98 protein-coding genes, 1 rRNA gene and 1 riboswitch (1 of these 100 running past the window's edge) are annotated in these 115,343 nt (G+C 64.0%); of the genes, 74 read left to right on the top strand and 25 right to left on the bottom strand.

Annotated elements, in window-relative coordinates; translation table 11 throughout:
- Positions 1-4 precede the first annotated feature (4 nt).
- The 4 genes from rrf to LE416_RS07385 all read left to right on the top strand — a co-directional run bounded on the left by rrf (position 5) and on the right by LE416_RS07385 (position 1,955).
- A 5S ribosomal RNA gene (gene rrf / locus LE416_RS07370) occupies positions 5-121 on the top strand.
- Positions 122-421: 300 nt separating this feature from the next.
- Positions 422-745 carry a thioredoxin family protein gene (locus tag LE416_RS07375; protein WP_225047857.1) on the top strand — a complete coding sequence of 108 codons (324 nt, stop codon included), beginning with the start codon at positions 422-424 and terminating at the stop codon, positions 743-745.
- Complete coding sequence (locus LE416_RS07380; protein ID WP_225047858.1) at positions 735-1,478, top strand: threonine/serine exporter family protein; 744 nt, start codon at positions 735-737, stop codon at positions 1,476-1,478. Before LE416_RS07375 ends, LE416_RS07380 begins: the two co-directional genes overlap by 11 nt.
- Before the next feature lie 15 nt (positions 1,479-1,493).
- Positions 1,494-1,955 (top strand): threonine/serine exporter family protein, encoded by a 462-nt coding sequence (locus LE416_RS07385; protein WP_225047859.1) that lies wholly within the window; start codon positions 1,494-1,496, stop codon positions 1,953-1,955.
- A 605-nt stretch (positions 1,956-2,560) separates the two neighbouring features.
- Here the strand turns inward: LE416_RS07385 and LE416_RS07390 are convergent.
- Positions 2,561-2,842 carry a hypothetical protein gene (locus tag LE416_RS07390; RefSeq protein ID WP_225047860.1) on the bottom strand — a complete coding sequence of 94 codons (282 nt, stop codon included), beginning with the start codon at positions 2,840-2,842 and terminating at the stop codon, positions 2,561-2,563.
- Positions 2,843-2,986: 144 nt separating this feature from the next.
- Between LE416_RS07390 and LE416_RS07395 the strand changes: the two genes are divergently transcribed.
- The 6 genes from LE416_RS07395 (at position 2,987) to pglX (LE416_RS07420) (ending at position 13,837) form a co-directional block, all read left to right on the top strand.
- Complete coding sequence (locus LE416_RS07395) at positions 2,987-3,712, top strand: ABC transporter ATP-binding protein (protein ID WP_225047861.1); 726 nt, start codon at positions 2,987-2,989, stop codon at positions 3,710-3,712.
- On the top strand, positions 3,709-5,025 hold the full coding sequence (locus LE416_RS07400) for an ABC transporter permease (protein WP_225047862.1): 1,317 nt from the start codon (positions 3,709-3,711) through the stop codon (positions 5,023-5,025). Before LE416_RS07395 ends, LE416_RS07400 begins: the two co-directional genes overlap by 4 nt.
- Before the next feature lie 326 nt (positions 5,026-5,351).
- Positions 5,352-5,954 carry a DUF1819 family protein gene (locus tag LE416_RS07405; RefSeq protein ID WP_225047863.1) on the top strand — a complete coding sequence of 201 codons (603 nt, stop codon included), beginning with the start codon at positions 5,352-5,354 and terminating at the stop codon, positions 5,952-5,954.
- Positions 5,947-6,555 carry a DUF1788 domain-containing protein gene (locus tag LE416_RS07410; RefSeq protein ID WP_225047864.1) on the top strand — a complete coding sequence of 203 codons (609 nt, stop codon included), beginning with the start codon at positions 5,947-5,949 and terminating at the stop codon, positions 6,553-6,555. The genes LE416_RS07405 and LE416_RS07410 overlap by 8 nt, the downstream gene beginning before the upstream one ends.
- Positions 6,539-10,204 (top strand): BREX system P-loop protein BrxC, encoded by a 3,666-nt coding sequence (gene brxC, locus LE416_RS07415; protein ID WP_225047865.1) that lies wholly within the window; start codon positions 6,539-6,541, stop codon positions 10,202-10,204. The genes LE416_RS07410 and brxC overlap by 17 nt, the downstream gene beginning before the upstream one ends.
- 21 nt (positions 10,205-10,225) lie before the next feature.
- The gene (pglX, locus tag LE416_RS07420) at positions 10,226-13,837 is read left to right on the top strand and encodes a BREX-1 system adenine-specific DNA-methyltransferase PglX (RefSeq protein ID WP_225047866.1); all 3,612 of its coding nucleotides are present in this window, start codon (positions 10,226-10,228) and stop codon (positions 13,835-13,837) included.
- A 64-nt stretch (positions 13,838-13,901) separates the two neighbouring features.
- On the opposite strand, the gene LE416_RS07425 is transcribed toward pglX (LE416_RS07420), so the two are convergent.
- On the bottom strand, positions 13,902-14,981 hold the full coding sequence (locus LE416_RS07425) for a site-specific integrase (protein ID WP_225047867.1): 1,080 nt from the start codon (positions 14,979-14,981) through the stop codon (positions 13,902-13,904).
- Entirely contained in the window at positions 14,965-17,115 is a 2,151-nt protein-coding gene (gene pglX, locus LE416_RS07430; RefSeq protein ID WP_225047868.1) for a BREX-1 system adenine-specific DNA-methyltransferase PglX, read from the bottom strand. The genes LE416_RS07425 and pglX (LE416_RS07430) overlap by 17 nt, the downstream gene beginning before the upstream one ends.
- Before the next feature lie 122 nt (positions 17,116-17,237).
- On the opposite strand from pglX (LE416_RS07430), the gene pglZ reads away from it, so the two are divergent.
- The 11 genes from pglZ to LE416_RS07485 all read left to right on the top strand — a co-directional run bounded on the left by pglZ (position 17,238) and on the right by LE416_RS07485 (position 33,434).
- Complete coding sequence (gene pglZ, locus LE416_RS07435) at positions 17,238-19,766, top strand: BREX-1 system phosphatase PglZ type A (RefSeq protein ID WP_225047869.1); 2,529 nt, start codon at positions 17,238-17,240, stop codon at positions 19,764-19,766.
- Positions 19,756-21,801 (top strand): protease Lon-related BREX system protein BrxL, encoded by a 2,046-nt coding sequence (brxL, locus tag LE416_RS07440; RefSeq protein WP_225047870.1) that lies wholly within the window; start codon positions 19,756-19,758, stop codon positions 21,799-21,801. The genes pglZ and brxL overlap by 11 nt, the downstream gene beginning before the upstream one ends.
- Positions 21,802-22,047: 246 nt before the next feature.
- Positions 22,048-22,455 carry a (deoxy)nucleoside triphosphate pyrophosphohydrolase gene (locus LE416_RS07445; RefSeq protein WP_225047871.1) on the top strand — a complete coding sequence of 136 codons (408 nt, stop codon included), beginning with the start codon at positions 22,048-22,050 and terminating at the stop codon, positions 22,453-22,455.
- Positions 22,445-25,327, top strand: coding sequence for a DEAD/DEAH box helicase (locus LE416_RS07450; RefSeq protein WP_225047872.1), 2,883 nt, complete (start codon positions 22,445-22,447; stop codon positions 25,325-25,327). The genes LE416_RS07445 and LE416_RS07450 overlap by 11 nt, the downstream gene beginning before the upstream one ends.
- 284 nt (positions 25,328-25,611) lie before the next feature.
- On the top strand, positions 25,612-27,294 hold the full coding sequence (locus tag LE416_RS07455) for a hypothetical protein (RefSeq protein ID WP_225047873.1): 1,683 nt from the start codon (positions 25,612-25,614) through the stop codon (positions 27,292-27,294).
- Positions 27,295-27,326: 32 nt separating this feature from the next.
- The gene (locus LE416_RS07460; protein ID WP_225047874.1) at positions 27,327-27,677 is read left to right on the top strand and encodes an MmcQ/YjbR family DNA-binding protein; all 351 of its coding nucleotides are present in this window, start codon (positions 27,327-27,329) and stop codon (positions 27,675-27,677) included.
- Positions 27,678-28,040: 363 nt separating this feature from the next.
- Positions 28,041-28,730 carry a hypothetical protein gene (locus tag LE416_RS07465; RefSeq protein WP_225047875.1) on the top strand — a complete coding sequence of 230 codons (690 nt, stop codon included), beginning with the start codon at positions 28,041-28,043 and terminating at the stop codon, positions 28,728-28,730.
- Positions 28,731-28,927: 197 nt separating this feature from the next.
- Positions 28,928-29,596, top strand: a complete 669-nt coding sequence (deoC, locus tag LE416_RS07470; RefSeq protein WP_225047876.1) for a deoxyribose-phosphate aldolase — start codon at positions 28,928-28,930, stop codon at positions 29,594-29,596.
- Positions 29,589-30,782 carry a phosphopentomutase gene (locus LE416_RS07475; RefSeq protein WP_225047877.1) on the top strand — a complete coding sequence of 398 codons (1,194 nt, stop codon included), beginning with the start codon at positions 29,589-29,591 and terminating at the stop codon, positions 30,780-30,782. The genes deoC and LE416_RS07475 overlap by 8 nt, the downstream gene beginning before the upstream one ends.
- 202 nt (positions 30,783-30,984) lie before the next feature.
- Entirely contained in the window at positions 30,985-31,692 is a 708-nt protein-coding gene (deoD, locus tag LE416_RS07480; RefSeq protein ID WP_225047878.1) for a purine-nucleoside phosphorylase, read from the top strand.
- 203 nt (positions 31,693-31,895) lie between these two features.
- On the top strand, positions 31,896-33,434 hold the full coding sequence (locus tag LE416_RS07485) for a C40 family peptidase (RefSeq protein WP_225047879.1): 1,539 nt from the start codon (positions 31,896-31,898) through the stop codon (positions 33,432-33,434).
- A 66-nt stretch (positions 33,435-33,500) separates the two neighbouring features.
- Here LE416_RS07485 and LE416_RS07490 read toward each other — a convergent pair whose 3' ends face one another.
- The 5 genes from LE416_RS07490 to LE416_RS07510 form a co-directional block, all read right to left on the bottom strand.
- Entirely contained in the window at positions 33,501-33,734 is a 234-nt protein-coding gene (locus tag LE416_RS07490; RefSeq protein ID WP_225047880.1) for a hypothetical protein, read from the bottom strand.
- Between the two features lie 54 nt (positions 33,735-33,788).
- Complete coding sequence (locus tag LE416_RS07495) at positions 33,789-34,217, bottom strand: hypothetical protein (RefSeq protein WP_225047881.1); 429 nt, start codon at positions 34,215-34,217, stop codon at positions 33,789-33,791.
- 22 nt (positions 34,218-34,239) lie between these two features.
- Positions 34,240-35,070 (bottom strand): sce7725 family protein, encoded by an 831-nt coding sequence (locus LE416_RS07500; protein ID WP_225047882.1) that lies wholly within the window; start codon positions 35,068-35,070, stop codon positions 34,240-34,242.
- Positions 35,067-35,753: a hypothetical protein gene (locus LE416_RS07505; protein ID WP_225047883.1), complete on the bottom strand. Its 687-nt coding sequence runs from the start codon at positions 35,751-35,753 to the stop codon at positions 35,067-35,069. The genes LE416_RS07500 and LE416_RS07505 overlap by 4 nt, the downstream gene beginning before the upstream one ends.
- A 237-nt stretch (positions 35,754-35,990) precedes the next feature.
- Complete coding sequence (locus tag LE416_RS07510) at positions 35,991-38,351, bottom strand: ATP-dependent DNA helicase (RefSeq protein ID WP_225047884.1); 2,361 nt, start codon at positions 38,349-38,351, stop codon at positions 35,991-35,993.
- Between the two features lie 810 nt (positions 38,352-39,161).
- Here LE416_RS07510 and LE416_RS07515 point away from each other — a divergent pair.
- The 8 genes from LE416_RS07515 to LE416_RS07550 all read left to right on the top strand — a co-directional run bounded on the left by LE416_RS07515 (position 39,162) and on the right by LE416_RS07550 (position 48,203).
- A complete protein-coding gene (locus tag LE416_RS07515) occupies positions 39,162-39,836 on the top strand; it encodes a hypothetical protein (protein ID WP_225047885.1) in 675 nt (224 codons plus the stop codon).
- A gap of 476 nt (positions 39,837-40,312) precedes the next feature.
- Positions 40,313-41,404: a hypothetical protein gene (locus tag LE416_RS07520; protein WP_225047886.1), complete on the top strand. Its 1,092-nt coding sequence runs from the start codon at positions 40,313-40,315 to the stop codon at positions 41,402-41,404.
- A gap of 105 nt (positions 41,405-41,509) precedes the next feature.
- On the top strand, positions 41,510-43,576 hold the full coding sequence (locus LE416_RS07525) for a helix-turn-helix domain-containing protein (RefSeq protein ID WP_225047887.1): 2,067 nt from the start codon (positions 41,510-41,512) through the stop codon (positions 43,574-43,576).
- A gap of 129 nt (positions 43,577-43,705) precedes the next feature.
- A complete protein-coding gene (locus LE416_RS07530; protein ID WP_225047888.1) occupies positions 43,706-44,050 on the top strand; it encodes an iron chaperone in 345 nt (114 codons plus the stop codon).
- Between the two features lie 76 nt (positions 44,051-44,126).
- Positions 44,127-45,059, top strand: a complete 933-nt coding sequence (locus LE416_RS07535; RefSeq protein WP_225047889.1) for an L-lactate dehydrogenase — start codon at positions 44,127-44,129, stop codon at positions 45,057-45,059.
- Positions 45,056-45,661, top strand: a complete 606-nt coding sequence (locus LE416_RS07540; RefSeq protein ID WP_225047890.1) for a uracil-DNA glycosylase family protein — start codon at positions 45,056-45,058, stop codon at positions 45,659-45,661. The genes LE416_RS07535 and LE416_RS07540 overlap by 4 nt, the downstream gene beginning before the upstream one ends.
- A 468-nt stretch (positions 45,662-46,129) precedes the next feature.
- Positions 46,130-46,714 carry a TetR/AcrR family transcriptional regulator C-terminal domain-containing protein gene (locus LE416_RS07545; protein ID WP_225047891.1) on the top strand — a complete coding sequence of 195 codons (585 nt, stop codon included), beginning with the start codon at positions 46,130-46,132 and terminating at the stop codon, positions 46,712-46,714.
- Positions 46,715-47,561: 847 nt separating this feature from the next.
- Positions 47,562-48,203: an NAD(P)H-binding protein gene (locus tag LE416_RS07550; protein WP_225047892.1), complete on the top strand. Its 642-nt coding sequence runs from the start codon at positions 47,562-47,564 to the stop codon at positions 48,201-48,203.
- Between the two features lie 581 nt (positions 48,204-48,784).
- On the opposite strand, the gene LE416_RS07555 is transcribed toward LE416_RS07550, so the two are convergent.
- Positions 48,785-49,939, bottom strand: coding sequence for a cobalamin-independent methionine synthase II family protein (locus tag LE416_RS07555; protein ID WP_225047893.1), 1,155 nt, complete (start codon positions 49,937-49,939; stop codon positions 48,785-48,787).
- A gap of 179 nt (positions 49,940-50,118) precedes the next feature.
- On the opposite strand from LE416_RS07555, the gene LE416_RS07560 reads away from it, so the two are divergent.
- Complete coding sequence (locus LE416_RS07560) at positions 50,119-51,042, top strand: LysR family transcriptional regulator (protein ID WP_225047894.1); 924 nt, start codon at positions 50,119-50,121, stop codon at positions 51,040-51,042.
- Positions 51,043-51,144: 102 nt separating this feature from the next.
- A complete protein-coding gene (locus tag LE416_RS07565; protein ID WP_225047895.1) occupies positions 51,145-51,999 on the top strand; it encodes a glycerophosphodiester phosphodiesterase family protein in 855 nt (284 codons plus the stop codon).
- A 214-nt stretch (positions 52,000-52,213) separates the two neighbouring features.
- On the opposite strand, the gene LE416_RS07570 is transcribed toward LE416_RS07565, so the two are convergent.
- The gene (locus LE416_RS07570; RefSeq protein WP_225047896.1) at positions 52,214-53,464 is read right to left on the bottom strand and encodes an MFS transporter; all 1,251 of its coding nucleotides are present in this window, start codon (positions 53,462-53,464) and stop codon (positions 52,214-52,216) included.
- A gap of 257 nt (positions 53,465-53,721) precedes the next feature.
- On the opposite strand from LE416_RS07570, the gene LE416_RS07575 reads away from it, so the two are divergent.
- Complete coding sequence (locus LE416_RS07575) at positions 53,722-53,937, top strand: P8 family protein (protein ID WP_241865017.1); 216 nt, start codon at positions 53,722-53,724, stop codon at positions 53,935-53,937.
- A gap of 478 nt (positions 53,938-54,415) precedes the next feature.
- Here LE416_RS07575 and LE416_RS07580 read toward each other — a convergent pair whose 3' ends face one another.
- Positions 54,416-56,002: an ATP-binding cassette domain-containing protein gene (locus LE416_RS07580; protein WP_225047897.1), complete on the bottom strand. Its 1,587-nt coding sequence runs from the start codon at positions 56,000-56,002 to the stop codon at positions 54,416-54,418.
- A gap of 133 nt (positions 56,003-56,135) precedes the next feature.
- Here LE416_RS07580 and LE416_RS07585 point away from each other — a divergent pair, with 133 nt between their 5' ends.
- Positions 56,136-56,546: a peptide deformylase gene (locus tag LE416_RS07585; protein WP_225047898.1), complete on the top strand. Its 411-nt coding sequence runs from the start codon at positions 56,136-56,138 to the stop codon at positions 56,544-56,546.
- Positions 56,543-57,181 (top strand): pentapeptide repeat-containing protein, encoded by a 639-nt coding sequence (locus tag LE416_RS07590; protein ID WP_225047899.1) that lies wholly within the window; start codon positions 56,543-56,545, stop codon positions 57,179-57,181. The genes LE416_RS07585 and LE416_RS07590 overlap by 4 nt, the downstream gene beginning before the upstream one ends.
- Before the next feature lie 87 nt (positions 57,182-57,268).
- On the opposite strand, the gene LE416_RS07595 is transcribed toward LE416_RS07590, so the two are convergent.
- Positions 57,269-57,949, bottom strand: a complete 681-nt coding sequence (locus LE416_RS07595) for a DUF554 domain-containing protein (RefSeq protein ID WP_225047900.1) — start codon at positions 57,947-57,949, stop codon at positions 57,269-57,271.
- A 128-nt stretch (positions 57,950-58,077) separates the two neighbouring features.
- Between LE416_RS07595 and LE416_RS07600 the strand changes: the two genes are divergently transcribed.
- Entirely contained in the window at positions 58,078-58,587 is a 510-nt protein-coding gene (locus LE416_RS07600) for a sigma-70 family RNA polymerase sigma factor (RefSeq protein WP_225047901.1), read from the top strand.
- 2 nt (positions 58,588-58,589) lie between these two features.
- On the top strand, positions 58,590-59,465 hold the full coding sequence (locus LE416_RS07605) for a hypothetical protein (RefSeq protein WP_225047902.1): 876 nt from the start codon (positions 58,590-58,592) through the stop codon (positions 59,463-59,465).
- Between the two features lie 1,380 nt (positions 59,466-60,845).
- Here the strand turns inward: LE416_RS07605 and LE416_RS07610 are convergent.
- Entirely contained in the window at positions 60,846-61,220 is a 375-nt protein-coding gene (locus LE416_RS07610) for a DUF1093 domain-containing protein (RefSeq protein ID WP_225047903.1), read from the bottom strand.
- 132 nt (positions 61,221-61,352) lie between these two features.
- On the opposite strand from LE416_RS07610, the gene LE416_RS07615 reads away from it, so the two are divergent.
- The 3 genes from LE416_RS07615 (at position 61,353) to LE416_RS07625 (ending at position 65,617) form a co-directional block, all read left to right on the top strand.
- A complete protein-coding gene (locus LE416_RS07615; protein ID WP_225047904.1) occupies positions 61,353-62,819 on the top strand; it encodes a peptide MFS transporter in 1,467 nt (488 codons plus the stop codon).
- Positions 62,820-63,237: 418 nt separating this feature from the next.
- Entirely contained in the window at positions 63,238-65,103 is a 1,866-nt protein-coding gene (locus LE416_RS07620; protein ID WP_225047905.1) for an ATP-binding cassette domain-containing protein, read from the top strand.
- A gap of 13 nt (positions 65,104-65,116) precedes the next feature.
- A complete protein-coding gene (locus LE416_RS07625; RefSeq protein ID WP_225047906.1) occupies positions 65,117-65,617 on the top strand; it encodes a GNAT family N-acetyltransferase in 501 nt (166 codons plus the stop codon).
- A gap of 199 nt (positions 65,618-65,816) precedes the next feature.
- Here LE416_RS07625 and LE416_RS07630 read toward each other — a convergent pair whose 3' ends face one another.
- Positions 65,817-66,356, bottom strand: coding sequence for a TetR/AcrR family transcriptional regulator (locus tag LE416_RS07630; protein WP_225047907.1), 540 nt, complete (start codon positions 66,354-66,356; stop codon positions 65,817-65,819).
- 117 nt (positions 66,357-66,473) lie between these two features.
- On the opposite strand from LE416_RS07630, the gene LE416_RS07635 reads away from it, so the two are divergent.
- From LE416_RS07635 to LE416_RS07720, 18 genes are all read left to right on the top strand, one after another.
- Entirely contained in the window at positions 66,474-67,274 is an 801-nt protein-coding gene (locus LE416_RS07635; RefSeq protein ID WP_225047908.1) for an SDR family oxidoreductase, read from the top strand.
- Between the two features lie 210 nt (positions 67,275-67,484).
- Entirely contained in the window at positions 67,485-67,901 is a 417-nt protein-coding gene (gene arsC / locus LE416_RS07640; RefSeq protein ID WP_225047909.1) for an arsenate reductase (thioredoxin), read from the top strand.
- A complete protein-coding gene (locus LE416_RS07645) occupies positions 67,898-68,431 on the top strand; it encodes an AAA family ATPase (RefSeq protein WP_225047910.1) in 534 nt (177 codons plus the stop codon). Before arsC ends, LE416_RS07645 begins: the two co-directional genes overlap by 4 nt.
- 682 nt (positions 68,432-69,113) lie before the next feature.
- On the top strand, positions 69,114-69,581 hold the full coding sequence (locus LE416_RS07650; protein WP_225047911.1) for a PTS sugar transporter subunit IIB: 468 nt from the start codon (positions 69,114-69,116) through the stop codon (positions 69,579-69,581).
- Positions 69,578-70,336 (top strand): PTS mannose/fructose/sorbose/N-acetylgalactosamine transporter subunit IIC, encoded by a 759-nt coding sequence (locus LE416_RS07655; protein ID WP_225047912.1) that lies wholly within the window; start codon positions 69,578-69,580, stop codon positions 70,334-70,336. Before LE416_RS07650 ends, LE416_RS07655 begins: the two co-directional genes overlap by 4 nt.
- Complete coding sequence (locus LE416_RS07660; protein ID WP_225047913.1) at positions 70,329-71,141, top strand: PTS system mannose/fructose/sorbose family transporter subunit IID; 813 nt, start codon at positions 70,329-70,331, stop codon at positions 71,139-71,141. The genes LE416_RS07655 and LE416_RS07660 overlap by 8 nt, the downstream gene beginning before the upstream one ends.
- 481 nt (positions 71,142-71,622) lie before the next feature.
- Entirely contained in the window at positions 71,623-72,534 is a 912-nt protein-coding gene (locus LE416_RS07665; RefSeq protein WP_225047914.1) for a metal ABC transporter solute-binding protein, Zn/Mn family, read from the top strand.
- Positions 72,535-72,804, top strand: a complete 270-nt coding sequence (gene rpsN / locus LE416_RS07670) for a 30S ribosomal protein S14 (RefSeq protein WP_225047915.1) — start codon at positions 72,535-72,537, stop codon at positions 72,802-72,804.
- Between the two features lies 1 nt (position 72,805).
- Positions 72,806-72,916 (top strand): putative metal homeostasis protein, encoded by a 111-nt coding sequence (locus LE416_RS07675; RefSeq protein WP_225047916.1) that lies wholly within the window; start codon positions 72,806-72,808, stop codon positions 72,914-72,916.
- A 697-nt stretch (positions 72,917-73,613) separates the two neighbouring features.
- Positions 73,614-74,183 (top strand): hypothetical protein, encoded by a 570-nt coding sequence (locus LE416_RS07680; protein WP_225047917.1) that lies wholly within the window; start codon positions 73,614-73,616, stop codon positions 74,181-74,183.
- Between the two features lie 78 nt (positions 74,184-74,261).
- On the top strand, positions 74,262-75,722 hold the full coding sequence (gene cls, locus LE416_RS07685) for a cardiolipin synthase (RefSeq protein ID WP_225047918.1): 1,461 nt from the start codon (positions 74,262-74,264) through the stop codon (positions 75,720-75,722).
- Positions 75,723-76,530: 808 nt separating this feature from the next.
- Positions 76,531-77,181 carry an MIP/aquaporin family protein gene (locus LE416_RS07690; RefSeq protein WP_225047919.1) on the top strand — a complete coding sequence of 217 codons (651 nt, stop codon included), beginning with the start codon at positions 76,531-76,533 and terminating at the stop codon, positions 77,179-77,181.
- Positions 77,182-77,647: 466 nt separating this feature from the next.
- Positions 77,648-78,382: a WxL domain-containing protein gene (locus LE416_RS07695; protein WP_225047920.1), complete on the top strand. Its 735-nt coding sequence runs from the start codon at positions 77,648-77,650 to the stop codon at positions 78,380-78,382.
- Positions 78,383-78,653: 271 nt separating this feature from the next.
- Positions 78,654-79,685: a WxLIP family cell surface protein gene (locus LE416_RS07700; protein ID WP_225047921.1), complete on the top strand. Its 1,032-nt coding sequence runs from the start codon at positions 78,654-78,656 to the stop codon at positions 79,683-79,685.
- Between the two features lie 16 nt (positions 79,686-79,701).
- Entirely contained in the window at positions 79,702-80,217 is a 516-nt protein-coding gene (locus tag LE416_RS07705; RefSeq protein WP_225047922.1) for an LPXTG cell wall anchor domain-containing protein, read from the top strand.
- On the top strand, positions 80,201-82,165 hold the full coding sequence (locus LE416_RS07710) for a lectin-like domain-containing protein (RefSeq protein WP_225047923.1): 1,965 nt from the start codon (positions 80,201-80,203) through the stop codon (positions 82,163-82,165). The genes LE416_RS07705 and LE416_RS07710 overlap by 17 nt, the downstream gene beginning before the upstream one ends.
- Before the next feature lie 291 nt (positions 82,166-82,456).
- Complete coding sequence (locus tag LE416_RS07715; protein ID WP_225047924.1) at positions 82,457-82,771, top strand: cupin domain-containing protein; 315 nt, start codon at positions 82,457-82,459, stop codon at positions 82,769-82,771.
- Between the two features lie 9 nt (positions 82,772-82,780).
- Positions 82,781-83,119, top strand: coding sequence for a cupin domain-containing protein (locus LE416_RS07720; protein WP_225047925.1), 339 nt, complete (start codon positions 82,781-82,783; stop codon positions 83,117-83,119).
- A gap of 313 nt (positions 83,120-83,432) precedes the next feature.
- Here LE416_RS07720 and LE416_RS07725 read toward each other — a convergent pair whose 3' ends face one another.
- Entirely contained in the window at positions 83,433-84,206 is a 774-nt protein-coding gene (locus LE416_RS07725; RefSeq protein WP_225047926.1) for an AraC family transcriptional regulator, read from the bottom strand.
- A 103-nt stretch (positions 84,207-84,309) separates the two neighbouring features.
- Between LE416_RS07725 and LE416_RS07730 the strand changes: the two genes are divergently transcribed.
- Entirely contained in the window at positions 84,310-86,250 is a 1,941-nt protein-coding gene (locus tag LE416_RS07730) for a right-handed parallel beta-helix repeat-containing protein (RefSeq protein ID WP_225047927.1), read from the top strand.
- A gap of 367 nt (positions 86,251-86,617) precedes the next feature.
- Here LE416_RS07730 and LE416_RS07735 read toward each other — a convergent pair whose 3' ends face one another.
- Both LE416_RS07735 and LE416_RS07740 read right to left on the bottom strand, forming a co-directional pair.
- On the bottom strand, positions 86,618-87,739 hold the full coding sequence (locus tag LE416_RS07735; protein WP_225047928.1) for an NAD(P)-dependent alcohol dehydrogenase: 1,122 nt from the start codon (positions 87,737-87,739) through the stop codon (positions 86,618-86,620).
- A 208-nt stretch (positions 87,740-87,947) separates the two neighbouring features.
- Positions 87,948-88,937, bottom strand: a complete 990-nt coding sequence (locus tag LE416_RS07740; protein ID WP_225047929.1) for an AraC family transcriptional regulator — start codon at positions 88,935-88,937, stop codon at positions 87,948-87,950.
- 338 nt (positions 88,938-89,275) lie between these two features.
- Between LE416_RS07740 and LE416_RS07745 the strand changes: the two genes are divergently transcribed.
- The 4 genes from LE416_RS07745 (at position 89,276) to LE416_RS07760 (ending at position 93,385) form a co-directional block, all read left to right on the top strand.
- A complete protein-coding gene (locus tag LE416_RS07745) occupies positions 89,276-90,808 on the top strand; it encodes a hypothetical protein (RefSeq protein ID WP_225047930.1) in 1,533 nt (510 codons plus the stop codon).
- A 234-nt stretch (positions 90,809-91,042) separates the two neighbouring features.
- A complete protein-coding gene (locus tag LE416_RS07750) occupies positions 91,043-91,753 on the top strand; it encodes a WxL domain-containing protein (protein WP_225047931.1) in 711 nt (236 codons plus the stop codon).
- A 71-nt stretch (positions 91,754-91,824) separates the two neighbouring features.
- Complete coding sequence (locus tag LE416_RS07755; protein ID WP_225047932.1) at positions 91,825-92,883, top strand: WxLIP family cell surface protein; 1,059 nt, start codon at positions 91,825-91,827, stop codon at positions 92,881-92,883.
- A complete protein-coding gene (locus LE416_RS07760; protein ID WP_225047933.1) occupies positions 92,870-93,385 on the top strand; it encodes an LPXTG cell wall anchor domain-containing protein in 516 nt (171 codons plus the stop codon). Before LE416_RS07755 ends, LE416_RS07760 begins: the two co-directional genes overlap by 14 nt.
- Positions 93,386-93,407: 22 nt before the next feature.
- Here LE416_RS07760 and LE416_RS07765 read toward each other — a convergent pair whose 3' ends face one another.
- The 4 genes from LE416_RS07765 to LE416_RS07780 form a co-directional block, all read right to left on the bottom strand.
- On the bottom strand, positions 93,408-95,018 hold the full coding sequence (locus LE416_RS07765) for a PH domain-containing protein (RefSeq protein ID WP_225047934.1): 1,611 nt from the start codon (positions 95,016-95,018) through the stop codon (positions 93,408-93,410).
- Positions 95,008-95,472, bottom strand: coding sequence for a PH domain-containing protein (locus LE416_RS07770; protein ID WP_225047935.1), 465 nt, complete (start codon positions 95,470-95,472; stop codon positions 95,008-95,010). Before LE416_RS07770 ends, LE416_RS07765 begins: the two co-directional genes overlap by 11 nt.
- A 103-nt stretch (positions 95,473-95,575) precedes the next feature.
- Positions 95,576-96,004, bottom strand: coding sequence for a DUF2178 domain-containing protein (locus LE416_RS07775; protein WP_225047936.1), 429 nt, complete (start codon positions 96,002-96,004; stop codon positions 95,576-95,578).
- Positions 95,991-96,203 (bottom strand): helix-turn-helix transcriptional regulator, encoded by a 213-nt coding sequence (locus LE416_RS07780; protein ID WP_225047937.1) that lies wholly within the window; start codon positions 96,201-96,203, stop codon positions 95,991-95,993. Before LE416_RS07780 ends, LE416_RS07775 begins: the two co-directional genes overlap by 14 nt.
- A 73-nt stretch (positions 96,204-96,276) precedes the next feature.
- Between LE416_RS07780 and LE416_RS07785 the strand changes: the two genes are divergently transcribed.
- Both LE416_RS07785 and LE416_RS07790 read left to right on the top strand, forming a co-directional pair.
- Positions 96,277-96,585, top strand: coding sequence for a DUF2628 domain-containing protein (locus LE416_RS07785; RefSeq protein ID WP_225047938.1), 309 nt, complete (start codon positions 96,277-96,279; stop codon positions 96,583-96,585).
- Positions 96,586-96,594: 9 nt separating this feature from the next.
- Positions 96,595-96,975, top strand: coding sequence for a hypothetical protein (locus LE416_RS07790; protein ID WP_225047939.1), 381 nt, complete (start codon positions 96,595-96,597; stop codon positions 96,973-96,975).
- 65 nt (positions 96,976-97,040) lie between these two features.
- On the opposite strand, the gene LE416_RS07795 is transcribed toward LE416_RS07790, so the two are convergent.
- Complete coding sequence (locus LE416_RS07795; protein ID WP_225047940.1) at positions 97,041-97,364, bottom strand: hypothetical protein; 324 nt, start codon at positions 97,362-97,364, stop codon at positions 97,041-97,043.
- A gap of 170 nt (positions 97,365-97,534) precedes the next feature.
- On the opposite strand from LE416_RS07795, the gene LE416_RS07800 reads away from it, so the two are divergent.
- The gene (locus tag LE416_RS07800; protein ID WP_225047941.1) at positions 97,535-97,963 is read left to right on the top strand and encodes a hypothetical protein; all 429 of its coding nucleotides are present in this window, start codon (positions 97,535-97,537) and stop codon (positions 97,961-97,963) included.
- Between the two features lie 140 nt (positions 97,964-98,103).
- On the opposite strand, the gene LE416_RS07805 is transcribed toward LE416_RS07800, so the two are convergent.
- The gene (locus LE416_RS07805) at positions 98,104-101,001 is read right to left on the bottom strand and encodes a cation-translocating P-type ATPase (RefSeq protein ID WP_225047942.1); all 2,898 of its coding nucleotides are present in this window, start codon (positions 100,999-101,001) and stop codon (positions 98,104-98,106) included.
- A 596-nt stretch (positions 101,002-101,597) separates the two neighbouring features.
- Here LE416_RS07805 and pyk point away from each other — a divergent pair.
- The 4 genes from pyk (at position 101,598) to LE416_RS07825 (ending at position 106,228) form a co-directional block, all read left to right on the top strand.
- Positions 101,598-103,028, top strand: coding sequence for a pyruvate kinase (gene pyk, locus LE416_RS07810; RefSeq protein ID WP_225047943.1), 1,431 nt, complete (start codon positions 101,598-101,600; stop codon positions 103,026-103,028).
- 479 nt (positions 103,029-103,507) lie between these two features.
- Positions 103,508-104,818, top strand: a complete 1,311-nt coding sequence (locus LE416_RS07815) for an NCS2 family permease (RefSeq protein ID WP_225047944.1) — start codon at positions 103,508-103,510, stop codon at positions 104,816-104,818.
- Between the two features lie 446 nt (positions 104,819-105,264).
- Positions 105,265-105,894 carry a hypothetical protein gene (locus LE416_RS07820; RefSeq protein WP_225047945.1) on the top strand — a complete coding sequence of 210 codons (630 nt, stop codon included), beginning with the start codon at positions 105,265-105,267 and terminating at the stop codon, positions 105,892-105,894.
- 10 nt (positions 105,895-105,904) lie between these two features.
- A complete protein-coding gene (locus tag LE416_RS07825) occupies positions 105,905-106,228 on the top strand; it encodes a bacteriocin immunity protein (protein WP_225047946.1) in 324 nt (107 codons plus the stop codon).
- Positions 106,229-106,643: 415 nt separating this feature from the next.
- Here LE416_RS07825 and LE416_RS07830 read toward each other — a convergent pair whose 3' ends face one another.
- Together LE416_RS07830 and LE416_RS07835 are read right to left on the bottom strand one after the other, a co-directional pair.
- Positions 106,644-107,387 carry an amino acid ABC transporter ATP-binding protein gene (locus LE416_RS07830; protein WP_241865018.1) on the bottom strand — a complete coding sequence of 248 codons (744 nt, stop codon included), beginning with the start codon at positions 107,385-107,387 and terminating at the stop codon, positions 106,644-106,646.
- Positions 107,388-107,531: 144 nt separating this feature from the next.
- Positions 107,532-109,112, bottom strand: a complete 1,581-nt coding sequence (locus LE416_RS07835) for an ABC transporter permease subunit (RefSeq protein WP_225047947.1) — start codon at positions 109,110-109,112, stop codon at positions 107,532-107,534.
- Between the two features lie 107 nt (positions 109,113-109,219).
- Positions 109,220-109,391: riboswitch (Lysine riboswitch) on the bottom strand.
- A 308-nt stretch (positions 109,392-109,699) separates the two neighbouring features.
- Between LE416_RS07835 and LE416_RS07840 the strand changes: the two genes are divergently transcribed.
- The 5 genes from LE416_RS07840 to LE416_RS07860 all read left to right on the top strand — a co-directional run.
- On the top strand, positions 109,700-111,022 hold the full coding sequence (locus LE416_RS07840) for a PTS sugar transporter subunit IIC (RefSeq protein ID WP_225047948.1): 1,323 nt from the start codon (positions 109,700-109,702) through the stop codon (positions 111,020-111,022).
- Between the two features lie 27 nt (positions 111,023-111,049).
- On the top strand, positions 111,050-112,351 hold the full coding sequence (locus LE416_RS07845; protein WP_225047949.1) for a glycoside hydrolase family 1 protein: 1,302 nt from the start codon (positions 111,050-111,052) through the stop codon (positions 112,349-112,351).
- Positions 112,352-113,090: 739 nt separating this feature from the next.
- Entirely contained in the window at positions 113,091-114,062 is a 972-nt protein-coding gene (locus LE416_RS07850) for a mannose/fructose/sorbose PTS transporter subunit IIA (protein WP_225047950.1), read from the top strand.
- A gap of 36 nt (positions 114,063-114,098) precedes the next feature.
- Positions 114,099-114,914 (top strand): PTS mannose/fructose/sorbose transporter subunit IIC, encoded by an 816-nt coding sequence (locus tag LE416_RS07855; protein ID WP_225047951.1) that lies wholly within the window; start codon positions 114,099-114,101, stop codon positions 114,912-114,914.
- A gap of 17 nt (positions 114,915-114,931) precedes the next feature.
- Positions 114,932-115,343 carry the start of a PTS system mannose/fructose/sorbose family transporter subunit IID gene (locus LE416_RS07860; protein ID WP_225047952.1) on the top strand. 500 nt of this gene lie beyond the right edge of the window, so 412 of the gene's 912 nt are visible here — the first part of the coding sequence; the start codon lies at positions 114,932-114,934; its stop codon lies beyond the right edge, outside the window.

The following is a 115,343-nucleotide window of genomic DNA, read 5'->3' on the forward strand; positions in this document are numbered from 1 at the left end:
GAAGTGCGGTGGCGATAGCGAGAAGGATACACCTGTTCCCATGCCGAACACAGAAGTTAAGCTTCTCAACGCCGAGAGTAGTTGGTGGGTGACTGCCTGCGAGGGTAGGAAGCTGCCGCGCTTATTGAAAGAGTCGATGTCATCGGCTCTTTTTTTGTGCCCAGGCGCACTTGGCCGGCCGGACCTTGGCAAGGGTGCTGGGCTTAACTAGCCGCGCCAGCGTCGCCCTGCTACACCCGCCGATGCCCGTGTGCGGCGACTGACGGACCGCGCGATCGCTGCGCGACGCAGACCGGCGCGAGCGGCTGCCGGCCGCGGCGAGGCGCGTCTTCGCTTCGCTGCGTTCGCGCCGGCAACCGGGCGTTTAAGTGGCGGGCAAAGCGTGTTAGAATGAGGAACACGAGTGAATGGGGGCGCGCAGATGGCGACGAAGGTAACAAGCGAGACGATGACGGCACACCTGGGGGCCGGGCTGACGGTGGTGGATCTGTGGGCACCCTGGTGCGGCCCGTGCCGCATTCTCAGCCCGCTTTTGAAGGAGCTGGAGCAGGAGCTCGGCTTCACGCTGCTGACGCTGGACGTCGACGGCGACACCGCGGTGGCCACGCAGTACGGCGTGCAGAGCGTGCCGACCATGCTGATTTTCAAGGACGGCAAGGCAATTCAAAAAGTCACCGGCGCGTACCCCAAGGCGAAGCTCGCCGCGTACCTCGGCGGGCTGATGGAGGCGGATCATGCAGGATGAGCTGCTTGCGGCCTGCCTGCTGGCGGGGCGCATCATGATCGAGGGCGGCAGCGAGATGTACCGCGTGGACGACACGATGACCCGCATCGCGCAAAACGGCGGGGCCAAGCGCGTCCTGGTGTTCACCACGCCGACCGGCCTGTTCATCGCCGTCGACGGCCGGCCCGCCGTCGAGCTGGAGCCGGTGCAAAAACGCGGCATCGACATGGAAAAGGTGGCCGGGGTGAACGAGCTGTCGCGCGAGTTCCAGGCCGGTAAGCTGTCCCTCACCGAGCTTGTGCAGCGGCTTGAGCAGCTGGACACAAACACGCCGTACTTCCCGGTCTGGCTGCAGATTCTTGCGGCCGCCGTCTGCAGCACCACGCTGATGGTGATTTTTGCCCAGCAGTACGACTGGTTCGACATGCCGCTGTCCGCCGTGGTCGGGGCGCTGGGCTTCGCCGCCTACCTGCGGCTGAGCAGCCTGACGCGCGTGCGCTTCATCTCCGAGCTGATCGGCGCGGTGGTGGTCGGCGTGACCGCCTGGGCCGGCGTGCGGCTCGGCGTCGGGCACAACCTCGACAACGTGATCATCGGTGCCGTGATGCCGCTGGTGCCCGGCGTGGCGATCACCAACTCGATCCGCGACATGCTGGCGGGGCACCTGCTGTCGGGCATGGCCCGCGGCATGGAGGCGATTCTTTCGGCCTGCGCCATCGGGGTCGGCATCGCCATGATTTTCAGATTCTTCTAGGCAGGAGGCACAAAGATGCCGTACTGGATTCAGCTGGTCGTGCAGATCAGCTTCAGCTACCTCTCCACGGTGGCGTTCGCCATCATCATCAACGTCCCGCACCGGGCGCTCAACCTCGCCGGCTGGGCCGGGGCGGTCGGCTGGCTGGTCTACTGGCTCCTGATGGCCGCCCACAGCGGCCGCATGCTGGCCAACCTGCTCGGGGCCCTGGCCATCGGCGTCTGCGGGATGCTGTTCGCCCGGCGCAAAAAAATGCCGGTGATCATCTTCAACATTCCGGGCCTGGTCCCGCTGGTGCCGGGCGCCACGGCCTACCAAGCGGTGCGCGCGCTGGTGCTCGGCCAGATCGACCAGGCGATTTCCTTGACCATCCGCGTCGCGATGGTCGCCGGCGCCATCGCAGTCGGGTTCATGCTCGCCCAGCTTCTGGCCGAGGTGACGTACCGCAAAAGTGCCGCGCGCCTGATCGATAAGTGACCAGCGGCGGCCGCCGAAAGTTCGGCACGGTTGCTTGGTAAGTGATATACTAGACACATGCGATGAGTCGAGTAACCAGCAATGGTGAAAGCGCAGCTGACCGTTTCCCCGCCGGATTTGCGGGGGTCAGTGATCCAAGGTTGTGGAGCCAGCGGATCTTACCTGCTTGCAGGTACTGTGAGGCGGCGGACCCTATGGGCCCGCCGCTTTTTTTGTCCAAGGGCGGAGAAGCGTGGATTTAGCGAATCGGCCAGCGAAGGGCCGGGGCTTGGGCCGCACCGCGGCCCGAGTGCCGGTCCGAGCTAGACGAGTCGCTGCTGCCGCGCAGAGCCCGACGATGACCAGGGCGGCGCATGGCGGACTTAGGCGACCGAGTAGCGCAGGGCACAGTGTTGGGCCGCACTTTCGCCCGGCACTGTGCCCTAGCTAGACGAGTCGCCGCTGCCGCGCAGAGCCCGACGATGATAGGGTGGCGCATGGCGTCCTTAGGCGAGCGGGTAGCCCGGACTCCTGGGGCAAAGCGGGCCAGCGCCTCTCGTCCTCGACCGACACGAAAACGCGCCGCGGCTGCCTGTTTTGGCGGTCCGCGGCGCGGTGTTTCGTGGTCACCATCTCAGCTGGCTGAGGCCGAGCCCGACTCTGCGTCCGCCGAGCTGGTAGGCGGCGACGCTGGCCAGCAGGGCCGCGACCGGGCGGCTCAGTCGCTGCTGCACCGCCGGCAGGTCCAGACCGGCGCGCAGCACGGTCAGGACGCGGTCGTCGTTGTGGCCGGCGGCGAGTTCGCGGCTGACCTGTTCCAGCACCGGCCGCTCGGTGGCGTTGAGCGTCGTGGTGGCCAGCAGGGCCGCGACCTCCTGGCTGAAGGCTGTGCGATCGAATTTCGTCATGTTATCCCCTCCAATGCGACGATTATACCACTCGGGCGCGGCGCGGATTCGGCGGTTTTTGGCAAAAGTGAGTTGACACTCACCGTACTCGGGAGTACAGTTGTCCCATTGAGTGAGTGCATACTCACTAATGGAGGCGAGCACATGACGGCAACACAGATGAACCTGAACCACGTGGTCAAGCGCTTCGGCAAGCAGACCGTGCTGCAGGGCGTGGACCTGACCGTCCAGGCCGGCGAGATTGTCGGCCTGATCGGGCCGTCCGGGGCCGGCAAGTCGACGGTGATCAAGACGGCGCTGGGCATGGAGGTCGCAGACGGCGGCTCGGCCACGGTGCTGGACACGCAGATGCCCAACCGCGCGCTGCTCGGCCGCATCGGCTACATGGCGCAGGACGACGCGCTGTATTCGACGCTGAGCGGCCGCGAGAACCTAACCTTTTTCGGCCGGATGAAGGACGTGGGGAAAAACGCACTGGCACCGGCCATCGCCCACGTCGCGGCGGTCGTCGACCTGACACCGGACCTCGACAAGCGCGTGGCCGGCTACTCCGGCGGCATGAAGCGGCGGCTGTCCTTGGCCATTGCGCTGCTCGGCGACCCGGAGCTGTTGATCCTCGACGAGCCGACCGTCGGCATCGACCCGGCGCTGCGGCGCAAGATCTGGCGCGAGCTGGACGCGGTGCGCGACGCCGGCCGCGGCGTTTTGATCACGACCCACGTGATGGACGAGGCCGAGCTGGTCGACCGCGTCGCGCTGTTGCTCGACGGCCGCGTGATGGCCTTCGACAGGCCCGCGGCGCTTGAGCAGCAGTACGGCGTTGCAACCATCGAGGACGTGTTCCTCAAGGCGGAAGGGGTGGCACTATGAGACACGCATGGTTCATCGCGCGCCGCGTGATCGCGGAGCTGTTGCGCGACAAGCGGACGCTGGCGCTGATGTTCGTCGCGCCGGTGTTGATCATGTTCCTGATGAAGCTGGTGTTCACCGCCAACTCGACGACCGGCGTGACCGTCGCGACGGTCGGGCTGCCGACCAACGTCCGCACCGCGCTGAACGACGTCAAGCACGTGACGGTTGTGAAGCGCGGCACTGAGCAAGCCGCCAAGCGCGCGCTGGCGGATCAGAAGGTCGACGCCTACATCGAAAAAACCGCCGCCAACCGCTACCGCGTGACCTACGCGAACACGGACGCGACCAAGACCGCCCTGGTTAAGGCGGGCTTCGGCGCCGCGCTGACGGCCGCCGGCGTCAAAACGCTGCAGCAGACGGTGACCAAGATGGGCAAAACCATCACGGTGATGTCCGCCACCATCAAGAAGCTGAGCGCGGCGCAGGCCGTGGCGGCCGCGAAGGCAGCCGGGGCGGCAGGTGGCAGTGCGGCGGCCGGAACCGGGGCAACCAGCGGGGCCGCGGGCACGGCCGGCAGCAGCGCGACCACCGAGGCGGCGAGCGACAGCACGGCGGCCGGCGACTCCGCAGGCGCGGCCACCAGCGACACCACGGCGACCACCAAGGCCAGCACTGGCAAGGCCGCTAAGGTCAAGGTCACCAACCGCTACCGCTACGGGAACAAGGACACCGGCTTCTTCGACAAGATCGTGCCGATCCTCATGGGCTTTTTCGTCTTCTTCTTCGTCTTCCTGATCTCGGGCATGGCGCTTCTCAAGGAGCGGACCACCGGGACCCTGGACCGGCTGCTGGCGACGCCGGTGCGGCGCGGCGAGATCGTCGCCGGGTACATGCTGAGCTACGGCGTTTTGGCCATCATCCAGACGGTGATCATCGTCTTGACCACGGTCGGGTTCATGAACGTCGAGATCACCGGCTCGCTTTTTGCCGTGATGGTGATCAACTTCCTGCTCGCGCTGGTCGCGCTGGCGTTCGGCATCCTGATGTCGACCTTCGCCCAGTCGGAGTTCCAGATGATGCAGTTCATCCCGATCATCGTGATCCCGCAGGTGTTTTTCTCCGGCATCGTGCCCCTGGACTCGCTGGCGGACTGGGTGAAAAACATCTCGTACGTGCTGCCGCTGACGTACGCCGGCAACGCGATGACCCAGGTGATCATGCACGGCAAGGGGCTTTTGAGCCTCGGGTTGGACATCGCGGTGCTGCTGCTGTTCCTGGCGGTGCTGTCCGCGCTCAACGTGCGGGGGATGCGGCGGTACCGGAAGGTGTGAGTGGTGCGTACAATATAAGATGGTCTGCGTGCATGGATTGTGGGCGGACGATATGGGGCGGTCTGGCCTGCGCGGTGGCGCGGGGCCGGGCCGCCTTTTTGTGCTGTCGGTGCCGCGAGTGTTGCATCTGATTCTGAATCTGGCCCCACATTGCGGGGAATTCCGGTATAATTGAGACAGCATTGTCGATAGGATCGTGAAAGCGTCGTACCTGAAGTGTTCCGTGTGAAGACGATGGCAATTCGGTGCGATGGCGTACGGCTTATCGATCATCTTATGGGAAGCAACCTAATTTTATTTTCTGAAGTGGGGCATGGAGGTGTGTTATGCCAAAATTATCTGCGGGAACAGTATCAAATGGGTTCTGGTTTCCGGAGTTCACCCAGCTCATGGCGTGGGTGAACGAAGGCGACGACGATGCCACCATCAAGCGGCGCGTGGTCGAGGAGAACACGTTCAAGCAGCGTACGAGGGATCGGGCGGCGAGAATGACGGCGTGCCTGCTGCGGCGGATTCACTCGCTGCCGGCGGCGCTGCAGGAAGACTTCGCTGGTCTTGATCTCGACAACCAGCGCGTCCTGGTGCTGGTCGGCATCATGAACACGGACCAGCTGGTGCAGCAGTTCATGCTGGATTGCTTCAGAAGCGCGGTCGTGATGGGGGACCAGATCCTGCAGAGCTACGAGCTTGACGCCTTTTTCCTGCGACTTCAGGGAGAGCGCGAGGAGGTGGCCGGCTGGCAGGACGAGACGATCACGCGGCTCAAGGGCACGCTGCGCAACTACCTGCGCGGCGCCGGCCTTGTGACGGACGCCGATGGCCAGCTGGTGCTGCGTCGCCCGCTGCTGAGTTCGCGCGTGGTGGCGGCGCTGCAAGATGCCGGCCACGCGGATTTCGTCATCGCACTGACGGGGAGGGCCAATGGCTGACTTAGAGAAGGATCTGAAGCGGCTGCGGGAGAAAATCGCCGAGCCGGATTTTCAGCATAATCGCGGCCTGTCCAACGAGGTGGGCTACTACATATTCGATTACCGACCGGAAGATGAGCTGCGGGTGCGCGAGGCGGTGGCAGACATCGCCGGCAGCGCCACCGTGGCGACGATCGGCGCCAATGTGAGGGTGTTCAACCTGTACGACATGATGCTGGCCGTGCTGGACAAGTACGGCTACCGCGAAAAATTCGCGCAGTTCGAGCAGGAGCAGGGCACCGCAACCCTGATCCGCGAGATCAACAATGTGCTGGCAATGAACGAGGAGCACAACCTGATCGTGCAGCAGATCGCCGCCCGGGTTCAGGCCGAGACGGCGCCGACGATCATTTTCCTCACCGGGGTCGGGCAGGTCTATCCACTGCTGCGCGCCCACAAGGTGCTCAACACGATGAATCAGGTGATCGACCAGATGCCGGTGGTGATGTTCTACCCCGGCAAGTACGACGGACTTCACCTGTCCATGTTTGGAAGCATTCAGGATGATAATTACTATCGGGCGTTCAGCCTGAGGAGGGTATGGAATGACGACGAAGATTAGGGATGTTTTTTCAAAATCGATTGATCGCAACATTCAGGGCGTGATCAAGGTAGGCCAGGAAGATAACGCGCGGGTGGAGCTGGACGAGTACGTGGTGACCAACGAGCTGCAGCGGCAGTTCGCCACGTTCTTTTCGGCCTACACCAAGTCGCTGGACTACCCGACCGATGACATGGGCGTCTGGATCTCGGGCTTCTTCGGCTCAGGTAAGTCGCACTTCCTGAAGATCCTGTCGTACATTCTCGATAACCGGCAGGCGGGCGACCGCTCTGCGGTTGAGTATTTCAAGGACAAGATCAAGGACCCGCTGGTGTACGCGCAGATGCAAAAGGCCGCGGATGCCGACACCGACGTCATCCTGTTCAACATCGATTCCAAGGCGATGAGCGGCGAGAAGCACGAGGCCGACGTCATCCTGCGTGTGTTCCTGCAGGTGTTCAACGAGAAGCAGGGCTACTCGGACAAGAACCTGTGGCTCGCCGATCTAGAGCGTCAGTTGGACGCCGACGACCGGTACGAGGCATTCAAGACGGCTTTCCAGAGCCTTGAAACCAGCCACCAGACTTGGGTTGACAGCCGCGATCAGTACTCGATGAAGCGCGAGACGATCCGCGACGCGCTGGTTCAGATCGGCTTCATGAGCGCGGGGGATGCCCAAGGCTTCGTGAACAGCCTTTTCAAGCCGTACCAGATCAACATCGAGGGCTTCGCGCAGCTGGTCAACACCTACATTCAGAAAACCGGGCGCCGGGTCGCATTCCTGGTCGATGAAGTTGGGCAGTTCATTGGCGATTCTGTGCAGCGCATGCTGAACCTGCAGACGGTGGTCGAGGAGCTCGGTCTGGCCACACATGGCAAGGCATGGGTGATCGTCACCTCTCAGCAGGCGATCGGGGATGTCACAACGAACGTCAACGGCCAGGATTTCTCCAAGATTCAGGGCCGCTTCAAGACCCGCATCGCGCTGAGCTCCGCCAACGTCGACGAGGTGATCAAGCGTCGTGTGCTGGAGAAGACGCCAGTCGCGACGGCGATGCTCGAGGACCTGTACCAGAGCAACTCGGCGGCCCTGAACAACGCGATTGACTTCGATGAGGGGGTTACCCGCGAGAAATTCGGCAGCGCCGCGACGTTCGCCGCCAACTACCCGTTCGTGCCCTACCAGTTCAACCTGCTCCAGGCCGTGCTGACGGCGGTGCGCACCCATGGGTCGGACGGCAAGCACCTGTCCGAAGGGGAGCGCTCGATGCTGTCCATTTTCCAGGAGTCTGCGATTCGCGTCGAGGATGCGGAAGCGGGTAAGCTCGTGCCGTTCTCGCTGTTCTTCGAGGGCCTGGCGCAGTTCCTGGATCACACGCACAACATCGTGATTCAGCACGCGCTGGGCAAGCCGACGCTGAACCCGAACAAGGAAGGCAATCCGTTCGCCGTTCAGGTGCTCAAGACGCTGTTCATGGTCAAGTACGTCGACAGCTTCAAGGCAACGCTCAACAACGTCGTGACGCTGCTGATCGACGACGTGAATGTCGATCGCCTTGCGCTCACCGATCGGACCAAGGCCGCGCTGAAGGCCTTGATCAAGGAAAACTTGGTTGAGGAGCACTTCGGCGAGTACGTGTTCCTGACGGATGACGAGCAGGACATCAACAACGGCATTCAGCGCGAGGTCGTCCAGGACAGCGCGATTCTAGGCGAACTTCAGACCTATCTCTTCTCGGCTACTAAAGCGATTAGTGACGTTTACAGTTATCCGCGGCTGAACAACCGCTACATTTTCCACTTCAACCGCATGCTTGATGAGCTGACGGTCGGCCGTGCGAATCAGGCGCTCACGCTGCGCGTCATTACACCGCAAAGCGATGACTTCGGGGATGAAGGCACATACGCACGGCTGACCAGTGCGCCAGAGGTGCTGGTGATCGCGCTGCCGGATGACCGGTCGTACCTCGATCTGATCTCGCGCAAGCTGAAGATTAACCAGTATATGCAGAGCACCTCGAACAATCAGGAGCCGCGGTTCCGCCTGCTGCTCGACGATCGAATGCATGAGCGCGAGCGTCTTGATGCAACCGCCAAGGAGCACGCGCTGAACGCACTGGAGTCGGCGCAGATCTACCTTGGCGGGGCACCGCAGACCAGCAAGCGTGACTTCGCTGCCCGGCTGGAAGAGGCGGAAAAGGCGCTGATCGACAACAACTACCGCGATCTGAGCTACATTGAAGCAGCCAAGAACGACCACGACATTACGCAACTATTCAGCGGCGATGATGGCCTGCTCGGGCAGACGGAAAATGATCAGGCTGTCCAAGAGGTTCAGACTTGGCTCCAGATGAAGCTGCGCAGCACGCAGCATGTCGCGCTCAAGGACGTGATCGATCGCTTCAAGGGCATTCCGTACGGCTACACCGAGCAGGACACGGAATGGCTGGTGGCCGCCCTACTTCGGCGCGGCATCGTTAAGATCAGCTACAACGGTGAGGCGATCAGCCCGATGCAGGTGTCGCCCAAGGAGATCACGGACTACCTGACGAAGAAAACTTATGCGGATCGGATCGCCATTCAGGTGCGCAAGGAAGTCCGGCCACATGACCTTAAGCAGATGCGCAAGGTGGCGGCTGAGGTCTTCAACAAGAAGACCTTCAGCGTTGCCGACGCCGATGCCGAGATTGTCGCCAGTGAATTGCGGGATAAAGTTCAAAGTGACTTGAAGACGCTTAACCTGTTCAGCCAGATGAATCCACGCTTCCCGGGACGGGACTTAATTGAGACCGGGGTACAGCTGATGAAGTCGTTGCTGGAAACTAAGGATTCTGATGCGTTCATCGCGGCGGTCTTAGCACACTTTGACGATCTGTTGGACTGGCACACTGACTTAGAAGATACCGAGACTAAGGACTTCTACCTCAATGAGTCGAGGCAAGGTGTTTGGAAGTCCGCACTGCGAGACCGAGAGATCTACGAGAAGTCACAAGACTACCTGGCCGATCCAAGGCTGCAGGAAATTGCCGCGTCGATCAGTGCGGTGCTGAAAACTAACCGTGTGAAGGGCAACATTCAAAAGCTTAAGGATCTGGATGCCCAGTTCGATGACCTTTTCAACACGGTCTTCGATGCCGAGCAGAAGGCGAAGTTAGCCGAGATCGACGAGATCAAGCAGTCTGGGCTCGATTACTTGGAGCGGTCCTCGGTGGCCGATACGGTTAAGCGGGAACAGTCTACTCAGTACACGGCAGAGCTGGCGCGGATTCGTCACGAAGCCGACGAGGCTGTCGACCTGGCGCTGCTGAATGGGACAACGGGGAAGGCCACTGCGCGGTACAACCGGTTGACCAACTACATTGAGCAGTTGCAGAAGACGCAGCCGGTGGTTACGTCACCGGTATCACCTAAGCCAAGTGTTGATGACACGGAACAAGGTGGATCGGGTTCAACGGCTCCGGACCCGACAGATCCACCGGTGGGAACACCAACCGATGATCAGCTGAAGGTTCCATCGTACCGCATCAAGGCGGTGCGTGTTCGCGAGGTGTCCGACGGTAACCGGTGGCAGATTAAGAGCGAAAGCGACATTGACAAGTACATGCAACAGATGCGGGCAGCGCTTGTGGCCAAGCTTCAAGATGCCGACGAGATTGACTTGAACTTCTAACACCGTAAGTGGGGAAAATGAATGGATAAGCACGCAATCAACAAGTTCGCCGTCCAGGCACGGCGCGACCTGATCGCCGCGGTCACCAGCAGGCTGGACCTGCTGGGCATCGACGAAACGGGTGCGGCACCGGCGGACGCGCGCTCGACGCGTGAGGCGGAATTCTACCGCGACGGCGGCGAGCCGCTGGTCGGCAAGAACATCGGGCGGCGCCAGGAGCTGGTGAAGCGGCTCAAGGAGATGGCGGCCAAGAGCGACTGGGCCACGGCCTTTCACGATCTGATCGAGGAGGTCGCCTACACCTGGTTCAACCGGATCATCGCGATTCGCTTCATGGAGGTCAACGACTACCTGCCGACCAACACCAGGGTGCTGTCTTCGAGTGAAAACTACAGCGAGCCGGACATCATGCGCGACGCGCTTGATCTGGATGAGGAGCTAGGCGGCTACGATCCCGAGGAGCGGGCGCTGATCGTCAAGGCCCAGGACCGGAAGCAGCCGGTCGACATGGACGCCATGTACCGGATGCTTTTCCTCAAGCAGGTCAATAAGCTGAATGAAAGTCTTCCGAAGTTGTTCGAGAAGACCGACGACTTCATGACGCTTTTGTTCACTCCCAGCTATAACCGCGGCGTGATCGCCGACCTCGTCGAGCAGATTCCCGAGGCCGACTTCGACATCGCGTCTGATGACAGCCAGGGGCAGGTTGAGATCATTGGGTGGCTGTACCAGTACTACAACTCAGAGCTCAAGGATGCGGCGATTGGTGCGCCGACCTCTCACAAGTTCCGTGGGAAGGAGATCGCATCTGCCACCCAGATTTTCACCCCTGATTGGATCGTCAAGTACATGGTGCAGAACTCTGTCGGCAAGACTTGGATCAGGCACCTCCTTCAATTAGATTCGACCACAACTGAATCCGAGTTGGCTCAGCAATTCGGCTGGCAATATTATATGACAGACGCTGAGCAAGGGGCGACTGCTCAAAGAACGGTAGGCAATGCCGACGCAGCACTTGCAGATATGACGCCCGAGAAGCTGACTGTACTTGATCCTGCGATGGGCTCAGGTCACATTCTCGTCTATGCGTTCGACCTGCTGGTTGATATTTATCAGGCGGAAGGTTTTTCCAGTCGAGAAGCTGCCGCGTCAATTGTTCAATCTAACCTTTTTGGCCTAGACATCGATCGACGCGCGTATCAGCTTGCCTACTTCTCCGTGATGATGAAGTTCCGTCGGTATAATCGGAGAGCGCTCAGTAGCGGATTGTCACCGAATCTCTCAACGGTTATCAGTTCGAAGGACATAAAACGTGATGATGTGGCAATCGCATTCCCGGGACTGTCCAAGAATGAATTAGACCAGCTAACGCAGCTGAGCGCGTCGTTCGAAAACGCGGATCTGACTGGTTCATTGACGGATGTTTCAGGACTCAACCTTGATACGATAACTTCGTTAATGCAACGGCTATCGAAGTCTGACAACTTGCTCGCAGGCCGGTTGGTAGAGACCTTGAATGGTTTTCTCAGTGCTGCCAGACAACTAAAACGTCAATATCAGATCGTTGTGACCAATCCGCCTTACATGGGTTCCTCAAGAATGAATCCTGTGTTAGCAAAATTTGCGAAGCAAAAGTACGCAAACTCAAAGTCCGATCTGTTTGCAATGTTCTTAGATCACTATAACCACGAGGCGCCAGCTGGTGGCTATGTCGCCATGGTAACCATGCAATCATGGATGTTCTTATCGAGCTTCGAGCAACTACGTATTCGGCTGCTTAACACTCGTGCTATCACCAATCTGATGCATATGGAGAACAATGTGATGGGGATTGCTTTTGGAACCGCAGTGACCATTACAAGGAATATCCCGGTGCCAGATTTCGTCGGTACCTATCATCAAATCAAAACTCGTGACGTCTCAGGTGACAAAATTCCGGATACTGTACCGATTAACGGCAACCGGTTCAATCGAGCTAACCAAGCGAACTTTGGGAAGATCCCAGGGAGCCCGATTGCGTACTGGGCGAGTGCGAACCTGCTTCATGACTTCGAAGTCGGGACGCCGATGGCGGAGCTTGTGGATCCGCGCCAAGGACTGGCAACGGCTGATAATAATCGATTCCTACGTCAGTGGTTCGAGGTTGCATACAAAAACATCAAGTTTGATGCACGATCAATCAAAGAGTCTGTTGAATCTAAGCGAAAATGGTTCCCATATAACAAGGGCGGGGCCTACCGAAAGTGGTACGGAAATTATGATTATGTGATCAACTGGGAGGATGATGGATACGAGGTTCGTAACTTCAATTGGCCAAATGGTAAGCAACGTTCAGTAGTGCGAAACCCTGATTATTACTTCCGTGAAGCGATAACTTGGTCCGATATTACAAGTGGCCAGTTTGCTGTTCGTTTACGAACGGCCGGTAGTATTCATGACGTAACCGGAATGTCAGCATTTGGAACGCAAGATCAGCTTATCGAAATTTCTGGAATTTTGAACACTAAGGTGGCTGATTTCATCTTCAAAATGCTCAACCCTACGATACATTTACAAATAGGGAATCTTACGTCATTTCCTGTTCTTCATGACTTGAAAAATCTCAGAACTTGCGACCTAGTGAACTCAAGTGTCAAGCTGACTCAAGCTGACTGGAATGAAACTGAATCATCTTGGGATTTCTTGAAGAATAATTTATTACAGAGTATCGCTGAGCATCAACAAAACTGGACGGTAGAGGCCGCTTTCGACCAGTGGTCCAAAGAGGCTGACGACCGCTTCAACCAGCTGAAGGCCAACGAGGAGGAGCTCAACCGGATCTTCATCGATCTGTACGGCCTCCAAGACGAGCTGACGCCAGAGGTGGCGGACAAGGACGTCTCGGTGCGCCGCGCCGATCGGCCGCGCGACATCAAGGCCTTCCTGTCCTACTTCGTCGGCGTTGTGTTCGGCCGTTACTCTCTGGATGTTCCCAGTCTGGCCTTCGCCGGCGGGGACTGGGACGCGTCGAAGTACAAGACCTTCCAGCCCAACAAGGACAACATGATCGTGCTGACGGATAGCGACTACTTCGGCGACAGCCGGGACATCATCAACCGGTTGCGGGAGTTCCTCACCGTCACGTTCGGGGCCGAGCACCTGGCCGAGAACCTGCGCTTCATCGCCGACTCACTCGGCAAGAAGGGTGACTCTCCGGAGGATCAGATCCGCAAGTACTTCCTCGATGACTTTTACAAGAAGGACCACCTCTCCACCTATCAGAAGCGGCCGATCTACTGGCAGTTCGACTCGGGCAAGCAGGGCGGCTTCCGCGCGCTGATGTACCTGCACCGCTACGACGAAGACACCTTGGCGATGGCCCGCACGTCCTACCTGCACCCGCTGCAGGAGGCCTACACCAACCGCCTGTTACAGCTGGAGAAAATGGTGGAGATGGAGTCGAGCACGCGTCAGCGCAACCTGATGACCAAGCAGATCGCGCAGCTCAAGAAGCAGCTCGACGAGATCGCCAAGTACGACACCAAGCTGCAGCACGTCGCCAACATGCACATCGCCATTGATCTGGACGATGGGGTGCTGGTGAACCATGAGTTGGTGCAGGGCGGCCAGAAACTCCTGAGCCCGCTCAAGTAAAACGGTACCCGTCGGTCGAATGACCGGCGGGTATTTGCGTTGAAGTGCCAACGTACGTGCCAATTTACGGAAGCGAGATGATATGAAGGATTCTATCCGTATCCTGCTCCTCCAGCTCCTTGATGACGTGTAGGTAAGTGGATTGCGTCGTCGTGATGTTGGCGTGGCCGAGCCGCTTCGACACGGACAGAACACTGATGCCCTGGTACAGCAGGATCGAGGCGTGCGTGTGACGGAGGCCGTGGAAGGTGATGCGCGGCAGCCCGAGGCTGGCGAGCAGATCCGTCAGCGTCTTGTTGATCTCGGCGCTGACGGGCACTCGGTCGTTCACGAGAAAAATGGGCTGGCCGTCCGACTGTGGATGGCCGTCGATGTAGGTCTGGATAGCGATCAGGGTACGGCGGTCGACGGGAATCTTACGTACTGAGCTCGGGGTCTTCGTCTTCCTGAAGCCGGTGTGGTACTTGTAGTCCCAGGTCTTGTTCACGATCAGCAGATTGTTCTCGACGTCAAGGTCGGTAGCGGTGAGCCCGACCACCTCCGCGTAGCGCATGCCGGTGACAGCCGCGAGGTAGATGATCAATTCCTCGCGAACGGTGAGATCAAGCTGGGTGATGAGTTGCCGCCACTCGCCGAAGTCCAGCGCCTTCTTGGGGTGGGGGACCTGATGGCCGCTGATCACGATTTTGCGCGTCGGGTCGATCGGGATGATTTTCTCGTCGAGGGCGTCGAGCATTGCCGCACGAATCTGCTTGTGAAAGGTGGCAACGGTGCGGGGTGCGTGATCGACGGCGAACTCGTTGATTTTCTTCTGGTAAAGGGAGCGCGTGATGTCCTTCAGCAGCGTGCGACCGAAGAGGCGGCGAATGTGCTGCAGGGTGTTGCGGTACTTGATCAGCGTGATACTGGTGACCGACGTGGCCTTGTAGAGGTTGACCCACCGGCTGAAGTAGTCGGCCAGCGGAATGTCGCCGGCCTTGTAGTGACGAACGCTGATGTAATTGGATTTAATCTGGCTGGCCGCGAGCTCCGCGTCCCCCTTGAGCTGAAAGCCGGACTTCCTGAGTTTCTTGTACTTTCCATCGCGGTCCTTGTACGAGATCTCGTACTGCCACACCTTGCCGCGCTTACGATAACTGACCATAATCGTTCACTCCTTCATCTTTTATGGTGATAGGTTGGCACAAAATTGGCACAAAAGGGCGCCCGCGGGCGAATTTTGTGCGGATGGCCAGTGGATGCTCAGCGATATGGGAAAGAAAACCAAAACTTGCAAAATCCCAAGCACATTCAGAGGCATTCCAGTCAGATTTCACTAGATTGATATTATCTTCAACATATTCTAGAACATGCGATGATACTGGATCGTCGATAATAACAGGTGAAATACTGAGATTACCTATGACTAAATGCAAAGTTGGATTTATTATACTGAGAATATAATTAAACATCTTCGTATTGCAAAGACCCATCAGAACTTTTATATCTACCTCTGAGGATTTTGGAAAAGCCTCTAGGCCCACAGTGCCGAATAAGCTTCCGGGCTCTACGTATCGCATACTAAAAGCGCCGCTTGTAATATCGGACCAAGTTATCGCTTCACGGAAGTAATAATTAGTGTTTTGAGGTCTCGAACGCACCTTACCCTTACTGTCGGTAAAGCTGCGAATTTCTCGACCATCATCCTCCCAATTAACAACATAGTCGTAGTTTCCGTACCACTTTCGGTAGGCCCCGCCCTTGTTATATGGGAACCATTTTCGCTTAGATTCAACAGACTCTTTGATTGATCGTGCATCAAACTTGATGTTTTTGTATGCAACCTCGAACCACTGACGTAGGAATCGATTATTATCAGCCGTTGCCAGTCCTTGGCGCGGATCCACAAGCTCCGCCATCGGCGTCCCGACTTCGAAGTCATGAAGCAGGTTCGCACTCGCCCAGTACGCAATCGGGCTCCCCGGGATCTTCCCAAAGTTCGCTTGGTTAGCTCGATAGAGGTACTTCACAGACGGGTCCGCAATCGCCTCAAGCACCTTTTCCCCCTGAACCTGCATGCCGCCCTTGAAGTCCGACAGCTTAAGATATGTCCCCGTCAGCTCACGAGAATTCTTCAGAACAAAGGTATCAATTGGAACGGTAGCTTCCTCGAAGGCCGAGTATTCCATCTGAACTAGGCTTGAAATCGTCATGGTATCCAATACGTCGGTGCGAAGTGCTTCGTAGGTTTTGATGAACATCCATACGAATGGCGTCATGTATCCCGCATAGCCATCCTTGCGCGTCATATTGATGTTCAGCCATATGAATACGGAGAACAGATCACCGGAGTACGCCTTATAATACTTTTTCACGTAATCCTTGAGTGTTTTATCCATTCGGTTCAAGTACGGCGGATTGGTCACCACCGCATCGTACTTGCCTTGCAGGACGCCGACGATCTCAACCGTCTCACGCAGTTGGGCTAAATCGCCCTCACTAGCAAAAATGTTGGCCGGAGCGGCCCCAGCGTGAGCGTCGAGCTGCGCGAGCAGATTTGACACATCGTACTGCCGTGGGAATTGCATGATCGAACCCAGCGTCTTGGCGTCACGGAACACACTGCAAATCTCGTTCAGTTGAACCTTCGCTTCGGCTGCCAGCGGCAGCTGATCAATCAGTTCAGGCTGGAGATTCTTGCTATCCATGAAGACGTGCAGGTTGAGCTTCAGTTCCCGCGTCAGCGCCCGTCGATCGTACTGCCGCACCTTCATCATGACGGCAAAGTACGCAAGCTGGTAGGCCCGCTTGTCGATCTCAAGGCCGTACAGGTTGTGCATTGCGATCTGGATCGCGGATTCGCGCCGACTGAAGCCCTGCTCCTCGTAGATGTGCATGAGAACATCAAAGGCGTAGACCAGAATGTGGCCCGAGCCCATGGCGTTATCAAGCACGCGCAGCTGTGAGAGATCTAGCGCCTCATTAACCGAGTGCAATTCCCCCGGTACTAGGTAGTCCAGGTGATCCGCGAGCTTAGAATTCGGCGTGTGTTCCAAGTAGTAACGCCCAAGCGAGTTATCAACCATGTAGCGCACAACCCAGTCGGTGGTGAACAGCTGGGTTGCCGCCGGGATGTCGCGTTCCTTGACGGGGCCGCCGTTGATGTTCACCACATCGTTGTGCGGTTCTTGGTTGTAGTACTGATACAGCCACCCAATGATCTCAACCTGCCCCTGGCTGTCATCGGACGCAATGTCGAAGTCGGCCTCGGGAATCTGCTCAACGAGATCCGCGATCACGCCGCGGTTATAGCTGGGAGTGAGCGATATCTGGCCGGAGCGCTAGTTATCGCGAAGAGCGTTGGGTATAATTGGAAGTTAGAAAGATAGGAAGACATTCGATGAAGCGGGGGAAGCATAGCATGGCAGAATTGGATCTGGCACAGGTTGTTCAGGGCATCACGTCGCTGTTCACCGAGGATAACCACTTTGTGTTCTGGTACGACGAGGACGCGGACTTCGAGGACAACATTCCAGCGATCGCGTCGCAGCTGAGCCAGCCGGTGGTGACGGTGATGCCGAACAACCAGTTCGAGGTCAAAATCCGGCTGACGGAGATGCAGCGCAACGGCGAATCGGCGCTTGTCTACTCGCCGAAGCCTGAGCCTGATCTGAGCCTGAACCTGATGGCGGACATGCTGCGCTACTCCAAGCGGTACGCGGCCGACGCGCTGACGATGCTCAAGGAGGAGCTCGGGCTGACGCAGCCGGACGCGCGCGACTTCCTGAAGCAGTACGCCGCTTTTTTCGCCAACAAGGAGCGCAAGCAGCGCTTCGCCAAGCTGAATTACAACGACCAGCCGCTGGAGCTGGTGCTGCTGGCGGCGCTGGCCAAGGCGCAGTCCCCGGCGCTGGGGGCCATTCTGCAGGAGGTCATTCAGAGCAGTCTGGACGACGACAACGAGGTGCTGGCGCAGTTCGACAAGTACGGTGCGCTGGACGTGTTCTGGGACTTTGCCCGCAAGGCGTACGGCTTCGACGGCGACCATGAGACGCTGAAGTACCTGTTCACGGCGATGTTCCTGAACCTCGCGTACGATCAGGCCGATCGCGGGCTGCCGGCCAAGCTCGAGGCCTACAAGCTGGGCCGGGCCAACAACGCGATCACGTTCATCCAGAACACGCGCAACGTCATCACCTGCCGCGAGCCACTGCAGCGCGTCGCCACGACGGTGTGGGAGTTCATCAACGGCGCCCGGCTGTTCGAGGGCATGGACATGGCCGAGCTGGCGCTGATCGATGCCTTCCCGCAGATCGACCGTGTGATCCTGAAGTGGGTGACCGCACGGCTTTTGGCGGGGGATTACGGGGCCCATGCCGGTCGGCAGACGATCGGCGAGCTGATCGTCAACCGCCTGGGTCGGCCGTACGGTGAGAATTATGCCAGTGCCTACCAGATCCAGCAGAACGCGCTGGCGCTGCTGACGGTGCGCCCGAGTGACAAACCCGCCGATCTGTCGGCGGCCATCGCGGGCTACATCGGTCAGGACTACCAGCTGGACACGAGCTACCGCCACTTCACGGCCGCCTGTGCCGCGGTCGCCCCGGAGCTTGAGACGCTGACGGAGGGCATTCGAGCGAAGGTTGAGAATGCCTACCTCAACGACTTCCTGGCGGATTCGGTGCGCAATTGGACCGCGGTGTACACGGCCGCCAACGTGCCGAGCGACCGCTACCAGCGTAATTTTTACCGTCAGTACGTCTCCGTCAGCGAGGAGCGGACGGTGGTGATCGTCTCCGACGCCTTCCGCTACGAGGCCGCCCGCGAGCTGCAGGCGCAGCTGGACGCCCGCGACGTGATGAAGACGCAGATGCAGTACCTAGTGACGGGGCTGCCGTCGGTGACCTACTTTGGCATGCCGGCGCTGCTGCCCAACCGCGCGCTGAGCTACGACGGCAACAAGACGGTGCTCGCGGACGGCCAGCTGGTGAACTCGACCGGTCTGCGTAGCGACGCGCTGAAGGCGGCCAACCCGGCCAGTGTCGCGTGCCAACTGCGCGACTTCACGGGCATGAACTCTCAGCAGCGCAAGGAGTTCCTGGCCGGGCAGAAGGTGGTGTACCTGTACGACAATCAGGTCGACACCACCGGGGAAAAGGCGGTGTCCGAGCAGTCGGTCTTCACCGCCACCCAGACGGCGATCACCCAGCTGGCGCGCGCCGTCGAGCAGCTGCGCAACGTGTCGGTGGTGCACATCATCGTCACCGCCGACCACGGCTTCATCTACCGTTACTCCGCGCTGGATAGCGCCAACAAGATCGTGATCGACGATGCGGCCTGGGAAGCGGCCGGCGGGATCAAGAAGGAACAGCGCTACGCGATCACGGCGCGGCCGCTGGAGATCACCGGCGTCTCCCATCAAAGGCTGGGCGAGCTGATGGGCAACGACGACGCGCGCTTCGTGAACTATCCGAAGAGCTACAACATTTTCCAGGCGCCGGGGCCAAGCCAGAACTACGTGCACGGCGGCAGCTCGGCCCAGGAGATGATCGTGCCGGTGCTCGACATTCGCACCAGAACCGGGCGCTCCGCGGCGGAGCCGGCCAAGCTGCACGACGTTACGTCGGCACCGCGGATCACGTCGCGGGACGTCTACGTCCAGCTGATGCAGGATTCTGCGCTCAGCGAGACGGTGACGGCGGCGAACTACCTGATCTACTTCGAGGACGCGGACGGCAACCAGATCTCGGGTGTGCGTGAGTTCCGAGCCGACAGCCGCGCCGAGGCCAAGGAACGGATCCAGCGCGTGCGCCTGACGCTCAAGGACGCGAAGTATCTCAACGGGCGCAAGTACATGCTGGTGATCCGCAACGCGGACACCGACGAGATGCAACGGACGCCGTACACAATGGACATGGTAATCGGGGGAGGATTCGGCTTTGACATCTGAGGAACAACAAGAACGGCGCGCAAGCATTCTGACCAAGCTTGAGCAGCACTTCAACGGTCGGTTCGTGCGCAAGGACCTGACCCAGCGCATCAAGGAAGGCGCGAACGTGCCGACCTATGTGCTCGAGTTCCTGCTCGGCCAGTTCGCCAACGGCTCCGACCCAGAGCAGATCGAGCGCGGGGTGGAAAACGTGAAGCACACGCTGGCCAACAACTACGTGCGCCCGGACGAGGCGGAGAAGATCAAGTCCAAGATCCGCGAGAACGGCGCCTACACGGTCATCGACAAGCTGACGGTGGCGCTGAACGACAAGGCGGACCGCTATGAGGCCCGCTTCAGCAACCTCGGCCTCAACGGAGTGCCGGTGGACGAGAGCTACCCGAAAGAGAACGAACGCCTGCTGATCGGCGGCATCTGGTCGATCGTGCGGCTGAGCTACAGCCACGAGGATGAGGACCATTTTCGCATCGAGGAGCTGACCCCGGTGCAGGTGCCGTTCATCGACATGGAGGAGGTCTACGCGGGGCGGCGCGCCTTCACCACCGACGAGTGGATCGACCTGCTGCTGCGCTCGATGGGGATGGAGCCCGATGAATTCGACGAGCGCGTGAAGTGGCTGCTGATCTCGCGGCTGATCCCGATGGTCGAGAACAACTACAACCTGGTCGAGCTGGGACCCCGCAGTACCGGCAAGTCCCACGTCTACAAGGAGCTGTCGCCGAACACGATTCTCGTGTCCGGGGGCCAGACCACCGTGGCCAACCTGTTCTACAACATGACCCGACGCGAGGTCGGTCTGGTCGGCATGTGGGACGTGGTGGCCTTCGACGAGGTCGCCGGCATCAACTTCAAGGATCAAGACGGCGTCCAGATCATGAAGGACTACATGGCCTCCGGTTCCTTCGCCCGCGGGCGGGAGGAGATCCAGGCTCGAGCCGGCATGGTGTTCGTCGGCAACATCAACCAGAGCGTCGATGTGCTGCTGCGCACGGCGAACCTGTTCGAGCCGTTCCCGGAGGCGATGGGCACCGATACCGCCTTCCTCGACCGCATTCACAACTACCTGCCGGGCTGGGAGATCCCCAAGTACCGGACGAACTTTTTCACCCAAGATTTCGGCTTCATCAGCGACTACCTGGCCGAGGTGCTGCGCGAGCTGCGCAAGATCTCGTACGGCGACGCGTTCGACGACGACTTCGCCCTCGGGGCCCAGCTGAACCAGCGCGACGCGATCGCGGTGCGCAAAACGGTCTCGGGCATGATCAAGCTGTTGTACCCCAACGGCGAGTTCGAGAAGGCGGACGTCGAGAAGATCCTCGCCTTCGCCCTTGAGATGCGGCGGCGCGTGAAGGAGCAGCTCAAGCGCATCGGCGGGATGGAGTTCTACGATGTGAACTTCTCCTACATTGACCGCGACACACAGGCCGAGCATTACGTGACCGTGCCGGAGCAGAGCTCGGCGACGCTGATTCCGGTCGGGACGGAGAAGCCCGGGTTCGTGTACGCGGTTGAGCGCGACGGCGACGAGCGCCTGAGCCTGTTCAAGCTCGAATCCCAGGTGCTGAGCGGTAATGGCCACATCGAGTCCACCGGGGTCGGCAACAACCGTGCGGCGCGCGAGGCCGCGAAGGCGGGGATGCGCCTTTTGACCACCAGCTATCGCTCGATCGATCAGCGCATTGCGCCGGACCGGCACGATTATGTGCTGCACGTCAGCAACCTCAACGGGACCGGCATGACCGGCAGCCTGACCCTGGCCAGCCTGATCGCGCTGACCTCGATTGCGGTCAGCCGCTCGACGATCGACAGCCTCGCCGTGCTCGGCGATGTCACGATCGGTGGCCAGGCAGGCAAGATCGACGTGCTGGCGGACACGCTGCAGGTGGCGCACGAGGCGGGCGCGAAAAATGTCCTGCTGCCGGTGTCCGCCGCCAGCGACCTGGTCAACGTGCCGGGCGAGCTGGTTGCGGCCTTCAACCTGATCTTCTACTCGTCGGCCGAGGACGCTGTGATGAAGGCGCTGGGGGCGAACTGATCTCAGCCGACGATCCTAGTTGATGAATAAGACACTGCATACGGGTAACTCGCGCCAAGGCGTGGGGTGCCCGTTTTTTGTGCGGACTGATGATCTTGAGGGGTTAGACAGCGCAACGCGATCGGCTCGGCTGCGGCGGCTAACGGGCGAGCCCGATAATCGCCCGTTAGCCGCCCGATTTCGCCGCGCCGCCGTTCTTGTGATCTGGTACACTGAACGTAGCAAAGACGTTAAGGGGGAACCATCGTGAGTAAGATTCAGGTTGTTGGTGCCATCATCGTGAAGGATGGCAAACTGCTGGCCGCACAGCGCGCGGCCAACCGGGTGCTCGGCAGCATGTGGGAATTTCCCGGTGGCAAGATCGAGCCGGGCGAGGCGCCGGAAGCCGCGATGGCGCGCGAGCTGCGCGAGGAGTTCGGGGCTCAGGCCACGGTGTTCGAGAAATTCGCGATCGACGGCGTGGCCGAGCACACCTTTGGCGAGGTGGTGCTGCACTGCTATTACGTGCGGCTGGACAGCGAGATCACCAAGACCATCGCCCACGATGAGCTGCGCTGGGTGACGCCGGCGGAGGCCTTAGCCCTGACCTGGGCGCCAAGCGACGTCGCGGTGATCAAGGCGCTGGCCAAGACCGATTTTGCCTATGGATACTAGCCACGAGATCAACCGGGGGCTGCACTTCGGGTTCATCGACAACGCCACGCAGGCGCTGGCGCAGTACCAGCCGGCGCTGGTCACCAACCACAACAGCACGGTGCTGGACACGCTCGAGGAGGAGCTGCGCGGCGCCCGGCGGTTCACGATCGCCGTCGCCTTCGTGACCCTCGGCGGCCTGCTGGACATCAAGAGCACGCTGGCCGACATCGCGCTGCACGGCGTCAGCGGGCGGCTGATCACGTCCACCTACCTGTGCTTCAACCAGCCCGCCGTGTTCGAGGACCTGCTGCACATTCCCAACCTGGAGGTGCGTGTGCTCAACCAGGACGGGTTTCACACCAAGGCCTACTTTTTCGACCACGGCGACTACGAGAGCGTCCTGATCGGCAGCGCTAACCTGACGCAAAACGCGCTGAAGAAAAACTTCGAATGGAACCTGCGCGTCACGTCGACGCAGCGCGGGGATGTGGTGTGCGACGTCAAGGCGGGCCTCGACGACCTGTGGACGCAGGCCCAGCCGCTCACCGAAGACTGGATCGCGGCCTACCGCACGCGGTACCGGCCGGCTTTGCGGCCCGCCGCGGCGTTGCCGGTGGCTGCGCCGGGCAAAATCACGCCCAACGAGATGCAGCAACCGGCGCTTGCGGCCCTGCGCCAGCTGCGCGAGCAGGAGCACGCGCGGCGCGGGCTGGTGGTCGCGGCCACAGGCACGGGCAAAACCTACCTGGCGGCCTTTGACGTGCAGCAGGCGCGGCCAAAGCGCGTCTTGTTTGTGGTGCACCGCGAGCAGATCCTGCGCAAGGCGCTGACCAGCTTCCGCGAGGTGCTCGGCGGGCCCGAGGCCGACTACGGCATCCTGAGCGGCAGCCAGAAGCAGCTGGGCGCGCGGTACCTGTTCGCCACGGTGAACATGGCCGCCAAGCCCGAGATTCAGGCGCAGCTGGGGGCGGAAGCCTTTGACTACATCATCATCGACGAGGCACACCGGGTCAGCCAGCGCCAGGCGGGGGAGAAAGCCTCGATGTACCAGCGGCTGATGGCGTTTTTCCAGCCGAAGTTCATGCTGGGAATGACGGCGACGCCGGAGCGGACCGACGGCACGAACGTGTACGCCTACTTTGACTACCACCTGGCCTACGAGATCTCGCTTCTGGACGCGCTCGACCACGACCTGTTGGCACCTTTTCACTACATCGGCGTGACCGATTACGAAAAGGACGGGCAGGTGATCGACGACGCGACCGACCTGCGCTACCTGGTGTCCGACGAGCGGGTCAACTACCTGATCGCCAAGACCTACTACTACGGGCCGCGCGAAGGCGGCGTGCACGGGCTGATTTTTGTCAGCCGCGTCGAGGAGGGCCGCGAGCTGGCCAAGAAGCTGAACGCCCGGGGCATTCACGCCACGTTCGTCTCGGCGGTCGACACCGTTGAGACGCGCGAGGACGCGGTGCGGCGGCTGACGGCCGGTGAGCTGCAGTACATCCTGACCGTCGACATTTTCAACGAAGGCGTCGACATTCCGATCCTCAACCAGATTGTGATGATGCGGCCCACGAAGTCGAGCATCATCTTCCTGCAGCAGCTCGGGCGCGGCCTGCGCAAGCTGCCGGACAAGGAATCCGTGACCGTGCTGGACTTCATCGGCAACTACGACGAGAACTACATGATTCCGATGGCCTTCGACCGCTCGCACAGCAGCAACAAGGAGAAAATCCGCAAGCAGATCATCAGCCCAAGCCTCGCCGGGGTGTCGACGATTCACTTCGAGGAGATCGCGCGCAAGCGGGTCCTGGCGGCGGTATCGCGGGCCAAGCTCAACGACATGAAGCGGTTCGAGGCGGCCTACCGGAGCGTGAAGGACAAGATCGGTGACCGCGCCCCGATACTTTTGGACTTTGCCAAGCTTAGCAGCGTGGCGGTGCCGGACGTCGTCGCGAAGTTCAAGACGCTTTACGACATCCAGCGCAAGTACGAGAAGGTCGCGCCGGCGCCCCTCAGTGAGGCGGCGTACCAGCGGCTGCTTTTCCTCTCCAAGGAGGTGGCCGTGGCCAAGCGGCCGCTGGAGGCCTGGATCCTGCGCGCGCTGATCGAACACCGCGCGCTGAGCGACGCGACGATCGCGACCGCGATGACGGCGCAGGGGGTCTTCTGTGACGCGGAGACCCTGGCGAACGTCGCCAGTGTCCTGGATCTCAGCTACTTCATGGTGGCCAACCGCAAGAAGTACGGCGACGCCGCCCTGGTGGAACGCCGCGGTGACACGTGGCGGCTGGCCGCCGGATTCCAGGCGCAGCTTGAGGAGCCGGCGTTTCGCGCCTACGTCCTCGATGCGCTGGCGGTCAACCTCTGGGAGCTGCGCCACGACGGCCTGAGTCACCGCGAGCGCTTCACGATCGGCGAGAAGTACTACCGCGCCGATGTGATCAAGCTGCTGGACTGGCAGAAGGAGCAGAACGGGCAGAACGTCGGCGGCTACATTTTGCGCCCGGACGGCCGGTTCCTGCCGACCTTCATCGCGCTGGAGAAAACGGACCAGTTCCAAAACAAGATGGCCTACGAGGACGCGTTCTTGGACCGCTCCACGATGCGCTGGTTCTCCAAGAGCGGCCGCTCGACGACCAGCAACACCGAGGCCCAGGTCATCGCGCACCAGGGTTTTGGCATGATCCAGCTGTTCGTCAAGAAGTCGGACGACGATAAGAAGGAAGGCAACGACTTCTACTACCTCGGCTCAGCGGAGGTGCTGAGCGCAACGGACACGGTGCGGCACAACGTGGATCAGCAGGAGACCAAGCTGATCGAGTTCACGCTGCGGCTGGAGCACGAGGTCGACCTCAGTCTGTACCGGGCGCTGACAGAAGGGTAAACGTTAGAACTTGAAGCGGTGCGGTTATCGTGAGGCCGCGCAGCGCTATCGACATACTGAACGGCAATCACGGCGCAGCGCATCCATCTGATGCGCTGTTTTTTGCTTGCCTGGCATAACCTTGCAAATGGGCGACGATCGCAGACGTTGTATTCTGAATTTATGGAACCGCTATATATCTTTCGTGTAACCCCGATTCAAAGGATTATTTTTCCGCAACCGTTCATTTTCATCTTCCTTTTCTGCTATACTCAACCCATCGAAGCAAACTGGGGGATTCGATTATGGGGAAGAAGCCGAACTACACGCTAAAGGCGCGCAGTCAGTGGTGGGAGAGTGTGACGTCCGAGGTGACGACGGAGCGCGCGAAGCCGAAACCGAAGCCGACGCCGGCGCGAAAGCCCAAGGCGGTGGTCACCAAGCATCAGGCGAAGACCAAGCCGACCGCGCCGGCACGGCCGACGCACGTCATTGTGCGCCCGGCGTCAAGCGGGCTGAAGGTCTACGCGCTGGGCGATGATGAGCGGTCGGACATCATGCTGACCATGAACAAGGCGCAGCTGAAGGTGCTCGAGAAGTACACGATGCTGAAGATCCGCTCAACCTTTCACACCAACCGCTACCTCGAGAACACGGACTGGGCCTTCTACGGACTGCGCATCGACTACGGGTATCAGCGCTCCGACTGGACGGGGCATCACCGCCGGGAGGAGCTGCACTGCGACTGCGGCCGGCGCATCAAGTTTCAGTATGAGATTCGCTCGGTGAAAACGGGTAAGAAGCACTACCTCGGCATCAAGCACTTCTGTGACCACCTCGGGATTCCCCAGTCGGTCGCCAACGAGATCAAAAACGGCGTCAACAAAATCAACATCTATCAGGACGAAATCCTGGTGTTGTGGCGCAGGGGCGTTCGGTTCCCCGATGCGCTGTACCAGCGGGCGCTGCGGCTTGGCGTTTTGGACGATGGCAAGAGTGCCAAGCTTGCCCAGCGCTGTGCCGACTACGGCGAGGTCGACCTGCCGCTGTTTCACAACGACCAGGCGGCGCTGGAGCGGCTGGTCAGCCAGCGGGAATCTGAGCTATTTGCCGAGCAAAACCAGCTCCAGCGCGCGGTGCGGCAGGTCCACGACCAGATGTACGGGACGCCCCACCAGGCGTCCGTCACAAGCGGCGGGGCGCAGGCGGCGGAGAAGGACCTGCGGCGGCCGGCCGGGGAGTCAACGCCGGGGGCGAAACGGGCGTACCGCGATGCCGGGCCGGCGTTCAGGCCGGAATCAGCGGCCGAGCACGGCGGCGCAACGTCCCATCGTGAAGCGGCGCCGGTGTGGCGCGGCACACCGCTGATGGCGGGGCAGGTGAACCTGGTCTCGGCGGTATCGCTGACCGCGACGCCGACGGATGTTTACGAGCGGCTGGTGGTGACGCAAAACGCGATCAATCGCGATCTGCTCGGGCTGATGGGGCGCACGGAGTTCGGCAAGTGGCTGCCCGACCTGGTGGAAAGCGTGATCGAGCCGACCAACGCGCTGCGCAGCCAGCGGCTGTGGCCGGGTTTCCCCGCGAAGGTGCAGAAGCGGCTTGATGCGGTGCTGGCAAAAATTGCTCGGCTGACCGCCTTGTCCGCGGCTGACCTGGCGGAGGTGGCCGCGACCAAGAAGGAGCAGTCGGTACGCAACGTCACGCCGCCGCGCACCGTGCTAAAGCAGCCAGCGGCAGGAAAGAAAGTGCGTGCCGCCGCACCTGAGCGGGTGACGCCGGCGGTTGTCGCACAGCGGCTGGCGCGGCTTCGCCGTCTGAAGTCATTTTTGGAGGCGAAGGCCCGATCCGGCCAGCCGGCGGGGACCAAGGCGGTGCGGCACCGAATTCGCAAGAAACTCGCCCTGGCCGAGCAGTACGCTGGCTCGGCGTCGCCGGGCTTCGAGAACCTAATGACACAGCTGGGTCAGGAAATCCGTGACCTGTGACCAAGGCGTATAATGACCTCGGAGGTGTTACCATGACCCGAGACGACTTCATTCAGTACTGCAAGGACCACTACCCGGCCGTCGTCGACCGGCCGTTCATGAAGTTTCCCGATTACGTCGCGCTGCGGCACCCGGACGGCAAGTGGTTCGCCGTGGTGATGAACGTGCCGGCGGCCAAAATGGGCCTGCTGGGCGACGGCGAGCTCGACATCGTGGACCTGAAGTGCGACCCGGAGCTCAACTCAATCCTGCAGGCGCAGCCGAACTTTCGGCCCGGCTACCACATGAACAAGGCCCACTGGCTGACGGCGCTGCTGCCGGCATTCAAGTCCGCGGAGGAGCTCGGGGAGCTGATCGACGGGAGCTACGAGGCGACGCGGTAGGGCTGCAGGATGTGGCGGCGACTCAGCGACAAACAGGTGAGACGAGACTGTTCGCATTACGGGAACTGTCTCGTCTTTTTGCTGTAGTCGGCGGATTTATTTTGAACACGAGAGGTAAGGCAGTGCATCTAGTTTATTGCCAGACTAAGTGCTTTTATTACACGCTGGTATGGCGATGGCAGAATGCATTTCGTGCACAACTCGCGAGGACGAGCTGTGGCAGTGCCGGCGCCTAAGCCCTACGACCTGAAATGTGGTCTGCGGTATCGAAAAGTTTTGTGGAAAGTAGTAAATTTTAATCGGTGTCAACGATGAAGGTCGATTAGCAATTAGAGCACATGTTGCAAGAATGGAGAAATCGGATTGAAGAAGAATCGAAGCAGAACTCAAGGATTGGACGAGTTAGAACGTTCGAACCAACGCCGGATACATTCACTTAGCAAGCGGAATTCAGCAGATACCGCAATAACGGCTCCAAGAGTGGCTTTTACTGATAGACAGCGGACGGCCATTTTATTTGAAATGTCGAAATCTCAGCGCGATACATACGAAGAGCATCTACAGCTAAGTGTCTCAGACCGTGTGATGAATCTAGTTTTTTCCGAGGCACCTGAATGGCGATTTATTGGTGTCCGTGTCGACTTAGGCTGGCAATTTAGAAAGTCAGACCCTGAGCTTTTGGAAAATTTACGCTGTGTGTGCGGTCGGCAGTTGCGCTACCAGTATAATCTTGTGGGAGCGACGGATTCTGGACGACATATGAACCTAGGATCGAGTCATTTTATGCAACATCTGGAAATTCCTGAAGCTGTTGCACGTGAAGTGTTTGAAGAATTCAATCAGGTTCAACATGATATGGATGACATGGTGCTCCAATATAGTCTTGGGGAGAAATTTCCAACCAATTACGGAATGAAGGACTTCGCATTATCATCAGAATTCGCACAGGAGCAATCGATAGCGGCCAGACGTATACATGATTTTGCAGCAGTGGATCTTCCACTGACTAGGGGAGATGTATTGAGACTGAAAGGATTCATGCGTAATAGATAGGAACCACGGGCTTGTGCCGTGTAAAGATTCCGTGACGTGATGGATGTAAATGACCAGTCGAAAAGCGGTGGAACCTAGATGAATCTTACGCTGTGTGATGAGTTTGCAACCCCGCCTAAGCGTTTTCAGCACACCGCCGCCCGATGATGGTAGAATAGGTTTAGTGCCCCGCACGCGGGGATGAGGGAGGAATCGGCATGGATAAGCCATTAGCGAAGTACATCGACCACACGCTGCTCAAGCCCGAGGCGACGCAGGAGCAGGTCGCGCAGATTCTCGACGAGGCCAAGGCGTACGGGTTCGCCAGCGTCTGCATCAACCCGTACTGGGTGCCGCTGGCGGCCGCGACGCTGGCGGGGTCGGGCGTCAACGTCTGCACGGTCATCGGCTTCCCGCTGGGGGCCAACGCGACGGCCATCAAGGCGGCCGAGGCGATGCAGGCGATCGAGGCCGGCGCGACGGAGGTCGACATGGTGATCAACATCGGCGAGCTGCGCGCCGGCCACGATGACGCGGTTCAGCAGGACATCGCGGCGGTCGCCGCCGCGGCGCACGCCGGCCACGCCCTGCTCAAGGTGATCATCGAGTGCGTGCTGCTGACGGACGCGCAAAAAGTGCGGGCCTGCGAACTCAGCGAGCAGGCCGGGGCGGACTATGTCAAAACGTCCACGGGCTTTGCGGGCGGCGGCGCGACGGTGCCCGACGTGGCGCTGATGCGCAAGACGGTCGGCGACCGGCTGGGCGTCAAGGCGGCCGGCGGGATTCACACGCTGGCGGACGCAACGGCGTTGATTGAAGCCGGGGCCAGCCGCCTGGGCGCAAGCGCCGGGGTGGCCATCATGAAGGAGGCGCAAGCGGATGCCTGAGTTCAAGCGCGTCATCGCAATCGTCACGGATTCGATCGGCATCGGCGCGGCGCCGGACGCCGCGAAGTACCAGGACGCCGGGGCCGACACCTTGGGGCACATCGGGGACCATTTTGACGGCCAGCTGCGCCTGCCGAACTGGCAGCGGCTGGGGCTGGGCAACATCGCTCGGCCGCGGCCGATTCCCGGCGTCGGGCCGGTGGCCAAGCCGATCGGCTACTTCGGCAAAATGTACGAGGTGTCGGCCGGCAAGGACAGCATGGACGGCCACTGGGAGATGATGGGGCTGCCGGTGCTGGAGCCGCTCGGCTTCTTCCCGCATGGTTTTCCCCGTGATTTAATCGAAAAGATCGAGGCCTTCTCTAATCGCAAGGTGATCGTCAACCTGCCGTACTCGGGCACGGAGGTCATCGCCAAGTACGGTGAGCAGCAGCTGGCGACCGGCGACCTGATCGTCTACACCAGCGGCGACTCGGTGCTGCAGATCGCGGCCAACACGGCGGTGATTCCGCTTGAGGAGCTGTATCGCATCTGCGAATACGCCCGCAGCATCACCACGGACCAGCCGTACCGCATCGGCCGGGTGATCGCGCGGCCTTACGTCGGCGAGACGGCGGCGACCTTCACGCGCACCAGCGACCGCCACGACTACGCGCTGATGCCCAACGCGCCGACCGACCTCGACCGGCTGCAGGCCGCGGGCGTTGCGACGTACGGCGTCGGCAAGATCAACGACATTTTCTCCGGCCAGGGGCTGGACGACGGCGTCCACACGGTCTCCAACGCGGACGGCATGGTCAAAACGATCGAGGCGGTGCAAAGCGAGCGCACCGGCTTCATCTTCACCAACCTGGTCGACTTCGACGCGATGTACGGCCATCGGCGCAACGCGCAGGGCGACGGCGAGGCGCTTCAGGCGTTCGACGCGCAGCTGGGCGAGCTGATAACCGCGATGGCCCCGGACGACCTGCTTTTGATCACGTCCGACCACGGCAACGACCCAGGCTACACGGGCACGGACCACACGCGCGAGTACGTGCCGCTGATCGCGTACAGCAAGGCGCTGCCGGGCGGCGGTGACCTCGGCGTCCGCTCGCCGTTCGCCGACCTTGGCGCGACGGTCCTGGCCAACTTCGGCGTCGCCGGCAACGGCGTCGGCGCGTCGTTCCTCGGGCTGCTGAAGTAGGGGCCGGACCGGGCGGCGGCCTCCGGCTCCGGGATTCGGCGGCGGCCGTTTTGTGCCTCCGCCTGAAACCGTGGAGAGGCGAGGCTGCCGTCACCACGACCGCCCCAGCCCACGCCCTGTGTTTCACATGAAACAACCGCCACCCGTTTTCATTTCCATTCAATAGGTAAACTTTCGTCGATCCAGCTAAGGAGGCGTTACTATGAGTACCCACATTGAGGCCCAGCCCGGCGCCATCGCCGATGTCGTGCTGCTGCCCGGCGACCCGCTGCGCGCGCAGTACATCGCGGAGCACTACTTCGACCAGCCCGAGCGCTACAACACCGTGCGCAACGCGTTCGGCTACACCGGCACCTACCAGGGGCGGCGCGTGTCCGTCCAGGCGACGGGGATGGGCATTCCGTCCATCGGCATCTACGCCACGGAGCTGATCCAGGACTACGGCGTGCAGACGCTGATCCGCGTCGGCACCACCGGCGGCCTGGCGCCGGACGTCCACGTCCGCGACCTGGTGCTGGCGCAGGGCGCAAGCACCGACTCCAGCATCATCCTCAACACGTTCGGTGCCGGCATCTACTACAGCCCGCTGGCGGACTTCGGCCTGCTGCGGCTGGCGGATCAGCTGGCGGAAGACGCGGGCCAAAAGGTTCACGTTGGGAACGTTTTGGGCGAGGACCGCTTCTACAACGACGAGATCGACCGCACGAAGCTTTGCGACTACGGTGTTCTGGCCTCCGAGATGGAGACGCCGGCGCTGTACCTGCTGGCGGCCAAGTACCACCGCCGCGCGCTGTCGATCCTGACGGTGTCCAACCACCTGGTGACGGGCGAGGAGACGACGGCGGAGGAGCGCCAGACCAGCTTCGACGACATGATTCGCCTGGCGCTGGCGGTAGCCAAAAAGGTGTAACATAAATGTCAAAAAGCGGCCGTGAACGGGTCAAAAGCCCGCCACGTCCGCTTTCTTCGGCGTTTTTCACTGTCACGACGCCGGTGCGAACACCCTTTCTGGTGCAAAGGGTTACTCAACGTGGTAATCTTTAAGTAACTCTTACGAAATACTAAAGAACTGACGAAATAATTAAGCACCAACAATGGGAGGACTCACAGCGTATGGGAAAGACAACTAAAGCACTCGCGTTAACAGCAGGGATCGCCGGTGCTGCCGGGCTTGCCGCGCTTGCCACCACTCCGGACCAGGTGAGCGCGTCGACTGGCACGGTCACGTACCAAGACGGCGCCACCACTGTTTGGCAGACGCCGGCCTTCAGCCAGGCCAAGCGTTACGTGCTTTACAACCAGCAGATTGAGATCAAGGGCCAAAAGACCGTCAACGGCACGACCTGGTACCAGATCGGCGCCAACGAGTGGATCCCAGAGGTTTACTTGAGTGTCTCCGGTGCGACCAACACCACCGCTGCGCCTGCCGCAACGGCGACCACGGCCGTCAAGACCGGCACCAGCCAGCCGGGCAGCTTCAACCTGACCGTCACCTACACGGCCGGCGCGACCACCGTCTGGGGCGGCCCAAGCTACACCGCTCCGACCGGCCGCTACCTGACTGCGGGCCAGACCGTCAAGGCCGTGGCCAAAACCACCAGCGGCGGCGAGGTATGGTACCGCCTGAGCAACGGCGGCTACGTGCCGGCCCGCTTCGCGAGTGCCAACGGCGCGGCAGCCGCAACGACGACCACGCCGGCCAAGGCCGCAACGCCTGCAAAGACGACGACGCCGGCCAAGACCACCACGACCCCGGCCGCAACGACAACGACGCCAGCGAAGACGACCACGACGGCCAAGACCGAAACCCCGGCGGCAACGACCACGACGCCGGCTAAGACCGAAACCCCGGCGGCAACGGCCACGACGCCGGCCAAGACCGAAACGCCGGCCGCAACGACCACGACGCCGGCCCAGCCGTCCACGCCCGCCAAGGACACGACGACCCCGGCTAAGACCGAAACCCCGACCACGCCGGTCACCGCGGGCAGCTACACGCTGACCGTGGCCAACTCCGGCAGCGTTGTCACCGTCTGGACCACCGCCGCCTACACCAAGGCCAACGGCACGTACCTCGCCGACGGTCAGACCGTTAAGGCCAACGGCAAGACCACGGTCGGCGGCGAGGTTTGGTACCGCCTGACCAGCGGCGGCTTCATCCCGGCCCGCTTCACCAAGACCGGCACGACCGCCACGACGCCGGCCCAGCCGTCCACACCCGCCAAGGACACGACGACCCCGACGACACCAACCACCCCGGCTAAGCCGACCACGCCGACCGTTTCCCGCTCGGCCAAGATCGAGGCGATTATCAAGCTCGCCCGTCAGCAGATCGGCAAGCCTTACGCCTGGGGCTCCAAGGGGCCTTCCAGCTTCGATTGCTCCGGCCTGATGTACTACGTCTTCAAGAACGCGGCCGGCATCACGCTGGGCGGCTACACCGGCTCCCAGCAGTACAACGGCACCCGTGTCTCCGTGGCCAACGCGCAGCGCGGCGACCTGATTTTCTGGGCAACCGCCGGCACGCCTTACCACGTGGCGCTGTACCTCGGCAACGGCCAGTACATCCACTCCCCGCAGCCGGGCGAAACCGTCACGACGGCGGCAATCTCCACGTACTTCGCCCCGTCCTTCGCGGTTCGCGTCTTCTAATCATTCAGATAAAAAGCAACCCGCGCACTCGATAAAAAAATCGAGTGCGCGGGTTTTTGCGTCGCGTCAGCCGCGCCAGCACCGGACCGCGCCTCGGAAGCAGGCGCCGGCACCGGCCAATGTGATCACAACCACGGCGGCCGCCGCGGCGACCAGCTGCCACTCGGCGCTGGCGTAAAGACTGAGCCAGAGCAGCGCCACGGCGGCCATGACGGCCATCATCAGTAGTAAGACGGCCAGCGCAACCAGAACTAGGCAGGCGTACAGTTGACCGGTGGTGTGCGAGTTTTTTCCTTGCATAGTGGTATTCCTCCTAGCTAAAGGATCCGTCCCGAATTGCGTTTTGCCTCGGAGTTATTCCCCATGGTGCTGTCTCCAGCCGCCGCGGTTGATCCTGTCTTTCTCATGATCCGAGTAGTACGCCGCTGCGGCGTCGTACAGCGAAACGATGACGTCCGGCGGCCGATGATAAATGACCTCTTCAATGTACAACGTCAAAGCCGCGTTGCGTATCCTGCCTGCGGTGAAAGGGGACTCGGGGGTTAACTGATTGTTGTGTAGCTTGAACTGTAAGTAACACCAAAGATGAAACTTCTGGGACTGGTTGCCATGATTGAAAATGTCGGCCATGATGAGCCAGTCGCGTCTGCGGCCAACACCGGGATTGGTGCGGATGCGCTGGTCTTGGCGGCCCTCCTCGTAGTTGGCAAATAGCTTCTTGGAGGCGTCGGTGTCATCTGGGGCAGTTTTAAGAATATCGAGCACTTCATGAATCGTCGGCATTGCGCTGTCTCCTTTTAGGTTTTTAGGCCTCCAGCCACCGCCCCATCACGGTCATGAAGTGCGACAGCTGCAGCCGCCGCACCGTGCCGAGGCCGGGGAAGTGCCGGGTGGCGTAGAGTTCGAGCAGCTCGGCCGTCGCCGGCGTGGCCGCCTGCGGGTGCGCGGCCAGCCACGGGCCGAGCGGCGCCAGGGCCTCGAGGAATTTTGCCCCCGGGTTCTGGTAGTCGGCGTTGTTGACCGAGGTGAAGTGGCGCAGGTACAGCATGCCGTTCTCGGCGTACAGCAGGTGCAACGCGACGGCGCGCTGCGGGTATCCCGTTTCCGAATACCAGTGCGTGCTCAGCGGGTAGTCGGCGAAGCCCGCGCCCGAAAGCGTCGCCTTGGGGTACTGGTAAAAATCGCGCTGGAGCCGGTAGTAGTCCTCGGTCGCCGCGCGGGTCGGGTAGTGGTCGCTCAAATAAATGGCCTGCGGGTGGCCGGCCGCGCGAAACCGGGCGGCGTCGGGCACCACCACCCGCTGGGCCTTGTCAAGCGCCGCCAGCTGCGCGGTGGTCGCCGCAATCACCAGGGACGCGGGCTGCGCGTCGAAGTACCGGGCCGCCTGCACCCAGGGCCCGTCGAAGGCGACGCGGTGGCGCGGCGCCTCCAGCAGCCCGTACGTGCCGACCTGGGGATTTTGGATGACGTAGAGCGGATGGCGGGCCTGGGCGAAGGCCTTGGCCACCCGCGGCAGCGCGGGCAGGTCCTTGACCGGCTCGATGATCGGCACGATGTCAGGCGACAGCGTTTTGGCCAGGCCGGCCAGCGCGAGCAGGTCGAACTGGCGGCCGCGAATCAGCGGGTAGTAGATCATGCGCCCGCCGCCTTCAGCTTGGCTTCGGCCAGCTCCGCGGCCAGCGCGTCGACCTCCTCTTGAAGCGTGGCGACGGTGGTGTCCGTCAGCTCGCCGAGGAAGCGGTCGTAGAGGTTAGCCGCCGGGTCGTACACCGCGTAGTCGGCGCCGCGGCGGCGCAGCTCGCGCATCAGCTCCTCGTCGGAAAAGGCGCGGGGGCCGCGGGCGGCGCGCTTGGCCTTTTGGACCTCGCGGTTGAGGCTGGCGATGAAGCGGTCGGTCAGCGCGTCTTCCGGCACCTGCAGCTCCTGGCGGGTCGGCTTGCGCGCCACCGTCAGGACCCCGGGCGCGGCCGGCGGCAGCAGCGACGCGGCGATCAGCTTGGGCGCGTAGGCCGTGTAGGTCATCACGCCGATGCCGGCCGGAATTTCGTCTGCGAGCTGCTGGTACAGTTTTGCCGGCAGCACGAAGTAGTTGTAGTGGCCGACGAAGCTCAAGGCGGCGCTGGAGTGAAAATCGGCCTTGGTGACCTTGAGCTCGAAGCAGCGCCAAGTGGTGCCGGTCGCGTCCTGCTGGCGGACCAGGGTGTCGACGATGCCCTGGTTGTCGGGCATGGTGACCTCCTCGACGGCGGTGGCGCCGAGCTCCTCCCAGTAGGCGTAAAGCGTGCGCTCGAGGTCGAGCGTCAGAGCAGTCTTGGACATTCAGGGGCCTCCTTTCGGTGAGGGTGGAACGGGACGGGCTCCGGCGCGTCCGGGCCTCCGTCCTACATCGTGGGTGACTCACAGCGAGTGGTGGATGAGAGTCGGGCCGCAACTTTGGGGCTGGATGGATTGACTAGGTAGCGGGCTGTGTGTGCCGGTTGATTGATGGGTGCCCGGTCCGCCGCCCCGGCCTACGCCTTCAGCGCCACCACGGCCTAGCGGGAACCCGGCCAACACCTACTCGTGCCCCGCCCAGAACGCGGTCAGCTGGCCGGCCAGGTCGTCGATGCCGTAAGACACGGTCGCGTGCGCCCAGTGCGGCGGGAAGAGCGGGGCGTACCTGGGGCCGGCGAAGCGGCTGTCGAGCAGCAGAATCACGCCGATGTCGTGCGCGCCGCGGATCACGCGGCCCCCGGCCTGCAGCACGTTGTTGAAGCCGGGCAGCTGGTAGGCGTAGGCGAAGCCGTCCTTGCCCTGGGCGTTGAAGTAGTCGCGCAGCCGGTCGGTTTCCGGGTTCAGCCCCGGCAGGCCGACGGTGACCACCGCCGCGCCGACCAGCGCGGTCCCGCCTAGGTCGATGCCCTCGGCAAAAATGCCCCCGAGCACCGCGAAGCCGACCACGGGGCTGGCGTCGTCCGTGAAGCGGGCGATGAAGGCCGCGCGGGCGGCCGCGTCCATGCCGGGTTTTTGGGCGATGACGGCCAGCGCCGGCGCCGCGGCCTTGAAGGCGGCCAAAACGGTCGCCTGGTAGCTGTGCGACGGCAGAAACACCAGGTAGTGGCCGGGCTTGGCGGTGACCATCAAAAGCAGGCTGGCAATCAGGTCCGGCAGAGACGACTCGCGGTTGCGGTAGGTCGGCGTGATGTTTTGGGTGACGACGACTTTCAGGTTGGCCTTGGGAAATGGCGAGGTCAGGCGGTAGGCGAGGCTGTCTTCCTGGCCGCCCAGCAGGTCCTGGTAGTAGTCCAGGGGCGACAGGGTGGCGGAGAACAGCACGGCACCGCGGCCTTTTTCCAGGCAGTTGGCGACGAACTCGCTGGGATCCAGGCACAGCTGCTTGACCGTGATGGTGCCGCCGTCGATGGCGATCTCGGTTTCGTAGGCCGCGTTGTAGAGGTCGGCGATGCGCAGGTAGCTGGTGACGTTGAAAAACACCGGCAGCACCAGCTCCACCAGCGCCTCGTCGCGGGTGTCGGGCGGCTGGCTCAGCCAGTCGTGCACCGAGCTCGCCAGGCGGTCCAAGGCGCCGGCGAGGTCGTCCAGTGGGTCCTTCTGGAAGGTCAGCGGGGTCTGGCCGACGCTGACGGCGACGGCGTCGAAGGCGGTGATGGCGCGCGTCAGGTCGCCCTTGACGCCGGTCAGCCCCAGGCCGCGCTTAGGTTTCAGGGCGGCGCTCAGGGTGACCAGCTCGTGGTCGGTAAGTGATGCACTATACATGCTGCGGGCGCGGTCGACCAGGTTGTGCGCCTCGTCGACCAGGAAGAAGTTGTCCGGGTCCGGGCCGGCGAAGAAGCGCTGCAGGAACACCGCGGGGTCGAACAGGTAGTTGTAGTCGCAGATGATGACGTCGCAAAACAGGCTGGCGTCCAGCGAGAACTCGAAGGGGTCGACCGTGTGCTTGCGGGCGTAGCGCTCGATCACCTCGCGGGTCAGCGCCGCCTCGTGGCCCAGCATGTCCTTGAGCGCCGGTTTGAGCCGGTCGTAGTAGCCGATCATGTACGGGTTTTGCGTCGCGTCGTCCGGCTCGTCTTCGAAGCGGATCACGTCCTTGGCCGTCAGGGTGATCGACTTGGCGTCAAGCCCCTGCGCCGTCATCAGCGCCATCGCCTGCTCGGCCACGCGCCGCGTGCTCTGCTTGGCCGTCAGGTAGAACGCGCGCTGAATCAGCCCGGCGCCCATCGCCTGAATCGTGGGGAAAAGCGTCGAGATCGTTTTGCCCGTGCCGGTCGGGGCCTCGACGAACAGCCGCGTCTTGGCCGCGATGGTCTTGTACACCGCCACGGCGAGCTCGCGCTGCCCCTTGCGGTAGGCGCCGAAGGGGAAGGGCAGGCCCTTGATCGACGCGTCGCGCGCGGTCACGATGTCCGAGCGCATCCGCAGCCAGTCGGCCCACTCGGCGATCAGGTCGTCGAAAAACAGCGCGAGGTCCGCGGCGGACTGCTCCTCGCTGAACCGCGACACCTCGTCGGTCGCGGTCTGGTAGTAGATCAGGTCCAGCTGCACCTTGTCCCAGTCGCGGTCCTGGCAGAGAAAATGGCCGTAGATGCGCGCCTGCGCCCAGTAGCGGTCCTTGGTGTTCTGGGTGACGTCGGCCCAGTCGCGTGCGGAGGTCTTGATCTCCTCGATCACGGGCGTCGCGTTTGCGGTGTCGACGCCGTCTGCGCGCCCGTCGATGGTGTAGGACTCGCCGTTGACCTCAACGTCTCGGGTCAGGTACACCTCTTTTTCGTAATCTTCCTTGTGCGCGGCCTGGAGGCGCCGGTGAATCTGGCTGCCGAGCTGCGCGGTGTTGTTCGAGTTCGTCGTCGCGGGGTCGAGGTCCCCGGTGCGCACGGTGAGTTCGACGAGCTCACGGATGCCGATGCGATGGTCAGTCATGTGACGCCTCCTTTCTGTGAGAGGGTGGAACGAGGCGGCCCGCGTTGCCTCGTGGAACCCGTTTGGAGAGGGTGGAAAAGCGCGGGCTTAGCTGGGCGAACCGGCGTTGCGCTTTGTAACCCGTTTGGTGGAACGAGGCCGCGGCCTGCGGCGTAGGCTCCGGGACCGGGCGGTGCGGCGGTGCGGCCGGTTTCCGCCCGTTGGGCTCCAACCTAGATTTGGAGCCGGAGCCGCGTTGCGGCTACCCCGTCTCCAAATCTGCCGGGATCAGCCACGCGAATGCCCCGACAAACCCGCGGGTCATCCGGGTGACTAATCCTTTCACTGCCGCACCGCCCGGCCCCTCCGCCCACGCCGCAGGCCGCTACACAGTGGATAGCGGCAGCGAAAGCGTGCGCTTGTCCACAGGCTTGTGGATAGGGGTAGCCTTTTTGAAAGCCCACATGTGGATAAGAGGGATCGATTTGAACAGATCTTATCAGCTGAGGATAAGACCGCGTTCCGGAGCCGGCGGCCGCCCCGCTTCGCTCTTCCCATTGTCGAGCTGCGAAGCGCAACGCGAAAGCGGCCTGCTACGCTCCAGCGCCGAGGCCAAGTGCGGGCCTCAACGCCGGCGCTAGGCATGCCGTTTCGCTAAGTCTGCGCTTCTTCGCTCTTCCCATTATAGAACACCAGTTTCCTGCGGGGAAGGCGCGGCGGTTGAAACCGGGCGCGAAAGTACGGTAGAATGGGCCGTGATGTGTCGGCGCTCGGCGATGAGTGCCGGTGAGCAACGGCTCGAGGACGGGCCGAATAACGGAGACGATAAAAATGGAAATCAACGTAACAGCGTTCCAAGAGGCCATCGAAAACGGCAACTACCAGACCACGCAGTTCACGGCGACGCCGGAGCAGGTTGCGCAGGACGGGGTGGAGAAGGACCTGCAGCCCGCGTTCGCCGCGCTGGATGCGGCGCTTGACCAAGGCATTTTGGCCCAAGTCGACCTGGTGATCGAAAGCGCGGAGCCGACCACGGTGCGGCTGGAAACCGGCGTGATCAATCTGCCGTTCGCCGACTCGCGCAAGGTCAACAACTTCCTTGACGAGGACGCGACGGTTCCGCTGCGGGTCAACCTGATCGTGATCTCGCCCTACGTCAACCAGTCCGGGCTGCGCATCGACATCGTGGCGGAGGCCGACGCCTACGTCCAAAACCGCGCGGCCAATCAGGCGGCGGTGATCGCCGAGGTCCAGGAGAAGCTGGCCCTGATCGAGGCCGAGCGGACGGCGCCGAAGCCGGAGGCATTGGAGGTCCCGGCCGCCCGCGCCAAGGCGACGACCACGCGCAAGACTGCGGCCAAGAAGACCACCACGCGCAAGGCGACGGCGAAGAAGACGACCGCGAAGAAGACCACGACGCGCAAGTCGGCGGCGAAGACCACCGCGGCGAAGAAGGCCGCGACCAAGACGGTGTCGGCCAAGACCGCGCCGAAGCCAAAGCAGTAGGCCGACCAGCGGGGAGCCGGCGCGCCGCGTCCAACACGGCGCGAGAAACGCCGCACCCGGAACATCGGGAGCCGGCCAACGGCGCGCCCGGAACGACACGGGGCGGGCAGCGCCTGCGCCGCCAATTGAACGACCGCTGACACAAGAGAACCGGGGATGCGCACACGACGCGTCCCCGGTTTTTTGCGCCTCGTCGGCCCGCCGCGCCTTGCCGCCCGCGTGCAAGGCCCCGCGCCGCGGCGGGGGCCTTACTTTACGCGTGGCGAATTTTGTGGTTAAATGGCAGTAATTGCAAGGATTGGCTTCAAAAAACTCGGCCGAGTTTGACGGCACCACTTCCCTTGAACAGAATTTGCAGATACGGAGAAATCCGGCAGATTCTGGCGGGGCGTGGGCCGCAGATTGATTCAGGACATGAATCGCGGCCGGGTTTTTGTTTTGCCCGGCCGGGTTCCAGACGGAGGCAGAGTGGAAGAATGAAGAAGACAATTGCGATGACCGTGGTGGCCGGACTGGCGCTGGCGCTCGTGGGGTGCGCGCCCAAGGCCGCGGCGCCGGCAAGCAGCGAAAGCGCCGCAAGCAGCAAGCCGGCGACCAGCGAGTCGAGCAGCAAGAAGGCGGCGACCCAGTCCAGCAAGAAGGATGAGGCGCCGGAGCTTGATCCCGAGTTCGCGGAGAAGCTGACCAATAAGCGCTACAAGCTGACCAAGAAGGACCAGCCGTACGACACGACGAAGATCGCCGGGCTGTACATGAAAAAGGTCGAGACCGACGCGATGACGCACTGGGCTCTGTACATCGCGGTGCGGGTGACGAAGGACAGTCGCTGGACGGAGGCGGTGCTGCGGGTGCCGCGGCCGGGCTTCAGCCACGAGGAGCTGGAGAGCAACGATGTGAATGTGCCGACCTGGTACATCGATTCGGCCAACCAGTTCAAGTCCAAGCTGATCGACCTCGATAACAGCGGATTGGCCACCGGCACCATCACCGAGTCCTACCGCAAGCCGGAGACCAACCGGATGGACCAAGACATGGCCTTTCAGCTTGACGAGACGGGGGCGCTGACGCTGCGCAGGTACGACGAGATCGGTCACCGAGGTAGCGGTCCGAAACCGACCATCCGGGTGACGACCACCGGCGTTGAGTACTACGATTTTGACGATGATCAGACGGTGAAGCTGGACAAGGTGACCGGCACGCCGACCAAGGCCCAAGACCCTTACGGCCTGGCCAAGTTCGCCGACATGACGGTCGCCGACGTGCGGCGGGCGAAGGTCAAGAACATGCGCCAGCTGGCCAACGTCAACCGGGACGACGATTTGCCAAGAGGCGCGACGTACCACTTCACCAGCCTCAACGACTGGTTCCAGTACATTAGTTTCGATGCGACCTACGAGAAAATGGTACTGAAGAAAAACGTCAAGTTCTACACTCAGGACAACAAGGAGGTCAAACTGAAGTGGGTCATCACCGCGAAGGGCCCTGACGACACGCAATTCGGGCCGTACGGACTGACGGCGGACAACCACATGTATTCGAAAGACAGTTCTGGCTGGTCGATTGACTAGTATCGGGTGGCGCCTGTCTTGGGCAACTGCGACGGCGGCGGACAACAGCGGCGGCGGGCGGCAACAGCGGTGGCGAAGCCAGCCGTGAAGGAGGAGACAGCGGTGATGGACCGGACAACAAGGACAGCGCAGACCGCGGCGGCAAAGCGGGCAGCAGCGGCAAAGCAGGTCGCGGCGGTGAACCAGGCAGCAGCGGCAAAGCAGGTCGCGGCGGCAAAGCAGGTCGCGGCGTCAAACCAGATCACGGCGGCAAAGCAGACCACGGCGCCAACGCGGACAAAGACCGCAGAGCGGGTCACGGCGCCAAAGCGGACAAAGGCGGCATCCCGGACGCCGGGAGTTGATCGGACCCAGCCGGCAGCCCAGACCGCGACCCCGGCAGATGAGCCCATCGGCGCATTTTTCCGCCGGGTGCGCAAGGGGCTGCACCTGACGCTGGCCCAGGCGGCCGGCAGCGGAAGCGGCGCCGGGCTGTCGCGCTTCGAGCGCGGCGCGACCGACCTGTCGGTGGCCAGCGCCGTGGAGGTGATGCACAACCTGATGCTGGATGCGCACGACCTGATGTACTGGCAGGACAAGCAGCAGGGCTCGTGGCCGCTGGCCGTGCCCAGCCTCCTGAACCAGGCCGCAGCGGCCAAGCTTGCGCCGCTGCTGGCGCGCTACCTGGCCGCGCACCAGGCGGACCGCGACACGCCGCTTCAGGCCGCCGCGCGCCTGGTGGCCGACTGCGGCACGCAGCCTTTGGCCCCGGCGCGGCACTTGACGCCGGCTGAGGAGCAGGCGGTGGCCGACCTGCTGCGGTACCCCGACTCGTGGAACACGCTGCAGACCAGCCTGCTGATTGCGGCGACGCCCTACGCCAGCCGCGAGCTGCTGGGGCTGTTGCTTGAGCGGCTGGCCAAACTCGGTGAGGCGCAAAAAGGGCACGGCATCTGGGGGCTGATGCAGCGCCTGGACGCGCTGGGCTGGGCAATCATCGGACGCAACGACTCGAAGCTGCTGGCACGGCTGGGCGCGGTGCTGGCGCAGCAGGAGGCCGACCGGGTGCCGGCGAACGTGAACTGGCAGTGCGCGTGCCTGGTGCTGCGGCGCGGCATCACCTGGGCCAAGGCCCCGACGCCGGCCAACACGGCGGCGCTGACCCGGACGCTGGATCTGACGGACCGGTACGCCCGCGCGCCGATCGGCAACCGGGCGCGGCACTTGATGCAGGCCCGGCAGGCCGGCGCGCGGACCTGGTCCAACCCGGCCTTGAGCGACCGCCCGGAGGACCCGACGCTTGGGTTCGACGCGCGGCGCGGCTACACGGATGGGCCGCAGCTGGGGGTGCTGCGCCGCCGGCTGGGGCTGACGATGACGCAGGCCGCGGTGGGCTGGTCGAGCTCGACACAATCGCGCTTCGAGCACGGCGAGTCGGCGCTGGGTTTTGGCCGCGTGCTTGCGCTTTACCAGCGGCTGGAGCAGTCCAACCTGTTCTCCAACTGGGTGGAAGGCCCCTTGAATCGGCACGCCCGGCTGCAAAACGAGCTGCAGGAGGTGCGCGTCCACCCCAAGCGCTTCACGCCGGCCGACGCGGCGGTGATGATGCAGCGGATCGCCGAGCAAAACGCCGGCGCGCCGGCGTGGATGACGCTGATCGAGCAGGAGGGCGCGCGGCAGGTGTTCGCCAACGAGGGCATCCTGCCTGAGTCGGACGCCGACCCGGCGGTGGTGCGCGCGGTGATGAGCGGCACCGCGGCCGTCACCTTTTGGCCGGACAACGCGGCCAAGGCGATGAACGATTTTATCTACAACGCCGGGACCCTGGCGCAGATCGAGTCGACGTACCGGCGCACGGTGCTCAGCCCGCGCACGACCGGGGCCAACATGATGGCCTTCGACTGGTCCAACTTCGCCAAGTTCATCGGCGACAACCGCGACGCCGCCTTCGCGGCCCGGATGCAGCGTGACATGGCGGCGCGGCCACTGGTTGACCTGCTGCCCAACCCCGGCGCGAGCTACGCGGTGGCCGAGCTGATTCTGGCCTACACCGTGGCGCCCAGCCAGACTGTCATCGACGCGCTGGTCGCGCTGGTGGCCGACATGCGGTTTCTGGGCAACACCTTCCGCGCCGAATTCTACCCGGAGTGGCTCGAGTCGGTGGGGATTCCCCGCGCGGCGTTCAAGGGGTGAGCCGACAGAATCGCTAAAACAGGGATGCGCGGTGGCGCGTCCCTGTTTTTTTCGGCCTCATCGCTTGCACTTTGCGTCGAAATGCGGCACGCTTAAGGCGGTTACAATTAATCAGTGGGAGGTGACGCCGTGACCGTGATCACGGATTACCTGCACGACCTGCCGGCGGCGCAGCGCCCGCAGACCCAGGCCCTGTACGACCTGCTGCGGGGGCTTTTGCCCGAGGCGACGGAGACCTTCAGCTACGGCATGCCCGCGCTGCGCCAGCCCGGCGGCCCGGTGCTGGTGTACTTCAGCGCCTTCAAGCAGTGGGTCGGGTTCTACCCGACCAGCGCGCCGCTTGCGGCACTGACGGCAGACGAGCTCGCGGGTTTCGCCCACAGCAAGGGGGCGCTTAGGCTGCCGTACGACCGGCCGCTGCCACGTGAGCTGATCGCCAAGCTGGTCGCGCTGCGGCTGAGTGCAGTCCAATAAGGTTCGGGGGAACGTTCGCCGCGCGGCCGTCAGGCGTGCGGGGTGGGACAAGACGCACACACAAAGGAGAATTGCGATGAAATCTGCAAACATTATCTTGGTCGGCGACGGCGCGATCGGCTCCAGCTACGCCTTCAACTGCCTGACCACCGGCGTCGGCAAGAGCATCGGCATCATCGACGTCAACCACGAGCGCGTGCAGGGCGACGTCGAGGACCTCGCCGACGCGCTGCCGTACGTCGCCCAGAAAAACATCTACGCGGCCAGCTACGAGGACTGCCGCTACGCCGACATCGTGGTGATCACGGCCGGCGTCGCCCAGAAGCCCGGCGAGACGCGCCTGCAGCTTTTGCAAAAGAACGCCGCCATCATCAAGTCGGTGGTGGCCAACGTGATGAAGAACGGCTTCGACGGCATTTTCCTGGTTGCGTCCAACCCGGTCGACATCCTGACCGAGCTGACGCTGCGCCTGTCCGGCCTGCCGAAAAACCGCGTGCTGGGCTCCGGCACCGCGCTGGACTCCGCGCGCCTGCGCTCGGAGATCGGCCGCCGCTACAACGTCGACGTTCGCGCCGTCCACGGCTACATCATGGGCGAGCACGGCGACTCCGAGTTCCCGGTCTGGGACTTCACGACCATCGGCGGCCAGCCGATCTGCGACTTTGTGCCCAAGGCGCGGCAGGCGGCGGATTTTGCCGCCATCGGTGAGCGCGTCAAGACCGCGGCCTACTCGATTATCCAGAAAAAAGGCGCGACCTTCTACGGCATCGCGGCCAGCCTGACGCGCCTGACCCAGGCCGTCCTGAACGACGACCACGCGGCCTTTGCGATGTCCGTGCACCTGGACGGCGAGTACGGGCTGCACGACGTCTCGATCGGCGTGCCGGTGCTGCTCGGCGCCAACGGGCTGGACCGGATCCTTGAGCTCGACTTGAACCCGGAGGACCTCCAGCGGCTGCAGGACTCCGCCGCCATTTTGCAGGACAACCTGCAGCAGGTGCTGGATTGAGCCAGGTTCCGCGCGTCGATGCGGTCGACCGGCTGGCCGCCATCGACGCGGCGATCCAGGCCGACCCGCAAAACCGCGAGTTCACAAGCGAAGGCATTTGCCCGCTTTATCACATCACCCCGGACGCGACGATCCTGTTGATCAGCCAGGCGCCGAGCAACAAGGCCCAGCGTTCGATGGTGTTTTGGAACGACCCCAGCGGCGTGCGGCTGCGCGAGTGGATGGGGATCAGCGATGACGAGTTCTACCGCTCCGGCAAGGTCGCGGTGATGCCGCTGGACTTCTACTACCCGGGCAAGGGCGCGCACGGCGACCTGCCGCCGCGCAAGGGCTTTGCGGAAAAGTGGCACCCCAAGCTCCTGCCGCTGATGCCCAAGGTCCAGCTGACGCTTCTGGTCGGCGCCTACGCGCAAAAGGCCTACCTGGGCAAGCGCGCGGCCAAGAGCCTGACGGCCACGGTGGAGCAGTTCGCCGACTACGCGCCGTACTTCCCGCTGGTCCACCCGTCGCCTCTGAACTACGGCTGGCTGGCCAAGAATCCGTGGTTCGCAAGCTCTGTCGTCCCGGCACTTCAGGCCGAGGTGCGCGAGGCGCTGCGGTAGGGCACAGACCACGGCGGGCCGTGAGCTCCAGACCGTGAGCTCCGGGCCGGGGCTGGCGCGGACTGCGCGGCTGGTCTCCGCCCAAAACGGGCTCCGCAAGGCAACGCCTGTGCGTCCAGCTAAGGACGTCACTTGGGCCAAGGTGCGGCCCAAGTGCCATCCTTACGCTGGCCGACAGGCTAAGTGCGCCTTGTTCCACCCTCTATTGGGCTACGACCTAAAAGTTGAGCCAAGCGTCGCCTGCGGCTCCTCTGCTTGTCTCAACTTTTGCCGGGAATCGCCACGCGAATGCCCCGCCAAACCCGCGGGTCATTCGAGCGGCGATTCCTTTCGCGGTCCACGCCAGCCCCGGCCCTCCGCTCACTACATGGTGGAAGGACTCGAGCGAGTGAGGCGGAATCAGCCGCTCTCCGGCACGACGCTTGACGATTCACTCACTTTCGAACCACAACGAATAAGAAGGCAATCATGACAGAACAGACCAAAGACCGCATCGCGCAGGCGACCAAGGACCTCGTGGGCACCGTGCCGTTCGCGGACATCAACGTGACCAGCATCATGAAAAAGGCGGGGCTGCGCCGCCAGACGTTTTACGACTACTACCGCGACAAGTTCGACGTGCTCGGCCACATCTACCGCACCGAGATCGACGCGGCGGCCGCTTTTTGCGGGCACTACCAGTACTGGCCGCAGACGCTGCACACGATGCTCGATTACTTCGCGGCCAACCGCCGCTTCTACCGCATCGTGATCGCCATCGACGAGCAAAACGCGCCGGAGGACGTGATTCGCGCCCATCTGAGCGACATGATCAAGGCGATTCTGGGCGACCTCGGCCGCACGCGGCACGTCGCCATTGACCCCGGCTACTGTCGGTTTCTGCAGAGCATGCTGAGCACGGCCTTCGTGGTCGAGCTCAAAAACTGGCTGACGGCACCGACTCCGGTGCCGGTGGCTACGCTCGAGACCTACATCGGCACGTTTTTGGACGGCAGCTTCACCGGTTTCTTGAGCCAGACGGCAAGCCCCGTGGTGCAGCGCGCCGAGGCCTGACGCGCAAGGCGGCGCGCCCCGATTTCGGGGTGCGCCGCATTTTTGTTCCAGGGCGGAGCAAGGCGCACCTAGCTGGACGAGCCGACGTTGCCTTGCGGAGCCCGACGATAACCAGGGCGGAGCGAAGCCTGCCGTCCGCACAAAAAGGCCTTCCGACGAATCGGAAGGCGGTGAGCGGGTTACTTCTCTCGAATCAGGCGGACCAGCACCCAGAACACGCCGATGCTGGCGGCCAAGGCGAGAAAGGTGACGACGTTGAACACAAGGTCTCCCATTGCGGTGATCCTCCGTTGTGACGGTGCGACACGGGCCGCGTAGCCAGCAGGCGCGGCGGGCCCCCACAAGGTTAACTCTAAAACGTAAGCGCTTACCCGTTCAATTTTGCGGTCCGCGTTTTGACAAACAAAAAGCCCTCCGGCAGTTGTCGGAAGGCGGTTGCCTGGCGGGCTAGTTAGACCCTCGAAGCTATTGATTCACTTTACTCTCACAGCTTAACATGTGTCCGGACTCCTGACAAGCCAGCCGAATTAGTGCATGTTAAACTGGTACTGGTAACAGGTTGTGGCCAGTTACCACACCCGATACTGTTGCCGATTGGGGTGAAGCTATTGATTTACTTTACTTTCTCAGTCAACGTTTCCCCCGCAGAGCTCGGCGGCTTCATAACGGCGGTTATCGGCGGCGTTATCGCCTGGCGCAAGCGGAAGCGACGTTGATCACGGGCGGTCCCGTCATGCGCCGCGGCGGGGCCGCTTTCCTGCGCCGGACACGTCGCGCCATCTGTCCGTTTACTTACTAATTCATAGTGATAACCTGTACTTGTAAGTTAAGGAAGGGAAGCCATCACATGACTAAGGTATTGATTCTAGGCGCCAACGGGCAGATTGCCAAGCTGGCGGAGGCTCAGCTGCTCAAGGACACGGACGCGACGCTCACGCTTTTCCTGCGCAAGGCCAAGCGGCTGCACGTTCAGGACGCGGCGCGTGAAAACGTCGTGGAGGGCGATGCGACGGACGCCGCCGCCATCGCGGCCGCGGCCAAGGGCGCGGACATCGTGTACGCCAACCTCGGCAACCGCGGCATCGAGGCGCAGGCCAAGGCCGTCGTCGCCGGGCTCAACCAGGCCGGCGTCAAGCGCCTGATCTGGATCTCGACGCTTGGCATTTACGACGAGGTGCCCGGCGCGTACGGCAAGTGGAACCACCAGATGCTCGACGGCGGCTACCTCGAGACCTACGCCGCGGCGGCTAAGGTGATCGAGGCCAGCGACCTGGACTACACCATCATTCGCCCGGCCTGGCTGTCCAACAAGGACCTCGTGTCCTACGAGCTGACGGAAAAAGGCGAGGCGTTCAAGGGCACCGAGGTCTCCCGCAAGAGCATCGCGGACCTGATCGTCAAGCTGATTCAGGACCCGACGCAGCACGTCCGCGCGTCGCTCGGCGTCAACCAGCCGAACACGGACGGGGCCAAGCCATCGTTTTACTAGGCCAAGTGTGACTGGTGACGCAAAAAGTCACAGACACGGCGCCTCCGGTGTGTTAGGCTAGTTGAGACAGATGGGCGCGCACCAACCAGACGGGGTGTAAGCTGTCAGAAGGAACTACCGATTACCATTGCCTGTACTGATGCCGTGGGGGCGGCCCAGCGCAGGTTTCCTGGCGCCCACTCTTGGCGACCGCTTCAGCGAGCGGTCGCTTTTTTTGTTGCCCAGGGCGGAGCAAGGCGCACTTAGGCCACCGACCAGCGTAAGACCCGCGCTTGGGCCGCACTTTGGCCCGAGCACGGATCTTAGCTGGACGAGTGGCCGTTGCGCTTCGTAGCCCGACGAACCAGGGCGGAGCAAGGCGCACTTAGGCCACCGACCAGCGTAAGACCCGCGCTTGGGCCGCACTTTGGCCCGAGCACGGATCTTAGCTGGACGAGTGGCCGTTGCCTTGCGCAGCCCGACGAACCAGGGCGGAGAAGCGCGGGCTTAGCGGGACGGATAGCCTAGGGTGCAGCTACACCCCGCCCAACGCAAAGACGGTGGCCGCCCCCAATTGGGAGTCGGTCACCGTCTTTGCTTGGTTAGTCCTCGCCCCAGAAAGCCTTGGCCAGCCGCTGGCCCTGGTCGATCTTGGCCCACTGCTGGGCCGCCGTCAGCTCGTTGCCGCCGTCGCAGCTGGCGAAGCCGCACTGGTGGGAGAGGTAGAGGTGGTCCTTGGGCAGGATCGCCGCGGCCTGGTTGAGCAGGCGCAGCGCGCGGGCCTCATCATCGAGCGCGCTGGTCTTGGAGCTCAGCACGCCGAGCACGAGCTCGACGTTCGGCCGGTTTTGCAGCGCGGTCAGGGCCGTGATGTCGCCGGCGCGGTCGTCGTCCCACTCGAGGAAAAAGCGGTCGTAGTGCTGGTCGCCGAGGAACTTCGCGGCGATGGTGGCGTAGGAGCCGCCGGCCGCGTGGCGGGAGGCGTAGTTGCCGCGGCAGTTGTGCGTCCACACCTTGAGGCCAAGCGCGTGGCCGAAGTCGCACACGGCGTTGTTGATGGCGACGAACTCGTCTGCCAGGGCGGCGATGTCACCGCTGTTGGCGGCGTAGAAGCCGGACGGGTTGTCGCTTGAGAACAGTTCCCACAGGCAGTCGTCGAACTGGACGATTTCACCGCCCGCGGCCTTGTACTCGGTCAAAAATTCCTGGTAGGCGTGGATCAGGCCGGCCTTCAGGTCTTCTTTGGTCTTGTAGACCTGGTCGTCACCGTACAGGTGGTCGAAAAAGGTCAGCTCGGTGTAGGCGTGGGCGGCGCCCCACACCGTGGTTTTGACGGCCGCGTCGCCGGCCTGGGCCTTGAGCTGCTTGAAGATGTCGATGAAGTGGTGGTGCTTGCCGGACAGCGGTGCGGTGATGGCCAAGCCGATGTCCTTTCTGGTCTCGAAGTCGCCGCCGTCGTGGTCCTCGAAGCGGTAGCCGTGGTCGGCAATCAGCCGCTTGATGCCGGTAAAGCCCCAGAGAAAGTCCAGGTGCCACATGGACTTGGAGTACTCGCCGTCGGTCAAAACGTCGATGCCGTGCGTCTTTTGCTGGGCGACGACGTCCTGAATCGCCGCGGCCTCGGTGGCCTGGTAGCCGGGAAAATCGGTGTAAAACGGGTAGGTGATGTCGTCTCTGTGCTCGATCTGGTCCTTGTAGGCGAGCAGGTCGGCCGGCCGCAGCAGCGAGCCGACGAGCTGGAAGCGTGATTGTGTCATGGTGAGTCCTCCGTGGTTTTATGATTGTGTTAATACTAGCAGAGCTGCCATTAATTAGGTAATATCGGAATCGTTCATGCTATAATAGGCAGCAACTATAACCACGGACGGCGGGCCCGCTGTGGCCGATCGAGGCCAGGACTTGTTCGAGGCGCCGCCGCACGGGTCAGGAGGACGCCATGCGCATTCAACAGCTCGAGTACCTGGAGGCCATTGCGGCCACCGGGTCGATCAATGAGGCCGCCAAGCGGCTGTTCATCTCCCAGCCCTCGCTGTCGCAGGCGATGAAGGAGCTGGAAAAGGAGTACCAGATCCAGCTCTTTTACCGCTCGCGCGTCGGCATCACGCTGACGGACGCGGGGCGGGAGTTTCTCAACTACGCGCGCGGGGTGCTCGACCAGGTCGACCTGCTTGACGGCCATTTTCGCCGCGGCACCGGGCGCAAGCAGCACTTCGCCGTCTCAGCGCAGCACTACGCCTTCGTGGTCAACGCCTTCGTCGAGCTGGTCAAGGAGGTCGGCCAAGACGCGTACGACTTCACGCTGCGCGAGACGCAGACCCGCGCCGTGCTCGACGACATCCAGACCGGCCAGGCGGAGCTCGGCGTCATCTACCTCAACGGCTTCAACACGCCGGTGATGCGCCGCCTGATTGAAGAAAAGGACCTGGTGTTCACGCCGCTGTTCACCGCCCAGCCGCACGTTTTCGTCGGCCGCGACAACCCGCTGACGGCCAAAACCCGGCTGACTCTGGCCGACCTCGAGCCGTACCCGTACCTGTCGTACGAGCAGGGCGACGCGAGCTCCTTTTACTTCGCCGAGGAGATCCAGAGCACGCTGGCGCACGCCAAGCACGTGCGCGTGTCCGACCGCGCGACCATTTTCAACCTGATGGTCGGGCTCAACGGCTACACCATCAGCTCGGGCATCATCTCAAGCGACCTGAACGACGAGAAAATCGTCGCGATTCCGCTGGCCGTCGACGACCCGATCACGCTCGGCACCCTGCGCCGCAAGCAGCTCGCGCTGTCGCCGACCGCGGCCCGCTACCTGGCGCTGCTCAAGCGCTACATCCGCCACTACGGGTTCGCCGTGGCGGACTGACGGCGGGCGCGGTAAGTTCTGGAGCTTTGGCTTGCAGTCGGCGGCCGCTCTGGCTGATAATGGATGCAATCACCTGTGACCGCGCCGAAAGGAGGCCCGCCCATGAAAATTCTGATGATTGTCGTCGCGGCGCTGCTACTGGCCGCGGCCGTCGCGGCGGGGATTGCGCGCTGGAACCGCAGACGCACCGCGAATCCTGATGCCTGGCTGCATCAGCCGCTGATTGCCCACGCCGGGGGCGGCATCGACGGGCACCCGTACACCAACAGCGCGGAAGCCTTTGCGGCCAGCTACGCCGCGGGGTGCCGGCTGTTCGAGTTCGACGTGTCGCCCACGTCAGACGGCCGGCTGGTGGCGCGCCACGGCTGGGACGAGTCGCTCGGCCAAAAGCTGCCGGATGGCGACTGGCCGCCGGCGGGGGAGCCACTGCCTTACGCCGCCTTCATGGCCGCGCCTTACGAGGGCCAGTACCAGCCGCTCGACCTGGCCGGCGTGCTGGCGCTGATGCGCCGCCACCGCGATATCCAGGTGATCCTCGACGGCAAGGTGACCGCGCCCGAGGACACGGTGGCGCTGTACGACCTGCTTGAGCCGCAGCTGCAGCGCGCGCCGAAACACGTCAGGCGGCGGCTGATCGCCCAGATGTTTTACCAAGACGACCTGGCCGTGCTGCGCGCGCACGGCTTCGATCAGATCCTCTACGTGGTCGGCCGCGAGCCGTACACGGCCGAGTCGCTTTCGGACTACTGCGCCGACAACGGCATCCCGGCCGTCAGCCTGTCGATCTACCGCACCAAGGCGCCGGTGGTGGCGGCGCTGGTCGCCCGCGGCATCACCGCGTTCACGTACACCGTCGACGATCCGGAAGACCTCGCGCGCTACCAGGCGCTGGGCGTGCGGGGCGTTTTTACCAACTTTCTGATCGACGACAACCAGGGCGAAGCCAAGCGTACTTAGGCGGCCGGGTAGCGTAGGGCAAGCGGTTGGGCCGTACTTTGGCCCGAACGCTTGCCCTAGCTAGACGGGGCGCCGTTGCTTGGCGTAGCCCGACGATAACCAGGGCGAAGCCAAGCGCACTTAGGCAACCGGTCCACCAGAAAACACCTCACCTCTGCGATAATTGCCATCGCAGAGGTGAGGTGTTTTTGACCGCGGGTGCTCACGCGGGTGCTCACGCGTGCGCGTGCCGCGCCGCCTGTTCCACGCGCCACCGGTGGATCAGCGGGCGGTGGTGCCACAGTACCGGCACCAGCAGCAAAAGCGCGAGGAAGCCGCAGGACGGAAAGCCCCAGAGGCCGCCGGCGACGTCCATCACGCCGCCGACGTAGAGGCTGCCGATTGGGGTGGTGCCCTGGTTGAGCAGCACGTACACGCTCATGATGCGCCCGCGCAGCTGGTGCGGGATGTCGTACTGGAAGCTCGCGTTGCTCTGGTTGAGGAACGCCATGTTGCAAAAGCCGATGGCGATCATCACGACGACGGCCAGCGCGAACTGGTGGACGACGATCATCGCCGCCTGCAGCGCCGCGGTGGTCAGGGCGACCGCCACGTACAGGTTGCGCTGCAGCCCGTAGCGCGACAGGTAGCTGAGCAGGATCGCGGCGGCCAGGCTGCCGATGCCGGTCGCCGACAGCAGGTTGGCGTAGGTCTGGGCCCCGGCGTGCAGGACCTCCTTGGCAAAAATGGGGATGATCACGTTGTTGTTATAGTTGAGGGTGCAGACCACAAGCATCATTTCGGCGGACAGCCGCACCTCCGCGTGGGTCCACACGTAGCGCAGCCCGTCGAGCACATCGCGCCAGATGCGCTGCTTGGATGGCGTCGCGACCACGTGCGTCTGGTGGATCAGAAACAGCCCGAGCAGCACAGCGAGGTAGGAGATCGCGTCGACCAGGAAGCAGAAGCCGACGGAGAACTGCACCATCAGCACCCCGGCAATCGACGGGCCGGCGATTTTGGCCAGGTTAAAAACGGTCGAGTTCAGCGAGATGCCGTTCATCAAATCTTTTTGACCGACCAGCTCGACCACGAAGGACTGGCGCGTCGGGGTGTCGAAGCTCTGCAGGACGCCGTAGCCGATGGCAATCAGGAGCACCTGCCAGTACGCGACGACCTTCAGGTAGACGATGGCGGTCATGATCACGCCGAGCAGCAGGAAGCCGGTCTGCGTGATCATCAGGATGCGCCGCTTGGGGAAGCGGTCGATCAAAGAGCCGGCGATCAGGGTCAGCCCGAGGATCGGCACGAACTGGCAGGCCGAAAGAATCCCGACCAGAAGCGCCGAGCCGGTCATCTGGTACACCAGCCAGGTCTGGGCGGTGCGCTGAATCCACGTGCCCATCACCGACAGTAGCTGGCCGAGCCAGAAGTAGCGGAAGTTGGGGACGCGCAGGGAGGAGAAGGTGCTGCGAAGGACGTTCAAACCGGGTCATCTCTTTTGCTGAAATATAACCAGTTTTGCCCTCGACTGGCAGAATGTCAAGCCAGCCCGGCGAATGCTGGCGGTTCGCGGTCGTGTGGCCTCCCCATTGTACCCGGGTGACCCGCCGCGGCGCACGTCAGACGGCCTGTGGTTAGCACTCTTAACTATAAAGTGCTAAAAAATTGCGTCACACCCCGAGTTCTGCGTTATAATAAGGGTGTTCGTAAATATAGTAGAAAACAACGGAGGTAGGAATCATGGCAGAAGATGTTGAGAAGACTTTGGTGCTTGATGAGCCGATGAACGTGGTGTTCGACTGGAGTGACAGTGAGATCCCGGTTCGCGATGCGTTGTGGGATTACTACATGGAACACAACGCCAAGGACACGGTGAAGACCGAAGAGACGATGAAGCCGGTGCTCGACATGAGCGACGACGAAGTCAAGGCCTTGGCGGAGAAGCTGCTGAAGTAACCAAGAAGCCAGAGCGGAGCGCGGCGCACTTAGCCGGACGATTAGCCTAGCCGTGGCGTTTGGGCCGTACTTTGGCCCAGACGACTCGGCGTAGCTAATCGCTCCGGCGTTGTCGCGCGGAGCTCGACAAAGCCAGAGCGGAGAAGCGCGCACTTAGCGGGTCGGACTGCCTAGCGCTAGCGCTTGAAGCGTACTTTGCTTCGAGTGCTAGTGCGTAGCAGGCCGCACCCGCGTTGCGCTTCGGAGCTCGACGAAACCAGAGCGGAGAAGCGCGCACTTAGGCGACGGCTCGTAGCTCGACGTAACCAGCGCGGCGCCCCCGGCAGGACGGCCGGGGGCGGCCAGTTAACTTTACATCACAGATTTTACAGGCTCGGCCAATGCGGTCGGGCTTTTTTTGCGCGCCGGCAGCCGATCGGGGCCACGCCAAAAACGGCCGGGCAAGGCCGCAGCCTCTGCCCGGCCGTCTGCCGAGGGTCTACTTGAGCGGCTCCACCGCCGTCACGCGGCCGTCCGTGACGCGAATCAGCGCGTCGTACTCGGGCAAAAGCGTCTCGTCAAGGTGGTGGAGGATGGAGATGACCATGAACGGCTGGCGAAGCACGTAGGCCTCCAGGCGCCGGCCGAGGTCGTGGTCGAGCGCCGAGTTGAACTCGTCGAGCAGCAGCACGTCGGGCCGGGCCAAGAGCGCGCGGCCCAGGGCGATGCGCTGCTTTTCCCCGCCGGAAAGGGCCGAGTCGCTCAGCGGCGCGTCGAGGCCAAGCCGCGCCACCAGCGGCTGCAGCTCAAGCAGCGAAAGCGTGGCGTCGAGCCGCTCGGCGTCCACCGGCTGGCCCATGAAAAGGTTGTCGGCGAGGCCGACGTTGAAGACGGCCGGGGTCTGCGTGACCAGCTTGATGCGGGAGAACGCCCGGGAGTCGGCGCCGTTGATCAAAAGCGCGCCGCTTGCGGTGCCGCCGCCGCTGCCGGCGATGGCGCGCAGCAGCGTCGACTTGCCCGCGCCGCTCGGGCCGACGACCAGGTACTTGCGCCCGGCTTCAAAGTCCAGCGTGACGCCGGTCAACAGCGGCTTGTCGGCGCTGGCCAGCGAGAAGTCTTTTAGTCGGATGTCTGCCACCGGGTCGTCCGCAGGCACTTCGGACGGGGCCGCCTGGTACTGCGTGGTCAGCCGCGTGGCGATCGGCGTGATCTCGCGGCGCGTGTACAGCAGCCACGACAGCACCTCCATCGGCGCGCCGAGGTTGGCCGCAATCTGGATCGCCGCCAGCATACCGCCGACGGACAGCTGCCCGCGGGTGATCAAAAACGCCCCGAGGCCGATGATCGCGAACGTTTTGGCCACCTGCAGGAAGGCGTTGACCGCGTAGGTGAGGGTGATGTAGCCGTTGGCGCGGCCCTCCGTTTTCACGATCGCGCGGTTGTCGGCTTCCAGCCGGCGCAGGAAGTAGCGCCCGGCGCCGAAGCTCGCCAGCGTCTCGATGCCCGCGGTGAACGAGGTGACGCGGCGGTTGAGTTGGTCCTGCGCGGCGGCCTTCTCGGCGCGGTTGGCCTGGCTGGGCTTTTCCAGCACCTTGGGGAAGAGCACGATCAAAACGGACACGGCGAGGATCACGGCCGACAGCAGCAGGTTGATCGACAACAGCCCGGCGGCGGAGGCCGCGATCAGGATCATGCAGTTGACGATGTCGACCTCACCCTTGACGTAGGAATCGGCGACCTCGTGGCTGTTGACGTTGAGGTCGGTGGTGGCCGCGGCGACCGCGCCGTCCGAATAGCGCGCCGCGCCCATCAGCCAGCGCAGGATTCGCTGGCGAAACGCGTTTTGGCTGCGGCGCACGAGGTCCTGGCCCAGGAAGGTGCCGAGCGTCGAGAAGACGATCTCGGCCCCCGAGGCGGCGAGGAAAAGCCAGAGCGCGGGGCCCAGCAGCTGGCTGTGGTCGGCCAGCACGCGGTTGATGAACGTGCCGCTGGTCAGCGGCACCAGCACGGTGAGCAGGCCCCAGCCGATCATCGCAATTAGGGTGATCAAATACCAGGGGCGGACGTGGCGCGGGATAACTTTCATGGCTTCCTCCTTCGGGTTGGCGACGTCTTCATTTTACTGCAATCATACTCTAATCTGGGTTAACCATACTACCCCTCCGAAAAATTTCAGGCGCGCGTGGTACAATGGGGCGAACGCGACAGGAGGCAAACCCATGATTCAACCGATTAACCGCGACACCCTTTTTCTTCAGCGCAAGGCGCGCCTGGCGACCCCGGCCGACCGCGCCGTCATCCAGAACCTCAAAGACACGCTGGCCGCGCACCGCGCCGGCTGCGTGGGCATGGCCGCCAACATGATCGGCGCCGACTGCCGGATGATCATCGCGGCGGTCGGCCCCGGCGCGCTGGTGCTGGTCAACCCGCGCATTACCGCCAAGGTCCGCCCGTACCAGACGCAGGAGGGCTGCCTGTCTCTGACCGGCGAGCGGCCGGCAACGCGCTTCGAGTCAATCACCGTCGCCTACCTAGACGAGCAGTTTCGGCCGCACACCCAGGACTTCAGCGGCTTTCTCGCGCAGGTGATCCAGCACGAGGTGGCGCACTGCGACGGGGTGCTGATTTGATCGCCGCCCCGCGCGTGGTCGAAGACGGGCTGGAAGCGCGCCGCTGGGCCGACCTGGTGAACGCGGAGGACCACCTGCTGCGCGACGTGAAAATGGTCCCGGAAGTGGTACCCAATGGTTCCCTTACCCACGCGACGCTGGAGAACAGCGTCGCCGACCACCTCGGTCTGGCCGGCGTCGACCTGCCGCGCCTGGAGGCCACCGACGCGATCCTGCGCGGCTGCGACCTCGCCAACGCCGACTTGAGTTCGGCCAGCCTGCTGCGGGCGCAGTTTTCCGGCTGCCGGCTGACCGGCACGGTGCTGGCCGGCGGCTACCTGGCCGACGTCACCTTCACCGACTGCCAGCTGGAGATGGTGAACCTGGCGGACACGACGCTGAAAAACGTCCGCTTCGAGCGCTGCCGCCTGGTGGCCAGCGACTGGAGCGAGGCCAAGCTCAAGGCCGTCACCTTGGCGGACTGCGACCTCGACCGCGCGGCCTTCCCCGGCGTGCGCCTGCGCGGCCTGGACCTGCGCGACTGCCGCTTCAAGACGCTTGAGGTCGAGCCGACCCAGCTGCGCGGCGTGATCGTCACGCCGCAGCAGGCGGCGAGCCTCGCAGTGCGGGTGCTGGGGCTGGACGTGCGGGCTTGAGGCGGCGCCGCCGCACGCAAAGGGCCGGCCGATTCATTCCACCCACGGTGTGAACGAATCGGCCGGCCCTTTTTTGGCGCGAGCTTGTTAAATGAAGTGCAGCACAATGAAGAACAGCGGCGGCACCGCCAGCGCCGGCAGGAGGTTCAGGGTCTTGACGTCGGCGAGGTGCAGCAGGTTGACGCCGGACGCGAAGATCAGGATGCCGCCGACCACCGACAGCTCGGTGAGCAGCGCCGTGGAGATTGCGTTGGCCACCAGGAGCGTCAGCACGTAGATGGCGCCCTGCCAGAGGAACAGCACGGGGGCCGCGAGCGCGATGCCGAAGCCGAACGTCGACGCCAGCACCACCGCGGTGATCAGGTCCAGCGTCCCGTTGGTGAACAGGAAGGTGTAGTCGCGGTTCAGCGCGGCCTGCATCGGCCCGACGATCGACAGCGTGCCGATGCAAAACAGCAGGATGGCGGTGGACAGCCCCTGCGCCAGCGCCGACTGGCCGCCGGCGCGCGCCATCAGGTTATTGAAGCGGGTGTCCAGGTCGAGCGCCTGGCCAATCATGGCGCCGATTGCCATGCTGGCGAGAAACAGCACCGGGTACTTGCTCTTGGGCATCGCCTGCACGGTGGTGTTGGCGCCCAAAAGCAGCACCGCCAGCCCAATCGCCTGCATCAGGCTGGCCTGGAACTTGTCCCCGAGGCCCTTTTTGAACAGGGCCCCCAGGGCGCTGCCCACAAGAATCATTCCGGTGTTAAAAATCGTTCCCCACATGTTGTCGTCGTCCTCCCGGTTTGCGTTAACGCTTAGTATACACTTGTGCGCGGGAAAATTTTAACGGCGGCGAAACCTTTTGCACTGTCGGCGGGTCTAATGGGTGTACCGAAAAAGGGGTGAGTAAAGTGGATGAGGTGAGGTTGGTTCAGAAAGCGCAGCGGGGCTCGGCCGCCGCGATGACGCGGCTGTTGCGGCGTCACTACCGGCAGCTGTACACCGTGGCCTGGGCATACGTGCGCAATGAGCAAGACGCGCTGGATGTGATTCAGGAGGCAAGCTATCGTGCCGTGGTGCGGGTGGCACAGCTGCAGGACCCCGCGCTTTTTGGCACATGGCTGACGCGCATCGTGATTAACGAGGCGACGCGACTTTTGGCGGAGCGCAAGCGGCGTGAAGCCGCGCCGTTGACCGAAACGGTTCCGGCGGCCATCGCGACGGATGCGGCGCAGCACCTGGCGGTCACCGAAGCGCTCGGGAGTATCGACGAACGCTACGCCACTGTGCTGCGGCTGCATTATCTGGGTGGCTGGTCGGTGCACGACGTCGCCGGTCAGCTCGCCGTCAGCGAGAACACGGTCAAGACGCGGCTGGCGCGCGGGCGCGCGGCGCTGCGCGAAGCATTGGGGAGGGATTAAACATGAGACAAAACGAGGGCAGGGTGCCGCGCGCAGCGGTGATGAAGGCAATCGACGCGGGGGTGTCCAAGGCGGCCCCGCGCCAGGCGCGGCGGGTGCGGGTGACCCGCGGGCTGGCAATTGCTGCGGCCGCGCTGCTGGTGGTCGGCGGCGCAACTACGGTGGCGGCGGGCATTAACCGTCTGAACGACACGAACGGGCAGACGCTGCCGAATTCTGGCAATTATTGGCAAGGCACCGGGTTCAGCCCGAGCCAGGCCGGCAACCGGCAGGCCAAGGCGTGGACGATGAAGCCGGGCATCACCTACCTGTCGGGGCCGACGAAGGCGGTCAACACCCAGCAGGTGGCACCAGGGCTCTATGACGTCACCGCGACCAAGGGAGACATCGACTACATGGGGACACTGATTCCGGAAGGCGCGACTTATCCGGGCATTTGGTACTTTGCGGACAACGCGCAATACGGCCTGGCTCCGGGGACCGAGGCCAGGTTGACGCCGGCCAAGTTCGCCAAGATGCCCGTGCACGGGAAGACTTACACGACCACCAGTCCGTTCGGGGCCTACAATGTCGGCACTCAGATTCCGGCCGGCTACTACCGGCTGCACATCGAGACAACGCGACCGAAGTACCACGTGCTAGTGAACCACGACGTTCAGTCTGATTCGGGCAACGACAATGTCGGCATCACGGTCGAACTGTTCGACACCGACAAGCAGGACAAGGCAATTCAGCTCGCGGCCAACAACCCGCTGATGATTTTCGAAACGGGCAGCAAGACGCAAAAAGTTGCCTCGCCAGCCGGCAGTATCACGCTTCAGCTGACCAAGATCTCCCTGGCGGAAGCGAAGCGCCTAGGATTTGATGCGACGCACTAGCCGGTCCGGCGTGCGAGCATAAAAGTTGACGAGAAATTTTACCGCGGGTACGATGGACTCAGATGAGCATCGGAGTCGTGGGGCGGCAAACGCGTTGCCGGCAACACCCGCGGCTCAGGCGAACGATCCGGCGGCAAGCGCCACCAGTAGCCAACTCAGACCAGGCCCCAACCAGGCCATCTTATGCATAGGGTAGTGGAACCCGCCCAGCACCACAGCGGGAAGATGAACAGGGTTATGGATCACCATCCGCGCGTCGCACCACTGGGAGGGCCTACTCATTTGAGGTAGCCGCGGCCCAACCCAGACGCGCGGCGCACGCACCGGCTGCACAGATACCAGCATTGCCCCGGGTGGTTCCGGGAGGTCCTGCAGCAACAGGCCGTGCAAAGCACCACGCGCAGAGTCAACTGAAGCTAATTCAATCGCGCCGAATCCGGTTTGGGGGCACTCCCGGGCCGGGTTTGGCGCGTCTTTTTGTGTCTGGGACTTCGCGTGCGGCTTGATGCTTTGCCTTGCAAGGTAGCAACCGGTGGGGATACGGTGGATCTGCTGCTCGCTGGTCGTCGGGCTCCGCGGGGCAACGCGGGCTCGCATAGCCAGCACCGGTACTTGGGCCAAGAGCGCCCCAAGCACCAGCGCTACGCTATGCGGCCCGTTAAGTGCGCCCCGCTTCGCCCTGGGTATCGTCGGGCTCCGAAGCGCAACGCCGGTTCGTCTAGCTAAGGCCGGACACTGGGCCAAAGAGCGGCCCAATGCCCAGCCTTACGCTAGCCGACCGGCTAAGCCCGCGCTTCTCCGCCCTGGTCGTCGGGCTCCGCAAGGCAACGCCGGAACGCACAGCTAAGGCCGGGCATCGCGCCAAAGAGCGGCCCGACGCCCAACCTTACGCTGTGCGTCCGGCTAAGCCCGCCTTGCTCCGCCCTGGTTATCGTCGGGCTCCGCGGGGCAACGCGGGAGCGGCTTGCTACGCTAGGGTACTCGGGCCAAAGAGCGGCCCAAGCACCCTAGATAGGCAATCCGTCCCGCTAAATGCGCCCCGCTCCGCCCTGGGTACAAAAAAAGTCCAGCACCGTCTGCTGGACTTTCGGGTCAACTCATTCCAGGCCTTCCTGGGCGCTGACGACCAAGACCAATGCGAGATTGGTTAGGGGGGTGGTCGACAGTGGGATGTTATGCAATGACGAGGTCATTTTAACCCATAATGGGGCACAAGTAAAGGGTTCCTGAGCAACTTCAAAGTTGTTCCTACCAATGCCGGCGGTGCCCACAAACCTGCGCCGTCGCGGCTAGACCACTGCGAAACCACTTTCCCGGTCACTTCGCACGGCAGAGAAAATGCGGCGGCCGCCTGCAGTGAGGCGGTCGCCGCGTTGGGCGTTACTTGATCTGCTCCAGCGCCTTGGCCGGAATGTCCTTCACGTCGACGTAGGAAGGGCCCTTGATCACGCGCTTGTCGGAGATCTCGGCCTTGAGGTACTTGCCCACGACGTAAGGCTGTGGGTTCTTGCTGGACAGCTCGAAGTCGACGGTCTTGGTCGTGCCGTCCTTCAGCGCCCAGGTGAACGAGTAATCGTAGGAGTAGTAGCCGCTGATGGTTTTGCCGGAGGAGTCCGTGGTCTGGTGGCGCTTAGGCGTGGTGGTCACCTTGGTGTAGCCGGTGGCGCCGGCGTAGGTGCTGGCGTAGTACTTGTAGCCGAACCAGCCGCCGGCCAAGACGATCACAAGTCCGATGATGGCCAAAACTTTTTTCATAAACAATTCGCTCCTGTCTGTGTTTGTCTGCATTCATCTTACCAGAATTGGCGCGCGCGTCACTAGCAAACGGGTGACAGTCGCCTTCCACTTTTGTCACCTTGGTGTAAAATGGCCAAGATGCAAGGAGGCATGATGGTGGCAAAAAACGCGCGCGACGGACGGCCGTCGGCATTCGCGGCCCTGGCGGCGACGTCTCTGGGCACCGGCTTCGCCACGTACGGCGTGTCGGCGATTCTGATTCTGTACCTCTACGCGGCGCCGACCGCGGGGCTTGGGTTCGACCGGGTCACGGCGACGCAGATCCTCGCGGTGTTTGCGACGGTGGGGTTCATCACCGGCACCGCCGGAAGCTTCGCGGCCGACCGGCTGGTGGGGATGCGCAAGCTGCTTTTGGTCGGCAACCTGATCAAGGCGGCTGGCGTGGCGCTTTTGGCGGTGCCCGGCGGCGGGGTCGCGGCGCTGTGGGGCAGCCTGGCGCTTCAGGTCGTCGGCTCCGGGGTCTGCGGCCAAAGCCTCAACGCGCTGGCCGGCGCCCTGTACGACCGCGACAGCCCTCGGCGCGCCGCGGCCTTTTCGCTGCTGTACATCACCGCCAACATCGGCGCGGCGGCCCCGCTGCTCACCGGCACGGTCGCGCTGCACTTCGGCTACCACGCCGGCTTCGCCGTCGCGGCCGCGGCGCTTTTGCTCAGCCTGGTGCCGTACTGGTGGGGGCAGCGCCGGTGGTTCGGCGACATCGGGCTGGCGCCGGTCGACCCGCTGCCGCCCAGCGCCCGGCGTCGCCTGCTCGGCGGGGCCGCAACCGTGCTGGTCGCCCTCGGCCTGGCCGGGACCGTCGCCGGGATGAACCACTGGGTGAGCGTGGCCGGCCTGACGACGGTGATCGGCTGGGCCAGCCTGGCGCTGCCAATCGTCTACGCGGTGGTGATGGTGCGCTCGGCCAAAACCAGCGCGGCAGAGGCCCGGCGGGTGCGGTACTTCGTCGTGTTCATGATCGGCAACGCCATCAGCATCGCCGTCTACGGGCAGGCGACCGGGATTTTGGCGCTGTACGCGGCGGATTCGGTGCGGCTGACCTACTTTGGGCTGCACCTGACGCCTGCGGGCTTCCAGACCGTGCCCGCGGTGTTTGCCATCCTGTTCGGCGCCGTCGCCAGCGTCGCCTGGACGCGGCTGGGCCGCCGGCAGCCGAGCGACACCGTGAAGTTCGGACTCGGGATGGTGCTGTGGGGCCTTGGACCGCTGTTCATGGCGGTGCCGCTGGCCATTTTTCCCGCCGGGGTGCGGGTGTCGCCGCTGTGGCTGGTCGGCTTCTACGCGCTGATCACGCTGGGCGAGGCGCTGACCTCGCCGATCGGCACGGCGCTTGCGACGCGCATCGCGCCGTTGGCCTTCACCACGCAGCTGGTGACGGTCTACTCGCTGTCGCAGGCCGGCGGCAACGGGCTGGCCGCGCTGTTGGTCACACTGTACCGGCGGGGCCACGAGGCGACCTACTTTCTGGTGCTCGGCCTGGTCACCGTGGCGTTCGGGCTGGGGATGCTGGCCTGGCGCCGGAAGCTCTCGGCCGGGGTGACCAGCGGGCTGCGGCGGTAGCGGGGCGGCCGCAATTGGGTTGCGCGGCGACGGCGCACGCGGCGGGGTGGCGCGGCAACCGTGGCATTGCGAGTCGACCCGGCGCCGCAAATTGTCGCCAAGAATTTCTCATCTCGGCAGCGCTTGCGTTTTAATGAATCACATGGTAATCTAATGGAAATACAAGAAGGAGGGGCCGGGATGAATTTGATCAGTCGGCGTCTGTTCACACAGACGAATTAGGTTCGCGAGACTTAAATAGCACACGTTCGTACGTCCGAGCCGCCGCTGCGGCACCCGGGCGCCTAGTTTTCGTGCGCGCCGATGAGATCAGTTCATTCTTGCCCCCGACGGTGGAGTCCGCGGTGCGGGCTCCTTTTTGATGGCCGCAGTTTGCCTGGCCGCATCCGCTGATCTCCGGGCGCACCCTGGAGGAAAAATGTTCAAACACTTACTGACGCGAAAGGGCGAGTTTTCGCGCGTCATCGTTTTGCAGGCCGTCAACAACGCCTTTCTGGTCTGCTGGTCGTTCCTGTTTCAGCTGATCGTCGACACGGCGATGGGCAAGACCCAGTGGCGGTTCGTGCCGCTGACCCTGTTCATCATGGGCTACGTTTTGGTGATGGACATTGTGTTCACCGCCGACCACTACCAGACCAACCTGCTGAAGTTCCGCACCACCGCCAGCCTGCGCGAGGCGGTGGTCGCCCAGACCGCGCGGCTGTCCCCGGCGGCGTTCGGCGAGCTCGGCGTCGGCGGCATCATCGCCAAGCTGACCAAGCAGCTGGACAAGGTCGAGGCCGACTACTACGGCAGCCTGCTCGGCCTGTCGCGCCTGGTGTTCCAGTTCCTGTTCGCCGTCGCCGGCACCCTGGTGATCAACCCGCTGGTGACGCTGGTCGCGCTGGGCCTGTCGCTGCCGTCGCTCGCCTTGCCCTACCTGACGAAAAAGGCGATCGCCAACGCCTCGGCCAAGCAGGTCGAGGAGATCGAGCGCTACACCACGCGCATCACCGACCTGCTCAGTGGCTTCACCACGCTGAAGTTCGCGCTGGCGCCGGCCGCGTTGATCGGCCAGCACCGGCTGGCGAACCGCAAAATGCTCGCCGCGCAACGGGACAACGAGCGCATCAATCAGATCACGTCCGGCCTCGCGATTTTTCTGAACGACGTGACCACCCTGATGATCTGGGTCGTCGGCGCCGTCCTGGTGCAGCGCGGCGAGATGGGCATGGGCCAGCTGGTCGCCTTCGCCAACCTGACCGGCTTCATGGCGTGGCCCCTGACCGAGCTGACCCAGACAATCCCGACCATCATCGGCGGCGGCAAGGCGGCCGCGGTGATCGGCGAGTTCCTGGACCGGCCGACGCAGGCGGACGACGCGCCGGCGTTGATTAGTGGGACGACAGACGACCCGGAGCAGAAAGTCGCGGTGCCCATTGGTGCGGTATCGGGTACCGCGGTTCCGAGTGCGTCCGCGGCCCCGGCCCCGGCCGTAATGGCGGGCGCACCGGCGGCCTCGACGCTGGGTGCTGGTGCCGCGACCGGCGGCGGGCCGCTTGCGGCACCTGCCACCGCTGCGGGCACCCCGGCCGCGCCGCGCGTCACGGTTCGGGCCCGCGGCCTCGGGCTGACCATCGGCGACCACCGCGTGCTGCAAGGTGTCGACCTCGCGCTGGATCAGGGCAAGAAGTACCTGCTGGTCGGCGCCAGCGGCAGCGGCAAGTCGACTCTGGTGCGGCTGATGCTGGGTGAGCTGGCGCCGACGGAGGGCGAGCTGACGCTGATGGGTGAGGCGCCGGCGCGGCTGCCGCGCGCGGCCGTCTACTCGCGCATCGGGCTTTTGGCGCAAAAGGGCTACGTGTTTGCGGCGACCGTGCGCGAGAACATGACGCTGTTCGCCGAGGGCTACGCCGACACCGCGATTCTCGCGGCGCTGACCCGCGCGGGGTTGGGCCCGTGGCTGGCCGACCACGGTCTGGACACTAGGGTGTCGGAGGCCGGCGCCGAGCTGTCCGGCGGTGAGAAGCAGCGCCTGGCGCTGGCCCGGCTGTTTCTGCGCGGCTACCCGTTTTACGTGTTCGACGAGCTGACCACCGGGCTCGACCCGCACATCGCAGACCGCCTGCAGCGCGACATCTGCGCGATGCCGCAGGGCTTTTTGATGATTACCCACACCTACAACCGTGACGCCTTTGCGGCCGTCGACGAGATTCTGGTGATGCGGGCGGGCCGCTTGGCGGCCCGCGGCCGGGTCGAGACCCCGGCGGTTCAGGCGGCGCTGCGCGAGCTGGCGATGATCTGAGGAGGCGATGACAGTGAATGAGTTGACTTACCGGCCGGTCGAACCGGCCGACTACCCGCTGATGGCCGCCTGGTACCGGGACCCGCGCGTGATGGCGCCCGTCGGTTTTCCGGCGGGTTTGATCAAGACCGTGGATCAGCTTGCCGGCACCGTGGCGCGGCATCTGGCCAAACCGGGTGCCGGGTGGGAGACCCTTTTGTCCGGTGGCCGGCCGATCGGCGAGTTCCTGTACGCCCTTGAAGCCCCGGGCGTGATGACGTTTGACCTCACAATCGGCGAGTTCGACTGTCAGCAGTTGGGCCTGGGCACCCGTGTGCTGCGCGAGCACCTGCCGGCCGTGGCGCACAAGCTGGGCGCCACGCGCGTCGCCATTGAAGTCGATGCGCACAACGCGGTGGCCCTGCACGTCTACGCCAAGGTAGGCTTTGCCAAAAGCAAGCTGCCGGTCGCGCCTTGGCGCGATTCGGCGGGGGCGCTGCACACGGCGGTTGGCCTGGTCCTCGCGATGACGTGATGAGCAGGCGGCTGATGCCGATTGTGAGCCGATGGGCATTGGCTAGTGCCTGATTGTCCGGTGCACGGCTGGAACTCCGGCAGGTCGGGGATGACATGCATTCTCCCGACAGGAAGCAAATGGCGTCACCCGTCTGATTGGGCTCACCGACAACCGCACAGCGGCCGGCCGGTGAGCCCTTTTGGTGCCAGTGCGCCGGTTATACGAAGGCCGGCCGCACCACGGCCCAGGTCAGCTCGAAGTTTTGCTGAAAATCGGCGTCCCACCGCGCGGCGTATTCCGGCGCCGAGAAAAACATGAAGCTGAACAACACGCCGGTGGTGAAGGCGGCGTCCTTGCCCGTCGCGGCCATGAAGCTTCGGCCCAGTGCCTGCGTGTGTTGGGTGTAGGCCGCGGTGTCGGCGGCGATGTAGGCGGTGTAGACCGCAAACATGGCGGGGTCGCGCAGCCGGGCCTGGCGCTTGGCGTCGGCCAGCGTCCAGAGCCAATCGTGTGCGATGGTCGCAGTGTCGGCCGCCGCCGCGACTCGGTACGGAAACAGGGCCGCAAGCGCCTGGTCCAGCCAGCGCAGGGCCAGCGCGGTCCACAAGGCCTGCTTGCTCGCGAAGTGCTTGTACAGCGCCGCGTGGCTGACGCCCAAGGCGGCGCCGACGTCCTGCAGCGTCACCTTCAGGCTGCCGGTTTGCCGCAACAGCTCGGCCGAGGTTTGGAGAATTGCATCATCAGTAAGTTTTGTCATGGCTATATTTTACCACGAGTTACAAAAATAAAATATTGTAACTTTAATCGAATTGCTGTACCCTACTGGGGAGCAGGCGCTTGGACCTGCAATTCCAGATAAAGGACCCACACAGTCATGAAACTCACCCAAAACACCATTCTCATCACCGGCGGCACCTCGGGGCTCGGTCTGCGCCTCGCCCAAGCCCTGCTGCGCCGCGGCAACGTGGTCATCGTGACCTCGCGGCGCCAAACTGTCATTGACCAGGCGGTGGCCGCCAACCCCGGCCTGGTGGGTTACCCGGTCGATGTGGCCGACCGGCAAAGCGTGCAGGCGCTGGCGGACAGGGTTCGAAGCCAGCACCCCGACCTGAATATGGTGATCAACTCGGCCGGCATCATGCGCGGCGTGAACTTTTTCACCCCGCAAACGCCACTGACCGCCGAAATTGAGACCAATCTGATCGGCACCGCCAACGTCGACTGGGCCTTCCTTCCGCAGCTGGCCGCAGCCCCCGAGGCGGCGCTGATCAACGTCAGCTCGGGTCTGGGCTACCTACCCAGCACCGCCCATCCGCTGTACGCCGCCAGCAAGGCCGGGGTGAACGCCTTGACGACCGCGCTGCGCAACCAGGCCGCATACTGGGGCTACCGCCACCTGCACGTCATTCAGGTCGCGCCGCCTCTGGTCGCGGCCACGAACCTGGAGCCGACGATGCATGCCAACGGCGAGCGCAACCCGCTCAACATGGACATCGACGCGTTCGTCGCCGCGGTGCTCAAGAGCATCGGGCACAACCGCGCCGTGATCAACCCTGGGGCCAGCCGCCTGCTGGCCGCCGCGGGTCGCCTGGCGCCGCGCTGGCTGGTGGCCCGGCTGATGCGCCGCACGATGCAGACCGAGTTCCCGCAGCGCTCCGGCGCGGCCAAGGCGTGACGCCTTGCCGGCTGCTGGAAGCGGCCAAGGGGCGCTTTGAGGACAGGCGACTGGCGAGTTGGCGGCTAGGCGTTCGCCTTTTTTTGCGGTACGCCGCGGCAGGGCAGGCGGACGACCCGATTGCCACCGGGAACGGCGACGGCTGGCCCGGGCTGTGCTATAGTAGCGGCAAGAAGTCACCCTGGCGTAACCCGCCGAAAGGAGCCACTCATGCAACTGTATTTTCTCTGCACCGGCAATTCATGCCGCAGCCAGATGGCAGAAGGCCTGGCCAAGGCACTGCTGCCAGCAACCTGGCGCATTCAAAGCGCCGGCGTCGAGGTGCACGGCCTCAACCCGCAGGCAGTCACTGCGATGGCTGCGCGGGGCCTGGACATCTCCCGGGCCGAGTCCAAGCTGATCGACCCGGCTTACCTGGCGAGCAGCGACGTCGTCATCACCCTCTGCGGCGACGCGCGCGACCGCTGCCCGGCGCTTGCGCCCGGCACCCACGCGCTGCACTGGCCGCTGCCAGATCCTGCGCAGGCGACCGGCAGCGCCGCCGAACGTGCCGCGGTTTTCGCCGCTGTGCGCGACCAGATCGAGGCGCGCATCCGCGCCACCTGGCCGCAGGAGGTGCAGGCATGAGCAAGCGGCTGATCCTGATCGGCGGGCCGATGGGCATCGGCAAGTCCACGCTCGGCCAGTACCTGGTCGACCACAGCGCAGACCGTGCCGTTTTCCTCGACGGCGACTGGTGCTGGGCGATGCACCCGTGGGACTTCAGCGACGAAAACAAAAAAATGGTGATGGCCAACATTCAGTTTCTGCTCAACGCGTTCATCGCCAACTCGCGCCTCGACACCATCGTCTTCGTCTGGGTGATGCACCAGCAGGCGATCATCGACGAACTGCTGGCCGGCCTGCACGGCGACTTCGACGCGCACTCGGTGTCGCTCGTCGCCACCCCGGCCGAGCTGACGCGGCGCTTCGAGCAGGACGTTGCCGGCGGCGTGCGCGAGCAGGCGGCGCTGGCCGGGACGCTGGCGCGGCTGCCGCTGTACGACGCGGTGGCCTCGCTGAAGCTGGACGTGACGGGCTTTGAGTGCGCCGAGAACGCCGCGCGGCTGTTGGCGCTGGTCGCGCAGGCGCCGCCGTTTCTCACGAAAAAATCGTGAGAAATCATTGACAGCCGGATGAGAGAGGCGTAGTTTAGCCGTAATCAAAACATTTCGTCCTAAACCGTTGAAGTGGAGATCAAGACTGTTGTGCACGTAAAGAGAGCGACCGGAGCTGAGAGTGTCGCCGAACGCAGGCAGTTAAATGGACCACTGAGGGTCAGCCCAAAAGCCGTGCGCGGCGAGTCAGGCTGGACGTCGGGCATACGTCAGTTGCCGGGAGGGTGTTAGCCCTTCGCTAAGGGGGAGCGTGCAAGTTTTTTGCACGCGCCAATTAAGGTGGTACCGCGGAGAATTCCGTCCTTAATCAGTCAAAAAGACTGGTTTAGGGCGGAATTTTTTGTATCTCAACAAAACCAGAGCGCAGCGCGGCGTTTAGCCGGTCGGGTAGCGTAAGGGGGGGCGTTGGGCTGCACTTTGGCCCAGCGTCCGGCCTTAGCTAGACGAACCGGCGATGCCGCGCGGAGCTCGACGAAACCAGAGCGCAGCGCGGCGGGCTTAGCGGGTCGGGTAGCCTAGCTCGGGTGCTTGGGCCGCACTTTGGCCCGAGTACCCGGGCGTAGCTAGACGCACCCGCGGTGCCGCGCGGAGCTCGACGAAACCAGGGCGAAGCAAGGCGCACTTAGCCGAACCGGCGTTGCCTCGCTCTGCACGCTCACCACACTTTTTTGGAGGTCCCAACATGTCAATCACCTTTGCACGAATCGATGAACGCCTGGTCCACGGCCAGATCATGACCACCTGGATCAAGCAGTACCCCGCTGACACCATCCTGATCGTCGACGATGCCCTGGCCGCAGACGACTTCACCAGCTCGATCCTGGCGATGTCGGCGCCGGCCGGGCTGACCATCGCCATTCAGGGCGTGACCGCCGCCGCGGCGACCCTGAGCGCGGCCGGCGGCGAGCCCGTGTTCGTCCTGTTCAAAACGCCGCAGGCCGCGCTGGCGCTGAGCCAGGCCGGCGTCGCACTGGTCGCCCTGAACGTCGGCAACCTGGGCAGCCGGCCGGACCGTCGGCCGCTGACGCACCGCGTCTTCGCCAGTGACGCCGAGGTCGCCGCGCTGCGGGCGCTGGCGGCCGCCGGCACCGACGTCTACCTGCAGATGCTGCCGAGCGACGCCAGGCAGGAATTGGGGGATGTGAAATGAATACCTTGCTGTTTGCCTTGATCATCGCCGCACTTTGCTGGCTAACCAGCTCCGCGATTCCGATGTGGTCGCGCTGGGCCTTCTACTTCGGGGCGCCGCTGGTGGCCGGGCTGATCGACGGCCTGCTGCTCGGCGAGCTGACGTACGGGCTTCAGGTCGGCGCCACGATTCAGGCCGCCTACATCGGGCTCTTGGCGATCGGCGGGTCTTTGCCCAACGAGATGGCGATCGCCGGCTACCTCGGCGTCGCGATGACGATGCTGTCGCACAGCGACCCGGCGACGGGGCTGGCGATCGCCACGCCGCTGGGGCTGCTCGGGGTGTTGTGCCTGAACGCGAAAATGGCGCTGAACCCAATCTGGGTGCACAAGGCCGACACTTACGCCGCCGCCGGGGACATCCGCAGGCTGCGGCGCATGAACCTTTTTGCCTCGCAGATCGTGCCGTTCATCACCTACTTCATTCCGGCGTTCCTGTGCGTGTACTTCGGCGGCCACTACTTCACTGCGTTCATGGCGGCGCTGCCGGCGCAGATCACCGCGGTGCTGACGCTGATCGGCAAGCTGATGCCGGCGCTGGGGCTGGCGATGCTGATGCAGGCTTTGGCCAAGCGCTCCACGCTGCCGTTTTTGCTAATCGGCTTCGTCCTGGCGGCGTACCTCAAGCTGAACATCACGGCCGTGGCCATCGTCGGCACCGGCTGCGCGCTGTTGCACTACTACTACATGCCGATGGGGGGCAAGCAACATGACTAAGACCATCAGTAAAAAGGCACTGCGCCAGACCTGGTTTGCCTGGCAGTCCTGGGGACAGATCTGTTACAACTACGAGCGGATGATGGGGCTGGGCTTTGCGCACGCCATGTCCTACACGCTCGCCGACCTGTACCCAGACGACGACGAGGCGCTGGCCGCCGGGCTGACCCGCGAGTTGACCTACTTCAACACCGAAAATACGTGGGGCGCCATGATTCCCGGCATCGTCGCGTCTTTGGAGGAGCAAAAGGCCAACGGGCAGCCGGTGTCCGGTGACATGATCAACAACCTCAAGGCCGCCCTGATGGGGCCTTTGGCCGGCATCGGTGACACCATCACCCAGTCTTTGGTCAAGGTGATCCTCCTGGGCATCGGCATCGACATGGCCAAGAGCGGCAGCGCGCTGGGGCCGATCCTGTTTATCCTGCTGTTTTGCGCCTACGCCCTGGTCGTCGGCCACACCACGTTTTACGCCGGCTACCGGCTGGGCAAAACGGCGGTGACCAACCTGCTGGCCGGCGGGCGCATCGCGCGGGTGACCGAGGCCATCGGTGCGTTGGGGATGATGGTGCTCGGCGCCCTGATCCCGACCACGATCACCGTCACCACGCCGCTGAAGGCCACGTTCGGCCAGCTGAAGCTCGAGCCACAGAAAATTCTGGACTCGGTGGTGCCGAGCCTTCTGCCGCTGATCGCCTTCGTGATCCTGTACCTGCTGCTCAAAAAGGGCGTGCGGCCGACGCGCCTGATGGCCGGGCTGATTGCCTTTGCCGTCGTCGCCGGGCTGCTGGGCGTCCTGGCCTGAGGCGGCGGGTGCGCGCCGACGCTTGGACTGAGCGACTGCGGTGCAGGGCCGGCGTCGTTGCCGCTCCCGTGTCTGCGCCGCTCCCGCGTCTGCGCCGCCGATGCGGCTGCGCGGTTGCGGCCCGACCGCGGCGCAGGGGATTCCGGCACTGACGCCAGGGTGCGGCCGGTGTGCGGGCCGCACGACGGGCACGGCAGGCTGCTTGCCACCGCGCCCGGCGCCAATCAGTGGAATCGCATCTAAAGGCGGGCCGCCAGCCCGCCTTTTTGCGTCGCGCCGGGCCCGCGGTTGACAGCTTCGCGGCCGGCGTGCTAACCTGCAATAGTTGCTAATGAGGAGCCATTACGATTAAGGATTCGCTAATCGTAACGGCCACGGCGTTGCCGGCCACGTTCACTTACTATTGACAAGTGGTGACGGGCTGTTATGATGGACAATGTTAATCGTAGCGACTACGATTACGAACAACTGGGGGAACGGAATGCGAGACTTTTTGACACGGCTAAGGCGGCTCGGCCTGGTGCTGATAGCGCTTGTGGCCGCCGGCGCGCTAGCCGGCTGCGGCCAGACCGCAACGCCCAAGCGGCAGGGGCTGCAGGTGGTGACCACCGTCGATTTTTACGCCGACGTCGCGCGCGCGGTGCTCGGCGACCACGGCACGGTCACCGCGGTGATCAACCGGCCGGACATCGACCCGCACGACTACGAGCCGACCGTCAACGTCGCCAAGACCGTGGCGGCCGCCCAGGTGGTGCTCAAGAACGGCGCCGGCTACGACGACTGGATGGACCGCCTGACCGCAGCCGACGGGGCGGGCATCACCACGGTGTCCGCGGCCAAGGTGGTCGGCATCAAGGACGGCGACAACGAGCACATCTGGTACAAGCCGGACGTGATGCCCGAGCTCGCCCGCGCGCTGGCCAAGGTCTACGGCCAAAAAGACCCGGAGCACAAGGCGGCCTACCGGACCAACGCCGAGGCCTACATCCGACGACTCAGCCCCCTGACGGCCAAGATCGCCAGCCTGAAAAAAGGCGCGGCGGGGCAGGCCGTGGCGGTGTCCGAGCCCGTTTTTGACAACGCGCTGAGCGCGATGGGCTACCGCATCGTCAACAACCACTTCGCCCAGGCCATCGAGGAGGGCACCGACCCCAGCCCCGCGGACATCCGCGCGCTCGAGGCCGCGATTGAGAAGAAGGACATCGCATTTTTCGTTCAAAACACGCAGGCCGACAGCAAGGTGGTCACCAACATCGTGAAAAAGGTCCGCGCGGCGGGCATTCCGGTGCTGCAGGTGACCGAGACCATGCCGGCGCACACGACATACACCAGCTGGATGATGCAGCAGTACGACGCGCTGGCCAAGATTCAGCGCAGTAATGGAGGGAAATGAATGGCAAAACGTTCCAAGATTGAAAAGGCCAAGCGCCAGCAGGCCCTGGTCGTGAAGTACGCCGCCAAGCGGCAGGCGCTCAAGGACGCCGGCGACTACGCGGGGCTGGCCCAGCTGCCGCGCGACTCAAGCCCGGTGCGGCTGCACAACCGCGATGCACTCGACGGCCGCCCGCACGCGTACCTGCGCAAGTTTGGCCTGTCGCGCCTGAACTTCCGCGACCTGGCGCACAAGGGCCAGATCCCGGGCGTCAAGAAAGCGAGCTGGTAATATGAGTAAGACTGACATTGCAACCGCCCACCGCGAGCTCAAAAGCCCGAACATCAAGACGAGAAGCCGCGCGCTCAAGACGTTGAAGGACGCCAAGAAGCGCGGCAAGTAGGCCCAACCACGGCGCCCGCCGCACCTCCCCACAGTCGGAGGTGCGGCGGGCGCTGTTTTTGTACCCAGGGCGGCGCATGGCGTGCTTAGGCCACCGGCTAGCGTATGGCACAGTGTTGGGCCGTACTTTGGCCCGGCACTGTGCCATAGCTAGACGAGTGGCCGTTGCCATGCGGAGCCCGACGACACCTAGGGCGGAGCAAAGGCGCATTTTGCCGGTCGGCTAGGTAGTATTTGACAGTCCGGGCTCCGGCCCGAACGCACCACCACTTCCGGCTCCGGGCCGGGGCGGCGGAACGCGTGGGGCTCCCCTGAGCCCGTTCCGGTCTCAGGACCCGCCCTTGCTGTAAGCTGGCAAGGACGGCCAGCTAACAGCAATTTCACGCCGGCACGCCCCGGCCCTACGTCTCCAGTGGTGGTGCGTCCGAGCCTCCGCCCTACTTAGCGGATAATTGACCGATTTATGGGGCTCGATACTTGAAAAGGCAGATTTTATTTTCAGACACCACCTAGCGTATGACTGAGGCATGAAGCGCACGTTGCTGTCTGTGTCGGCCTTAGCTAGCCGAACCGGCGGCGCCTTGAACAGCCCAAGGCGGCTGACCTTACGGGACTGATCGCCGGGTGACAGAAGTGAAAGCGCTTCCCGACGCTGGGGGGTTACACTGATGCCGTTGGGACAACTATGGAGGCGACGATTGATGTCAAAAGGAATGAAAACGCTGACGGTGACGGTGCAGGTGCTGATCGGACTGACGGTGCTGGTGTTCGCGGGGATGCTGATCGCCACGGCGCTGGGCCAGGTGGTCATCGACCGCGTGGACCTTGGGCCGGGTCACGTCTACCACGACGCGCTTTTGGCGCAGTTCAGCGGGATGCGGCGCGTGACGACCGCGGCGGCCTGCTGGTGGCAGGTCAAGGCGGGGCTTGGGCTGATGGGGCCGGTGACGCTTGGAATGCGCTACGGCCTGGCCGCAATCGCGCTCGCCCAGGCGCTGCCGGTGCTGGTGCTGGCCGCGACGCTGTGGCCGCTGATGACGGCGGCGCGCCGCGGGCAGGGTGTCGCGGCCGCGGCCCGCAGGCTGGTGCGGGGGAGCCTGGTCGGGCTTTCGCTTACCCTCTTCGATGGGCTGCTTTTGCCGCTCATCGTGAATGCGGCGTCGGGCGACCACATTCAGATGGACCTCACGCTTTTGACGCTGCCGGACCTCTTGATGTGGTTGGTCATCGGCGTGCTGGCGGCGCTTGTGGCCGGCCGCAGGCAATAAGGGCAACAGCCGCTTCGTGCGGCTGTTTTTTTCGGCCCGGATGCGGTAACTTAGAGCCAAGACAACCGCAACGGGAGGATGGCAATGGACTGGACTTTGATTAAAACGGTGATCACGGCGGTGTACCTGCTGAACGTGGCGGCCGCGATCCTGACGGTGTTTCGCGAAAAGCGCGACATCGCCGCGACCTGGGCGTGGCTCTTGGTGCTCAACCTGCTGCCGCTGGTCGGTTTTGCGCTGTACTACGTGTTCGGCCGCAAGCTGTCGCACCGCCAGTTGGACCTGGTGCGCGCGCAGCCGCACGCGGAGCTCAACAAAGTGCTGGCCCGCCAGCAGGAGCTGGTCCCGCGCCCGGCCGCCAGCGACTCGCAGATGGAAGCAACGGCCAAAAACATGATCACGCTGTTTCAAAACACCGACCAGAGCTTCGTCACCACCAACAACCAGGTCGGCGTGTTCACCGACGGGCCCGCGCTGTTCGACGACCTGCGCCGCGAAATTGCGGCGGCCGAGCACAGCGTGTTCGTGGAGTTTTACACCTTCTACGGCGACGCGCTCGGCGCAAGCGTCCTGGCCGCCTTGGTGGCTGCGGCCGAGTCCGGCGTGGCGGTGTATGTGCTGTACGACGCTTGGGGGTCTCTGGGCGTGAAGGCCGCGTTCTTTGACCCGCTGCGGGCGGCCGGCGGGCACGTCGAGCCGTTCCTCGGTGTCCACCACCGGGCGGATTTTCGCCTGAACTTCCGCAATCACCGCAAGATCGTGGCGATTGACGGCTGGACCGGCTACATCGGCGGCTTCAACATCGGCGACCAGTACGTCGGTCGCGCCAAAAAGTTCGGCGCCTGGCGTGACACCCACCTGAAGGTCGAGGGCGACGCCGCGCTGGCCCTGCAGCAGCAGTTCATCCGCGACTGGAACGCGACGGCCGGCGCCGCACAGCAGCTGGACATCAACCGGACCCATTTTCCCAAGGCCAACAACGGGCTGGGCACCGCGATGATGCAGATCGTCGCGAGCGGCCCGCAGAACGACCTGGCCCAGATCAAGCTCGGTTACATGAAAATGATCAACGCGGCGCGCGTCAGCCTGGACATCCAGACCCCGTACCTGATCCCGGACGAAAGCGTGCTGACCAGCCTGCGCACCGCGATCCACAGCGGCGTGCGGGTGCGCATCATGATCCCGCACATGCCCGACCATGCCTTCGTCTACCGCGCCAGCCAGTACTACGCGCGCGGCCTGGCCCAGGACGGCGCGGAGATCTACTTCTACGAGGCCGGCTTCCTGCACGCCAAGGTGATGGTGGTCGACTCGGCGATCGCCTCGGTCGGTTCGGCCAACATGGACTTTCGCAGCTTCGGCCTGAACTTCGAGGCCAACGCCTTCGTCTACGACCACGCCCTGGCCACGCAGCTTGAGGCCATCTTCACGGCGGATGTCGCCAAAAGCCGCCGCGTGACGCCGGCCGACTTCGCGGCGATGCCGCGCTGGCTGCGCTTCAAGCAGACGTTCTCGAGGCTGATATCGCCAATATTGTAGAGGGCGGAGCCGCGCGCACTTAGCGGGACGGGTAGCCTAGCCAAGACGCTTGGGCCGCACTTTGGCCCGAGTGCCTTGGTGTAGCTAGCCGCTCCCGCGTTGCGCGGCGTAGCCCGTTTGAGTAGAGAGGGCGGAGCAAGGCGCACTTAGCCGGTCGGGTAGCGTAAGGCCAGTGCTTGGGCCGCACTTTGGCCCGAGTGCCTTGGTGTAGCTAGACGAACCGGCGTTGCCTTGCGTAGCCCGTTTGCGTAGACGGCGGATCCCGTTTGCGTGGGCTGCCGCGGCCTCCGGGCCCCGGGGCGGGTCGGGCTGTGCGGCCGGTTTCCGCCCTTTGGGCTCCAACCTAAAAGATGAGCCAAGCCGCCGCCTACGGCTTCGCGCTTGTCTCATCTTTTGCCGGAAGCAGTGGCGCGAATGCCCCGCAAGGACCGCGGGTCATCCGGGCCGCTGCTTCTTTCACGGCCCGACCCGCCCCGGGGCCCTGCGGCCGCTACATGGTGGTTGGTTGGCCACATGCTGTGGGTGGCAGCGGCGAGGTGCAGCCGATGCTGGTGAGAGAAATGGATTGCGCAAACTACGCGGCAATCAATGGTATGTAATGTCTAGGAAGGTCAAGTAGCGGAGCGTGCCTGGTCATCTTGTGTCCACGTCGACGGCCGCAACGGCGGCGCCCGGCACGCCGCTATATTAGTTTGATTATAAATTGTTTACAACTAATCTCGTGGCAAAAGCCCATTTATCGCCGTTAGGGTGTTATACTGGAGTCATTCAGCGGCCACGCTGGTCGCAGGTTATGGAGGAATCATTGATGCAAAAACTTGTTGCAGAGTTCATGGGCACCTTCCTGCTGGTCTTTCTCGGCAGTGGCGCCGTCCTGTTCGCCAAGGGTGATGCGTTGACCATCGCCATCGGCTTCGGCCTGGCGATCACCGTGTCGGCCTACGCGTTCGGCGGCATCTCCGGCGGGCACTTCAACCCGGCGGTGACCACCGCGATGATGATCAACGGCCGCACCCCGGTCGGCGAGGGCTTCGCCTACATGGTTAGCCAGATCATCGGCGCGATTGCGGCCAGCGCGGCCGTGCGCGTCGTGGTCGGCGCCCTGAAGCTGCCGGTTGACCAGATGGCTCAGACCGATTTTCCTAAGCTGAGCGTCGGCGCCGCCTTCTTCGTCGAGGCGCTGGCAACCTTCCTGTTCCTGATGGTGATCCTGGCCGTCACCGCCAAGGCGGGCAACGGCGACTTCGCCGGCCTGGCCATCGGCGTCGCGCTTATGCTTTTGATTATCTTCTCCGTCAACTTGACCGGGGCGTCCCTGAACCCGGCCCGTTCGATCGGCCCGGCCATCTTCGCCGGTGGCTCCGCGCTGAAGCACCTGTGGCTGTACATCGCCGCACCGGAAGTCGGCGCGATCATCGCCGCCTTCGCGGGCCGCTTCCTGCTGGGCACCGAAGACTAACCATTGAACGTAACTACCCCTGTCGGCTGTGCCGGCAGGGGTTTTTGCTGTCTGGTCGAAAAAAGTAAAAGTTTTTTTGTTGTCGCTTTTAGAATTGAAAAATTCATAATATCGAGCCGAAATTTTGCCGGTTGATTAGTTGCCATGATGAACAATCGGTTATGCCACGAATTTCCGGTTTTGTGCCGTCAGCTTTTGAAAAAACCCTTTGTCAGATTTCGTCGGGGAGACATAAAAACGACCGCTGCGGACAAACCGCTTGGTACCGGGGATGAGTGCGCCCAGTTTTCGATTATACAAAGATTTGAATGAATGTTGATGGCTTTTTAGCTTAGCCATTTTGGCCTACGTTGCGATCTGTTGACGAAAGATAAGTGCGTTGATATAGTCAAATTGTTATTTCAGTCGCATTCGCTGGGCGTGGAGCGCCGTGGGGCAGCGAGTCAAAAATGGGAGGAATTCTTTTATGAAGAAAACTTTGTTCATGAGCGCCGCTGCGCTTGTCCTGGCTGCTTCTGCCACCGTTGCACCGCTCGCCGTGTCCGCCGCCGAGGAAAACGGCCCGGCCGTTGGCACGACGACCGCCGAGTTCACCGTTAATGCCGGGGACGGCACCAATCCCGATACCAACCCAGGCGGCGACAACGGCACCGGCCTGAACGCCAATCTGTGGCTGGTGAAGGCGCCTGACCTGAACTTCGGCACGACCAACGTTGCCGCCATCATCAAGGGGACCACCCTGAACTACCAAAACGGCGACGTGAAGGCCAAGACCAACGATCCGGCCGAAAACGCCGACGGCCTGCTCCAGGTCTCGGATAACCGTGGGATCGGCGCCGGCTGGACGCTGTCCGCGTCCCTGTCCGACCTGACGACCACGAGCGTGGACAAGACCAAGCTGACCGATACGACCTACCGTGATCAGGTCAGCAAGTCCGGTGACCTGCTGAGCGGCGCCCTGAAGCTGCAGCTCACCAAGCCGGTATCGCCGAACGCCGACCTCGGTCAGACGGCCGCGCTCAGCACCGACAACCAGAACGTGACGATCTGGACGGCCGGCGCCAACCAGGGCCAGGGCGACAGCACGGCGACCGTGACCAACGACACCGCGCTCACGATTGACGCGAACGCTGCCGTTAAGGCTGCGCAGTACGATGCGACCATCACCTGGACTCTTTCCAGCACGGTAACGCCGAACTAAGCCACTCATGTGAGTCCGCAAAACGCGATCGAGGGGGGCCTCGGTCGCGTTTTTTCAAAGCGGCAGACCAAAAGCGCCAGCGAAACGGCTAGGCAGCCCGACCGGCTAAGCCCGCCGCGCTCCACCCTCTAAACGGGTTCCAAAGCGCAACGCGGGTGCGGCCTGCTACGCAATGGCGCTCGAAGCAAAGTGCGCTTCAAGCGCCATTGCTAGGCAGTCCGACCCGCTAAGTACGCGCCGCTCCACCCTCTCTTGAAAGGAGTTCCTTCCCATGCGTCTCAAAACTCTGCTGCTCGTTGCCCTGGCGGCCCTTGGGCTCGGGGCGAGCCAGGCCAAGCCTGCGTACGCCGCGACCGGGGCGGCCTACACCGTCAGCCCCGTGATTCCCAGCAACCAGCGCAGCGCGGTGTCGAGCTACTTCGACCTGGTCGTCAAGCCCGGCGCCGTGCAGCCGCTGACCGTTGCGGTGACCAACGCGACGGCCACGACGCGGCACCTGCGGCTGTCCTTGACGCACGCCTACACGCAGGACAACGGCGAGATCGGCTACAAGCCCAACGGTCCCAAGGACGCCTCGGCGCAGTACCGGCTGGATCAGCTGGGGGCGGCCAGCCAAAAGGTGACGCTTGCGGCCAAGCAGACCAAGCGCGTGACGGTGAAGGTGACGATTCCCAAGGGTGGGTTCACCGGCGTGATCCTCGGCGGGCTGTACATCGTCGACGAGGGGGAAAGCGCGGGGGCCAGCGCCAACGGGGTGCAGTTCAGCAACCGCTACGCCACTTTGGTCGGCGTGCAGCTGCAGACCAGCACCGGCGCGATCAACCGCGTGAAGCCGGCGCTCAAGTTGCAGGCGGTCGGCGCGGGCATCGCGAACAACCGCCCCGGCGTTTTGGCCACGATCCAGAACCCGACGCCGACGTACTGGGGCAAAATGCTGGTGACGGCGAAGGTCTACCGGCGCAACAGCGACACGGTGGTGATGAGGCGAACCGCGAGCAACTACGCGACGGCGCCCAACAGCCATTTTGACTTCGGCATTACGCAGTCGACGGGGCTGGCCCCGGGCGACTACACGCTGGATCTGCTGGTCACGGGGCCGCACGGGCGCTGGCACTGGCGCCGCAACTTCTCGATTCTGACCGAGCAGGCGCAGCGCATCAACAAGAAGCTGGCGCTCAAGACGCCGTTCACGATGCCGTGGTGGGGCTGGGTCCTGATCGGGCTGGGCGCGCTGCTGGTGATCGGGCTGCTCTGGTGGCTGATCGTGCTGCTGCGCCGGCGCAAGAAGGACGAGGACGACTAGAAGGGAGATTGGGCCGATGCGAGACTGGAAAATGCCCCTGGCGCTGACTTGCGCGCTGGTGGGTCTGAGCACGGGCGCGCTGGCGCCGACCCGCTCGGTGGCCGCGGCCACAGGCACCGCCGCGGTGAGCCGCACCGCGGCCGCTGGGACCACGCGGCGCGCTGCGCCAACCGCCGCCGCGACGCGCGTGGCGACCGCGGCCGCCGGACCGGCCACGGCCACCAGCACGGCGGAGCTGGTGGTGCTCGGCGGCGGGACAGTGATCACGCCGCCGAAGAAGCCGGACAAGCTGCCGCCGCGCGTGGTGCCGGTGGATCCGCTGCCGGGCCAAAGGGACGACGGGCACACCGGCGGCCGCACGATTGCGCCGACGCCAACGGCGGTGCGCACGGGAGTAATCCGCGGCGCGCTGCCGCAGACCGGCGAGGCGACCGCCCTGGGCGTGACCGCGGCGGGCCTGGTTGGACTGCTGGGGCTTGGCCTCTGGTGGCGCAGGCGCAGGGAGGAGACGGCTGATGATACACTCGATTAGACAATACCGCCGCGCGCTTTTGGCCGTCGCCGCGACCGCGGCGCTTGCGGTCGGGCTCGGTGCCGCCACGCGGCCGGTGCAGGCGGCCACGCCGCTTTGGACCACGACCAAGGACATCGACGGGCACGACTACCCGGAGCCGCTTGACGCGGACACGAACCTGCCGGCGTACGTGCCGTTCGACCAGGCGATGGACACGACGGGCATCGCCGGCACCAGCAGCGTGCTGTTGAAAAATGCGACCGGCAATAACGTCGCGGTGCAGCTGACCCACCAGACCGGGCAGTCCGGCTCAATTTGGAGCACGGCGCCGCTGTCGTTGCAGCAGTCCTTTGCCACCAAGATGCACATCTACTTCGGCGCCCGCGCCGACAGCGCCGATGGCATGGCCTTCGTGCTGGCGGGCCAGCGGCCGACCGCCGTGGGTAACCAGGGCGGCAGCCTCGGGGTCTGGAACGTCAAGTCCGGCAACGCCCTGAGCGGCGCGCTGAAGAAGTCCTTCGCGCTCGCCTTTGACACCTACAACAACGGCCACACCGAGGACACCGACGTCAACGTCAGGGTCTCAACCTACGTCGACAACGCGGGCGGGCAGTACGTCGGCTGGGGCTTCCCCGACATGGCCTATCAGTACAAGTCCCGCGCGTCGCAGACCCTGCAGTTCGACACGCTCAACCGCGCGGACGGCGGCATCAACAAGCAGACGGACGGCGCGGCATTCCCCGACCAGCGCGGCCTCGGCGGCTACCAGATTATGACCAAGGACAGCGGGGAAAAATTCACCGATGGTAAGTGGCACGCCGTCTCGGTGAACTGGACGGCCGACGCGAGCAAGGACGGCGGCGGCACGCTGACCTTCAGCGTCGCCATCAGCCAAAGCCACGTCTTCACCAAGTCGCTGACCTGGACGGCCAAGGACGTGACCACCATTTTTGGCGGCACCAACCTCTACTGGGGCTTCGCCGGCTCCACGGGCAAAAGCTTCGAGGAGGGCGTCGTCGCCTTCGAGACCATTCCGGGTCTGGTCGACGGCGGCCTGAACGCTGCGGTGACCGGGGCCAGCGGTGCGGTGCACCTCGGCGACCGGCTGAAGCAGACCTACACGCTGACCTACAACGGCGCCGGCAGCCGGCAGGACTGGCCGCTGGCGAGCACGACCGGCACCGCCGGGCTGACCGCAACCATGCGCACCGGGGACCACTACGGCTTCGCGGTGGGTGCGGACGACCGCGTGGCGGTGACGCTGACGGCACCCGACGGCACCACCAAGCAGGTCGCGGGCGAGTGCGTCGGGCCGATTCAGACCGTCACCGACCTGTACGGCAACGCGTACCGGATCGCGACACAGGTCACCGTCGCCAACCTCCCGCGCTTTGAGCGGCAAAAAGGCGCCGGGCAGCGCGCCACGCTGACCGCGCCGCTGATCGCGACCAGCCTGGGCGCGGCCGAAACCGGTGTCGGCGCCGGCGCGGTGGTCGGCGGCAACGCCCGCTACTCGGCCACGGTTGCGGTGCCGGCGGTGGTCGCCAATCCCTTGAGCATCTCGGGGGCCGATTTTCACTTCGGGACGCTGACGGTGGCGCAGATCATCAAGGGCTTCACCGGCGCACCGGGCACGGTGGGGACCGCCGGCGCGCACACCGGCATCGTGCCGGTGTTTCCAAGCGACGCGGCGGCCACGTTGACCGCCACGATGGCGCCGATGGCCTTTCCAGCCAACACCGGCTACCAGCCGGGCGGCACGCGCATCGCCTTCACCTACAACGGCCGGTCGGTGACGCTGGCCGACGACGGCCAGCCGGTGACCCTGTTTGCCGGCGCCACGGCCGCGCCGCCCGCCGCGGTCACCGCCGCAACGCTTGCGATGGCGGCGTACCCGCGGATCCAGGCGGGGCATTACAGCACCGCCATCACGTGGACGCTGGCGGTGACGCCAATCGTGCCGTGACGCACAAGCGGCCATGACCGCGATATTGAAAGGGCCTCGCGCCGCGGCGCGGGGTCCTTTTGGCGTCCGGCGCCGCGTGATGGGGCCGCCGGGTGCCGCACTGCGCGCCGGCTACCGGCATCCGCGCTGCACGCAGGGCACGACCGGCCGCCGGCTCCCGCGCAGACCGCCAGCTCCCGTGCAGACCGCCAGCTCTCGCGCAGACCGCCAGCTCCCGCGCAGGCTACCGACCTGCGGCTATCGGTTGCATTTTTTCCCGCAACGGCCCAGACTGAGGCGGGAGGGATGTCCATGCAAACACTCGCACTCGCCGACCTGATCGACTACCGCGACCACCAGATCGCCAGCAAGTCGTTCGGCCGCAAGCTCAACATCGCACTGCCGTTCGTTGCCTATGCGCTGGACGCAGGCGAAAGCATCAGCAACGAGGTGTCGACCATGACGCGCCTGATTCAGGTGACCGACGGCACGCTGACCGTGATGACCGACGGCCCGCACCCGGTCGCGACCGGGGAGCTGATCGTGATTCCGGCCGGGACGCTGCACGCGCTGGTCGCGCACGCCCGCTGCAAGTTCATTCAGATTGAGACCGCCCCGCGCGGCTAGGAGGAAACCATGCCTTTCATCGAAAAAATCACCGCCAAGGAAGTCCTGAATCTGCGCGACCTGGTCACCCTAGACGCCGATCAGGTCAACAGCCGCACCCTGGTTCAGCGCCCCGACATGAGCATGACGCTGTTTGCCGTCGCCACCGACCAGGAAATCGGCGGCCACTCGGCGGTCGGCGACGCCTTGGTCAACGTGCTGAGCGGCGTCGCCGAGGTCACCATCGAGGCCGACGTCTTCACACTGCACGCTGGCGAGTCCATCGTGATTCCGGCCAACGCGCGGCATTCGCTGTACGCCGTCGAGGGCTTCCAGATGCTTCTGGTCGTGGTGAAGCCGGAGCTGTAGGTTTACCGCAGCGAAGCGGCCATGGTATACTGAAGCCAGCAAAAACGGCACCCCTGCCAGGGTGCCGCCTTGCAGACTACCGCGCTAAGAGCGGTGGCCCAAGTTTAGAAGCTAGAAAGCCGCCGAAACTTCGGTCAAAAAGTTATGTGGGCGGCTTTTAGCTTGCTCAATTTCGGAAATCTCCGAGTGCTTTTCTCAGCGCGCCGCCCTGTCCGGTTGATCCCGGTTAGGGCGGCGCGTTTTGCTTGGCGTCACTCGTTAATCATCGCCCATCCGGCCTGTGCGGTGGCTTGGCGCTAGGCTACCCGTCCCGCTAAGTGCGCGCCGCTCCGCCCTGGGCCCGGTAGGCGGACGGCGTCTCTCCCAGCCGACGCCGGAAGGCCTGGTTGAACGCGTGCAGCGAGCCGAACCCCGCCTGACTTGCGACGGCGGCCACCGGGTCGGCGGTTGCGGTCAGCAGCTGCGTGGCCTTGGTCAGGCGGAAGCTCTGGACATAGGCGGTGTAGGAGAGCCCGAGCTGGTGCGAGAAGGTCCGCGAGAGGTACGAGTAATCGTAGCCCAGCGCCTGCGCGCAACCGCGCAGGCCGCAGTCGCCCTGGTAGTGGGCCTCGATGTAGGCCAGCACCTGGTACAAGAGGCGCTGCTCGGAGGAGGGCTGCTCACCGCGGTACGCGCGGGCCGGCGTGTCGAACTGGGCCAGGACCTGGTACAGCCACGCCTTTTGGGCCAGCGGCGTGGCGAAGCCCAGGGGATGCGCCAGGTCGGCCCCGGTCAGGCAAAAGTCCGTCGGCGCCTGCTGGGCGTGGGCTTGGGCAAAGTCGGGCACCAGCTCGGGAGCAAAAATGGTGACGGCGAAGCGGTTTTGGCCGGGGCTTGTGAAGCCGTGCGGTTGGTTGGGGAACACCAGCGCGGCCTGCCCCGCGGTCAGCCGCCGGGTCGCCTGGCCGATGGTCACGTCCAGGGCACCGGCCGCCACGGTCATCAGCTCGAAGGCTCGGTGGAAGTGGCGGGGGAAGTCGTGATCGTGCAGCTCGTGGCGCTTGAACGGCACCGCCGTCGCGAGGCCGTAATGCTCGAAGAAAAACATGTCATCACCGCAAATTTCGTCTAGTTGTGCGCAACGGCCAACCTAGACCGGCCGCGCCCACTCGCCTATAGTATAGCTATTCAGAGCAAAAGGGGCGAGCGTTATGGAATATCACGTCAGCATCAATGGGGCAGACTCGGCCGCCGGCAGCGCGCAGGCGCCGTGGCGCCACATCAACTACGCGGCGCAGCGGGCGGTCGCCGGCGACACCGTGGTGGTGCACGGCGGCACCTACCGCGAGCGCGTCGATCCGCGCTTCGGCGGGCTGTCGGACCGCCAGCGCATCACTTACCTGGCCGCGCCCGGGGAGCACCCGCGGATCCTGGGCTCGGAGGTGGTGACCGGCTGGCGTGCGCTTGGCGACGGGCTGTACACCGCAACCGTCGACAACGCGCTGTTCGGCGACTTCAATCCCTTCGCCTGCGCGCTTGCCGGCGACTGGCTGAACTCGGGCGATTCGCGCGTCACGCACCGCGGGGCGGTTTTCGTCGACGGCCAGACCTACTACGAGGCGCAAAGCCTTGACGCGCTGCGGGCCGCGGCGCCGCGTAAAACGGTGCACGACTACATGACGGGGGAGGAGGTGCCCGAGCCCTTCCCGGCCGCGACGGCGCGCCAGTGGTTCGCGCAGGTCACGGCGAATGCGACCACCTTCACGCTCAACGGCCAGGGGGTCGACCTGACCCGGGCGCTGGTCGAGGTGACGGTGCGCGCGACCGTTTTCACCCCCAGCCGGGCCAACCGCAACTTCATCACGGTGCGCGGCTTCGAGCTGGCGCAGGCCGCCACGCCCTGGAACCCGCCGACCGTCGCCCAAGTCGGGCTGATCGGGCCCAACTGGAGCCGCGGCTGGGTGATTGAAGACAACGTGCTGCACGACGCCAAGACCTCCGCCATCAGCCTGGGCAAGGACACAAGCACCGGCGACGCCCACGGCCCGTGGCGGCCGAGCTACCACCACCAGCTGGAGGCGGTGTTCACCGCCCGCGAGTACGGCGGCTGGGACAAGGCGCGCATCGGCAGCCACGTGGTGCGGCGCAACACGATTCACGACTGCGGCCAAAACGGCATCTGCGGGCACCTCGGCGCCGTGTTCAGCACCATCGCCGACAACCACATCTACAACATCGGCCTGATGCGCGAGTTCTGGGGCTGGGAGTGCGCGGCCATCAAGCTGCACGCCGCCATCGACGTTCAGATCCGCCACAACCGCATCCACGACACGGTGCTCGGCCTGTGGCTCGACTGGGAGGCGCAGGGCACGCGGGTGTCGGCCAACGTGTTCTACCGCAACTGCCGCGGCGTGTTCGTCGAGGTCAGCCACGGCCCGTACCTGGTTGACAACAACGTGATCATCGGCCCGCGCGCGATCGAAAACTTTTCCCAGGGCGGCGCCTTCGTGCACAACCTCCTGTCCGGCACGTACTGGCAGCTGCCCGTGCTGGACCGCTTCACGCCGTATCACCGGCCGCACACCACCGCGGTGGCGGGCTACTCGGCCATCTACGGCGGCGACGACCGCTTCCTGCGCAACCTTTACGCCACCGCCTCCGACCGGCCGCTGAGGGATCAGGGCACCGCCCAGCTGGCGGGGCGGCCGGACAGCCTGACCGCCTTCCAGCAGGCGGCAACGGCGGCCGACACCTGGCCGGCCGACCTGGCGGGCTACCAGAAGGTGTCACAGCCGGTGTACCTCGCGGGCAACGCGTACTGCGGCGGCGTCCAGCCCGCGCCGCAGGAAACCGGCGCCGTGGTGGTTGCCGACGGCCTGGCCCTCGCGCTGCACGAGACGCCGACCACCGTCACCCTCACCCTGACGCTGCCGGCGGCGGTGGCGCAAGACGTGGCGCCGGCGCTTGCGACCCACGACCTGCCGCCGGTGCAGCTGGCCCACTGCGACTTCGAGGGCCCCGACGGTTCGGACGTCGTGTTCGACCGGGACCTGACCGGCCTTCAGGCGCCGACCCGCATCGCGGGGCCGCTTGCGGGCCTGCACGCCGGGCAAAACGTGGTGACCATCTGGAACGCGGCGGCGCTAGGCTAGGGGACACCGCGCCAACCGGCCGTTGCGCCCTGGACCGCACGCCGAATGCCGCGACGGGCCCGCGGCCGAAGCCGGCAACCCCGCACAACGCGGCCGAGGCCGGCGACACCGCACAGCGTGGCCGAGGCCGGCGACACCGCGCAACGCGGCCGAAGCCGGCAGCACCGCACAGCGTGGCCGAGGCCGGCGACACCGCGCAACGCGGCCGAAGCCGGCAGCACCGCACAGCGTGGCCGAAGCCGGCAGCACCGCACAGCGTGGCCGAAGCCGGCAGCACCGCACAGCGTGGCCGAAGCCGGCAGCACCGCAATGCAAAAAGCCGTCGAATCGCAGGATTCGACGGCTTTTTGGTTGCGGTGCTTGGGGCCTATTCGCCCGGCACGTAATCCGGGTCGATCACCAGAATCGGCTTGATGGTCTTGCCGGAGCGGGAGTCGGCGTTGGCCTCGTTGATCTGGTCGAAGCGGTAGAACTTCTCGGTCTTGTCGAAGGCGAAGACGCCGAGCTTGTAGAAGTCAATCAGGCGCGGGATGTCGATCTGCGGGATCGAGTCGCCCATGTTGACGCCGACGATCTTCTTGTCGTCCACGCACAGGTCGTTCCAAGTGTCCACGTCGATGTGGTTCGGGGTGACAGCGATGGTCGCGGTCGTGCCGCCCTGGGCGAGGACCTTGATCGAGTTCTCCATCACGGCGGTGACGCCGGTGGTGTCGACGGCCCAGTCCACGCCGCGGCCGTCGGTCAGATCCTTAACGGCCTGCACGACGTCGAGGTCCTTGGAGTTGATGACGTCGGTGGCGCCGAGCTCCTTGGCCAGCTCCAGGCGGGAGTCGACGATGTCGATGCCGATCACCTTGACGCAGCCGGCGATGCGGCCGGCCATCATCGCGGCCAGGCCGACGGCGCCGGTGCCGAACACGGCGATGGTGTCGCCGGGGGTCGGGCGCAGGGTGTTCAGGACGGTGCCGGAGCCGGTCACGTAGCCGCAGCCCAGCGGACCGAGCTTGCGCAGATCAAGGGATTTGTCGACCTTGACCGCGTTGCGCTCGCGCACGACCGTGGTGGTGGTGAAGGAGCTTTGGTCGAACATGTCGGCCACGTGCTCCCCGTTTTCCGTGAAGTGGCTGGAGCCGTCCGGGCGCACGCCGGACAGGTTGTTGTGCGCGTAGTTCTCGCACTGCGTCGGGATGCCCTTCAGGCAGGACTTACAGTTCCCGCAGGCGTAAAAGGACAGCACGACATGGTCGCCGGGCACGAACTGGGTGACCTCGGGGCCGACCTTCTCGACGATCCCGGAGCCTTCGTGGCCCAGGACGATCGGGTAGTCGATCACCGCGTCGCCGCGGCGCAGCGCCTCGTCGGAGTGGCAGATGCCGCTGGCGACCATGTGGACCTGGATGTCGTCCGGGCCCATTGGTGCGAGTTCGATGTCGTCCTTGATTTCAAAATCCGCGTTCTGCGCGGCTACAACGGCTGCTTTGATTTTCATGCGATGCACTCCTTTGTGATGTGGTTAACAGTTGACGCCTTCATTATCGGCAACAAAAGGAGCGAAAGCAACCGCTTACAAAATCATCTGGCGATATGGCCCACCGCCGACCCGGGCGACTGCAACAGCTGCGCGCCGGCGCCGGCGGCCGCACTGGGACAGTTTTCACCTTCGTCCGGGGCACGGTTCTCATGTAAGTGGAACATATCTACAGGTCCAGCGTGCCCGCTCCGTCGCGGTCAGCCTTGGGGCCGTGGCCGAACTGCGCCTGGTAGTGGGCGTAAAAGAAGCTGGAGTTGGCGATGCCGACGCTGCGCGCAATCTGGTGCACCGGCCGGTTGGTGGTCGCAATCGCATCGCGCGCCCGCAGCAGCCGCTCCTGGGTCAGGGCGGCGCTGAAGGTCTGGCCGACCTCGCGGTGAAAAACGTTGCCCAGGTAATTGCGGTTGTAGTTGAGCTTGGCGGCTAGGGCGGCCAGCGTGACGTGCGCGTAGTCCTCGTGGATCGCCTTGAGCATCTCAAGCGCCAGCGCCTGGCCGGACGAAAGCGGCGTGACCGGCTGCTGGTAGTTGCGCACCAGCTGGGCGAGCAGAATCGTCAGCTCGGCCTGCATGATGGTGTCGGCCAGCTCGCGGTCCTGGTAGTACTCGGTGATCAGCCGCTGCATCGTGGCCTGAATCTCGCCGAAGCTAGTGCCGGCAAAGCGCACGAAGCCGCGCGGGGACTGCGGCCGCACGCGGTTTTCCAGGAAGGCGAACAGCACGCTGCGCTGCGCGTGCATGCGGCTCAACAGATCCAGCGAGATGTTCTGGTCGCGAAACAGCACGTTGATCAGCAGGTCGTGCTCGCCGAGCGCCGCGATCGCGTGGCGGCAGCCGGCGTCCAGGAGCAGCAGGTCGCCCTGTTGCAGCTGGACGCGCTGGCCGTTGACGTGCTCGACCGCCGACCCGGTCAGCATGTAGTTGAGCTCCAGAAACTGGTGGGTGTGCAGCGGGTAGGCGGCGAAGCGGTTGTGCTTGGACACGTAGATGCTGCGGTTGCGGAAAAAGTAGTCGTTGAGCACCGGCATGTTCGCGGTTTCGCTCAGGTCGACGTCAAGCGCGGCGGCGGGGATGTCGTCTTGGACCTGGCGGCTCTGGTACTGGCGCGCCTCAACGGGGCTGAACGCCTGCAGTTGGCGTAAAATATCGGGGTTCATGGGCGACTCCTTTCCGGCACATTTGCTCCATGGTAACCCGCAGGCGGCGGTTGGGGCAAAAAAAGTTGCGGGGGTGCCGCACGGGCGGGGGTCGGCGCGGGAGCCGCCCGGCCGGGGTCGGGGAGCCGGCTACGGACTGGGCCGCCGGATTCGCGGTGGGGCACTGGCCGCCGGTCAGACCGCCGGCTGCGGGACAGGTGCTTGGCGGCCGCCCGCCGCGGCGCTCCTTTTTTGCGCCCGCCAGGCCCGGTGCGATAGGCTTTGGCCTCGGCAACTTGCCAGCTACGGCGCGGCCTGATATAGTGGGCATCCAAAACTGGGAACCGGGGGACGAACGCATGCGAGACAGACATTGGTGGCGACGACTGGGGCTGGGCCTCGGCCTGATTGGCGTGCTCGCCGTGGCGCTGGTCCTGCTGCCGCCGCGCGCGGCCAGGGCCGCGGTGACGGTGCCGTCCGCGATCACGGCGCCGGCCGGGTTCGTGACGCCGTCGCCGGCGAAGGGGGCGACCGGGTCGGGGTTTCGCACCCAGCCGAACTGGTCGGGGTACGGTTACACGATGCTTGGCGTCGAGTCCGCGCCCACCGATGAGGAGAAGTACGCCGCCTTCGTGAATCGCGGGTTCGGCTATCTGCACCTTTATGCCTCATTTCGCAAGGCGGGCGGGGACTACCTGTCCGGCTACAAAATCGTGACCCGGCGCCGCATCGGCAGCGGTCCGGTGACCATCAGCACCGACCCCGGGGGATTCGGGGAGCAGCCCGGGGTGGTCTGGGACACGCCGATGCAGTATTGGCCGGCCAACGACTTCATCGATTACAAGCTGGCCTTCAACGACACCATCACGACGCCGACCTGGGTCACCTTCCAGGTCAGCATCATGGTCAACAATGGCAACGCCTACCACTCCCAGCTGTTCTGGGTGCTGGTGGTGCCAAGCCCCGTCGGCCGGCTGTCGGCGACGTCGCGGGTGGTTTTTCGCGGCCAGACGGCGGACGTCGGGCTGCTGAACACCGCGCCCACGATTGCCCCCGACTACCGGCTGACCGGCACCGGGTGGTTCGCGCTACGCAACTACCAGCAGCTGAGCAACCCCGCCGGCACCGTCGGCCTGCGGGAGCTGAGCGCCAGCCTGACCATTCAGCGCCACTCGTTTTACGACGGAATCACCGCGTCGCTGGGCACGCTGGTCGAGGTGCTGGCCGACCTGCCGGACCGCACCGTGACGCGCGACGGGTCGGCGCAGTTTTCGCTGACGCTGCCGGACCGGGTGACGGTGAAAAACGTGCGGTGGACCGTCGGCGGCGCGGCCGCCGGCACCGGGCCGACGCTGACCGTGGCCGACGCGCAGGCGACCACCGCGGTGCAGGCGACCGCGGATTACTACCTCGACGGCAACCTGATCCAGGCCGGCGCCGTCAGCAACCTGGCGTACCTGTACGTCGAGGACGACCCGGGCACCCTGGTGCTGACGGCGGTGCCGGACCTCGCCTTCGCGCCGGCCAGCGGCGCGCCCTTCACCGTGGCGCAGGCCTTCGCCGGTGCGACGCTTGCGGCCACCGGCACGGTCAGCGTGGCGGACGACCGCCTCGCGCCGGGCCCGTGGCAGCTGAGCGTTGCGGCGACGGGCTTCACGCCCGCGTGGCCGGCGACCATGACCCTGACGGCGGCCGGACAGCGCGTCTCCCTTGGCGTGCCCAGCGCCGAGCCGGTGACGCTGCTGTACGGGCCGACGTCCACCACGGACTTTGCGGTCACCGCGCGCCTGGCGCTTGCGGCCCGCACCGCGCCGGTGGCCGGCCAATACGCCGCGACCGTGACGTGGACGCTGACGGCAGGACCGATTGGCGCGGCCCCGAGCGCGCCGTAACAAAATAATTTATCGTGCGAGTCGACGGGGTCGGCTCGTATTTTTGTTCTGGGGCGCCTGAACACGCGACGTTAAAGAGGATACTTGCCGACTGAGTCGCCTAAATTTATTAATAATATTATTTACTAATCTTAGATGCTTGAAAAATTGACGGGAAACTGTCTGCCGTGTTACGATACCACGACTTGAGAAAACGGATTCTCAAGCTTTGAACACGCGAAGGGAGAGATAAGCATGCGCAAGCAGGTATTGGGCGCCATCGCACTGACGGCGGCGCTGGCAACGGCCCCGGTGGCTATCGGCCGGGCGGTAACGGGGTCGGGACCAGGGACGGCAGAGAACAACATCAGTATACCGACTTTGAGCGAGGGATTTGCCGTAGATGAGAATGGCAAAGCAACGGCGGCCTCCTCGGCCACATTCGAGCTGATTGCCGGCAAGCTGACGCTGGATCAAGTGCCGAACTATGATTTTGGCCAAGCGAACATTAGTGAGATTATCGCTGGTCCAGTGACAAGGAAATCGTTTGCAGGAGATCCGACCAAGAGGCTAAGCACTTACGACGGCCAAAACTACGAGGGCACCCTCTCTGTGTCGGATTACCGCGGCAACAATGCCGGCTGGACGCTCACGGCCCAGTCCGGCAACTTTAAGGGCGGCACCGGCACCGATACCCTCGACATTAATTCACTGACGTTGCATATCGGTGCACCAGTGACGGTGGATCCTCAGATGCCGGGTGAGCTTATAAGCGGTGACATTGCCGGGACCGGGGCGACCGCAATTAGTGCCGAAGCTGGGCACGGCGCGGGTAACAACACCTACAACTCTGACGCGTCACTCGATCTGGCTCAAAACATCAAGGCAGTGGCCGGCGACTACGAGGCCGTGATCAACTGGACGCTGGGGAGCACCCCGACACCAGCGGCGCCGACGCAGCCGTAGTGACCGCGATCTCAAGCGGGTCGGGCGACCGGCTCGTTTGGCTATCGCGGTCACCCCATGGAGGTGAGCACATGACAACAATCATCAACCGAACGCGCCGCGGCAGTCGTGCCGCCCGCGTCCTGCGCGCCACGCTGCGCGGCCTCGCGGGTGGGCTGCTGCTCGTCATGGCGGCACTGCTGCTGACCGCCCCACGCCCGGCACGGGCCGCGGGCGCGGGCTTCACCGTGTCCCCGGTCAGCCCTGCGGCGGCCATGGAGAAGGGCTACTTCGTGGTGCAGGCGGCGCCCGGCAGCACCCGCAAGCTCGTGGTGGCCGTCGCCAACCTCGCGGACGCGCCCAAGAACCTGCGCCTGCAGGTGACCGACGCCTTCACGCAGCCCAACGGCGAGGTCGGCTACACCCCGGGCGGAACCACCGACCCCGCCGCCAAGTACCAGCTGAGCAAGCTGAGCTCGCCGCCGGTCGACTTCACGCTGGCCGCGCACCAGGGGCGGGAGGTCACCATCACGGTGGCGCTGCCGCCGGCGGCTTTTGACGGGCAGATCCTGGGCGGCATCTACGTCGAGGACCTGGCCGATTACGGCGGCAGCGGCTCCGGCATGGCGGTCGCGAACCATTTTGCCATGATGGTCGCCATTCAGATGCAAAACAGTCCGAAGCTGGTGGCACCGCACCTCAACCTGGGCCAGGTCACCGTCGGCACACAGGACAATGCGCCGGCCGTGCTCGCGACGCTTCAAAACGACCGGGCGCGGCTGTTCGGCAAGCTGGCGATCACGGCCAAGGTGACGCCGGCCGGCAAAACCAAGGCGACCGTCACCCGCAGCGTGACGAATTACGCGATGGCGCCGACCTCGCACCTCGACTTCGGACTGCCGCTCACGACGGCGCTTGCGCCCGGCCAGTACGACCTGGACCTGCTGGCGGTGGCGGGCGATTACCGCTGGCACTTCACGCGGCGCTTCACGGTCACGGCCAAGCAGGCGGCGACCACGGCCAAGGCGGTGGTGCCAGACGCCGTCCCGGTCTGGCCGTGGCTGAGCATCGCCGGCGTGGTGCTCCTACTCGGCCTGCTGTGGCTGGTGCTGTGGCGGCGCCGAAGGAGGAAAAAAGATGATCCGACTTAACGCGCTGGCCGCCTTGCTGCTGATCGCGGGCCTGCTGCTGGGCAGCCTGGCGCCCGAGCACGTTCACGCCAAGCAATCGGTGGCGACCTTCACCATCGTCGACGACGGCACGCCGCGGCCGCAGCCGGGTCCGACCCCGGGCGGCGGCTCAGGTGGCCAGTCCGGCGGCGGCTCAGGTGGCCAGTCCGGCGGCGGCTCCAGCGGCCAAACCGGCGGTAGCGCGGGTGGCAGCGGCCAGACCTCCGGCGGCGCCAGTGGCCAAACCGGTTCCAGCGGTCAAACCGGTGGTGGTGGGCAAACGGACGGTGGTCCGCCCGCGACCGGCGGTGAAACCGCGCGGGCGGGCAACACCAACCTGCCGCAGACCGACGCCGCTGCGCGGCCCGCGGTGACGCTCGGCGGTCTGGCGCTGCTGGCAGCGGTGGCCGCAATCGGGGTGCGACGTCGGGCGCGGCGCGGTCCAACCGGGCGTAAGAACGCAAAACGCCGCGCCACCCGGTGAGGGTGACGCGGCGTAACGGGACTCATTTTGGCTGGTACCAGTCCTGAATCATCTGGGCGGTGGCGAGGTCGAGGTAGCGCAGCTCGACGGCCTCGTTCCCGTTGCCCTTGCGCAGGTTGACGGTCAGGTGGCAGCGGCGGCGCGCCCGCAGCCATCGCGGCTGCTCCACGGCCAGCGACTGGACGTTGGCGCGTCGCACGAAGTCGGTCTGGCGCGTGCCCCACGAGCCGGTCTGCATAATGAGAAGGGGCCCGACGGTGGCGATGCCCTGCGTGCGGCCGGCGTAGCGGCCCTGAACGAGGCCGACCAGCACCAGCGCGGCGGTGGCGATTAGCGCCGGGAGCACCCAGTGCGGCTGCCAGAAGTGGAGGCCGAGGCTTCCGGCGAGTCCCAGCACGAGGTAGCCCAGGCCGGCGTTGCGCACGAACGGCGCGGTGGCGGCCGGTGCGGCCAGCGGCGGCAGCTCGCTTGGCAGCCACGGTACGAACGGCGTCATCACCTCAAGCAGCCGCGGCGCCTGCACCACCGGCATCAGCATCAGGTCGTCTTGCTTTTCCTCGTCCGCGGCGTTGGACGCCGTCAGCGCCTGCACCGAGGCCAGGTGGCACCACTGGCGGAGAAGCGTCGCGCGGACGCGCACCGCCTGGATGCGGTCGAGCCGCACGCTGGTGGTGGTGCGGGTGAAAAGCCCGCGCGTCGCGGTCAGCGTGTGGCCCTCGCGGCGCAGGGTGAACCGGAAGTACTTCTGCAGAATGCCGAGGTAGGCCGCGGCCAGCCCGAGCAGCAAAATCACGATGACCAGTGCGACGATCACGACGACGGCCAGCGCGGCCAGCTGCCGCTCGGCGCCCGACACCCAGTCCTTGGGCAGAATGTCGTCGGCCTTGTCGTACAGCCACCAGAGCACGGCGAGGACCGGCACGAAGCCCATGCTGGTCAGCGCGTAGATGTTCAGGTCCCGGGCCGCAATGCGGTACTCGGGTCCGGCGGGGCGGCCTGCCGCGTCTGCCTCGGCCGCATCGGTGCCCGCGTCGTCGGTGGCCACCAAATCCGCAGTCGGCGCTTCCGCGGCGGCCGCGTTCACGCCCGGCTCGTCCGCGCTCGTGCCCGATGCGTCCGCGTTTGCCGGCGCCGCCTCGTCGTCGGCGGCCGCGGGATCGGCCGCCGCACCGACCGATGCCGCGACCCGCGCGCCGCTGCGCTTGCGCCGGCGCTCAATCAGGTCGGCCACGGCGGTCGGCACCGCGACCAGCGTGGCCTCGGCGGCGTTGTCCTCGTGGCTCGAGGTCTCGATGCTCAGGCTGAGTAGGTCGAACGGCTGGAGGATCAGCCACTGCGACCGCTGCAGGGTCTGGATGTTGGCGTAGGGGATGTGGCGCGTTTTGCGCACGAACAGGCCCGAGTTGATGGTGATGGCGTCTTCACCCAGCACGTAGGTGAAGCGCAGGTAGCGCGCGACGTAGATGGCGACGAAGGCAATCAGCAGGGCGCCGAGCAGCGGCAGCGTCCAAAAGCGCGCGCCGTCGTCCTTCAGCAGCGCCCAGGCCGAGGCGAGGCCGATGGCGGCCCAGCCGTACAGGCCCTTGCCCAGCATGATGACGAGGGCCAGCGGGTGCAGGCGGTTAGGCGTCATCGCGCGCCTCCTTGGCCAGCGCCAGGATGCGGTCGCGCAGCCGGTCGGCCACCTCCGCGGTCACGCCGGCCAGCGAGTCGGAGGTCGAGGCGGTCTGGATTTCGACCTGCTGCAGGCCGTGGGCGCGCAGGATCGGCCCGGCCGACAGGGTCACGTTTTGGATGCGGCTGATGGGAATCGCCGTCTCCTTTTGAAAAAGCGCGCCCTCCTTCAGGTAGACGGCGGTGTCGGTGATGCGAAAGCGCCAGAATGCGTAGCGGTAGGGGATCAGGGCCAGCTCGGCGCTCGGGTGAACCAGCGCGAGGCCGAGGCTGATCGCAATCAGCCACAGCGGCCAGCCCCACAGCCGGTTGGCGACGAGCAGGCCGACTGTGACGGCCAGCCACCACACAAGGGCCAGCCCGGCGCCGATGCGCCAGACCTGCTTGATCTGTTGCGGTAAGTGTTCTTCCATAGTTGCTCCCTCCAAAAATCCGGGCTGCCCGGCCCGGTCTAGGCCCAGTGTACCGCGGCGCCGCGGCTGCGCCATGCGACCGGAGACTGAATTGTGGCGGTGTTCACAGCTTGCGGTTGAAGTGGGCGGTCGCGCCGACCCACGCCCAGAAGGCGACGCCCAGCGTCAGCAGACTGCCGGTGATGATGCCCATGATCAAGTCGTCTCGACCGCGGTCGATGACCGCCAGCGCCAGGGCGACCACCGCCGCGGCGCCGACGACGATCTTCAGGGTCAGCGTGTTGGCGCGCATTCGGATTAGCACCTGGCGCTCGTCGCGCTCGGCCAGCCGCTCGCTGTGGGTGGCGCCCTTAGATAGCGCCCGGGCGACGGCCGCGACGCCGAGGATCAGCGACAGGGCGATCAGCACGACGTTTTGAATCAGGTTGGCGACGCCCGGCTGCGGCTTGATCACGGCCAGCACGGTCAGCACGATACCCATGGCAATCAGGCCCAGACCGGTGGCCAGGCCCTTGACGTTATAGATTTTCAATCTCTCGATCCTCCATTTCCTTGTTCTCGGCCAGGCGGCACAGGGTCTCGACGTCGGTCTGAAACACCTGCGCCATGCGGTAGGCCAGCATCAGGCTGGGGCTGTACTGCCCCTTTTCGATTGAGATGATGGTGCGCGCGGACACGTGGCACAGGTCGGCCAGCTGCTGCTGGGTCAGCCCCGCCGCGGCCGCCGTCAAGCAAAAAAATTCGCCGCGGCGCGCCGTGCGCTTGTGCTATGATTGAAGTAATCAAATCCTTGGAGGCAGCACTATGCACATCAGCATGACCCACCCGACCACCCACGCGGTGAAGCAGACCAAGATCGGCTTCTCCTGGACCACCCTTTTCTTCGGCTTCTTCCCGGCGCTGTTTCGCGGTGACTGGACGTGGGCACTGATCATCGCTCTGCTGCAGATCGCCACCGGCACCTTCACCTGGGGCATCTCGATCGGCGTGATCAGCATCATCTTCGCGTTCATTTACAATGGCATGTACGTCAGGGGCCTGATCAACAAGGGCTTCGCGCCGTCCGACCAGGCCAGTGCCGACGCGCTGCGGGCCAAGGGCTTCCTGCACTAGGCGACGACGATGACAAAGCGCACCCTGGTTCTCATCGAGACCATCATCCTGATCTTCGGCGGCGGGCTGCTGCGGCTGGTGTTCGACCAGTTCCTCGGCTTCCGCGCGTCGATGCTGGTGTCGTATTTGCTGTGGGGCGTCGTGCTCTGGCTGGTGTCCAGCCGCGTGACGGCGGCGCGCCGCCGCGACCTGGCGCGGCTTTGGCAGCTCGCGGATGCGCTCGGCGTGGACGCGAGCGACTTGAGCCGGCGCACCAGCTACGGCGCCATCGACTGGCAGCTGACCCGTCCGGACAACCTGCAGTTCTACCCGGCCGACGCCACGGTGGCGCGGTTGACGCGCGAGCTCGAGCAGGCGGCCGCCAATCAAGCACAGACCCAAGCCGAGTGACGCCAAAAACGCGCCGGTGTCTTCCCGTTTTCGGGAAAGGCACCGGCGCGTTTGTGTTGGGTGGCTCAGGCCAGCTCGCGGTACACCAGCTCGACCAGGCCCTTGTGCGGGGCCAGGTTGACGGCGTCGATCGGCTGCTCGAGGATTTTCTGGTACTCCTCCAGCACGTCGTAGGGCAGCGGCGTCAGGAGGTGCAGGTCGTCGATGACGTCGCTGACGGAGTCGACGGTGCGCAGGTCCGCGAAAATGTCGATCTTGCTCAGGCAGTCCGCCAGCAGGTCGCTCATGGCGGCGTCCGGCTTGCCGCTGGCGTCGGTGATGACGACCTGGCTGTGGTTGAGCGGCTGGTGTTCCAGCCGGAGCAGTTTTAAGGCGTGAAAAACATTCATGTGATCACCTCGTGTGGGGCGCGCGCGTGCCCGGGTTCACCGCCGCGGCGGCGGTGCTTATCACTAGAATTGTAGGCCAATTGAAGCGCAAAAGACAACCGCTTTTATCTTGGCGGCGCCGATTGCGAAGTGGCAGCGCTTACGTCATAATGGAAGAGGAGGTGAGCGCGATGGCGGCAAGGCACGAGTACAGAGAGAGAAAGGCGAAGAATCCGGCGACCAAGGCGGTGGCCGTGGCAGGCGCGGTCTTCGTGGCCTTCATCGGCCCGCTGGTGGACGGCGCCACGGCGCTGGTCAAGGCCCTGGAGCCCGGCACGGGCGGCCTGCACCTCGGGTTCGGCGGCCTTTTTGCCCACCCGGCGGCCAGCGGGCTGCTTTTGGGGGCGGTGATTGCGCTAATCCTGGTGCTGGCGGTGCGCGGACACCGGCCGCGCCGCACGATTCGCACCTCGTACCGGGCCAAGGGTCAGGGCTACGCGACGGAGCACACGCCGGTGCGCGCCGACCGCACGCCGCAGCGCGGCCGCACCGGGCTGGTCGCGGTCGTCGTCGCGCTGGTGGTGGCCGCCGGGCTGCTGGGACTGGTGCTGGCGGCCTGACCGCCGCCCGGCCGCGCCGCGGTTTTCCGGCGGGGGGCCGAGGCGGATCGCGACCGCGAATCGATTTTTGACTTGACGACAAATAACGCACGCGCTGGCCACCACGATTGGGTGACCGGCGCGTGCGTTTTGACGTGGACTCAGTCGGTGGCCGGCACCGCCGGCTCGCCGGCGTTCGGGGTGCGGCGGCGGCGCAGCCACAGCTCCTTGATGCCGGACAGCACGAAGGTCGGAATCGCCGGCAGGACGATCACGCCGGCATACAGCCAGCCGGACAAAGGCGCCGTGCCCATCACCGCGTTGAAGAACGGGAAGACGGTCACCAGCAGGCTGGTCGCGGCGGCGAAGCCGACGGCGAGCAGCAGCTTGCCGTTGGCCAGCGGATTGCGGGCGAACAGCGTCCGCTGGCTGCGCGCGTCGAAGACGTGCCACAGCTGGCCGAACACGAGGGTCAAAAAGGCGAGGGTCTGGGCCTCAGCCGGCGCCATGCCGGCGTGGGCGCCCCAGAGGAAGGCCAGGTACACCAGCCCGCCCATCACGACGCCGCGCAGGACGATGCGGCCGAGCATGCCGCTGAGGATCGAGGCGTGGACGTCGCGCGGCGGCCGCCGCATCAGGTCGGCCTCCGGCACGTCGTAGCCCAAAGCGAAGCTCGGCAGGGCATCGGACACCATGTTCACCCACAGCACCATCAGGGCGGTCAGCGTCGGCGTGGTTGCGGCGACCTGGCCGACCGGCTGCGTCATCAGGAGCACGCCGAACAGCAGCGCGAGCACCTCGGCGACGTTGGTGGTCAGCTCGTGGCGCATGAAGTTCTGGATGTTGCCGAAAATGGTCCGGCCGGCGCGCACCGAGTTTTCGATCGTGGTGAACTTGTCGTCGAGCAGAATCAGGTCGGCGGCGTCCTTGGTCACCTCGGTGCCGTTGATGCCCATCGCGATGCCGATGTCGGCGGCGCGCAGGGCGGGGGCGTCGTTGATGCCGTCGCCGGTCATCGCCACGACCTCCTGGTGGCGCTGGAGGGCGCGCACGATGCGCTGCTTGTGCTCCGGTGACACGCGGGCGTAGACGCGGATGTCCGGCGCCAGGCGGAACAAATCATCGTCGCTCATCGCGGCCAGCTGGCGGCCGGTCACCACGCGGGCCGTGTTGTCGGCCACGATGCCCAGGCGCACGGCGATGGCGCGCGCGGTGACTTCGTGGTCGCCGGTGATCATCACCACGGCGACGCCGGCGGCCTGCAGCTCGGCCACGCTTTGGCGCACCTCGGGCCGCGGCGGGTCGATGATGCCGGCCACCCCGAGCAGCGTCAGGTGCTGCTCAAGCGCCGCCGTGTCGCCGTGCAGCGCGAGGTCGCGGTCGATGTCGCGCACCGTCACGGCGATGGTGCGCAGTGCCTCCTCGGCAAAGCTGAGCACCTGCGTCTCGACCTGCGCGCGCGCGGCCGCCACCGGCACCAGCACGTTTTGCAGCGACACATGGTCGGTGTGGGCGAGCACCACGTCCGGCGCGCCCTTGGTCAGCACCTGGTACTGCGCGCCGTCCTTGATCACCACGCTCATCATCTTGCGCGTGGAGTCGAACGGCAGCACGCGCACAATCTCGATGTCCAGGTCGTTATCCTTGGCCAAAAGGCGGTCGCGGTCGATGCCGGCCTTGTGCCCCATCACGACCAGCGCGACGTCGGTCGGGTTGCCGTACGGCGCCTTTTTGCCGTCGTCGTCCTCGGTGATGGCGGCCTCGTTGTTCAGCACGCTGGCGAGGATGAAGCGGTGGTAGGGCGCCGCCGCGGTGTCGGTGGTTGCGCTGTCCGGGGCGGCAGCGCTGCGGGCCGCGTCGCCTGCGGCCGCGGCCAGGCGGCGCGCCGCCTCGTCCTCCGGCAGGATCTCGCCGACCGGGTCAAGGCCGCTGCCCTCGACCGCGAAGTTCTCGCCGTTGGCCCAAAAGCGGGTGACGGTCATCTGGTTTTGCGTCAGGGTGCCGGTCTTGTCCGAGGCGATGAAGGAGGTCGCGCCGAGCGTCTCCACGGCGTTCAGCGACTTGATCAGGCCGCGGTTTTTCGCCAGCATGGTCGCGCCGATGGTCAAGACGATCGACAGGACGGCCGGCAAGGCGTCGGGGATCGCCGCGACGGCCAGCGCGATGGCGGTGGACAAGGACTCGGCGACGGCGGCGAAGGACAGGGTGCCGGTCGCGAGGTACGCCTTGGCCAGCTCGAGGCCGAGGGTGAACACGACCACGGCCAGCGCGACCACCATCAGCTTGCGGGTCAAGGCGGCGATGGTGCGCTCGATCGGGGTCTTCTTGGTGGTCACCTGGGTCAACAGCTTGGCGATGCGGCCGAGCTCCGTGTGCGCGCCGGTCGCGACGACGACGCCCAGCGCGTTGCCGCCGGTCACCATCGAGCCGGAGTAGCCCATATTGGTGCGGTCGCCGAGCGCCACGTCGCCGGCCAGCGCGTGGGTCTGCTTGAGAATCGGCTCGGCCTCGCCGGTCAGGTGCGACTCGTTGACGGCAAGCTCCGCGCAGTGCAAAAAGCGCACGTCGGCCTCGATGAAGTCGCCGGTTTTGACCGTCACGATGTCGCCGGGCACGAGGTCTGAGGCGCTGATCTGCGCCCAGTCGCCGTCGCGCAGCACCGTCGCGTGGTGGTCGTTCATCGTTTTCAGCGCGGCCAGGGACTTCTCGGCCTGGCGCGCCTGCCAAAAGCCCAGCCCGGAGTTGACGCCGATCAAAAGCAGGATGGCGGCGGCCTCGTACAGCGCGGCGGCGCCGTGGGTCCGGTCGCCGGTGACGGCGAAGTCGTACGCGGCCGAGCCCAGGGCCAGCCCCACGGCGATGAACAGGATGATCACCAGGGGCTCCTTGAGGCTGGCGGCGAACTGGCGCCAGGCGCTCGGCGCGGGCGGCGTCGGCAGGGCGTTTTGGCCGTCCTTGGCCAGCCGCTCGGCGGCGGCGGCCTGGGTCAGCCCGTGGGTGCGGTCGGTGTGCAGGTCGTCCAGGACGTCCTGCTTGTGCTGGTGGAAGTAGTCTGACATGGGGGTCCTCCTATGATGGCGGTGCGAATAAAATGGTGGGGCGACGAACTGCGGTGCGGGCTGCGGCCGGCGCGGGTCTGGCCTCGTGGCCGCGGGTGCGGGCTGCGACCGCCGCGACCTTGGTGGCGGCGCGGCGTGTGGCCTTTGCGGGCCGCCGGCGGTTGCGCCCGCGGTGGCGACCGCAGACCCAGCCGCCCGGCCCGCCGAGACGGCAAAAAGGCGCAAGCGACAAGATGGCCTCCCTCCCCAGGGAAGCGGTTCTTGAAGCTTGCGCCCAACCGTTTTTCATATGCAATTCGTTATCACTAGCTTAAGCGATTTCTGATGCGCCTGTCAAGTTATTTGCTGCGGTGAACCAGTCGCGGTCGACCACCGCGCGCGCCGCGGCCAATCGCGGCGAATTCGGCCGCAATATTGCGACCCGCGAATGCGGTGCGAGGCCAGGCGGGGCGCGGGTTTGCGGCCGCCTCGGCAGGCAGCTGCGGCAACAAATGATAGACTTCACATCAACCGTTGAAAATGCTGCCAGAAATCTTTAGAATTGTAGTGTGATGCGAATTGCGCATCGACTGTCAACAATATGGAGGAATACATTTATGCGTAAGACGAAGATCGTCTCCACCCTGGGCCCAGCGTCCAACGACCTGAAGACGATTAAGGCGCTGATCGGCGCCGGGGCCAACATTTTCCGCTTCAACTTCTCTCACGGCGATCACGAAGAGCAGCTCGGCCGCATGAACCTGGTCAAGCAAGCCATGAAGGAAACCGGCGTGAAGGTTGGCCTGATGCTCGACACCAAGGGCGCCGAGATCCGCACGACGGCCACGACCGACGGCGGCAAGGTGAGCTACGAGAAGGGCGACAAGATCACCCTGACCATGAACACCGGCGCTTTGAGCAAAAAGGGTGCCGTTGACATTACATACGGCGGTCTTTACGACGACGTCAATGTCGGCCACCACGTGCTGTTCGACGACGGCCTTTTGGACACCGTGATCATCGAAAAGGATGAGGCCAACCGCGCCCTGATCCTTGAAGTGCAAAACCCGGCCATCCTGGGCTCCAAGAAGGGCGTTAACTCCCCTGGTGTCTCCCTTCAGCTGAAGGGCATCACCGAAAAGGACAAGGACGACATCCGCTTCGGCGTCAAGCAGGGCATCAACTTCATCGCCGCATCCTTCGTGCGCAAGACTTCCGATGTTCAGGAAATCCGCGACGTGCTGGCCGAAGTCGGTGGCGAAGACGTTCTCGTGATCCCAAAGATCGAATCCCAGGAAGGTATCGACAACTCCGACGCCATCCTTGAGATGTCCGACGGCATCATGGTTGCCCGTGGCGACATGGGGATCGAGATTCCTTACGAGGAAGTGCCTGCCGTTGAGCAGATGCTCATCCACAAGTGCAACCTGGCCGGCAAGCCGGTGATCACCGCGACCCAGATGCTCGACTCCATGCAGGAGAACCCGCGTCCGACCCGCGCCGAAGTGACCGACGTTGCCTTCGCCGTTCTGCAGGGCACCGATGCCACCATGCTGTCCGGCGAATCCGCCAACGGTGACTACCCGATCGAATCCGTCCACACCATGGCCGTGATCGACGAGCGCGCCGACAAGATGCTGCCGAAGCACTCCCCGGTTCTGGAAGAACTGAAGACCTCCGGCTCCATCACCACCACGACGGCGATCGCCGCTGTGACCGCCGCAGAGCGCGTCTCCGCCAAGGCCATCATCGCGCTGACCGCCAGCGGCTACACCGCGCGCCAGATTTCCCGCTTCAAGCCTGAAGCCCCAATCCTGGCCGTGACCTACGACGAACGCACGGCGTCCAGCCTGCTTCTGTCCTGGAACGTGACCCCGCTCGTGGTTGAAAAGGGTGCCGAATTCGAAGCCCTGGTTGCCCAGGCCGAAGAGAAGCTTGTTGCCAACGGTCAGCTGGCGAAGGGTGACGTTGTCGTCATCGTGGCCGGCTTGCCCTTGTACGAGGCAGGCTCCACCAACAATGTTATGGTTCGCCGCATCGCCGACTAAGTTCCTGGCGCTGCACCGGATCCACTAAAGAGCTTCGCGTCACCATCCATTCGCTGGATGGTGGGGCGAAGCTCTTTTTGCGTACCAGGGCGGAACGGGGCGGACTTAGCGGGCCGCATAGCGTAGCGCTGGTGCTTGGGGCGCACTTGGCCCCAAGCGCCGGTGCTAGCTATGCGAGCCCGCGTTGCCCCGCGGAGCCCGACGATGGGGTTGACTCGTCACTGGCAGATCATGATTCCAGCGGGGGTCGCTGCACGTTTTACGCCGCTGGGGAGTAGCCCGGCGCAACGGGTGCGAAAGTGGGGCGGGGGAGCGGACTCGAGTTGTTCGCCGGCACCTGCCGTGGCCCGGCCGCCAATTCCGAACAATATTCGGGAACCACCGTGTGTTCACGTTCACCTTTACACAACGTTCGAAATATTATAAGATAAGCAGTGCATTGCAAAAATATAGTTCGTGTTTTGGAGGCAATTTTACACATGAAAGAGAAGCTGCTGGCCTACTTCGAGATTCGAGAACTGAACACGACCGTCCGCCGCGAAATCCTGGCGGGGTTCACCACGTTCATCTCGATGGCCTACATTCTGTTCGTCAATCCATCCGTACTGGGCGCTTCGGGGATGGATAAGGGCGCGGTGTTCACCGCGACCGCCCTGGCCTCGGCCCTTGGGTGCATGCTGATGGGGATCCTCGCGAAGTACCCGATCGCGACCGCCCCGGCGCTTGGCATCAACGCCTTTTTCGCCTACTCGGTCTGCATCGGCATGAAGATTCCGTGGGAAACCGCGCTGGCCGGCGTGTTCGTCGCCGCCCTGATCTTCATCGTCATCACGATCTTCAAGCTGCGCGAGATGATCATCGACGCGATTCCCGCCGACCTGAAGTACGCAATCTCCGGGGGCATCGGGCTGTTCATCGCGTTCCTCGGGTTGTCCGACGGCGGCCTGATCGTCGCCAACAAGTCCACGCTGGTCGGCCTCGGGTCGCTCAGCGTCGGGACCACCTGGCTGACCGTGTTCGGCCTGATCGTCACGGCCATTTTGATGGTCAAAAAGGTTCCGGGGGGCATTTTCATCGGCATGGTCCTGACCACCATCCTGGGTCTGGCGACCGGCCTGATCCACGCGCCGAGCGCCATCGTGTCCGGCGCGCCGTCGCTTGCGCCGACCTTCCTGGTGGCCGTCAAACACGTCGGCGACATCAACTCGCTGCAGCTGGTGGTCGTGGTGCTGACCTTCCTTCTGGTCACCTTCTTTGACACCGCCGGCACGCTGGTCGGCCTGGCCAACCAGGCCGGCTTCATGAAGGACAACAAGATGCCGCGCGTCGGCAAGGCGTTGGCCTCCGACTCCACCGCCATGCTCGCCGGGTCGCTGCTGGGCACCAGCCCGGTCGGCGCCTTCGTGGAAAGCTCCGCCGGCATCGCGGTCGGCGGCCGCAGCGGCCTGACCGCCGTGGTCACCGGGATTTTCTTCCTGCTCGGCCTGTTCTTCTCGCCGCTTTTGGCCGTGGTCACGACGCAGGTCACCGCGCCGGCTTTGATCATCGTCGGGGTGCTGATGGCGCAGTCGCTGCGCCAGATCAACTGGAGCCAGCTGGAAATCGCGATTCCGTCCTTCCTGATTCTGCTCGGGATGCCTTTGACCTACAGCATCTCCGACGGCATCGCGCTTGGGTTCGTCTTCTACCCGATCACGATGATCGCCGCCAAGCGCGGCAAGGAGGTCTCGCCGATCATGTACGGCCTGTTCTTCGTCTTCATCGGGTTCATGTGGATACTGAATATGTAGCGCGTGGAAAACCGCGGGCTTAGCAGGCCGCGTAGCGCAGGGGTGGTGCATGAAGCGGGTTTTGCTTCGTGCACCACCTTAGCTATGCGAGCCTGCGTTGCGGTTTGGAACGCGTTTAGAGGGCGGAGCCGAGCGTACTTAGCGGGTCGGGTGGCCTAGCCAAGGCGCTTGGGCCGTACTTTGGCCCGAGTGCCTTGGCGTAGCCAGCCGTACCCGCGTTGCTCGGCGAAGCCCGTTTAGCGCGTGAACCGCTGTGTGGCGAATGGTTGCGTCGAGACGGGCACCTCAACTGGGGTGCCCGTTTTTGCGTTGGAAAGCGGCGTGCCCCACTGTGCGACACGATGTCACCTGCCGCCTCCCGGCCCCGCGCCCAGTCCGGCATCGGACCAGCGACGGATGGGCGGTGTCGCCGGCCGTGGTACACTGGAAGCCGTGGGAGGGATAACATGAGACGTTGGGTGCTTTTCCTGTTAATCGGTCTGGCGGTGGCCTTGGGCGGCTGCGCGAACGCCCAGGCCTGCACAAGCAAAAAGGCGGCGCTGCGCACGGCGGCCAAGCGGCTTCAGGCGCGGCACAAGCAGCCGTTTCGGCTGGTGAAGGGCGTCGCGGTGCGCTACCGCGGCGGACAAAAAGGCCAGCTCCAGGCCGTTTTTGCCCCGATTGAGGCCCCGCACCGGCGCACGGCGGTCACGCTGAAGGCCGGCGGCGGCTTCAGCGACGACTACGACAAGTACCACGTGCTGCCGGCCTTTCGCCGTGAGATGCGCGCGCGGCTCGCCGGCCTGCGTGCGGCGCGCGGCGCCAAGTTCGACCTGAGCGGCCAGACGGCGCTGACGCTGCCGGCGGGCATCAACCTTGACGACTACCTGGACACGGTGCGGCCGCAGCCAGTGGTGACGCTGCACACGACCGCCGGGGCGGCCCAGGTGGCGGCGGTGTATCGCAAGCTCTGCGGGCGCCTACCGGGGTTTCGCCTGCGGGTGGTGGCCAACCACCGCCGCCGGCTGAGCGTCACGCACACCCTGCGCGCCAAGCACTGGCTGACGACCGCGGAGATCGCGGCGCGGCTGGACTAGGGGGCGCGGCATGGACAAGGACACGCAGGCGCTGTTCGCCCTGATCGACGCAGCCTACGCGGAGCGGGACGACAGTGACTTAGACCAGCGCTACCACGCGGTGCTGCTGGACGCGGCTAAGCAGCTTGAGGCCGGCGCCGACCTGGATCGGACGCGCATGGCGCTTTACACGTCGCTGTACCAGCTGCCGCACTTTCGGCCGATGACGCTGCCTCAAGCGGGGCGCCGGCTCTATGGCGCCCTGCACGACCACTACCGCGATTACGACGCGGCCAGGCTGCGCCGCGCGGCCCTCGGCTACGGGCTGATTGTGGCCAGCGGCACGTGGCTGTGACCGCACCGGAAAAATAGACTGAAACAGCAAAAAAACGGCGGCTCACCGTCCCGAATCTGGGAGGGTGAGCCGCCGTTTGCGGCCGGCCAATGCTTTTGGGTGCCGGCCAAGGGGGGCAAAGTCAATGGTAACGATGTGCGCCGGAGCGCGGTTAGCTCGCCGCGAGTCACGCTTTATCTAAACGCGTTCCCCGCGGCAACGCGGAAGCGGCTAGCTACGCCGCGGCCCTCGGGGCAAGTGCGGCCCCAAGCGCCACGGCTAGGCTACCCGTTCCGCTAAGCCCGCCGCGGCTCACGCTCTATCTAAACGCGTTCCCCGCGGCAACGCAGGTGCGTCCAGCTAGCACCGGTCCTCGAAGCATAACCCGCTTCAAGAACCGGCGCTACGCTGGCCGACCTGCTAAGCCCGCCGCGGCTCACGCTCTGTTCAGGTACCGCTTCAGGAACTCCTGGGTGCGGGCTTCCTGCGGGTGGTCGAAGAGCTGCTCCGGCGTGCCGCTTTCAGCGATCACGCCCTGGTCCATGAAGACGACGCGGTCGGAGACGTCGCGCGCGAACTCCATTTCGTGGGTGACCACGATCATGGTCAGGCCGGTGGTGGCCAGCGCCTTCATCGCGTTCAAGACGTCGTCGACCATCTCCGGGTCAAGCGCGGAGGTCGGCTCGTCGAACAGGAGGACTTCCGGGTCCATCGCGACGGCGCGGGCGATCGCGACGCGCTGCTTTTGGCCGCCGGACAGCTGGTCGGGCTTGGCATTGACGAACGGGTCCATGCCGACCTGGTGCAGCAGCTCCAGCGCGTGGTCCTTGGCGGCCGCGGCGTCACGGTTGAGCACGGTGACCTGCGGGGTGACCACGTTTTGCAGCACGGTCAGGTTGTTGAACAGGTTGAAGCTTTGGAAAACCATCCCGACCTTGGCGCGGTAGTGCGCGAGGTCGAAATTTTTCTCCAGGATGCTGGCGCCGTGGAACTTGATGTCGCCGGCGGTCGGCTCCTCGAGCAGGTTGATGTTGCGCAGCAGGGTGGACTTCCCAGACCCGGAGCGGCCGATGATGGACACCACCTCGCCCTGCGCGACGTCGAAGTTGATGTCGGTCAGGACCACGTGGTCGCCAAAGACCTTCTTGAGGTTTTGGACTTCAATGATGGATTCTGTCATAGTCTTTCTCCTTTGAACGTCGTCGAGCGCCGCGGGGCAACGCGGGAGCGGCTAGCTACGCCCAACCACTCGGGCCAAAGTGCGGCCCAAGCGGTTGAGCTAGGCTACCCGTCCCGCTAAGTGCGCCCCGCTCTGCTCTGGCTCCTAGTTACTGGTCTTCGGTGTCTCCACCTGCATCTGGTTGTTCATCACGTTGTAGTTCTTCGGGCCGTCGATGCGCTTTTCAATCAGGCGGAAGAGGCGCGAAATCGTGAAGGTCAGAATCAGGTAGATGCCGCAGACGATCAGGTAGGTGTGGAAGAACTGGAAGTTCTGGCCCGCGACGGTTTCGGAGGTGAAGAACAGCTCGGAAACGGAGATGACGGACAGGACCGAGGTGTCCTTGATGTTGACGATGAACTCGTTGGTCACGGCCGGCAGGGAGTTGCGAATCGCCTGGGGCAGGATGACCTTCAGCATGGTCTGCAGGTGGGTGAAGCCGAGGGCGTGGGCGGCCTCGAACTGGCCGGCGTCCACGGAGATGATGCCGCCGCGGATGATTTCGGAGATGTAGGCCCCAGTGTTGATGGAGACGATGACCAGGGCGGCCGCCGTCTTATCCATGTTGAGCCCGAATGCCTGGGCCGCGCCGTAGTAGAGCACGGCGGCCTGGACGATCATTGGGGTGCCACGGAAGACCTCGATGTAGACGGACAGCAGCCAGTTGACGAACCACTGCAGGCCGCGCTTGCTCTTGGTCTTCGGCGCCGGAATGGTGCGGACGATGCCGACCAGAAGGCCGATGACGAAGCCGACGATGGTGCCGATCAGAGAGATCAAGAGGGTCATGCCGGTCCCACGGGCGAGCATCGGGCCGTACTGCTTGAGGATGGAGACGAACCAGTTGCCCTCGCTTGCCGTGGACGGCTGGTTGGCGACGGCCTCGGTCATCAGCTGGTCGCGCTCCTTGCTGGAGATGTTGGCCAGGGCCTCGTTGATCTTGGCCTTGTCCGGGTCGTTCTTGCGCAGCCCGATGGCCAGGTCGACGTCTTCGGGGTTGGTCTTGAAGCCGTTGGCCTTGCTGAAGCGCAGGTAGGTGAGGTTCGGGTTGGCGGCCTCGGCCGTGATCCCTTCCGGCACCTCGGAGACGTAGCCGTCGATGGTGCCGGACTCAAGCGCGACGCGCATGGCCGGGAAGTTGTTCATCGCGCCTTCCTTGATCGCACCCTTCAGCTGGCTGATCGCCTGGTAGTGGAACGTGGAGAGCTGCGCGGTGATCTTGGCGCCCTTGAAGTCCTTGATGCTGGTGGCCTTGGCGTACTTGCTGTCGCGGCGCACCACGACGGTCAGCTTGGAGGCGTAGTAGGTGTTACTAAAATCAATGGTCTTGCGGCGCTCCGGGGTCGGGGACATGCCGGCGATGATCGCGTCGATCTTGCCGGAGGTCAAAGCGGGCGGCAGGCCGTCCCAGGACGTCTTGACCACGATGACCTTTTTGCCCAGGGCCTTGGCGACCTTCTTGGCCATCTGCACGTCGTAGCCGTTGGCGTAGTCGCTGGAGCCCTGGATCTTGACGGCGCCGTTCGCGTCCGTGCTTTGCGTCCAGTTGAACGGGGCGTAGCCGGCCTCCATGCCGACCTTCAGGGTGCCGCCGGCGGCAAGGACCGGCTGGCTCTGGGCAGCCAGGCCCAGGCCGACGGCGAGGGCGAACCCTGCACCGACAATCGCGGATAACAACTTCTTCATCAGACATTTCTCCCTTCGTGTTTGGTCACTCGGGAAATAGAGAACTAAAAAACGTTGGCCTTTGTTTGTGGTAAACAAAGGCCAACGTGGATTTCTGCATAATTAGCAAGAATCATAGCGCTCCGAAGCATTGCTTCGACAGTCCAGCGGCTTTCGCCCACTGTCCCAACCCGCCAGGTGCCTAATCGCCCGGTGAGTTTCGGCGGGGGTGCTTACGGCTGATTCATCGGGTTAGGCCCTCCTCAGCTGTCGTCACCACCCGCGACCTCTATTTCTTGGTGGTTTATTCAAATGTCTGACCATGAGTCTAGGCGAGTTCGGAGGGCTTGTCAAGGGCGGCCACAGAAAATTGTCAACCGGAAATAAATTTTTCGGTGGGCGACGCCGCGACCTTGAGAAATATCCACTTTCTTGAACATTTTCATGATTGATTGCAACGGCCGCACCGGGTAAAAGCGTGAGGTCCCGCCGCGCCGGCCTTTTTCGGCTACTTCTCCGAGAATTTGTTGCGCCCAACCCGCTCGGAATGTAACCGCTTTCCTTCTGGCGGGGGAGCCGGTATACTGGAAACAAAGGAGGGGAAGAAGATGAAATTGATGGAACGGGTTCTCGATCGCTACCTGTCGCCGATCGCCAACTGGATGAACCAAAACGCGTTTTTCGCCACCCTGGCTGCCGCGTTCATGCGCAGCCTGCCGGTCACCATCGGCGTGGCGCTGATCCTGGTGGTGTACGGCATTCCGGTGCCGGCGTGGCAGGACTACATCTGGCACTCGGCGTTGAACGACCAGTTCACCGCCGCGTTGGGCGCGTCGATGAACGCGCTGGGGCTTTACATCGCGTTCAATTTTGCCTACCTGTACGCCAAGCGGGCCGGGCGCGACGGCCTGACCGCGGGGATGCTCGCGGTGATGAACTTCCTGATGCTGATGCCGCAGGTGGTCCGCGTGCCGACGCTGTCGCCGGTCGTGACCAAGGGCGCGACCAGCGTCACCGGGGTGGAAAAGGTCGCGGCCTTTGCCACGACCTACACCGGCGGGGGCGGCATCATCGTCGCCATCCTGGTCGCCTACCTGACCGCCACCCTGTACCTGGCGCTGGACCGCCGGCACCTGACCATCAAGATGCCGGCCGGCGTGCCGCCGATGGTGCAAGACGCGATGGCCCCGGCCATCATCGCCATCGTTTTGGCCAGCGGGTTCTTCGCACTTCGCATCGCGCTGTGGCTGACACCGGCCCACGACCTGTTCTCGCTTGTGACCGATCTGATTCAGGCGCCGCTGCAGCACCTGACCGGCCAGCCCCTGAGCATCATCCTGCTGGCGACCTTGACCAACGTGTTTTGGTTCTTCGGCCTGCACCCGTCGTTGATCCTCGGCGTCAGCAGCCCGCTTCTGCTGGCGCTGGTCGCTTCGAACGCCAACGCGCTGGCGGGCGGCAAGCCGCTGCCGTTTCTGGTCGGCGGGCTGGTGTACCTGATGACCTCGAACATGTTCGGCGGTCAGGGGCAGACGCTCGGGCTGGTGATCGCGATGAGCCGCGCCAAGTCCGTGCGCTACCGCCAGATGTTTCGCCTGGAGGTGGTGCCGGCGCTGTTCAACGTCAACGAGCCGCTGATCTTCGGCATGCCGATCATGCTCAACCCGCTGTTTTTCCTGCCGATGCTTCTGGTCGCGCCGGTCAGCGGCTTTGCGACCTGGGGGCTGGTGCGGCTGTTGGCCGTCACCCGCTACCAGGCCGGGGTGATGCTGCTGTGGACGCTGCCGGGGCCGGTGCAGGCGCTGATGTACGGCGGCGGCAAGCTGCTGGTGATCATGGCGGCGGTGTTCGTCTTGATCACGCTGGTGTGGCTGCCGTTCTTTCGCATCGCCGACCGGCGCGCCCTGGCGGCGGAGCAGGCCGCCGCGTGAGTTGAGCTTAGAATAGGGGGATTTTCCATGACATTTCCAGCACAGTTTTTGTGGGGCGCGGCGACCAGCGCCTACCAGTACGAGGGCGCCGCAACCGCCGACGGGAAAAAGCCGTCGGTGCAAGACGCCGTAAGCGACCTGTTCAAGACGGCTAGCGACGGCTACCACCACGCCGAAGAGGACGTGGCGCTGATGGCGGAGCTTGGCCTTCGCGCCTACCGCTTTTCCGTCGCGTGGTCCCGCATTTACCCGGATGGGGTCACGCTGAACCCGGCGGGGCTTGCTTACTACCAGCACCTGCTGGACCTGCTTGAGGCCGCGCACATCACGCCGGTGGTCACGCTGTACCACTTCGACCTGCCGCAGGCGCTGGCGGAGGCCGGCGGCTGGGCCAACCGGGACACCATCGCGGCCTACCAGCGCTTCGCCCACACCGTGTTTGAGGCGTTCGGCACCCGGGTGACGTACTACCAGACCGTCAACGAGCAGAACATGCTGCTGATGATGAGCCTCAAGCAGGCGCTGGCGGGGCAGGGCACCGTTCAGGACGCGCTGCAGGGCAACCACCACCTGTTCGTCGCCGGCGCCCTGGCAATTCAGGACGCGCACGCGCACTTCCCACACATCCTGATCGGTCCGGCCCCGAACCTGGTCGCCGTGTACCCGCTGAGCCCCAAGCCGGAGGACGCCCTGGCCGCCAACACGTACGACGCCCTGCGCAACCTGCTGTTCAGCGACATGGCGGGCTTCGGGCGCTACAACCCGACGGCCCTGGCCGTTTTGGCCGCCGCGGGCATCACGCTGAACGTCACCGAGGAAGACCGCGCCGTGCTCGCGCAGGCCCGCCCCGACCTGCTGTACTTCAACTACTACAACAGCGAGGTCGTCACCGCAGCAAGCGGGCCGCTGCCGTTTCGCAAGGTTCCCAACCCCGAGACGCCGCAGACGGCGTACGGCTGGGACATCGACCCGCTCGGCCTGCGCATCACCCTGCGCCAGCTGTGGGATCGCTATCGGCTGCCCTTGATGATCACCGAAAACGGCCTGGGCGCCCAAGACGCGCTCGAAGGCGGCGCGGTCCACGACCAGGCGCGCATCGCCTACCTGCGCGCGCACCTGCAGCAAGTGGGCCAGGCCATCGACGAGGGGATCCATGTCGTCGGCTACAACGTCTGGTCGGCCATCGACCTGGTGTCCACCCACGACGGCTTCGAGAAGCGCTACGGGCTGGTGTATGTCGCCCAAGACGCCGCGCGGACCCGCACCCGCAAGGACAGCTTCGCCTGGTACCAAGGCGTCATCGCCAGCGACGGCGAGACGCTGAACTGACTTGCCAAGGCACCGGTTGCCACCGGTGCCTTTTTTGCGCGCCGGCGCTGACGTCCTCGCGCAAAATGAAACGTACTTCATTTTGAGCCGAAAATAGCGCCAGAATGAAACATACGTCATTGTGAGGCGCAATGGACTTCGAAATGAAGCGTACTTCTTTTTGAGCCGCCAATGGCGCCGACATGAAACAGCCTTTGTTTTGGGTCACAATCCGAACCGGGAGGACACGGGGGCGCCGCCCGGGCATACCGACGAGCGGCGGCCCTGGCGGCGGATGATTCGCACGCCGGCGAACGATGCGCGGCCCGCGCCCGCCGCCGCCAAGGCCGCGCGAACCACCCATCACGCCCGCATTTTTATCCTTCCGGCGATATGTGAATAAAATCACGTAAACAGGTGTCTTTCGCTCGGGTGGTCCCCTCTGGGCTGGGCACGGTCGATGGTGGATTACGTAAATTAAACTTCGAGAAAGCGCTACGATATTCGATTGTGTGCCCACGAAGGCGATGATTCATCAGTTCGCGGACATTACAATTAAGTTAATTGGACCGTGTGAAACCCGGTGGTATAGTCCTTTCATGAAAACGGTAAATTTTCTTGGACAAAATGATTGCAAAGCCCCGGAAACCTTGTCATACTAGCTTCTGGGAGTTTTTGCGCATCCTCCTTGACGGCGCGTTGGACCGTTAATGAGAGCGCTATCGAAACTCACACAAATATTATTAGGAGGCGACAAACAATGGTCGGAATCATTCTTGCCAGTCACGGACAATTCGCTGCTGGCATTAAGCAATCTGGTCAGATGATCTTCGGTGAGCAAGAAAAAGTTGAAGTTGTGACGTTCATGCCGAACGAAGGTCCAGACGATCTGAAAGCACATCTTGAAGAAGCCATTGCAAAGTTCGATCCGGAAGATGACGTATTGTTCCTCGTGGACCTTTGGGGCGGCTCACCATTCAACCAGGCTAACGGGTTGTATGAAGCGCACAAAGACAAGTGGGCGATTGTTACCGGGTTGAACCTGCCAATGTTGATTGAGGCTTACGGGTCTCGTCTTTCCATGACTTCCGCGCACGACATCGCGGCGCACCTGATTGAAGCAGGGCGCGACGGGGTTCGCATCAAGCCGGAAGAGCTGGAACCAAAGCCGGCCGCAGCCGCGGCCGCACCGGCCGCTGCTCAGGGCGGCAAGCCTGGGTCCATGGAATACGTGCTCGCGCGGATCGATTCCCGCCTGCTGCACGGCCAGGTCGCAACGGCTTGGTCCAAGGACGTTAAGCCGACGCGCATCATCGTCGTTTCCGACGACGTGGCGCGCGACAAGCTGCGCAAGCAGTTGATCACCGACGCGGCGCCGGGCGGCGTGCGCGCGCACGTTATCCCGGTCGATCAGATGATCAAGATCGCCAAGGACGACAAGCACTTCGGTGGCCAGCGTGCCCTTTTGCTCTTTGAAAACCCGCAGGACGCCCTTCGCGCCGTCGACGGCGGCGTGCCGCTGAAGACCATCAACGTGGGCTCCATGGCGCACTCCGCCGGCAAGGTGCAGCCGAACAAGGTCCTGGCCTTCGACCAAGACGATATCGACACGTTCGGCAAGCTCAAGGCCAAGGGGATTGACTTTGACGTTCGCAAGGTCCCGACGGATTCGAAGGACAACATGGACGCCATCCTCAAGAAGGCGCAAGACGCCCTCAACGCTGCGAAATAATTAACTTATAACCGGGAAAAAAAGGAGGACACTAACATGTCTTTGAACTTCATTCAAATCATCCTAGTCCTCATCGTGTCGTTTCTGGCTGGGGTCGAAGGGATTCTTGATGAATTCGAATTCCACCAGCCACTTGTTGCGTGCACGTTGATCGGCTTAGTGACCGGCCAGCTGGTTCCTTGCCTGATTCTGGGCGGGACCCTGCAGATGATCGCCCTGGGTTGGGCGAACATCGGCGCCGCGGTCGCACCAGACGCTGCCCTGGCAGCCGTTGCTTCAGCTATTATTCTTGTTCTGGGTGGCCAGGGGACCGACGGCGTTAAGTCCGCGATCGCCATGGCCGTGCCGCTGGCCGTTGCGGGTCTGCTTTTGACCACCTTCGTCCGCACCCTGGCAACTGGTATCGCGCACATCATGGATAAGGCCGCCGAGGAAGGCAGCTTCGCCAAGATTGACCTGTGGCAGATGATCGCGATCTCCCTGCAGGGCCTGCGCATTGCCATTCCGGCCGGCTTCATCCTGGCCGTTGGCTCCAAGCCGGTGAAGGCGCTGCTCGACGCGATGCCATCCTGGCTGGTTGACGGCCTGGGCATCGGTGGTGGCATGGTTGTGGCCGTGGGTTACGCCATGGTTATCAACATGATGGCAACCGCCGAAGTATGGCCATTCTTCGCCATCGGCTTCGTGCTGGCAACCGTTCCGTCCATCACGCTGATCGGCCTTGGTGCCATCGGCGTTGGCCTCGCCCTGATCTACCTGAACCTGTCCAAGATGGGCGGCTCAAGCAACAACGGCGGGTCTAGCAACAGTGGTACCGGTGACCCAGTCGGCGATATCATCGACAATTACTAACAAGGAGGTTGGCGAAAATGGCAGATAAAATTACGTTAACGACCAAAGATCGTTGGGCAGTATGCTGGCGTTCCACCTTCTTGCAAGGGTCTTGGAACTACGAGCGTATGCAAAACGGCGGCTGGGCCTACTCACTGATTCCAGCCCTCAAGAAGCTTTACACCACTAAGGAAGAACGCGTGGCCGCACTGAAGCGCCACCTGGAATTCTTCAACACCCACCCGTACCTGGCTTCCCCAGTTATCGGCGTGACGCTCGCCCTTGAAGAAGAGCGTGCCAATGGCGCACCGATCGACGACGTCACCATCCAGGGTGTCAAGATCGGGATGATGGGCCCGCTGGCCGGCGTCGGCGACCCAGTCTTCTGGTTCACCGTTCGCCCAATCCTCGGTGCCCTCGGCGCCTCCATGGCGATGGGCGGCTCGATCC

It is taken from the genome of Lacticaseibacillus kribbianus (genome assembly GCF_020180945.1).
Lineage (GTDB): Bacteria > Bacillota > Bacilli > Lactobacillales > Lactobacillaceae > Lacticaseibacillus > Lacticaseibacillus kribbianus.

Excerpts from the sequence above, each read along its gene's own strand:
- LE416_RS07855 (WP_225047951.1), top strand. The coding sequence starts at position 114,099 with ATGTCTTTGAACTTCATTCAAATCATCCTAGTCCTCATCGTGTCGTTT.
- LE416_RS07695 (WP_225047920.1), top strand. The coding sequence starts at position 77,648 with ATGAAGAAAACTTTGTTCATGAGCGCCGCTGCGCTTGTCCTGGCTGCT.
- LE416_RS07385 (WP_225047859.1), top strand. The coding sequence starts at position 1,494 with ATGCCGTACTGGATTCAGCTGGTCGTGCAGATCAGCTTCAGCTACCTC.
- LE416_RS07460 (WP_225047874.1), top strand. The coding sequence starts at position 27,327 with ATGACCCGAGACGACTTCATTCAGTACTGCAAGGACCACTACCCGGCC.
- LE416_RS07515 (WP_225047885.1), top strand. The coding sequence starts at position 39,162 with ATGGAAATCAACGTAACAGCGTTCCAAGAGGCCATCGAAAACGGCAAC.
- LE416_RS07760 (WP_225047933.1), top strand. The coding sequence starts at position 92,870 with ATGATCCGACTTAACGCGCTGGCCGCCTTGCTGCTGATCGCGGGCCTG.
- LE416_RS07405 (WP_225047863.1), top strand. The coding sequence starts at position 5,352 with ATGCCAAAATTATCTGCGGGAACAGTATCAAATGGGTTCTGGTTTCCG.
- LE416_RS07475 (WP_225047877.1), top strand. The coding sequence starts at position 29,589 with ATGCCTGAGTTCAAGCGCGTCATCGCAATCGTCACGGATTCGATCGGC.
- LE416_RS07380 (WP_225047858.1), top strand. The coding sequence starts at position 735 with ATGCAGGATGAGCTGCTTGCGGCCTGCCTGCTGGCGGGGCGCATCATG.
- LE416_RS07550 (WP_225047892.1), top strand. The coding sequence starts at position 47,562 with ATGACTAAGGTATTGATTCTAGGCGCCAACGGGCAGATTGCCAAGCTG.
- LE416_RS07575 (WP_241865017.1), top strand. The coding sequence starts at position 53,722 with ATGGCAGAAGATGTTGAGAAGACTTTGGTGCTTGATGAGCCGATGAAC.
- LE416_RS07770 (WP_225047935.1), bottom strand. The coding sequence starts at position 95,472 with ATGGAAGAACACTTACCGCAACAGATCAAGCAGGTCTGGCGCATCGGC.
- LE416_RS07815 (WP_225047944.1), top strand. The coding sequence starts at position 103,508 with ATGAAAGAGAAGCTGCTGGCCTACTTCGAGATTCGAGAACTGAACACG.
- LE416_RS07560 (WP_225047894.1), top strand. The coding sequence starts at position 50,119 with ATGCGCATTCAACAGCTCGAGTACCTGGAGGCCATTGCGGCCACCGGG.
- LE416_RS07495 (WP_225047881.1), bottom strand. The coding sequence starts at position 34,217 with ATGCCGACGATTCATGAAGTGCTCGATATTCTTAAAACTGCCCCAGAT.
- LE416_RS07850 (WP_225047950.1), top strand. The coding sequence starts at position 113,091 with ATGGTCGGAATCATTCTTGCCAGTCACGGACAATTCGCTGCTGGCATT.
- LE416_RS07510 (WP_225047884.1), bottom strand. The coding sequence starts at position 38,351 with ATGACTGACCATCGCATCGGCATCCGTGAGCTCGTCGAACTCACCGTG.
- brxC (WP_225047865.1), top strand. The coding sequence starts at position 6,539 with ATGACGACGAAGATTAGGGATGTTTTTTCAAAATCGATTGATCGCAAC.
- LE416_RS07635 (WP_225047908.1), top strand. The coding sequence starts at position 66,474 with ATGAAACTCACCCAAAACACCATTCTCATCACCGGCGGCACCTCGGGG.
- cls (WP_225047918.1), top strand. The coding sequence starts at position 74,262 with ATGGCAATGGACTGGACTTTGATTAAAACGGTGATCACGGCGGTGTAC.
- LE416_RS07605 (WP_225047902.1), top strand. The coding sequence starts at position 58,590 with ATGAGACAAAACGAGGGCAGGGTGCCGCGCGCAGCGGTGATGAAGGCA.
- LE416_RS07785 (WP_225047938.1), top strand. The coding sequence starts at position 96,277 with ATGCACATCAGCATGACCCACCCGACCACCCACGCGGTGAAGCAGACC.
- LE416_RS07375 (WP_225047857.1), top strand. The coding sequence starts at position 422 with ATGGCGACGAAGGTAACAAGCGAGACGATGACGGCACACCTGGGGGCC.
- LE416_RS07790 (WP_225047939.1), top strand. The coding sequence starts at position 96,595 with ATGACAAAGCGCACCCTGGTTCTCATCGAGACCATCATCCTGATCTTC.
- LE416_RS07835 (WP_225047947.1), bottom strand. The coding sequence starts at position 109,112 with ATGAAGAAGTTGTTATCCGCGATTGTCGGTGCAGGGTTCGCCCTCGCC.
- LE416_RS07545 (WP_225047891.1), top strand. The coding sequence starts at position 46,130 with ATGACAGAACAGACCAAAGACCGCATCGCGCAGGCGACCAAGGACCTC.
- LE416_RS07410 (WP_225047864.1), top strand. The coding sequence starts at position 5,947 with ATGGCTGACTTAGAGAAGGATCTGAAGCGGCTGCGGGAGAAAATCGCC.
- LE416_RS07655 (WP_225047912.1), top strand. The coding sequence starts at position 69,578 with ATGAATACCTTGCTGTTTGCCTTGATCATCGCCGCACTTTGCTGGCTA.
- LE416_RS07720 (WP_225047925.1), top strand. The coding sequence starts at position 82,781 with ATGCCTTTCATCGAAAAAATCACCGCCAAGGAAGTCCTGAATCTGCGC.
- LE416_RS07660 (WP_225047913.1), top strand. The coding sequence starts at position 70,329 with ATGACTAAGACCATCAGTAAAAAGGCACTGCGCCAGACCTGGTTTGCC.
- pglX (WP_225047866.1), top strand. The coding sequence starts at position 10,226 with ATGGATAAGCACGCAATCAACAAGTTCGCCGTCCAGGCACGGCGCGAC.
- LE416_RS07825 (WP_225047946.1), top strand. The coding sequence starts at position 105,905 with ATGGACAAGGACACGCAGGCGCTGTTCGCCCTGATCGACGCAGCCTAC.
- LE416_RS07400 (WP_225047862.1), top strand. The coding sequence starts at position 3,709 with ATGAGACACGCATGGTTCATCGCGCGCCGCGTGATCGCGGAGCTGTTG.
- LE416_RS07800 (WP_225047941.1), top strand. The coding sequence starts at position 97,535 with ATGGCGGCAAGGCACGAGTACAGAGAGAGAAAGGCGAAGAATCCGGCG.
- LE416_RS07845 (WP_225047949.1), top strand. The coding sequence starts at position 111,050 with ATGACATTTCCAGCACAGTTTTTGTGGGGCGCGGCGACCAGCGCCTAC.
- LE416_RS07450 (WP_225047872.1), top strand. The coding sequence starts at position 22,445 with ATGGATACTAGCCACGAGATCAACCGGGGGCTGCACTTCGGGTTCATC.
- LE416_RS07710 (WP_225047923.1), top strand. The coding sequence starts at position 80,201 with ATGATACACTCGATTAGACAATACCGCCGCGCGCTTTTGGCCGTCGCC.
- LE416_RS07735 (WP_225047928.1), bottom strand. The coding sequence starts at position 87,739 with ATGAAAATCAAAGCAGCCGTTGTAGCCGCGCAGAACGCGGATTTTGAA.
- arsC (WP_225047909.1), top strand. The coding sequence starts at position 67,485 with ATGCAACTGTATTTTCTCTGCACCGGCAATTCATGCCGCAGCCAGATG.
- LE416_RS07645 (WP_225047910.1), top strand. The coding sequence starts at position 67,898 with ATGAGCAAGCGGCTGATCCTGATCGGCGGGCCGATGGGCATCGGCAAG.
- pyk (WP_225047943.1), top strand. The coding sequence starts at position 101,598 with ATGCGTAAGACGAAGATCGTCTCCACCCTGGGCCCAGCGTCCAACGAC.
- LE416_RS07740 (WP_225047929.1), bottom strand. The coding sequence starts at position 88,937 with ATGAACCCCGATATTTTACGCCAACTGCAGGCGTTCAGCCCCGTTGAG.
- LE416_RS07500 (WP_225047882.1), bottom strand. The coding sequence starts at position 35,070 with ATGATCTACTACCCGCTGATTCGCGGCCGCCAGTTCGACCTGCTCGCG.
- LE416_RS07455 (WP_225047873.1), top strand. The coding sequence starts at position 25,612 with ATGGGGAAGAAGCCGAACTACACGCTAAAGGCGCGCAGTCAGTGGTGG.
- LE416_RS07675 (WP_225047916.1), top strand. The coding sequence starts at position 72,806 with ATGAGTAAGACTGACATTGCAACCGCCCACCGCGAGCTCAAAAGCCCG.
- LE416_RS07595 (WP_225047900.1), bottom strand. The coding sequence starts at position 57,949 with ATGTGGGGAACGATTTTTAACACCGGAATGATTCTTGTGGGCAGCGCC.
- LE416_RS07610 (WP_225047903.1), bottom strand. The coding sequence starts at position 61,220 with ATGAAAAAAGTTTTGGCCATCATCGGACTTGTGATCGTCTTGGCCGGC.
- LE416_RS07565 (WP_225047895.1), top strand. The coding sequence starts at position 51,145 with ATGAAAATTCTGATGATTGTCGTCGCGGCGCTGCTACTGGCCGCGGCC.
- LE416_RS07830 (WP_241865018.1), bottom strand. The coding sequence starts at position 107,387 with ATGACAGAATCCATCATTGAAGTCCAAAACCTCAAGAAGGTCTTTGGC.
- rpsN (WP_225047915.1), top strand. The coding sequence starts at position 72,535 with ATGGCAAAACGTTCCAAGATTGAAAAGGCCAAGCGCCAGCAGGCCCTG.
- LE416_RS07490 (WP_225047880.1), bottom strand. The coding sequence starts at position 33,734 with ATGCAAGGAAAAAACTCGCACACCACCGGTCAACTGTACGCCTGCCTA.
- LE416_RS07520 (WP_225047886.1), top strand. The coding sequence starts at position 40,313 with ATGAAGAAGACAATTGCGATGACCGTGGTGGCCGGACTGGCGCTGGCG.
- LE416_RS07555 (WP_225047893.1), bottom strand. The coding sequence starts at position 49,939 with ATGACACAATCACGCTTCCAGCTCGTCGGCTCGCTGCTGCGGCCGGCC.
- LE416_RS07390 (WP_225047860.1), bottom strand. The coding sequence starts at position 2,842 with ATGACGAAATTCGATCGCACAGCCTTCAGCCAGGAGGTCGCGGCCCTG.
- deoC (WP_225047876.1), top strand. The coding sequence starts at position 28,928 with ATGGATAAGCCATTAGCGAAGTACATCGACCACACGCTGCTCAAGCCC.
- deoD (WP_225047878.1), top strand. The coding sequence starts at position 30,985 with ATGAGTACCCACATTGAGGCCCAGCCCGGCGCCATCGCCGATGTCGTG.
- LE416_RS07535 (WP_225047889.1), top strand. The coding sequence starts at position 44,127 with ATGAAATCTGCAAACATTATCTTGGTCGGCGACGGCGCGATCGGCTCC.
- LE416_RS07650 (WP_225047911.1), top strand. The coding sequence starts at position 69,114 with ATGTCAATCACCTTTGCACGAATCGATGAACGCCTGGTCCACGGCCAG.
- LE416_RS07725 (WP_225047926.1), bottom strand. The coding sequence starts at position 84,206 with ATGTTTTTCTTCGAGCATTACGGCCTCGCGACGGCGGTGCCGTTCAAG.
- LE416_RS07820 (WP_225047945.1), top strand. The coding sequence starts at position 105,265 with ATGAGACGTTGGGTGCTTTTCCTGTTAATCGGTCTGGCGGTGGCCTTG.
- LE416_RS07585 (WP_225047898.1), top strand. The coding sequence starts at position 56,136 with ATGATTCAACCGATTAACCGCGACACCCTTTTTCTTCAGCGCAAGGCG.
- LE416_RS07730 (WP_225047927.1), top strand. The coding sequence starts at position 84,310 with ATGGAATATCACGTCAGCATCAATGGGGCAGACTCGGCCGCCGGCAGC.
- LE416_RS07805 (WP_225047942.1), bottom strand. The coding sequence starts at position 101,001 with ATGTCAGACTACTTCCACCAGCACAAGCAGGACGTCCTGGACGACCTG.
- LE416_RS07525 (WP_225047887.1), top strand. The coding sequence starts at position 41,510 with ATGGACCGGACAACAAGGACAGCGCAGACCGCGGCGGCAAAGCGGGCA.
- LE416_RS07620 (WP_225047905.1), top strand. The coding sequence starts at position 63,238 with ATGTTCAAACACTTACTGACGCGAAAGGGCGAGTTTTCGCGCGTCATC.
- LE416_RS07395 (WP_225047861.1), top strand. The coding sequence starts at position 2,987 with ATGACGGCAACACAGATGAACCTGAACCACGTGGTCAAGCGCTTCGGC.
- LE416_RS07425 (WP_225047867.1), bottom strand. The coding sequence starts at position 14,981 with ATGGTCAGTTATCGTAAGCGCGGCAAGGTGTGGCAGTACGAGATCTCG.
- LE416_RS07750 (WP_225047931.1), top strand. The coding sequence starts at position 91,043 with ATGCGCAAGCAGGTATTGGGCGCCATCGCACTGACGGCGGCGCTGGCA.
- LE416_RS07715 (WP_225047924.1), top strand. The coding sequence starts at position 82,457 with ATGCAAACACTCGCACTCGCCGACCTGATCGACTACCGCGACCACCAG.
- LE416_RS07580 (WP_225047897.1), bottom strand. The coding sequence starts at position 56,002 with ATGAAAGTTATCCCGCGCCACGTCCGCCCCTGGTATTTGATCACCCTA.
- LE416_RS07615 (WP_225047904.1), top strand. The coding sequence starts at position 61,353 with ATGATGGTGGCAAAAAACGCGCGCGACGGACGGCCGTCGGCATTCGCG.
- LE416_RS07690 (WP_225047919.1), top strand. The coding sequence starts at position 76,531 with ATGCAAAAACTTGTTGCAGAGTTCATGGGCACCTTCCTGCTGGTCTTT.
- LE416_RS07665 (WP_225047914.1), top strand. The coding sequence starts at position 71,623 with ATGCGAGACTTTTTGACACGGCTAAGGCGGCTCGGCCTGGTGCTGATA.
- pglZ (WP_225047869.1), top strand. The coding sequence starts at position 17,238 with ATGGCAGAATTGGATCTGGCACAGGTTGTTCAGGGCATCACGTCGCTG.
- LE416_RS07765 (WP_225047934.1), bottom strand. The coding sequence starts at position 95,018 with ATGACGCCTAACCGCCTGCACCCGCTGGCCCTCGTCATCATGCTGGGC.
- LE416_RS07705 (WP_225047922.1), top strand. The coding sequence starts at position 79,702 with ATGCGAGACTGGAAAATGCCCCTGGCGCTGACTTGCGCGCTGGTGGGT.
- LE416_RS07755 (WP_225047932.1), top strand. The coding sequence starts at position 91,825 with ATGACAACAATCATCAACCGAACGCGCCGCGGCAGTCGTGCCGCCCGC.
- LE416_RS07485 (WP_225047879.1), top strand. The coding sequence starts at position 31,896 with ATGGGAAAGACAACTAAAGCACTCGCGTTAACAGCAGGGATCGCCGGT.
- LE416_RS07745 (WP_225047930.1), top strand. The coding sequence starts at position 89,276 with ATGCGAGACAGACATTGGTGGCGACGACTGGGGCTGGGCCTCGGCCTG.
- LE416_RS07630 (WP_225047907.1), bottom strand. The coding sequence starts at position 66,356 with ATGACAAAACTTACTGATGATGCAATTCTCCAAACCTCGGCCGAGCTG.
- LE416_RS07795 (WP_225047940.1), bottom strand. The coding sequence starts at position 97,364 with ATGAATGTTTTTCACGCCTTAAAACTGCTCCGGCTGGAACACCAGCCG.
- LE416_RS07505 (WP_225047883.1), bottom strand. The coding sequence starts at position 35,753 with ATGTCCAAGACTGCTCTGACGCTCGACCTCGAGCGCACGCTTTACGCC.
- LE416_RS07840 (WP_225047948.1), top strand. The coding sequence starts at position 109,700 with ATGAAATTGATGGAACGGGTTCTCGATCGCTACCTGTCGCCGATCGCC.
- LE416_RS07700 (WP_225047921.1), top strand. The coding sequence starts at position 78,654 with ATGCGTCTCAAAACTCTGCTGCTCGTTGCCCTGGCGGCCCTTGGGCTC.